The organism is Shinella sp. WSC3-e, assembly GCF_945994535.1.
Lineage (GTDB): Bacteria > Pseudomonadota > Alphaproteobacteria > Rhizobiales > Rhizobiaceae > Shinella > Shinella yambaruensis.
Genome location: NZ_OZ000530.1, coordinates 622,000 through 733,492, shown reverse-complemented (window position 1 = coordinate 733,492; position 111,493 = coordinate 622,000). Strand labels below are relative to the sequence as shown.

Genomic DNA, 111,493 nt, shown 5'->3' with positions numbered 1-111,493 from the left:
CGCCCGCGCCAAGACGGAGCCCCGGGCCTGGCAGCGCATGCTGTCCGGCCGCCGCCTCGACCTGCTCAATCCCTCGCCGCTCGACATCGAACTGTCCGACATCGCGCACGGGCTTGCCCGTGTCGCGCGCTGGAACGGCCAGACCAATGGCGACCATGCCTTTTCGGTCGCGCAGCATTCGCTGGTCGTCGAGGCGATCTTTCGCCGGCAGAACCGCTGCAATGCCGACGACTGCCTGATGGCGCTGCTGCACGACGCGCCGGAATACGTGATCGGCGACATGATCTCGCCCTTCAAGGCGGTGGTCGGCGGCGGCTACAAGACGGTGGAGAAGCGGCTGGAGGCGGCCGTGCACCTGCGCTTCGGCCTGCCGCCCGCCACCCCCGCGAGCCTGAAGGCCAGGATCAAGAAGGCCGACCAGGTCGCCGCCTTCTTCGAGGCGACGGAGCTTGCCGGCTTCTCCCATGCCGAGGCGGTCAAGTTCTTCGGCGCGCCGCGCGGCATCACGCTGGAGATGATCGAGATCGCGCCGTTGCCCGCCACCCTCGCGCAGCAGCGCTTCGCCGATCGCTTCGAAGCGCTGGAGCGGGAGCGCGGCCCGCTCGCCGCGGCGGTGTGACGCGATGGGTACGATCGTCGTCGCGCCGCTCGGAAAGATCGCGGAACTGGCCGTGCGCCACCGCTGCCGCGACATGCTGAGCCTTGTCGCGCCGAAGCAGAATTTCCACCGCCCGGCCATCATCGCCGCCGATCGCCACCTGATCGTCGGCGTCAACGACATCGCCTTTGCCGGCACCGGCAGCCTCGTCGCGCCCGGCGAGGAACATGTGGCCGCGATCGTCGGCTTTGCGCGCGGCTGGGACCGGCAGGCGCCGCTGCTCGTCCATTGCATGATGGGCGTTTCCCGCTCCCCCGCCGCCGCGCTGATCGCCGCGCTCGCCGTGGAGCCGGACCAGGACGAGCACGACCTCGCAATGCGCCTTCGCCGCGCCTCCGTGCAGGCGACGCCGAATGCCCGGCTGATCGAGATCGGCGACCATGTGCTGTCGCGCGGCGGGCGGCTCGTCGCCGCCGTCCGGGCCATCGGCCGCGGAGCCGACTATGTCGGCGACAGCCCCTTCGTCTTTTCCGCCGCGCCGCAGACGCTGCAGCCATGATGGAGAGCCGCGCCCGCCCGCCGGTCGAGATCGGCCTCAACGCGGCGGTCGTCGCGATTTCCGGCCGCAACCCCTGCATCCTCGCCATCGGCGGGGGCGCGGGCGGCCGAGACGCCCTGCCCTTCGGCCCCTTCGACCCGCACCAGCACCGCACCTTCGAGACGAGCCTGCGCGCCAGCGTCGAGGCGCAGACAGCGCTGAAGCTCGGCTATATCGAGCAGCTCTACACCTTCGGCGACCGCGGCCGCCAGAAGCTGCCGGACGAGGCCGGCACGCACATGGTCTCCGTCGGCTATATCGCGCTTACCCGCACCGATGCGGAGGCGAACGAGCGGCTGGCGGAAGCCGGCGCCGCCTGGCGCGACTGGTACACCTACCTTCCTTGGGAGGACTGGCGGCAGGGACGGCCGGCGCTGATCGACCAGCTCATCCTGCCCGCCCTGAAGGCCTTTGCGGCCGACAACACGCGTGAGGAACGGGCAAGCGCCCTGCCCTCGATGCGCACGCGCCTGCGCCTCGCCTTCGGCCTCGACGACTTCCCCTGGGACGAGGAGCGCGTGCTGGAACGCTACGAGCTTCTCTACGAGGCCGGCCTTGCCGAGGAGGCGGTGACGGACGGGCGCACCGGATCGTGCCATCCCGCGCCCGGCGTCGCCATGCGCCACGACCACCGCCGGATCCTTGCGACCGCGATGGCGCGGCTGCGCGGCAAGATCAAGTACCGCCCGGTGATCTTCGAGCTGATGGCGCCGGAATTCACGCTCACGGAGCTGCAGGCGACGGTGGAGGCGATCTCCGGACGGCACCTGCACAAGCAGAACTTCCGCCGGCTGGTCGAGGGCGCCGAACTGGTCGAGGCGACGGGCGGGTCCACCGCCGCCACCGGCGGGCGCCCCGCCGCGCTCTTCCGCTTCCGCCGCCGCATTCTCGAGGAGCGTCCCGCGCCGGGGCTCAAGGTCGGCATGCGCTAGAGCAATTCCAGCCGGAACTTATCCTGCATCCTGCCATTCCCCCTTCGATATCAACGGGGAAAGGTTCATGGAACAACAGGCAACCGACATCATCGTTGCGACGCGGGCGGCGCTGGCGCAGGCGAGCGCGCTTGCCGTGCAATATTCCTTCTCTATCCTCGGCGCGATCGTGCTGCTCGTGCTCGGCTGGTTTCTCTCCCGCATCCTGCACCGCTGGGCGCTCACCGGGCTTTCGCATGTGCGCGGCATCGATGCGACGCTCGCGCATTTCTTCGCGAACATCCTGCGCTATGCGGTCCTCGTGCTCGTCTTCGTGACGGTGCTCGGCCAGTTCGGCGTGCAGACGGCCTCGATCATCGCCGCTCTCGGTGCCGCAGGCCTCGCCATCGGCCTCGCCCTCCAGGGTACGCTGCAGAACATCGCCGCCGGCATCATGCTTCTGGTGCTGCGCCCCTTCCGGGTGGGCGAATATATCGAGACGAAGGACGTTTCCGGCACGATCACCGAAGTCGGGCTCTTCGCCACCGAACTCAAGACGAGCGACGGCCTCTATCGCCTGGCGCCGAATTCGACGCTCTGGAACACGCCCGTCACCAACTACAGCCGCGAACGCACCCGAAAGCACGATCTGCAGGTGAAAGTGCCGAACGATCGCGACATCGACAACGAGATCGACCGGCTGCTGTCGATCGCAAAGCAAGATCCCATGATCGAATCCGTGCCGCCGCCGCAGGTCTTCGTCGACAGCCTGGAGGAGAGCGCGGCCGTCCTGACGCTGCGCTACTGGGTATCGACGCCGCAATGGTTCAAGACGACGCGGGAGATGAACCGTCGCGTGCGCATCGCCTTCGGGCAGAAGCTTGGCGGGCCGGAGCCGGATGCGGCCCCGGCCGAATAGGCCCTATTCGATCACGGCGCAGGCGAGGCGGTCGCCCGCGCCGCCTGCCGGGTCGGTGCGGTAGTCGTCCGAGCCGGCATGCACGACGAGCGCGCGGCCGCGGATGCCGCGCTCGGCATCGTCGAGGCGCACCATCGTCGAATAGACCTGGGCCCGCAGCACGCCATCCTCGGCGACATACTGGTTCGGCAGGTCGCCGGCATGGGGACCGTCCGCCGAGACGAAGCCGTGACTCTTTTCATCCGGATTGAAATGGCCGCCCGCCGATTCGTGGCCGCCCGCATGTTCGCAGGTTCCGTTCTCGTGGATGTGCAACGCCACCCATTTGCGCGGCTCGAGCCCGGAAACCTCCACCTCGAACAGCACGCCGTCGCGCCCGGCGGTCACCTGCGCGCGGCCGGTCTCCTTGCCGTCACGGTCGACGAAATTCGCCCGCGCCGTATCCGTCGCCTGCTGGGCGGCGGCGGGCAGGCTCATGAGCGGGGCGGCCAGTACCGCGCCTGCAACGATCTTCCACATGATGCATCCTTCCGATTGCCATTGTCCATGGAACCGGAACGCATCGTCCGCCGGGGTGTTCCGGACGGGTCAGCTCACGACGACGTCGAGGCCGATGTCGAGCGTCGGCGCGGCCATGGTGATCTTGGAGGTCGAGATGTAGTCGACCCCGGTTTCGGCGATGGCGCGGACGGTCTTGATGTTCACGTTGCCGGAGGCTTCCAGCTTCACGCGGCGCGGATCGGCGGCATAGGTCGCCTCGCTCAACCCCGCGCAGTCGCGATTGATCTCGACGGCGCGGCGCAGGAGCTCCGGCCCCATATTGTCGAGCAGGATGACGTCCGGCTGCGCCTCCAGCGCCTCCTCCAGTTCCTCCAGCGTCGTCACCTCGACCTCCACCTTGACGAGATGGCCGGCGAAGGCGCGGGCGGCATGGATGGCGCCGGCGACCCCGCCGGAGACGGCGATGTGGTTGTCCTTGATGAGGATCGCGTCGTCGAGACCATAACGGTGCGACGAGCCGCCGCCCATGCGCACGGCATATTTTTCGAGCGCGCGCAGGCCCGGAATGGTCTTTCGCGTGCAGCAGACCCTGGCCGGCGTATGGGCGATCTCGGCGGCGAAACGCGCCGTGTAGCTCGCCACGCCGCTAAGGTGCATGAGGAAGTTGAGCGCCACCCGCTCGGCCGAAAGCACGGCGCGGGCGGGGCCGGAAACCCGCGCGATCACCGTGCCTGGCGCAAGCCGGTCGCCGTCCTTCACGAAGGCCTCGAAGCGGATTTCGGGATCCATCAGCCGGAACGCCGCGCGGACGAGATCGAGGCCGGCGACGACGCCGTCCTCGCGCGCATTCAGCTCCGCCCGCGCCGAACGCTCCGGCGCGATGGTCGCCTGGCTGGTGATGTCGCCGGCGCGCCCAAGGTCTTCCGACAGCGCCGCGCGCACCTGGTCCTCCACCATCAGGGGCGAGAGAACGGGGAGATAGGGGGTGGTCATGGCGAAGAATCCTTTTCAGGGCTGTTGGCGTCGACGAGCCGCTTCAGCGGCTCCATGCGTTCATGCAGGACGCGGAGAATGACGATATCCTGTGCCTCATCCGTGCCCGCGGCAAGATGATAATAAAGGACATGCGCAGCGGCGTGGCGCCGGGCTGCGGCGCGGGAAAGATGCATGGAGCGCACGCCGGGGCGAAGCTCGTCGCGTGCACGCGACGCTGGCCGGAGCGGGTTTTCAGCCAGGAGGTCCATGTCGTGCTCGATCAACGCGGCATAGTGCATGGCTTGGGCAACGCCGAAGGCCGTCGCCGTGTAGCGCGCGATCTCCGCAAGGTCCCGCTCGGCCTCAACCGTCAGCCGAACGGTCATTTCTCGCCGATGGCAGCGGTGAAGATGTCCGTGACGGAGCGGCCGGAAAACTCGCCCCGCTCCGACTGAGCCAGCCCGGCATCGACCGCCTTGCGCAGGAGCGCGAGCTTGGCCGCCTCGCTTTCCCGTTCCTGGCGCATCAGGCGCAGCGCATCGCGCACGACCTCGCTTGCCGAGACATAGGAGCCGCTCGCGACGGCCTCCTCGATGAAATCGGTGAATTCCGGGGTCAGGCTGACATTCAGCGTCGGCATCGTGCGATCCTTTCGCCCGATTCTAGCGTGGGAAGAGCGATTGTCAATTTTTGCCAAGCCTCAAGCCGCCGCCGTTTCCGAAAGGTCCGCCGCCACCTTCTCGGCATCGGCGAGGGTGAGGAAGGTGCGGTGCTTCCAGTCCGCCTTCTGCTCGGTGAAATCGGAGCGGAAGTGGCCGCCGCGGCTTTCCTCGCGCAGATAGGCGCCCGTCGCGATGAGCTTTGCGGTGGTGACGATGTTGTGGAAGCGCATGCGGCTGTTTTCGCGCTCCAGCGCAGCGATCTCGCGGATCGCCGTCTTCAGGCCCTCGCGGCTGCGGATGACGCCGACATGGTCGCTCATGACGCGGCGCAGGCGTTTCAGCGCCGGGCTGTCCTCGATTGTGACGAGGTCGTCGCTCTCGCCGGCATTCTTGCCCCAGTCGTTGATCTTCGGCTCCGGCAGCATGCCCTTGATGTTTTCCGCGATGCGCGCGGCGAAGACCACGGCTTCGAGCAGCGAGTTTGAGGCAAGGCGGTTTGCGCCGTGCACGCCGGTGGAGGTGACCTCGCCGGCCGCCCACAGGCCGTCGATCGAGGTGCGCCCCTCCGCATCCGTCAGCACGCCGCCCATGTGGTAGTGCACGGCAGGCACGACGGGGATCGGCTGCGTGACGGGATCGATGCCGGCGGCGATGCAGGAGGCGTAGACCGTCGGGAACATGTCGGGGAAATGGGCGCCGACCGCCTTGGTGCAATCGAGGAAGGCGCCGCGCCCGGCCTGCACTTCCGCAAAGACGCCGCGCGAGACAATGTCGCGCGGGGCAAGCTCGCCGTCCTCGTGGATATCCAGCATGAAACGATGGCCCGCGGCGTTGACGAGGTGCGCCCCATCACCGCGCAGCGCCTCGGTGGCGAGCGGCGCCGGGTCGCGGCCGATATTGATGGCGGTCGGGTGAAACTGCACGAATTCCGGATCGGCGATGATGGCGCCGGCGCGCGCGGCCATGCCGACGCCCTGGCCGCAGGCCTCCCACGGATTGGTGGTGACGGCGTAGAGATGGCCGACGCCGCCCGAGCAGAGCACCACGGCGCGGGCCGGGAAATGCACGCGGTTCTTCGACTGGCCGGCATCCGGACGTGCGACGACGCCGGAGATGAAGCGGCCTTCGCGCACCAGCTCCTCGACGACATAACCTTCGAGAACCCGGATCGACGGCGTCTTCCGCACGGCGGATATCAGCGCCTCCATGATGGCCTTGCCGGCCATGTCGCCCTTGACGCGCACGATGCGGCGCTCCGAATGGGCGGCCTCGCGGGAGAGCAGCAGCTTGCCCTCAAGGTCACGGTCGAAGGGCACGCCGTATTCGAGCAGGTCGTGGATGCGCGCCGGGCCCTCGGAGACCATGAAGCGCGCCATCTTCTCGTCGACGATGCCGGCACCGGCCTCGAGCGTGTCGGCAACGTGCTTTTCGAACGTGTCGCCGGGGCTCATCGCCGCCGCGATGCCGCCCTGCGCCCAGGCGGAGGACGCCCCCTGGCCGATCGGCGCGGCGGCGAGGATGGTGACGGGACGCGGCGCGAGTTTCAGCGCGCAGAACAGGCCGGCAAGCCCGCCGCCGACGATGACGATATCGTCGATGCCGTTCCAGGATTGCGGGCGGAAACTGTCTATGGGCATGTCATACTCCTCCGACGCTTCGGTCCGCCAGTATGCCCCTCACCTGCCTGCCGGCATCCTCTCCCCGCAAGCGGGGCGAGGAGCACCAGCCTCGCCGCTTTCCCCCTTCTCCCCGCTTGCGGGGAGAAGGTCCCGGCAGGGGGATGAGGGGCAGCGGCAACGGATCGGCGTAATGGCTCTTCGGCGCTGCCTTTCTCGAAATTTCGCGCTGACGCGCTACTCTACTGCTTCAAATTCACCATCCGCTCGACGGCAAGGCGGGCACGATCGGCTATCGCCGGGTCGACCACGACCTCCTCCGTCATGTGCACCAGGCTGTCGAGGATCTTCGGCAGCGTGATGCGCTTCATGTGCGGACAGAGATTGCACGGCTTGACGAAATCGACGCCCGGCAGCTCGGCCTGGATGTTGGAGGCCATGGAGCATTCGGTGACGAGCAGCACGCGCGGGGGACGGTGGTCCTTCACATAGTTGATCATGCCCGAGGTGGAGCCGGCGAAATCGCAGACGGCGATGACATCGGGATGGCATTCCGGGTGGCCGATGATCTCGATGCCGGGATGGGCCTCCTTGTAGGAGAGCAGCTCGGCCGCCGTGAAGCGCTCGTGCACCTCGCAGTGCCCCTTCCAGGTGAGGATCTTCTTGTTCGTCTGCTTGGCGACGTTCATCGCCAGGTACTCGTCCGGGATGCAAAGCACGGTGTCGCTCTCCAGGCTCTCGACGACCGCGAGCACGTTGGAGGAGGTGCAGCAGATGTCCGTCTCCGCCTTCACGTCGGCGGAGGTGTTGACGTAGGTGACGACCGGCACGCCGGGATAACGCTGCTTGAGCAGGCGCACGTCCTCGCCGGTGATCGAATCCGACAGCGAGCAGCCGGCCCTGGCGTCGGGGATGAGCACCGTCTTTTCCGGGTTCAGCAGCTTGGAGGTCTCGGCCATGAAGTGCACGCCGCACTGAATGATGATCTCGGCATCCACCTTGGTGGCGTCGCGGGCGAGCTGCAGCGAATCGCCGACGATGTCGGCGACGCAGTGGAAGATTTCCGGCGTCTGGTAATTGTGCGCGAGGATGACCGCGCCGCGCTCCTTCTTCAGCCGGTTGATGGCGGCGACATAGGGCGCATAGACCGGCCATTCGAAGGCGGGGATGAACTGCTTCACCTTCTCGTAGAGGTGTTCCGTCTCGCGGGCGATCTCGGGCGTGAAGGTGAGGTCCGGTTTCTCGGCGACGCCGAAGCGCTCCGCGGCAGTGAGCGGACGAGCGGCTTCGGCCATCCCCGCATGCTGGGCCAGAACGGTCATGGAACCCTCCCTTTCTTCCGCCGCCCTCCGGCGGAAAGGCTATTTTGCTCAATTTGAGCATAATAGCTTCAAAACAAAACCGGCATTGCCGGTGGTTCAGATTTAGAAACTTTTGTGACGGTTTGCAAGAAGCCCCGTCCGAATTCCTTCGGGCGGGGCGGGATTCCGGATCAGGCGGCGGCCGGGCGCACGACGCCCCTCTCCTCGATCGGCCAGTGCACGATCGCCGCGAAGATGCCGAGCGCCGCGCCGAGCCACCAGACCGGATCGTAGGTGCCGAAATGGTCGTAGAGATAGCCGCCCATCCACACGCCGAGGAACGAGCCGACCTGGTGCGAGAAGAAGACGATGCCGCCGAGCAGGCCGAGATGCTTCGTGCCGAACATGATGGCGACGAGGCCGTTGGTCGGCGGCACGGTGGAGAGCCAGAGCAGGCCCATGACGATGGCGAAGACGATGACCGAGGCCGGCGACTTCGGCAGGAGGATGAAGGCCGCCACCGCGACCGAGCGGGCAAGGTAGATATAGGCGAGGAAATAGGGCTTCGAATAGCGCTGGCCGATGAAGCCGGCGGCGAGCGAGCCGATGATGTTGAAGAAGCCGATCAGCGCCAGCGCGATGACGGCATAACGCGCATCGATGCCGATATCGCCGAGATAGGCGGGGAAATGCGCGGTGATGAAGGCGACCTGGTAGCCGCAGACGAAGAAGCCGGCGACCAGCAGCAGGTAGCTGCGATGGCCGAGCGCCTCGCGCAGCGCCTCTCCGATGGTCTGCTTGTATTCGCTCGCCGCGGTGATGCCGGAAGAGGAGTTGCCGCGCAGCGGAATACCGAGCAGCGGGACGATGAGCATCAGGATGCCGAGATAGACGAGGCTGTCCGACCAGCCATAGGCGCTGATGAGGCCCTGCGACAGCGGCGCGAAGAGGAACATGCCCGCCGAGCCCGCGGCCGTGCAGATGCCGAAGGCCATGGAGCGCTGGTCCGGCGTCACGTTGCGCGCGAAGGCCGAGAGCAGGATGCCGAAGGAGCCGGCACCGACGCCAAGGCCGACCAGCACACCGCCACCGACATGCAGCCAGAGCGGCGAAGTGCCGAGCGACATCAGGAACAGGCCGAGCGCATAGACGAGGCCGGAGACGAGCAGCACGCGCCAGGTGCCGAACTTGTCGGCGATGGCGCCGAAGAACGGCTGGCTGACGCCCCAGGCAAGGTTCTGCAGCGCCATGGCAAGGCCGAAGGTGGTGCGGTCCCAGCCGGTATCCTGCAGCATGGGCAGCTGGAAGAAACCCATCGCCGAGCGCGGGCCGAAGGTGAGCACCGCGATCAGCGAGCCGGCGAGAATGATGAGCCACGGCATAGGCCGGCTGGCGGCAGGTGCCGCAACGACGGATGGGGTGGACATGGTGCGTCTCCGGAAATCAGGCCCGGACCCTACGCCGCACCATGCATTAACAAAAGCGAATTTAATTGACCGGACGATCAGCCGGATTGATGAAAGCCCGATGCGCCGCGCTCCACCGGATGTGCTTGACGCCACGGCATTTTGGGCGCATGCCCCCGTCCGGCGTCACATGGCGCCAACCGAACCCGGATAAGATCATGGACCCCGACAGTCGACTATCGAGAGCAATCGAGCGACCGATCCGGTAGGAGCCCCGAAAAGGCTTTGCTCCGGACGGCGAGAATGCCTCAAGGAGTGAAGCATGCTGCAAATCTATGCCCGCAGGGCGGACCGCTTCTGCCTGCGCGAAATTTCCAACCCGGCCATCGAGCAGGCGATCGCCCCTGCCCTCTGGTACGACCTCCTCAGCCCGACGCCCGAAGAGGTGACGGACGTGGAGGCGGCCCTTCATGTCTCCATCCCGACGCGGGAGGAGATGGAGGATATCGAGCTGTCCGCCCGCCTCTACCAGGAGGACGGCGCGGAGTTCATGACGATGACGGCGCTCACCAATCTCGACGGCGACGAACCGATGAAGATGCCGGTCACCTTCATCCTCAAGGGCCCGACGCTGGTGACGGTGCGCCATGCCGACGCAAAGCCCTTTACGACCTTCTGCAACCGGGCACTGCGCAGCAACGGCCACAGCTACGAGACCGGCGAGGACGTGATGCTCGGTGTCATCGAGGCGGTCATCGACCGCATGGCGGACGTGCTGGAACGGCTCGGCAACGAGATCGACGGCATTTCGCGCGGGGTCTTCCGCAGCAAGACGGGTTCCTCCACCAAGAAGACGCGGGACCTGGAAGCGCTGATCGAGCAGCTCGGCCGCAAGGGCGATTTCCTCAGCGGCGTGCGCGAAAGCCTCGTCAGCATCTCGCGCCTCGTCGCCTATCATGCGGCGGTGGAGAGCCCGGCCCGCCGGCCCTCGAAGGACATCCGCCAGCTCGTCAAGCTCGTGCAGCGCGACGCCGCCTCGCTCGGCGACCACGCCGCCTTCCTGTCGGGCAAGATCAACTTCCTGCTCGACGCGACGCTCGGCCTCATCAACCTGGAGCAGAACCAGATCATCAAGATCTTCACCGTCGCCTCGGTCGTCTTCCTGCCGCCGACACTGGTCGCCTCGGCCTACGGCATGAATTTCGAGCTGATGCCGGAGCTGCAATGGACCTTCGGCTACCCTTATGCGATCGGCCTGATGATCTTTTCCGCCTTGATGCCGTTTCTCTACTTCAAGCGGCGCGGGTGGGTTTAAGCCCGCACCTTCATCGGCCAGCGTTCGCTGCGCGTCCGCGTCACGCGCACCGTATCGCCGAGGCGGACCTCGCCCTCGCCGCGCGGCACGGCGTTCCAGCCGAAGAGCACGCCGGGCACGCGGCGGTCGGCGGACATGCGCTTTTCGGCAAGGCCCTGGATCGGGTTGCCGCCGATGCGCTCGCCGGTCATCTGGTCCTGCGTGGTCATGATGCAGCGGGCGCAGGGTTTGACGAAATCGAAGGCGATGCCGTTGATCTCGATCGATTCCCACAGGTCCTCCGCCCAGGGCTCGTCGCAGGAGACGAGGATGTTGGTGCGGAAGCGGTCCATGCCGACGGGCTCCTGCCCCTTGGCGATAAGGGTGCGGTTGAGGTCGGCGAGCGAGCCGGTGGTCGTGACGAGGACCGGGAAGCCATCGGCGAAGGCGACCGGTGCCGGGCTGCCGGCCCAGTCCTCGCCCTCCAGCCGCGCGGCCCCGGCATCCATGTGCACCAGCTTGACCGGGCGCGCGAGCCAGTCCGACAGGACGTCGTTGACGGCCTCGTCGGCGACGGCGGCGTTGACCGGGCTGTCCCAGACGGTCACGTCGAGACGGTCCTCGGGATCGAAGCTGGCGAAAAGCTGGCGACCTTCCATTTCGAGATGCAGGCTTTCGCCGACCGCCGTCGCCTCGACGCGGGCCAGCGCCTGCAGCTCGCGCTGGGTGATGAAGCGGCCGTCCGGCTCGACGACCATGAAACGCCGGTCGCCGGCAAGGCCGTCGAGACGCACGGCGGCGCTTTCGACGGGGATGGCCCGGCCGCTCTTCAGCGGGTGAATGTTGAGACCCTCGACCTTCATGCGGGCGACCTTTCCTGAAACGTTGATTCAACGGCCTGCCGGAGAGATTCAATACGGCGGCACAAAAGCATGTTTTTCTTCAGATTTCATCCAGGAGCATGGCGCGGATCGCCCGCAGGCGCTCCGTCCGCTCCCCCGCCATGCGCGCACCCGCCGCCGTCTGGAACCCCTCCGCCAGCTTGAACAGCTTGACCTCGAAATGATCGATGGCGAAGGCCTTGTCGTCGAGCGGGCGGTTTTCGCCGAGCGGATCCAGGGGATCGTAGAGGCCGCTGCCCATGCGGCCGGCAATGTAGAAGCAGCGCGCGGCACCGATCATGCCGATCGCATCGAGCCGGTCGGCATCCTGCAGGATTTTTGCCTCCAGCGTCTGCGGGGCAAGATTGGCGGAGAAGCTGTGCGTGAGGATGGCGTGGGCGACGGCGGCCACATCCTCCTTGCTCCAGCCTTCGGTGGCAAGCAGGCGGGCCGCCTTCTCGGCGGCAAGGCGCGAGGCCTCGGCGCGCAGCGGCGAATTCTTCTCCACCGCCACGCAATCGTGCAGCAGCACGGCGGCCGCCAGCCGCCGCGGGTCGCCGCCCTCCTCCGCTTGAATACGACGCGCGCTCTTCCAGACGCGGATGAGATGCGCGGCGTCGTGCGAGCCGTCATCGGCCGAAAAGGCCTGCGGCAGCAGGCGCTCGGCAAGGGGGCCGAGGGGCGAGAAGGCGGCAGCGAGGCAGGCGAAGGTCATGGGCGATCCGCAAGTGGTTGCCCATGACCTAGCCTGTCACGCCTCGGCGTTCAATTCCGCCTTTTCGCCGGTCCCGGACTTTCCCGAGAGGATCTTCTGGTAGAACAGGCCGATGCCGATCAGCACCGCGCCAAGCCCGATGAAGGAGAGCGCCCGGAGGATGCCTTCGAGATTGGCCATGTCGACCAGGAAGACCTTGATGACCGCGATCAGCACGAGGCCGGCGGAGGCAAGGCGGATGCTCTTGGAATCGAACTTCGAGCCGACCGCCAGCAGCAGCACGCCGAGCAGCAGCCAGACGACCGAATAGGTGTAGGTCTCCGGCTGGAGGAACCCCTTCCAGTCGGCGATGCCCTCGCCATGCCAGTAGCGGCGCACGCTGAGCGTGACCCAGGCGAAGGCGAGCGCCACGCCGGTCAGCGCCAGCATGATCACATAGGGCATCGGCCGCCGGCCCCGCGCATGGAAGGCAAGGCCGCCATAGGCGATGCCGGGCAGCAGGTAGCCGACGAAGAGAAGATCCAGGAACGGCCACTCGCCGAGCAGTTCGCCGGTGAAATAGGGGTTGAGGCCGACGAAATGGGCGCTGAGGATCGACAGGACCGAAAGCCCGCCGACCACCATGGAGCCGTAGCGGAAGACCGGGCTCGGCGATTTCAGGTCGAGCGACATCAGGATCGCCGAAGCGCCGATGACCAGCAGCGTGTAGATCGACTGCTCGCCGAGCGTCGGCACGGAACTGTCGAGCACGCCGCCGTTCATGCCGTGCCGCACGAGGATCGCCGCCGTCAGCAGAAGGAAGAGGCTGGCCAGCGCCTGCAGGAGATTGCGGATTTGCGTGCCCGGCCAGCGGCGCAGCTCGAAGGCCGAAAGCGCGAGCAGAGCGGCCGGAATGCCGTAGCCGGCGAGAAGCTGGTTGAAGACCGGCGTCTTGGAAAGGTTCGCCGCGCCGACGATGGTCGGCTCCCAGCCGATGCGGCCGGCGACGATCGCGGCCGCCCCGGCCATCAGCCAGGGCAGGACCGGCCAGCGGCGAAGGCGCGTCGCGAAGACGGCGGCCGTGCCGAGGACCGCGATGCCGAGCGTCGTGGCAAGGCCGTCCGTCATGGCATGCAGCGCCAGCACGAGGAAGGCGAAGCCGCCGGCGGCGAGCGCCCATTGCGGAATGAACGGACCGTCCTCCTCCGCCCGCCCGCGCGAAAAGACTTCGGCAGCCGCAAGGAAGGCGAGGCCGAGCGCCACGGCGAGAAGACCATGCTTGAGGTCGAAGGATAGGTTGCCGAAATTGAGGAAGCTCAGCGCGAGGATGGCAAAGGGCACGGCCGGGGCGATGAGGCTCCAGAGCGCGGAAAAGGCCGACGACCCCGCCATGCGCAGGCGCACCGCCGCAAGGCCGACCGCCGCATAGGCGACGGCGAGCAGGAGCAGCAGGTCGACCGGCACGACGGCGATCACCGGCACCGGCAATGGCAGCGCCGCGGTGTCGTCCAGCGCCGGCGGGGCCAGGATGGAGACATCGTCGAACAGCAGGCCGCCCGGCCCGACCACCATCGCACCGACGCCGACCACGGCCGCGATGGCGGAAAAGAGCGCCGGGTAGATCGCCCAGCCGCGCAGCGCGCCGAGCACGGCAAGCGCCATCACGATCGCGGCAAAACCGTAATCCGCCCGGGAAAGCGCCGGCACCGCATTGGCCAGAACCAGCGCCGGGAAGGTCAGCGCCAGCGCGCCGGTCAGCGACATGGCGACGGCGGGCGGGGCAAGCAGGCGATCGAGCGGATCGGCGGAGGCGGCGCCCGTCGCGGGCGGCACGTCTTCCGCCGTGATGCTGCCCGGCCAGATGACGCCGTGGCCAAGCGCCAGCACGAGCATGGCGAAGAGCAGCGGCACGACCGCGACCGTGCTCGCCTCCGAAAGATAGAGCACCGCCCAGAGCGCCATGCCGGCATTGGCGAGCGCCGGCACGACCTGCCACCGGCGGATGCGCGCGGCGGCGAAGGTGGCAAGCCAGGCGACGGAGAGGAAGCCGAAGAGGCCCCAGGCGCTCGGCTCCTCGGTCGCGACCAGCGCGGGCGTCACCAGGGAGGCGAGGAGGCCGAGGCCGGCGAGCGCCTGCCCGTGCAGAAGCGACAGGCCGATCGTCGCGAAGGAAACGGCGGCGAGCAGCACGAAGGCGGTCAGCGGACCGAAATAGCCGTAGAGTTCGTAGGAGACGTAGGTGACGGCAAAGAGCGTGATGGCGCCGGCGGCCGTCAGCACGCCGGGAATCATGGCGTTCTGGAAGGCGTTGGCGATGACCGGCAGGGTACGGCGGCGCACGAACTCGCCGACCGCCATGAGCACGAGGCCGAAGACGGCGGCCAGCGACAGCCGCACGGCCGGGCTGAGCAGCCCCGCCTCGATGGAATACTTGACCATGAAGATGCCGCCGAGCGCCAGCGCGATGCCGCCCACCCAGACGGCCCAGCGCGCGCCGATGCGGCTTTCGAAGCTCTCCTTCGGCTTTGCCGCGACCACGGGAACGGCGGAGGCCGTCGCGACGGCTTCGTCCGCGCCCTCGCTTGCAACCGCCGCTTCGGCCGGAACGGCGGGCCCGCCGCCGAAGATGGAGCGGCCCTTCCCGGCCTCGTCCGTCCCCGTTGCCTGCGCCGTGGCCCAGGGGCTTGCGAAATCGGCGGGCGCCGGTTCCTCCGCCGCCTCTTCGGGGGCGGTTTCCGCGGTTTCCGCGGCCGCCGTCCCCACCGGGGCCGCCGCCCCTTCGGCCTTCAGCGCCTCGACCTCGCGCTTCAGCCGCATCACCTCTTCGCCGAGTTTCTGCACGCTGTTTCGCGAAGCATTGAGGGTATAGAGCGCCAGGCCGATCGCGACCAGGGAGAGGATTTCGAGCATTGCGACTCCAACGCGGGCATTGTCCGGGCGCGGAGACTACCCGGTTTTTTCCAAAGACTAAACGGGGTTACGTTTGAGGCCGGCGTTCTCTTCGGTATTGTCGCATGGTTTTCATGCAAGGCGGGCAGAATGGTGCCTCTCTACGTCAGCCTGGGAGCCCGCCATGACCGAGACCCTTCGCAACGCCGCCGCCGTGCATGCGGAACGGCACCCCGGGGGTGGCCTCGGCTATGCGCACGCCATCGTTCGCGGCCTCGGCAATCTTCTCGGCCGCCGCTCCGCGGCTGCCGGCCAGGCCCCGGAGAAGGCGCTGGCCTCCACGGCGGACCGTGCAGCCTCGCACCGGCGTGTCGCCGCTGCCGGCTGCCTCACGCCGTGGGGGACGCGGCTGATGGCGGAGGTCGATCTTCATGATGACGCCGCCGGCCCTTCCGGCGCCCCTGCCGGCTGGATCGTCGAGGTCGATCCGCAGGATCCGGACGCCGCCCCGAAGAGGCGGACCGCGCTCGGCCGTCTCGGGCATCGCGGCCTCTCCTGCCTCGTCAACGGGGATGGCCGCGTGGTCGTCTATTGCGGCGATGGCGGAGGTTCCGGACACCTCTACAAATTCATCACGCACGGCACCTGGCAGCCTGGGGACCGCACCGCCGGCCGGGACCTCCTCGACGACGGCACGCTGTTCGTCGCGCATTTTGCCGCCGATGGCGAAGAGGACGGGATGCCCGTCGTGTTCGACGCGGCACCGCTGGTGATGGAGCACGGCACGCTGGCATGGATGCCGGTCGTTGCCGGGAAACGCCCGCTGACCGCCGCCTACGGCTATGCCGGCCCGACCGGCGTGCGGACAGAAACGCGCCGCGCCGCCGCACTCCTGCGCGCCACCCGCATGGACGGCATCACGGATGTGACGGCGGATCCTGAGGCCGGCACGGCCCGCCTCCGGCTGGCCGGCAGGCAGACGGACGCCCGCAGCCGGTTCAACCACGTCATCGAGATCACCGAAGCCGGCGGCGACGCCGCCGCGCTGCGCGCGCACTGGGAAGTGCTTTCGACCCACAGCGGCCATTGACCCCTCGACGGCGGGGCCGAGGCCCGGGCACTGCCTAGAGCATTTCCGGTGGACCGGAGTTCACCCGACGCCGAAGCAATCTCGCTTCGGCTGGAAATGCTCTAGCGCATCAGGTTCTCGATCGGGAAGAGCGCGCAGGTTTCCGTGCCGTGGGCCAGCAGCTTGCCGCTTCCATCGCGCAGCCAGGCCTCGGACGTGGCGATGGTGCGGCCGCGATGCACGATCCTGCCCTCGCAGAACACCTCGCCCATGCCGGGCAGGACGGGGCGCACGAGGTTCAGCTTGAACTCGATCGTCGTGTAGGCCTCGCCCGGCCTGACGACGGAGAAGACGGCGCAGCCGAGCGCCGAATCCATCACCGTCGCCGTCCAGCCGCCGTGCACCGTGCCGAGCGGATTGAGATGGTCGGCCGACGGCAGGCCGGAAAAGACGACGCGGCCGTCCTCCACTTCCGTCAGGCTGAAGGCGAGCGTCTTGGCCATCGGCGGAGCGGGCAGGTCGCCTGCCAGCATCGCCTGCAACACCTTCAGCCCACCGTCGCGCTTCACCACGTCGAGCGGCAGCGTGCCGATGCCGGCGACCGTCAGCCCCGGATAGATTTCGACCGTCATGCATGCGCCTCTTCGGGTTGGTCGTGTCGCGGCGTGCCGAGCGCCTTCAGGGCCGCCTGGATGAAGCCGTCGCGGGCGCTGGCGAGTTCCAGCCCGCGCGGCTCGCAGACATGGCGGTTGAGGAAGAAGGCCGTCAGCCGGAAGCCGTCGGCAAGGGCGGCGGCATCGGCGGCGTGCCGGCTCTCGTCGCCGAGGAAGGCCGGCAGCGCCAGCATCTTGCCCGCCCAGGGCGCGCCGGCCGCGCGCGAGACGGCACGGCCGGATTTCGGCGAGACGTAGCAGAGATCCTCCCGCGTGCCGGTGGCGGCGCATTCGAGGAGGTCGAGGCCGAAGCCGAGGTCGTTGAGCACGGCAAGCTCGAAGCGCACGAAGAGCTCGCCGGCATCGGCCGGCTCGTGCAGGTGGTCGAGGATGACGGAAAGCGCCTCGTAGAGATGGGGATGCGGATCGCGCTCCGGCAGGAAGCGCAGCAGCGCCGCCATGGCCTGCACGCCGTAGACGGCGGTCGCCGTCTCCATCAGCCGCCCGGCGCGCAGCTCCAGCGGCTCGATGCGAAACTCGCCGAGATGCTCGTCGAGCCGCGCGCGCCAGGTGACGTCGACGGAATTGCCGGGCTGGAGCACCGGCTGCATGGTCCGCGAGCGCCCGCCGCGCACCATGCCGAGATGCCGGCCACGGCTGCGCGTCATCACCTCGGCGATCACCGAGCTTTCGCCATGGCGCCGTACGCCGAGAACGATGGCTTCCTCACTCCATTGCATGGTCAAAGCCTTACGCCCTCGCCGGCACCGGGGCAAGCGGGCCGCAGCATGCGGCGGAACGACGCGTGGCCGCAGGGCCACACCCAAGCCATTGCCACAGTTTCGCTTTTTTCTCGCCGCGCCGGTGCCCGCTTTGCCGACAAAGAACCCGCGCAAGGCTTTCAAGCCAGATTCCGGAATTGAAGAACGACAGGTGCCCCCTTCATGTGTGTGTCCCGCGCCCGCGCTTTCGCGGCTCTCCGCCCCCTCGCCCTCCTTGCCCTTGCGGCGACGCTCGCAAGCTGCGCCACCACCGCCAAGCCGGTGAAGAAGGGGCCGGACCCGATGCATGTCGCCATGTACGGGCCGCATCCGGACGAGCGCTTCCCGCTGCCGGCAATGGATATCAGCAAGGTGGATCCGAGATATTTCCGCCAGCAGGTCGCCTACCAGACGGCGGAGCCGGCCGGCACCATCGTCATCGACACGCAGAACCGCTTCCTCTACCTCGTGCAGGGCGACGGCATGGCGATGCGCTACGGCATCGGCGTCGGCAAGGCGGGACTGGAGTTCGAGGGCGGCGCGCGCATCGGCCGCAAGGCGGAATGGCCGCGCTGGACGCCCACCCAGAACATGATCGCGCGCGAGCCGGAGCGGAACCTGAAATGGGCCGGCGGCATGGAGCCGGGGCTCACCAACCCGCTCGGGCCGCGCGCGCTCTACCTGCACAAGGACGGCAAGGACACGCTCTTCCGCATCCACGGCACGTCCGAGCCGTGGTCGATCGGCAAGGCGGTGTCGAGCGGCTGCATCCGCCTGTTCAACCAGGATATCATCGACCTCTACGGCCGCGTGCCGACCGGCAGCCGCGTCGTCGTGCTGCAGCACCAGGCGCCGGCCGACCAGCCGGTGCCGATGGCCGCCGCCGACGGCCTGACGCCGCGCGCCGCCATCTGAGGCATTTCCCGGGGGCGGCCTTGCGCCCGTCCCCGGACCGGTTTCATCACCAGGCGTCGGGCTCGCGCACCATGTGCACGATGTTGGCCGGGTTCATCACCCAGCCGCCGCGAAAGCCCGCGCCCAGATCCTCGATGGGATCGCAGCGCACGACGCCGTTCCGCTCCAGATGGCCGAGGGCGAGCTTGTGGTCGGGCGTGAAGAGCTCCAGCCACACCTCCGCCTGGCTGTAGCCCGGTGCCTCGTCGATCCACAGCCGGTTCGGGCCGAGCAGGAAGCCTCTTGCCGGGGCCTTGTCGTCGAAGGGCTCCAGCCCGACGACGTCGCGGTAAAAGGCGAGCGTCGCCTCGTACTGGTGCGAGGGGACCTTCATGGCGATGTTGATGCCGCCCTTGATTTCAGCCGTCATGGCAACCTCCCGCCTCACGTGAAATCCTGCTGCTCGGAGGCGACCACGCCCTTGAGCTCGCTCGGATAATAGCCCTCGCGCAGGTTGATGCCGTATTCGACATAGGCCTTCATGCAGGCCAGCATCTGCGACCAGCCCTCGCAGTTCATGTAGGACGATTTCTGGCCGCGGGCGTTGTCGAGCCAGCCGGTCTCGGCGATGGTCACCATCGTGCCGCCGTCCTCCAGCGGCGCAAAGCGCATCTCGACGCGCGTCTTGTAGGGCGCCTCCCCCTCGTCCACCATCGCATCCCAGCGGAAGACGATCAGCGCGTTCTCCTCAACCCTGTCGACGATGACCGGGGCCATGCCCCACCAGGTGACCGTCGTGCCCTCGACCAGCGGGGCGCTCGCCCCGCCGATGGTCGTGAAGTAGCCGCTCAGCTTCTTCGGATTGACCACCGCGTCGAAGACCTCGGCGACCGGCTTGCCGATGCGCCCGTTCACACGAAATTCCAGCGTCATGCCGTCCTCCTCCGGGGCGCACGGCCCCTCTCGATCTTGTCTGCCGCCAAAATATGTTATAAAAACATAACATGTCAAGCGAATCGAAAGAGGACGCCGTTTTCAAGGCGCTGGCCAACGGCAAACGGCGGCAGATGCTGGATGCGATCAAGGATGCGCCGCTGACGACGGGCGCGCTGTGCGAGCGTTTCGCGGAGATGGACCGCTGCACGGTCATGCAGCACCTGAAGGTGCTGGAAGAGGCGGACCTGATCGTCGCCCGCCGCGAGGGCCGCGAACGCTGGAACCACCTCAATGCCCTGCCGATCCAGGCGATCCACGACCGCTGGATCAGCCGGTATGCCGGCCACGCGATGAGCGTTCTTTCGGCGCTCAAGGGTGAGCTGGAGGGTTGAGGCGCCGCCGCCGCGAGGACGGCGCCCCAGCCTCAGACCTCGGCCGCGATGCGCCCGATCTCGGCGATGACGGCATTGCGCTCGTCGCCGGAAATTCCGGGGATTTCACAGAAGGCGGCGACGATGACGGCGCCGCGGTCCGGCGACCAGGCGACGGCCACATCGTTGGCATTGCCGGCCTTGTCGCCGTTCGTGCCCGTCTTGTCGCCGGTCATCCAGTCGGCCGGGAAACCGGCGCGCAGCCGCGTGTCGCCCGTCTTGTTCATCACCAACCAGGCGGCGAGCTGCGCCTTCGAACGGGCCGACAGCACCTCGGCGAAGAGCAGCCTGCGCAGCGTCTCCACCATGGCGGTCGGCGTCGTCGTGTCGCGCTCGTCGTCCGGCGCCTCATGATAGTTGAGCGTCGGCTCCGTGCGGTCGAGCCGCGTCACTTCGTCGCCGAAACCGCGCAGGAACGCCGTCACGGCCTTCGGCCCGCCCGATGCGGCGAGCAGCAGGTTGGCGGCGGCATTGTCGCTGAGCGTGATCGTCGCCTCGCAGAGTTCGGCAATCGAGATACCCTCCCCGCCGACACGTTTCTCCACCACCGGCGACCAGTCCACGAGGTCCGCTTCCTTCACGACGATGCGCCGGTCCAGCGTCTCCTCGCCCCGGTCCACCCGGGCGAGGATGTGGCCCGCCAGCAGCGCCTTGAAGGTGCTGCACATCAGGAAGCGTTCCTCCGTGTTGTGACCGAGCCGCGCGCCTGTCGCGAGATTATGTATGGCAACGCCGATGCGCCCGCCGTGACGCGCCTCCAGCGCGGCAAGCCGCTGCGCGAGGTCCCCGCCGGCGGCAAGGCTGGTGCCGGCCGCCAGCGCGGAAACCACGGGAACGGCAAGAAGGGCGCCGGCCATGGCCTGCCGGCGTGAAATCGTGATCGTCATGTCTGCTTTCCTGTCTGTCGGATACCGACCGCGCCTTGCGGCCCGGTCCGTTTGAGCCCGCCCACGCCGCAACAATGGACGGCGGGGCGGTTCAGGACAAACGACGATTTCTGCCGACAGCCATTAGGAAAACTAGGGCATGCCTTATTTTCGCTTCATCGCCTCGGCCAGCGCCGCGCCGAAGGCGCCCTGCGCGGGCGCCTGCTGCTTGGGCGCCGCCTGGCTGAATTTCGGCTTCATCTGGGCGTTCCTGTCGCCCCGCGGGGCATTGTCGCGGGCGGCCGGCGCGCCGCCGTCCTTGCGCATGGTGAGGCCGATGCGCTTGCGCGGCACGTCCACCTCGGTGACGCGCACCTTCACCACGTCGCCGGCCTTCACCACCTCGTGCGGATCCTTGACGAAGCGGTCGGCGAGCTGGGAGACGTGCACGAGCCCGTCCTGGTGCACGCCGATATCGACGAAGGCGCCGAAGGCGGCGACATTCGTCACCGTGCCCTCCAGCAACATGCCGACCTTGAGGTCCTTGATGTCGTCGACGCCGTCAGCAAAAGTCGCGGTCCGGAATTCCGGGCGCGGGTCGCGGCCGGGCTTTTCCAGTTCGGCGAGGATGTCCTTCACCGTCGGCAGGCCGAAGCGCTCGTCGACGAACACCTTCGGGTCGAGCCTCTTCAGCGCCGCACTGTCGCCCATCAGCGTGCGCACGTCCCGCCCGCAGGCCGCGACGATCTTCTTGGCGACGCCATAGGCTTCCGGGTGCACCGAGGAAGCATCGAGCGGCTCCCTGCCGTTCGGGATGCGCAGGAACCCGGCGCATTGCTCGAAGGTGCGCGCGCCGAGGCGCGGGACCTTCATCAGCTCCTTGCGGCTTTCGAACGGACCGTTGGCATCGCGATGCGCGACGATCGCCTCGGCCGAAGACTTTCCAAGGCCGGAGACGCGCGCGAGCAGCGGCGCGGAGGCGGTGTTGAGGTCGACGCCGACGGCGTTCACCGCGTCTTCCACCACCGCATCCAGCGAGCGGGAAAGCTTCCCCTGGTCGACATCGTGCTGGTACTGGCCGACGCCGATCGACTTCGGCTCGATCTTCACCAGTTCGGCAAGCGGATCCTGCAGGCGGCGGGCGATGGAGACGGCGCCGCGCAGCGAGACGTCGAGGTTGGGGAATTCGGCGGCAGCCGTCTCCGAGGCGGAATAGACCGAGGCGCCGGCCTCCGATACGATGACCTTGGTGGGCTTGGGCGCAGGCAGCTGGGCCAGCATGTCGGCCACCAGCTTCTCCGTCTCGCGGCTGCCGGTGCCGTTGCCGATGGCGATCAGCTCGATCCTGTGCTTGCGGACGAGGCTGGCGAGCTCGGCCTGCGTGCCGCGCACGTCGTTCTTCGGCGGGAAGGGATAGACGGTCGTCGTCTCCAGCACCTTGCCGGTATTGTCGATGATGGCGACCTTGACGCCGGTGCGGATGCCCGGATCGAGGCCCATCGTGGCGCGCGTGCCGGCGGGCGCGGCGAGCAGCAGGTCCTTGAGGTTGCGGGCGAAGACGCGGATCGCTTCCTCCTCGGCCCGTTCGCGCATCTCGCGCATCAGGTCGAGCGAGAGCGACATGGAGAGTTTCACCCGCCAGGTCCAGCCGATCACCTCGGCCAGCCACTTGTCGCCGGGCTTCGTGCCGATGGCATAGAAGGAGGCGATGATGCGCTCCACCGGCTTGACGGCCTCGGTGCTGTCCTGGTCGACGACGATGTCGACCGACAGGAACTCCTCGTTCCAGCCGCGCAGCATGGCGAGCGCCCGGTGGCCGGGCACCGTCGCCCAGCGTTCGGTATGGTCGAAATAGTCGGAGAACTTCGCGCCGGCCTCCTTCTTGCCCTCGACGACGCGCGAGCGCAGGAAGGCATTGTCCTTCATGTAGTCGCGCAGGCGCTTGAGGAGATCGGCATTTTCCGTGAACTGCTCGGCGACGATGTCGCGCGCGCCCTCCAGCGCCGCCTTGACGTCCGGCACCTCGGCCGAGAGGAATTTTTCGGCCAGCGCCGCCGGCACCTGCGCGCGATCGGCCAGGATCTGCTCGGCGAGCGGGCCGAGGCCCCGCTCGCGGGCGATCTCCGCCTTGGTGCGGCGCTTGGGCTTGTAGGGCAGGTAGATGTCCTCGAGCTCCGCCTTGGTCGAAACAGTGGCGATCTTCGCGGCCAGCTCGTCCGTCAGCTTGCCCTGCCCCGAAATCGATTCGAGGATCGAGGCGCGGCGCGCCTCCAGCTCCCGCAGATAGGTCAGCCGCTCGGACAGCGTGCGCAGCTGCGTGTCGTCGAGGCCGCCGGTCACTTCCTTGCGGTAGCGCGCGATGAAGGGCACCGTCGCCCCCTCGTCGATGAGTTCCACGGCGGCGGAAACCTGCGCGGAGGTCGCCTTGATCTCGGCGGCGATCAGGTTCGCGATCTTGAGCGGTGTCGGGGCCATGTCGAATTCCTCTGGTTGGCGCGGTCGGCGACCATAGTGCGCGGCCGGCGGGAGGCCAACCGCAGGCCCATGAGCCCGCGACCACGTCCACAATATATATCACCGCCGGAAAGGACGGCAGGACTGTGCCACGGTTGAACACCCGTTAATACAGGCTTAGAGGTTGTAACGCTTCATAAAGTCTTGCCGTCTATCCTCACCGCACGTAACGGCAACGGGGCCTTCGGCATGCGCGGCGCTTTTCTTGCAGCAGTCTCACTGGCGGCCCTCCCCGCGGAAGGTCCCGCGCATGCGGCAACCCTCAACCTGCTGATCTGGGAAGCCTATATCGACGAGCAGATCCTTGCCGACTGGACCGCCGAAACCGGCATCAAGGTGCGCCAGACCTTCTATGACAGCGGTGACGTGCGCGACGAGATTCTCGCAGACCCGAACAGCAATGTCGATGTCGTCGTGACCAACGAGAACGGCGCCCGGCTCTACGGCAAGCGCGGCGTCATCGCCGCGCTGGACCAGAACAACGTGCCGTCGCTGAAGGACTATGCGAAGAGCTGGGCGAGCCGCTGCGGCGGCTACGGCGTGCCCTATCTGTGGGGCACGATGGGCATCCTCTACCGCTCCGACAAGATCACGACGCCGCCGACCTCCTGGGCGGACATGATGAAGCCGGCCGAAAGCCTGCGCGGCCATATCGCCATGTACGACGACCACGCCGAGGCCTTCGTCGCCCCGCTCGTCCTGCTCGGCAAATCGGTGAACGCCAACGACAACGAGACGCTGAAGGCGGCCTACGAGCTGATGAAGGCACAGGCGCCCTATGTGCTCACCTACGACTATGTGGTCACCTCGGTGCAGAACCCCGACAAGGGCCCGGACATCCACATGGCGCTCGGCTATAGCGGCGACCAGTACACACTGAACGACAAGGTCGCCTCGCCCGGCCTCTGGCGCTACGTGGTGCCGAAGGAGGGCACGCTCTCCTGGCTCGACTGCATCTCCGTCAGCGAGCGCTCGCACAACAAGGCGCTGGCGCTGCAACTGGTCGATTATATCAGCAATGCCGAGAACGGCGCCCGCAACGCCATCAAGCTCAACATGCCGACCGCCAGCTCCGCCGCCCTCGCCCTGCTGCCGGAAGATATGCGCTCCAATCCCGAAATCTATGCCGCACCGGAAATCCTGGCCAAGAGCCAGTTTCAGGAGGAACTGACCGTGCAATCGGTCCAGGCCCGCCGCCGCATCATCAGCAGTCTGGCCCAGATCAGTGACGCTCGGTAAACGCGCCCTCTCCCTCATCTTCCCGGTCGTGCTTGCTGGCTACGTGCTCGCCGCCTCGCTGATCTACTATGTGCAAAGCTCCTCCATCCTCGCGCTGGAACGCGCGCGCCTGTGGCAGCAGATGGGCCTGCTCACAGCCGTCTTCCAGAACGAGGTGACGCAGAACCGCAGCTTCATCTATTCGCTCGTCGAGGGCGGCGCGGTGCGTCTCTTCGTCAACGAGCCGGATGCCGCCTATCGCAACACCGCGCTCGGCGTGCGCCTGCAGCAGAGCATCACCTCGCTCTCCGACGACCGCAAGCGCTTCATCTCCGTGGCGATCATCCGCCCGCCGCTGACGGTCGACTACTATTTCGAGGACAGCGACGATCCGTTCGCGGAGATCACGCCGCAGCAGATCCGGCATGCAAGGCAGGTGATCGAAAGCCCGCGGCTCTCCTCCTGGAGCTATCTCAACGCCGCCGGCATCGAACCGCTGATCGTGCATTCGGAGTTCATCGATCCGCTGACCTTCAACCGTCCGGTCGCCAGCGCCAAGGGCAGCGCGATCCTCGTGCAGACCGCGGTGCGGCCAAAACTCTTCCTCGACATGAAGCGGGCGCTGGAGAAGGAGTACGGCACGACGATCGAAATCGGCCAGCACCAGCTCCTGGCGCAGGGCAGCCTCTCCGCGACCGCAACGCTGAGCCCGTCTCTCTTCGCCCGGCTGACGCCGGATCCGGTCTTCATCGAGAACCGGCTGTGGACGCTGAAGTCGCTGCTCGCGCTCGGCGCCATCGCGCTCAGCCTGTGCACGATCATCCTCGTGCTCGGCCTGGTGCGCCGCTACATCACCAATCCGATCGCCCGGCTCGACCGCCAGCTCACCGACGTGATGACCGGCAACCGCAGCGCCCTGCCCGAGATGAACGAGATCGGCGAGATCGGCCGCCTCTCGGCGAACGTCAAGCGGCTGCACGACCAGTCCCTGCAGTCCTTCGACCTCGTGCAGAACGCCTCCTGGACGGATACGCTGACAGGCATTTCCAACCGCGAATATTTCAACATCCGCTCCACGCAGATCCTTGAGGAGGCGGAGGCCGAGGATACCGGCTGCACCCTGCTCTTCATCGACGTCGACAACTTCAAGTTCGTCAACGACAAGCACGGCCACAAGATCGGCGACGAGCTGCTGAAGACCCTCGCCGACCGCATCTCCACCATCGTCGCCCGAATCGTCTGCGAGCGCGGCCTGCCGGCCGGCCTCTTCGCCCGCCTTTCCGGCGATGAATTCGCCATCATGCTGCGCTGCCAGCCGGGCAGCGGCACGATCACGGAAGTCTCGAACGAAATCCTGTCGCTCTTTGCCGAAGGCTTCGCGGTGCTGGACAAGGCCTATCCGGTCACCGCCAGCATCGGCATCGCCGTCTATCCGGAAGACGCCCGCACCCTGCCGGAGCTGGTCGCCAATGCCGATGCGGCCATGTACCAGGCGAAATCCCAGGGCAAGAACGGCTCGGCCCGCTATTCCCGCTCGCTGCACGAGAAGCGCAACCGCCAGCGCCGCATCGAGGAGGAGCTGCGCGTCCTCGATCCCGACCGCGAATTCCACCTCGTCTACATGCCGATCGTCGACGGACACGGCAAGGTGACGGGCTGCGAGGCGCTCTTGCGCTGGACCTCGCCCGTCCTCGGCCGCGTGACGCCCGACGAATTCATCCCGATCGCCGAGACGACCGGCCTCTTCAGCAAGATCGACTGGTGGGTGATCGACAGGGCGATGGCCGAATACGGGCAGATCAAGAAGCTTTTCGGCGCCGACACGATCCTCTGCATCAACATCTCGTCGGCCGAACTCTACACGAAGTCGATCAGCGACCATTTCTGCGACAGCGCCGACCGGCACGGCATCGATGCCCGCATGATCGAGATCGAGCTGACCGAGACCTTCGCCGTCAAGCTCGGCGAGCAGTCGCGCCGCAACATCGAGATCCTGCGCGCCCGCGGCTTCCGCATCTCGATCGACGATTTCGGCGCGGGCTATACCTCCGTGCAGCAGATCATCGAATATCCCGCCGAGACCATCAAGCTCGACCGCGAGCTCGTCGAAAGCCTCACCCGCTCCGCCGCGCTGCCGACGCTGCGCGCGCTCGTCGCGCTCTGCCATGCGCAGGACATGTCGGTGATCGCCGAAGGCGTCGACACGACGGAGAAGATGGCGCTGCTCGCCGCCGCGGGCTGCGATCTCTACCAGGGCTATCTCATCAGCCGTCCCCTCTCCCTCGATGAGATCGGCATCTGGGCGATGCAGCGGCTTGTCGAAAAGGCCCGCGAGGTCGCACAGAGCCCGGATCGCCGCGCCCGCGCCTGATACTTTCCGCCACTTGCCGTCTCTCCTGCGAGCCCCTATCCCTGTTTGCGGGGCCGCAGGAGGAGTTTTATGCGAAACGCACCGATCTTCATTCTGGGCCTCGCCCTGCTCATCTGGTCCTTCAACAGTTCGCTGATCGCCAGCGCGCCGGAGGGCGCAACGAAGCTGATGGCCCATCGCGGCGCGCACCAGGCCTTCAGCCGTGAGGGGATCGACGACGACACCTGCACGGCAAGCCTCATCGACCCGCCCGGACACGATTTCCTGGAAAACACCGTCGCCGGCATGCAGGCGGCCTTTGCCGCGGGCGCCGAGGTCGTCGAGATCGACGTGCACCTGACGCCGGACAAGAAATTCGCCGTCTTCCACGACTGGACGCTCGACTGCCGGACGGACGGCCAGGGCGTGACCGAGGAGACGGACAGCGCCACGCTGAAGACGCTCGACATCGGCTACGGCTATACGCCCGACGGGGGCAAGACCTACCCGTTCCGCGGCAAGGGCGTCGGGCAGATGCCGATGCTGGAAGACATGTTCGCCGCCAATCCGGCCGGCAAGCTGCTGATCAACTTCAAGAGCCGGCGGGCGGAGGAAGGCGAGGCGCTGGCCGCGCTGCTGGCGGCCAATCCGGCCTGGAAGGACAAGATCTTCGGCATCTATGGCGGGGCGGAGCCGACGGATGCGGCGCTCGCCGCGGTGCCAGGCCTCAAGGGCTACACGAAGGCCTCAGTGAAGGCCTGCCTGCTGCGCTATCTCGGCACGGGCTGGATCGGCTATGTGCCGGAGGCCTGCCGCAACACGCTGGTGCCGGTGCCGAGCAACTACGCCTTCCTGTTCTGGGGCTGGCCGAACCGCTTCCTGACGCGCATGAAGGACGCCGGCAGCGACGTGGTCCTCATCGGCCCCTATACCGGCGGCAGCACGGTCGGCATCGACACGGCCGAGGAGGTGGAGAACCTGCCGGAGGAATTCCCCGGCTATGTCTGGACGAACCGCATCCTGGAAGTCGGCCCCGCCGTCAAGGCTCGGCCGTAAGCCGTCACGAGGTCGGGAAATCGAGGCCCATCTCGCGGAAGCGGGCCGGGTCGTCGCCCCAGTTCTCACGCACCTTCACGAAGAGGAAGAGGTGCACGGGCTGTTCGAGGATCTCCGACAGCTCCTTGCGCGAGGCCATGGAGATCGCCTTGATCGCCTCGCCGTTCTTGCCGAGCGCGATCTTCTTCTGGCTGTCGCGCTCGACATAGATCACCTGCTCGATGCGCACCGAGCCGTCCTTGCGCTCCTCCCACTTCTCCGTCTCGACATGGGAGGAATAGGGAAGCTCCTGGTGCAGGCGCAGGAAGAGTTTTTCGCGGGTGATTTCGGCCGCAAGCTGGCGCATCGGCAGGTCGGAGATCTGGTCTTCCGGATAATACCACGGGCCTTCGGGGAGCGCGGCGGCAAGATAGTTCATCACGTCCTCGCAGCCCGAACCGTTCAGCGCCGAGATCATGAAGGTGCGCTCGAACTTGACGACCTCGTTCGCGGCGGCCGCTAGCTTCAGCAGGTCTTCCGGATTGACGCGGTCGACCTTGTTGAGGACGAGGATCTTCGGCTGGTGGACCTCTTTCAGCCCCTCCAGGATCGTCTCGGCGTCGCCCTTCAGGCCCCTTTCGCTGTCGATCAGGAACATGATGACGTCGGCGTCCTTCGCCCCGCCCCAGGCGGTCGTCACCATGGCGCGGTCGAGCCGGCGGCGCGGCTTGAAGATGCCGGGCGTGTCCATGAAGACGATCTGGGCATTGTCGTGGATCGCGATGCCGCGCACGATGGCGCGCGTCGTCTGCACCTTGTGGCTGACGATCGTCACCTTGGCGCCGACGAGGCGGTTGACCAGCGTCGACTTGCCGGCATTGGTCGCGCCGATCAGCGCCACGAAACCCGAGCGGGTCGTGCCCTCACCGTTCGTGTTCGTCTCGGCGGGGTTCTCGTGTTCTTCGCTCATGATATCCGTCAATCCGCGGCTTGGCTCTTCGGCCAGACGCCTTCGCGTTCCAAAATCCTTGTCGCGGCCACCTGTTCGGCGGCCCGTTTCGAGCGGTCGATGCCGGTTTCCGGCGCGACGCCCCGGATCTCCACCGTCACGGTGAAGCGGGGATCGTGGTCCGGTCCCGAGCGCTCGTCGACCCGGTAGTTCGGCGTCACGCCGAACCTGGCATGCGCCCATTCCTGCAATTCGGTCTTGGCGTCGCGCCGCGCGCCTTCCGCGCGGGCGGCCCTGCCCTCCCAGTTGGAGAGGATGAAGCCGCGCGCCGCTTCCAGCCCGCCGTCGAGATAGATCGCGGCGATCAGCGACTCTACCACATCGGCCCTGACATTCAGCATGGCTTTTCCGGTGAGCTTCTTCACGTCCGCGCCGGTGCGGATGAAGCGGTGCAGGCCGAGATCGTCGGAGACCGCCGCACAGCTTTCCGCGCTGACGAGCTGGTTCAGGCGGACCGAAAGCTCGCCCTCCTTCGCCTCGCGAAACGTGCGGAACAGCATTTCGGCGACGCACAGGCCCAGCACGCGGTCGCCGAGGAATTCCAGCCGCTCGTAATTGCTGCCCTTGCCGGGGCGCGCGCTGGCATGGGTGATCGCCCGGTCGAGACGATCCTTGTCGGTGAAGACATAGCCGATCAGCTCTTCGAGAGCCTTGCGGTTGACGTCGTTCAGCGGAATGGCGCCCTTCATTCAACGACCTTGAACAGGCGGTCCCAGCGCAGGTTCGTCGGCCATTTCCAGACTTCGCTGAAGGACGTGTCGTTGCCGAGCGAGAAGAAGATCAGGCTGGCGCGGCCGATCAGGTTTTCAGCCGGAACGAAGCCGACGTCGAAGCGGCTGTCGGCCGAGTTGTCGCGGTTGTCGCCCATCATGAAATAGTGGCCTTCCGGCACGATGAACTCGCGCGTGTTGTCGCCGACCGTGCCGGGACGCGTGTCCAGCGTGTCGTAGGCGACGCCGTTGTCCATGGTCTCGCGGAAGACCGGCACGTCCTCGCCGGTGTCGTACTGGTCGTCGGCGCGGAAGAAGCCGTTGTGCTCGCGCTTGACCGGCACGCCGTTCACGAAGAGCTCGCTGTCGCGCACCTGGATGCGGTCGCCCGGCAGGCCGACGAGGCGCTTGATGTAGTCGATGTCGGGGTTCGGCGGGAAACGGAAGACGACGATGTCGCCGCGCGTCGGCTCGCTCGCGAAAATGCGGCCGGAGAACAGGTTCGGCGAGAACGGCAGCGAATATTTCGAATAGCCGTAGGAGAACTTGTTGACGAAGAGATAATCGCCGACGAGCAGGGTCGGCATCATCGATCCGGAGGGGATGGTGAAGGGCTGGAAAAGCACGGTGCGGATCACGACGGCGAGCAGCAGCGCCTGGATGATTACCTTGACGTTTTCCCACAGGCCGCTTTCGGCCTTCTCAGTCTTCTCTGCCACGCCGGATCTGTCCTTATCTGCAAACATGGGGCCCTCTATAGAGGAAAGGTTGCCTGTTGGAAATCGTGTCGGTCAAAAAGACGCTGGCGCCTGTTGTGCGAGCTCCCGCTGCCGGCAAAAGCCGCCAACCCCTCCTCCGTCATGGTCAAGCTTGACGCGGTCATTCGCAGCCGCGGGTGCCGCGCGGTTCCTCGGGTCAAGCCCGAGGATGACGTGGGTGAGTAGGGCGAGGTTCGTCAGCAAACCGCGCCCCTTATCCCGGCGTTCCGGCCGGCAGCGCCTCGATGATCACGAAAGCTTGAGCCAGGGGAAAATCGTCCGTGATGGTGATGTGGATGCGCGCCTCGTGGCCCTCGGGAAGAAGCCGCCCCAGCCGCTCCAGCGCGCCGCCGGTGAGCTTCATGGTCGGCTTGCCGCCCGGCAGGTTGACGACGCCCATGTCCCTCCAGAACACCCCTTGCGCCAGCCCCGTGCCGAGCGCCTTGGAGCAGGCCTCCTTGGCGGCGAAGCGCTTGGCATAGGAGGCGGCGCGGTTCCTGCGCCCGTCGGACTTCGCCCGCTCGATCTCGGTGAAGCAGCGCTGGGTGAAGCGCTCGCCGAACCGTTCCAGCGACTTCTCCACCCGGCGGATGTCGATGAGGTCGCTGCCGATGCCGATGATCATAGGGATTTGTCTCCACGGGAAAGGGCGGGATGGGTCGTCGCGAGGCCGGCGCGCTCGAGAAGGCGCGCATGGCGGCGGGCTTTGAAGGAGCGCACGGCAAGGCGCGTGACGCCATAGGCGAGCGCGGCGGCCGCGATGCCGAGAAGGCCGGCGCCGGCCAGCATGGGCTTCAGTACCGGCTGCCACAGTTCGGACAGTTCCAGGTGCTCCAGCCGGTGAAAGAGTTCGGCGGCCGTCACCATTTCGGCGGACTTCATGCAGAGAAGCGCCTCTCCGACGCGAAAGGTCGCAAGCGCGATGAGCGGAATGGTCAGCGGATTGGCGATGGTGGTGGCGAGCGCGGCGGCAAGCAGGTTGCCGGCCATCAGATAGGCGAGCGCCAGCGCCAGGATCACATGGAAGCCGAGGAGCGGCGTGAAGGCGGAAAAAGTGCCGGCGGCGACACCGGCAGCCACGGCATGCGGCGAGGCGGACAGGCGGAGGATCCGCTTGGCGAGGTAGCGCGCGGGACGCGTGAACCCCTTGCGCGGCCAGAAGAATTCGCGCAATCGGTCAAGCCAGCCGGCCTTCTTTCGGCGTCGGAACAACATGGCCCAGACATAGCCGATCCGTTAGTGGCATTTCAATGGCGCCCGTATGGCGCCACGCGGCGGTCGCCGTGGCGCACGGAATGCGCCACACGTACCGGCTTGTCTTCAGTAGGACTTGCGGAAGAGGCCGCGGTCGATCTGACGCTGGCGGTATTCCAGGTCGATCCGGTCGATGGCGCCGTTGAGGTAGGCCAGTTCGCGGTCTTCGGCGGTCGGGATGCGCAGGGCGCGGGTGAAATTCTTGATCTGCTTCAACATTGGTAAACCTCTTTCGGTTTGACCTCCCGACGCAGAAGATAGGATCTTCACCCCAAAGGCACCAGCGACACTATGCCAATACAGCCATGCAAAAGGCGCATAATGACTGGTCAAATCTTGGGCAAACCTGCCCTATTCAAGGCAGGATGCCACATTTTTGCATAGGAACCGTCAGGTAAAGACGCGGCTGATCGTCGAGACGCACTGAAGTTCCTTGAGCTGGCCCATCAGCTGGTTGAGCTGGCGCAGGTCCCAGACCTCCAGATCGATATGCACCTCGGTGAAATCCGCCGCCACCCGCGCCATCGACATGGAGCGGATATTGACGTCGCTGGTGGCGATCGTCTGGGTGACTTCCGCGAGCGTGCCCGGCTCGTTCAGCGCATTGATCATGATGCGCGCCATGAAGCGGGTGTTGTTGGCCTCGTCGAGGTCCCAGCGCACGTCGATCCAGCGCTCGGGCTCGTCGTCGAACTTCTGCAGGGCCGGCGACTGGATCGGATAGATGGTGATGCCCTTGTCCTTCTCCATGATGCCGACGATGCGATCGCCCGGCACGGCGCCGCCGGCGGAGAAATGCACCTCGGCATTGCCGGAGAGGCCGCGGATCGGCAGCGCCTCGGGGCCGGTTTCGGTCGCTCCCCCTTCCAGCGTCGTCTTCGCCTTGCCCGGCAGCTTGAACACCATGCCGGCGGCGCTGCGCATGTTGAACCAGCCGTCGTCCGAGCTCGGCTTCACCGTCACGCGCTCGTCCTGGTAATCCGGGAAGACGGCGCGCAGCACGTCGAGCGAAGAGAGCTCGCCGCGGCCGACGGCGGCGATGGCGTCTTCCACATCCTTCTGGCCGAGACGGTGCAGCACGGGTTTCAGGCCGTCGCGCGAGAAGGATTTGCCGGCACGGTCGAAGGTGCGCTCCAGGATACGGTAGCCGAGGCCGGAATATTGCTTGCGCACGGCGGCGCGGGTGGCCCGGCGGATGGCGGCGCGCGCCTTGCCGGTGACGACGATCTCCTCCCAGGCCGGCGGCGGCACCTGGATGCCCGAGCGGATGATCTCCACCTCGTCGCCATTGCTGAGGCGGGTGACGAGCGGCATGATGCGGCCGTTGATCTTGGCGCCGACACAGGTATCGCCGATATTGGTGTGGACCGCATAGGCGAAATCGATCGGCGTCGCCCCGCGCGGCAGGGTGATAAGCTGGCCCTTCGGGGTGAAGGTGAACACCTGGTCCTGGAAGAGCTCGAGCTTGGTGTGCTCGAGGAATTCCTCCGGGTTGTCGCCTTCGGCGAGCGATTCGATCGTCCGGCGCAGCAGGGCATAGGCGTTGGAGCGGGGCGAGCGCGTGCGCTCGTCGCCGTTCACCACTTCCTTGTCCTTGTAGAGCGAGTGCGCGGCGATACCGTATTCGGCGATCTCGTGCATGCGCTTGGTGCGGATCTGCAGCTCGATGCGCTGGCGCGACGGGCCGACGATGGTCGTGTGGATCGACTGGTAGTCGTTCTGCTTCGGCGTCGAAATGTAGTCCTTGAAGCGGCCGGGCACGACGCGCCAGCGCGTGTGCACGATGCCGAGCGCGGCGTAACAGGCGGGAATGTCGTCGACGAGGATGCGGAAGGCATAGACGTCGGAAAGCTGCTCGAAGGAGAGCGACTTCGACTGCATCTTGCGGAAGACCGAATAGGGCGTCTTCTGCCGGCCCTTGACGAGGGCGTCCGGCAGGCCGTTCACCACGAGCAGTTCGCGCAGCTCGTCCTCGATCTTGCGGATCAGGCCCTCGTTGCGGCGGGAAAGGTCCTCCAGCTTGCGGGTGACGGTGTCGAAGGCTTCCGGGTTGATGTGGCGGAAGGAGAGGTTTTCCAGCTCCTCGCGCATGTCCTGCATGCCCATGCGGCCGGCGAGCGGCGCATAGATGTCCATCGTCTCCTCGGAGATGCGGGCGCGCTTTTCCGGCGACATGTGATCGAGCGTGCGCATGTTGTGCAGGCGGTCGGCGAGCTTGACCAGGAGCACGCGCACGTCGTCGGAAATGGCGAGCAGGAGCTTGCGCAGGTTTTCCGCCTGCTTGGCCTTCTTGGAGACGAGGTCGAGCTTCTTGATCTTGGTGAGGCCTTCGACCAGGGCGCCGATGTCCTCGCCGAACAGTTCGTCGATCTCGGCGCGCGTCGCGCTCGTGTCCTCGATCGTGTCGTGCAGCAGGGCGACGGCGATGGTCGATTCGTCCAGACGCATCTCGGTGAGAATGGCCGCGACTTCGAGGGGATGCGAAATGTAGGGATCGCCGCTCGCCCGCTTCTGCTGCCCGTGCTTCTGCATGGCATAGACATAGGCCTTGTTCAGCAGGGCCTCGTTGGCATCCGGCTTGTATTTCTGAACCCGTTCGACGAGTTCATATTGACGCATCATCCTCGGTCGGCTCCCTCCCCGCCGCGCGGGGGCAAAAAAAAGTGCGCCCCGACCTTAAGAGGGGCGCACCGGCATCCGCAATATAAAAATAGGCAATAGGAATTAGGCAATAGCCAATAGGGATTGGCATGTCGGCCGTCTTGTGGGCCGAAATGCCTACTGCCTACTGCCTACTGCCTGCCCCGGCATCAGTAATCGTCGCTCTTTTCCGGCGGCACGAGGCCTTCGATGCCGGCCAGCAGCTCTTCTTCCGACATGCGGTCGAAGGCGATGGTCTCCGGCTGGTCCTCGTCCTCTTCGATCGCGACGACGCCGGACGCGGCATCGGCGACCAGGCTTGCCGGGTCGGGCTCGGGCTCGTCCACTTCCACATGCTTCTGCAGCGAGTGGATCAGGTCTTCCTTGAGGTCGTCGGGCGAAAGCGTCTCGTCGGCGATCTCGCGCAGTGCGACGACGGGGTTCTTGTCGTTGTCGCGGTCGATGGTGATGGCGGCGCCCTGCGAGATGAGGCGGGCGCGATGGCTTGCAAGAAGAACCAGCTCGAAGCGGTTGTCTACCTTGTCAATGCAATCTTCAACGGTGACACGGGCCATTGCCTGTCCTTTGCGGTCATGAATTTCAGGAGTTTGCATGCCCGATACAGGCAATGGAAGGCAAATTCAAGTTTTTCCTTCCCCTTGCCGCCGGCGCGCGTGTCGTAAGGCAGCCCATATAACTTCTGATTGGTGCCTCACGTTACGGGAAGTAAAAAGCTGAAAGATCGGACAAATGAGGTAAAGTGCGGGAACTATTCCCCAATTCCGAAGCCCTTGAATTTGCTGAAACGATACCGGCCGGAAAAATCGCCTTCGCAACCTAGATTTGCTTGGAAAGCCCGGCCCTCTGCCCTAAATGAAGATTATATGAAAAACAGTTAATTCAACCGGATAGTGCATCCGGCCACCTCGGCACTTGGCCAAAACACGACCGTTTACATCAACTTCTATTTAAAAGGATTTCGCAGTATGTTCGACCCCCGCGAGAAAATCGCCCTCTTCATCGACGGTGCAAATCTCTATGCGGCTTCCAGGACACTCGGGTTCGACATCGATTACAGAAAGCTCCTGAAGGCCTTCCAGAAGCGCGGCTATCTTCTGCGCGCCTATTACTATACCGCCCTCATCGAGGACCAGGAATATTCTTCGATCCGCCCGCTGATCGACTGGCTCGACTATAACGGCTACAAGGTCGTCACCAAGCCGGCCAAGGAATTCACCGATTCGCTCGGCCGCCGCAAGATCAAGGGCAACATGGACATCGAGCTGGCCATCGACGCGATGGAGCAGTCCGAGACCGTCGACCACCTCGTCATCTTCTCCGGCGACGGCGATTTCACCACGCTCGTCGAGGCGCTGCAGCGCCGGGGCCGCAAGGTGTCCGTCGTCTCGACCATGCAGACGCAGCCGCCGATGATCGCCGACGACCTGCGCCGCCAGGCCGACTACTTCATCGATCTCGGCTCGCTGAAGGCCGAGATCGGCCGCGACCCTTCCGAACGCCCGCAGCGCGCCACCGAACCGGTGGAGACCGTCAGCGACTGAGGCAAGCGGATCGGACCGAGGATGACTGACGGCAGTGGGCGGGGCGAGGCTCCCCTCCCCAACTTCGTGCATGCTCCGATGCGGGAAAAGCGCCGGAAACCGGCCTTTTCAAGCTTTCCTTAAACATTGAATTAAATTCCCTTGCGGGGTCTCAAGCTTCTTCAAGACTCCCCTGCTATTCCCGATATCGGACAGCCATTTCGCATTGGGACATCGGGACAATGGTGGACGCAGTATCGCTTTCGGCAAACAGCTACCGGGGAGCATCGAGCGCGCTCGACATGCGCGCGCCGGCCATGGCGGCGGAAACCCGCCCCGCGGTCTCCGCCCTCGCCGCGCTTGCCGCGCCGCAGCCGGTCACCCAGGTTTCGACCCCGTCCGACATCGCCGGGGAGATCGGCGACCTCAGCTTCCTCTATGCGCCGAACGGGCTGCCGGGCATCTCCGCCCTGCCCGCCTACGCCGTGCCGCCCTCCCAGGCGGCAGCGGACGAGCAGGTCGCCAACAACAGCCGCAACCCGACCGCGCGCCTCGCCATCGAGAGCAACGACCTCAACAGCCTGATGTCGAGCTTCCTGACGGCCCGCACCCCGAGCGTCAACCCGGCCGCCTCGCCGGACGTGCCGGCGGATGCCGGCAGCGAGCAGCTTGCGCGCCAGTCGGTCATCGCGCAGCTTTACAGCCAGTTCTAAGGAAGAGAAGCGAGGAAGGGCGCCTCAGCCGCGCTCGCGCAGCAGGCGGCCCTTCTGGCGATTCCAGTCGCGCTCCTTCTCGGTCTCGCGCTTGTCGTGCAGCTTCTTGCCCTTGGCGAGCGCGAGTTCGAGCTTTGCCCGGCCGACATCGTTGAAGTAGATCTTGAGCGGCACCAGCGTCATGCCCTCGCGATTGATCGCGTTGCGCAGGCGATGGATTTCCCGCCGGGACAGCAGAAGCTTGCGCCGCCGGCGGGTCTCGTGGTTGAAGCGGTTGGCCTGGAGATATTCCGGCAGGTAGGAATTGATCAGCCAGATCTCGCCGCCCTCGTCCGAAGCATAGGATTCCGCGATGTTCGCCTTGCCTTCGCGCAGCGACTTGACCTCCGTGCCGGTCAGGACGAGACCGGCTTCGTAGGTATCGATGATCTCGTAGTTGAAGCGGGCCTTGCGGTTCTCCGCCACAATCTTCTTGACCGTCGTCGGACGCGCTTTCGTCGCCATGTCAGTTCAGCAGGCCGGCGTGGCGCAGCGCCGCGTCGATGGCTGCCTCCGTGGCCGGCTCCAGCGTGGAGAGCAGCGGCGAGCGGACGGTGCGGTTCATGCCGCGCGTGCGGTTCAGCGCGTATTTCGCGCCACACAGGCCCGGCTCGAGGAAGATCGCCTTGTGCAGCGGCATCAGCTTGTCCTGGTATTCCAGCGCGCTGGCGTAATCGCCGGCGAGCGTCGCCACCTGGAGTTCCGCACAGAGCCGCGGCGCGACATTCGCCGTCACCGAAATGCAGCCCACGCCGCCATGGGCGTTGAAGCCGAGCGCGGTGGCATCCTCGCCGGAAAGCTGGACGAAATCCTTGCCGCAGGCGATGCGCTGTTCGGAAACGCGCTCGATCTTGCCGGTCGCGTCCTTGACGCCGACGATCGAGGCATACGCCTTGGCGAGGGCACCCATCGTCTCGGGCGACATGTCGACCACCGAGCGGCCGGGAATGTTATAGATGACGATCGGCAGCTTCACGCTTTCGGCGATCGCCGCGAAATGCGTGAAGAGCCCCTTCTGCGTCGGCTTGTTGTAATAGGGCGTGACGACGAGGATGGCGTCCGCGCCCGCCTTTTCGGCGTGCTGGGCGAGGTCGATCGCTTCCTTCGTGTTGTTCGAGCCCGCACCGGCGATCACCGGCACGCGGCCAGCCGAGACCTTGATGCAGAGTTCCACCACCCGTTTGTGCTCGTCATGCGACAGCGTCGGCGATTCGCCGGTGGTGCCGACCGGGACGAGGCCGTGGCTGCCTTCGCCGATCTGCCATTCGACATGCGCGGCGAAGGCGTCTTCATCGACGGCGCCGGCATCGGTGAACGGGGTGACGAGAGCGGGAATGGATCCCTTGAACATCGAGAACTCCTGAGGCCAGAGCCGCCCTTGGGCTTACATGCTTTGGCCGTATTCCGTGGTTAAAAACGCCCGCACAATAATCATGTGACAGTCCTGCGGCAAGCGGCGCGACGGGCGTTTTTCATGCATGATCAAGGCGGAAGGGCGGCGGATGCGCGAATATTCGCTTCCCCTGATCCGTCGCTTGGAAAGCAGGCCCTTTCACGGCTTAGTGAGGGCTGCGGTTAAGGCTTCGTTAAGGCAACAAAGGGTTAATTGATTGTCAAGGTTCCGGCGGAAAATGACGTTCTGGACGCGCCGCCGGTCAGGCATCCGGGATGTAGCATGATCTCGAGAAACAGTTTCATCCTTTGTGCCTTGCTGCTTGCCGGTGCGGCCGGCCTTGCGCTGCGCTCTTCGCCGGTCGAGGCGGAAAACACCACGGTGCCGGTGATAAAGCCGCTCGGCTTTGCCGCGGACATGCCGTCGAAGGACATCATCACCAGTGCCATTCCGCGCACGGACAGCCTGCAGCCGGCGAGCGCGGAGCTGCGCGAGGGGCTCGACGCGCTTTCCAATCGCGATGCGGCCCTTGCCATTGCAGCGCGCAACCGCCTGCCGCCCGACAGCCTCGACCGGCATATCCTGACCTGGGCGATCGCCGTCTCCGGCCAGCGGGGCGTTCCGTCCTGGGAGATCGCCGCCGCCCAGAAGGAGCTGAAGGGCTGGCCGGGCCTGAAGGCGCTGCGTGCCAATTCCGAGCGGGCGCTTTCCCGTGAAAATCCGCCGGCGGCCGATGTGCTCGCCGCCTTCGGCACGACCCGCCCGGAAACGGCGGAAGGCGCGGTCGCGCTCTGCCGCGCGCTCGTCGCGACCGGCAATGCGGTGCGCGCCGGCGAGGTCCTGCGGTCCTTCTGGCAGAAGGAAACGCTTTCCAAGGAACTCGAAAGCAGGATCCTCGGCGAATTCGGCGCGCTCTTGACCGTCGCCGACCACAAGATGCGCATGGAGATGCTGCTCTATCGCGACCGCGTCGACCAGGCGCAGCGGTTCGGCGATCTCGGCAAGGCGCAGTCGCTCTATCGCGCCTGGGCGGCGGTCATTCGCAAGAACAAGACGGCCGGCACCCTGATCAAGGCCGTCGATGCGAGCTGGCAGAAGGACCCCGCCTATACGTTCCTGCGCATCCGCCATCTGCGCAACAACGAGGAATACCGCGCAGCCGGAAAGCTCTTCTCCGCCATGCCGGAGGATCCGGCGCGGCTGGTCAATCCCGGCGCCTGGTGGAACGAGCAGCGCATCGTCAGCCGCGGCCTTGCCGATCTCGGCGACTTTCGCGATGCCTATCGCGTCGCGGCCCGCCACGGCGCGGACGACCCGACGGATATCGTCGAGGCGGAGTTCCATGCCGGCTGGTATGCGCTGCGCGATCTCGACGACCCGAAGACCGCGGCCGGCCATTTCCGGCGCATCCTGCAGGCCTCCGACCGGCCGCTCTCCGTCTCCCGCGCCTGGTACTGGCTGGGACGGACGGCGGAAAAGGGCAATCCGAAGGAGGCAAAGGACTATTTCGCCAAGGCGGCGAACTTCTCCGGCACCTTCTACGGCCAGCTCGCCGCCGCGCGGCTCGGCCGCACGGCGTTGAACGTCGCCTATCCGAAGCCGACCGAGGAGGAACGCGCCCGCTTCAACCAGCGCGAGGCCGTGCAGGCGATCGCCCGCCTGCAGGCGGCCGGGCACGGCTGGCGCGGCGACAGCCTCTACCGGGCGCTCGCCGGCGAGCTGATGAGCCCTGGCGAGCTCGCGCTTCTCGCCGCGCAGGCCGAGAAGGGTGGCAACCACCAGCTCTCGCTGCAGATCGGCAAGATCGCCTTCGGGCGCGGCATCGATGTGGCGGCGCTGGCCTTCCCGATCGGCGTCATTCCCGACGATGCCGACATTGCCGGTTCCGGCAAGGCGCTCGCCTATGCCATCGCCCGGCAGGAAAGCGCCTTCAACCCGGCTGCCGTCTCTCCCGCCAATGCGCAGGGCCTGCTGCAGCTCATGCCTGGCACGGCGCAGGGCGTGGCGAAACGCTATGGCCTTGCCTATTCCAAGGAGCGGCTGACGACGGACGCCGCCTACAACGCCACTCTCGGCGCCCACTATCTCGGCGAGCAGATCAGCGATTTCGGCGGCTCCTATGTGCTGACCTTCATTGCCTACAATGCGGGTCCCCGCCGCGTGCCGCAGTGGATCGCCCGCTATGGCGACCCGCGCGGCAAGCCGATCGACGAGGTCGTCGACTGGATCGAGCGCATCCCCTTCTCCGAAACCCGCAGCTACGTGCAGCGCGTGATGGAGAACTACCAGGTCTACAAGACCCGTCTTGGCCAGAAGGCCGATATCGTGCACGATCTCAGCGTCGGCCGCTGAGGCGGCCCTGCTCCCCGCCGGAGCGTTTCCGCTTCCCCCGGATCGCGCGCCCGGCCTTTCACAATATATGCGAACGCAAAACCGCTTCGCACTTTTGCCGGAATTGCTCTAGGCTGGCCGTCCCTACCCGTTCGGAGTGTCCCGGCCCGAACGTCCTTCCCCAACAGTCAGGCGGATGCACAGACATGGACGGATTCGAAAGCCGCTTCTTCCCAGCCGAAGACGGACTGATGCTGCATGCCCGCGATTACGCACCAGCCGCGGCCGACGGCCGGCTGCCGCTCGTCTGCCTGCCCGGCCTCAGCCGCAACGGGCGCGACTTCCACCCGCTCGCCTTGCGCCTCGCGCAGGATCCCGCCGCCCCGCGCCGCGTCATCGCGCTCGATTACCGCGGGCGCGGGCTTTCGGCCCATGACGGCAATGCGGCCAACTACACTGTCGCGGTGGAATGCCGGGACGTCCTCACCGCCCTGTCCGCCTTCGGCCTCACCCGCGCGCTTTTTGCGGGGACCTCGCGCGGCGGGCTGATCCTGCATGTCATGGCGGCCGTGCGGCCCGACTGCATTGCGGGCGCGATCCTCAACGATATCGGACCGGAAATCGAGGCGGACGGCCTCGAGGAGATTCGCGACTATCTTTCCCGCGCGACCTTTCCCGCCAGTTTCGCGGCGGCGGCCGAGGGGCTGAGGGCGCTGCACGGCGCCACCTTCCCTGCCCTTTCGGACGCCGACTGGCACGACATGGCCGAAGCGATCTATGCCGAGCGGGACGGCCGGATCGTCGCCGACTTCGATCCCGGGCTGACGGACCAGCTGCAGGCCATCGACTTTTCAAAGCCGCTTCCGACGCTCTGGCCGCAATTCGAGCTGCTGGCGCAAAAGCCGCTGCTCGTGGTGCGCGGCGAACAGTCCCGGCTGTTTTCCCGGCAGACGCTCGCCCGCATGGCGGCCCATGCCGCCACCGTCCGCACGGTGACCGCGCCGGGACAGGGGCATGCCCCGCTCCTGCACCATGCCGACGTCTTCCCGTCGGTCGAGGCGTTCCTCGCCGGCCTGGACGGCTGAACCCCGCGCCATACCCCCGTGTTCCGCCCGCGCCTCCCGCAATGCGCGGTCCGAGGGGCGCTCCAAAACGAAAAGACCCGGCTCGAAAGCCGGGTCTCCCATCACTGACAGAGGTCAGATCAGATTAGAACGAACGCTGCAGGCGGACGAAGCCGGACCAGTCGTCCTGGCCGCCCTTGGCACCGCCGCGCGGGCCGTCGACGTCGGTGTACTGCAGGCTGACCTTGGCGGTCAGGTCGGTCACGATCGTGTAGTCGAGCGTGACGCCGGCGCGCCATGCGTCGCGGTCGCCGACATAGTCGCCGCTCAGATCGTAGTCGATCGTGCCCCAGTACTGGAAGCCGGGGGTGATGGCCAGCTTGTCGGTCAGGTTAGCCTTGTACGAGGCAGCGACCGACCATTCGGAAGCGTCCCAGTAACGGTTTGCGCCCGACGACCAGACGGCTGCGCCCTGCAGGGTGCCCGGGCCGACGTCAGCGGAGATGAGGCCGCGGATGTTGCCGTTTTCGGCGTCGAAGTCGTAGGAGCCGAGCAGGTCAGCGCTGACGGCGCCGAACGAGCCGGTGACAACGCCCGAGATGCCGAGGTTGTCTTCGAAGCGCGACCAAGCCTTGTTGGCGAACGATTCGAGAGCGACCGTAGCGGAGAAGGCGCCGCCTTCGTACTTGTACGAGATGGCGTTCAGCAGCGTGTTGCCGCCGATGACGTTCAGGAAGCCGCCGTCGAGAGCGTCGGTTTCGCCGTTGATGCCCTTATCCCACTCCGTGTAGAAGTAGCCGGCCTTGAAGCCGCCGAGCTGGATCCATGCGCCGTCCAGGAAGGTGTCCTGGTGGGAGTCAGCCTGAAGGTCGATGTGGCCGGTCAGCGTGCCGAGCTCGGTGTCGCTCTTGGCGTCGAGCGAGATGTAACCACGCGTACCAACGCGGTAGCCAGCGTCGTTGCCGACAGCGTTTTCAGCGAAGTCAACCTGGAAACGGACGTAGCCGCTGATCTGCAGGCAGGTTTCGGTGCCCGGAATGTAGAAGTAACCCGTGCCGAATGCGTCGCAAACGCGAACGTATTCCATCGGCTCCGGCTCGGCGGCAACGATAGCGTCGGCGGCCTGAGCGCCGGAGACTGCTGCGAGAGCAGCAGCGGAGCCGATGAGAAGGCTCTTGATGTTCATTTTCTGACCTCCAGTCAAAAAGTTTCAAACGGGTCTGGGTTTTTTGCTGAAGGACAGCGTTCCCTGCCCCATCCCCAAGTTCAGGAAGCGGACGATCAACCGCCCCTGCTTCCGAAGGTGAAAATACAAGACGCGCCTCCGTAAGCAATCTCCAAACTGAAAGGAGGCAGGGTTTGTGTCAGCCTTCGCCCCGCGCTGTTGCGGAAAGGACACAAAATGGCGGGGCAGATCGCTAAAAGTTTATGGATCCTTAACAAAAGGCCTTATGAAGCGGGCACTTAGCCGGGCGGTTTTTCCGAATCCTCCCGCCATAGACCGGGCAAAAAGAGGGCGAAGCCTGCGCTTTAACGTGGCGGACGGGCATTTTTCCCGCTGTCGCTCCCCATCGTCAACGCCCCGGCAGGACCGGAAACGGGAATCGGCACGGCCCGTTTCGGGGGTGGTTCGGGAGAATCAGGCGGCGGACTTTACGAGGATATGGACAGGGCGCGCGCGGCGAACGAAACGGCCTTCGTTCACGCCGGCGACGGGATGTCGCCGGCCCGTCATATATATAATGTCGAGCAGGACGCATTTCAGCACGCAGAAAAGAGGCCTGCCCCCGGCACGCCAGGGGCCGGCGGCGCGCGATGCTGCTTTTTCTGACTGGAGGTCAGAAAATGAACATCAAGAGCCTTCTCATCGGCTCCGCTGCTGCTCTCGCAGCAGTCTCCGGCGCTCAGGCCGCCGACGCTATCGTTGCCGCCGAGCCGGAGCCGATGGAATACGTTCGCGTTTGCGACGCATTCGGCACGGGTTACTTCTACATTCCGGGCACCGAAACCTGCCTGCAGATCAGCGGCTACGTCCGTTTCCAGGTTGACTTCGCCGAGCATGGCCGCAGCGGCTCCACCGGCGCCTGGCTGACGAATGACGCTGCTTACAAGACCAATACCCGTGGTTATCTCTCCATCGACGCCAAGAGCGACACCGAGCTCGGCACGCTGACCGGCCACATCGACCTCCAGAGCGACTCTGGTGCCGACACCTTCCTGGACGGCGCATGGATCCAGCTCGGCGGCTTCAAGGCCGGCTACTTCTACACGGAGTGGGATAAGGGCATCAACGGCGAAACCGACGCTCTCGACGGCGGCTTCCTGAACGTCATCGGCGGCAACACGCTGCTGAACGCCATCTCGTACAAGTACGAAGGCGGCGCCTTCTCCGCCACGGCTTCGCTCGAGACCTTCGCAACCAACACCTGGTCGGAGTTCTCCGACAACCTCGGCATCTCGGGCGTTGTAACCGGCTCGTTCGGCGCCGTCAGCGCTGACCTGCTCGGCTCCTACGACTTCGACGCCGAAAACGGCAACATCCGCGGCCTCGTCTCCGTTGACGTCGGCCCGGGCACCCTGCAGGGCGCAGCCGTCTGGTCGTCGGGCGCAAACCGTTACTGGGACGCTTCCGAATGGTCGGTCGCTGCCTCGTACAAGGCAAACCTGACCGACAAGCTGGCCATCACCCCCGGCTTCCAGTACTGGGGCACGATCGACTACGATCTGAGCGGCGACTATGTCGGCGACCGCGATGCATGGCGCGCCGGCGTCACGCTCGACTACACGATCGTGACCGACCTGACCGCCAAGGTCAGCCTGCAGTACACCGACGTCGATGGCCCGCGCTTCGACGGCAAGAAGAGCGGCATGGACGACTGGTCCGGCTTCGTCCGCCTGCAGCGCTCGTTCTGATAGAATAGCGACCGAAAACAGAAAACCCGGCTGCAAGCCGGGTTTTTGCTTTCTGCTAATTTAGGGGATGTTTTGGCAGGAATCCAGCAATCATTTTGTGCAACCACTGCGCGATGCATGCGCCGCGGGGTCCCCAAATGCAAAAAGTTGCCCCAAATTTTGGCAACTACAACCTGAACTATAATTTTTCTTCATTAATTCAGCCAAAAATATCAAAGCGTGTTACATTGCGCTGGCTGCTTGATCGCTATAGCGACGTGCTTTGGGAGCCGGGATCTCACAAATATAATGTCCTGTCCTTCGTCGGGGAGCTCGACGAAATCCTTCTCGGCACAACCTTTACGGATTTCACCGACGAGATGGTGGACAGCCTGATCGCGGCGTTGCGCAAGCGCGGCAACAGCAATGCCACGATCAACCGGAAGATGGCCGCGCTCAGCAAGCTGCTGCGCAAGGCATACCGGATGGGCGACATCGAGAGCCTCCCGGAATTCAAGCGCCAGCGGGAAAAGGCTGGCCGTATCCGCTTTCTCGATCCCGACGAGGAGGCGCGGCTTTTTGCAAGGATCCTTGAAATATCCGATCTTTACGGTCGCCTCTGCATCTTCCTCGTCGATACCGGCGCACGTCTTGGCGAAGGCATCGGCCTTCGATGGCAGGACATCCAGGGCGAGCGCGTCACCTTCTGGCTGACCAAGAGCGGGAAAAGCCGTTCCGTGCCGCTTACCGAACGCGCGGCCGCCGCCATCCACGCGTCGGACAGGCGAAAACGCGGCCCCTTCGCGGGCATCGCCCAGCCAAAATTCCGCGCGGCCTGGAACGAGGCGAAGCAGACGGTGGGACTGGGCACGGATCCCGACGTCGTGCCGCATATCCTGCGCCACACCTGCGCTTCACGGCTTGTCCAGGGCGGCATCGATATCAGACGCGTCCAGACCTGGCTGGGCCACCAGACCCTGCAGATGACCATGCGCTACGCGCATCTCGCCTCCAGCGACCTGGACATCTGCGTGCCCATTCTGGAACGCGCGGCACGCCGCAAGGCAGGCTGACGATTTTCCGGACGTGTCTGGGAGCCTTGCCGAAGCACAAGGAACTGGCGGAGAAGAAGGGATTCGAACCCTCGATACCGTTTCCGGTATACTCCCTTAGCAGGGGAGCGCCTTCGACCACTCGGCCACCTCTCCGCTCGCGGTCTCACTATGCGGCAGCGCTTGCGATTGCAAGGCTTTTTTGGTTTTCACCCACATTTTGATGACGGTGCCGCGCCTTCGGGCCGGAACCGCGACTGCGCCCTCCCCGCTTCCGCCTGCGGAATTTTTGCCGGCCGGCCTCGAAAATGCCTTCTGCCTCCCCACTTTGTTCAACAGCGGTTCAGCTTGCCGGCGCTAGAAGTCGGACAACAGCACATGGTTGCAGAAAGGAACGAGGACATGGCCTATGTATACAAGGGCACGAACGGAGACGACTACGTCGTCCAGAACTCGCGCACCGAGGTCGAGATCTACACCTATGGCGGCGATGACGAAATCGTTCTGAACCGGACCGACAGCCGGGGCGGCCTCAACTATGTCGAAGCCGGCAGCGGCAACGATCTCGTGCGCAACAGTTTCGAGGGCGGCAACGACATCTTCCTGGGCTCCGGCAACGACGTCTACAAGCACGACGGCTCGGCCAAGGCCAGCGGCGAATACGACATCGTCCGCGGCGGCGACGGCAATGACCGGTTCGAGGTGAAGACGCTCGCCAGCGTCTACAAGGGCGACAGCGGCAACGACACCTTCTATTCGGTCGGCTACCGCAACTCGTTCAACGGCGGCTCCGGCAACGACACGATCAACTACTCGCTGCAGGATTCCTCCAGCGAGAGGGGCCGCGGCATCTATGTCGACCTTGACAAGGGCTTTGCGAAGGCCGTCGAAGGGCGCACCGAGAAGCTGAGCAGCATCGAGAACGCCACGGGCACCCGCGCCAACGACACGCTGATCGGCACCGGCGGCAACAACACGCTGCGCGGCGGCAACGGCAACGACCAGCTGGAAGGGCTCGGCGGCAACGACAAGCTCTATGGCGGCTCCGGCAAGGACGTCCTCTACGGCGACAACGGCAATGACGACCTTTACGGCGGCGGCGGCAACGACCGGCTCTACGGCGGCTCCGGCAACGACGACCTCGTCGGCGGCGCGGGCAACGACCTCCTGGTCGGCGGCAGCGGCAACGACTTCCTTGTCGGCGGCTCCGGTGCCGATACGTTCCGCTTCGTGCGCACCTCCGACAGCAAGGTCGGCTCGCAGCGCGACGTGATCGACGACTTCAAGCCGGAGAGCCAGGGCGACGTCATCGACCTGCGCGACATCGACGCCGATACGGGCCGGGGCGGCAACAACGCCTTCACCTTCATCGGCAAGGATGCCTTCTCCGGCACCGCAGGGGAACTGCGCTACTCGGGCACGATCATCTCCGGCGACGTGGACGGCGACGGCCGCGCCGATTTCGAGATTGACGCCGGCCTCACGCGCTACTATTCGAGCGACTTCCTGCTCTAAGCTCCGCCCCCGGCACCAGGGGGCGCCTCCGAGCTTGTCATGCCGCACGCGCCAGCAACGCGTGCGGCATTTCTCGTTGTAATCCTTGTGAAAAAGCGCGCGGCGTGCCGTTCGGGCAGGGTCAGCCGCGGCCAGGCCCGCCGAATCAGATCTTCGGACAGGCGACGACATGGCGCCCTGCGGCAACCCGGCCTTCACGCCGGGACAGGGCAATCCGACGCGCCGTTTCGGCCTTCATGGACTTTTCCCCACAAAACGAGAACCGCCAGCGACCTTTCTGGTCGCTGGCGGTTCTGAATCCGGTCCACCGGAATTGCGCTGGCACCTTGTCTGTCCGCCGCCGAAGCGTTGCCGCTTCGGCGGGACACGCCTCAGGTTCGGGCGGCCAGGCGGTCGATCGCGTTCTGCGTCGAGGTGCCGAAGTCGCCGTCGATCGGGCCGCTATAGTAGCCACGATCCTTGAGGATCTGCTGGAACTCCTTGCGGAACTGCGGCGTGAAGTTCGCCGGCGAGCCCTTGAGTTCCTGCAGCTTGCCCTGATCGCCGCCCTCGACGCTGGCGGCGGCCCAGCGGGCGGCCTCCTTGGCGTTGGCGCGCGTGCCGAGGCCCTGGTCGTAGAGGCGGGAGAGATTGCCCATGGCATAGGTGTTGCCACCGTTCGCCGCCTTTTCGTACCAGTTGCGGGCCTCGGCATAGTCCTGCTTCACGCCGTTGCCGACGTCGTAGAGCCAGCCGATCGAGGCCATCGAATAGTAGTCGTTGAAGGCCGCGGCCTTCTCGTACCACTTGCGCGCCTCGACATAATCGACCGCGACGCCGAGGCCGGACTGGTAGGCATAGCCGACGGAGGACATGGCGTTGACGTCGCCGCCCTCGGCACCCTTCAGGTACCAGTCGAGCGAGGCATTGTAGTCGCGTGCCGTGCCGAGGCCCTCGCGGTAGAACCAGCCCATCGTGGCCTGCGCATTGGCATAGCCCTGCTCGGCGGCCTTGCGATACCACTTGATGGCCTCGTCATAGTCCTTGCGCGTGCCGTTGTAGCCTTCGCGGTAGAGCCAGCCGAGCGAGGCCTGGGCATAGGGATTGCCGGCATTCGAGGCCTGCTCGAACATGCGGGTGCCCTTGGCCATGTCGACCGGGCCATCCGTGCCGTAAATCGAGTACCAGGCAAGGTTGGTCAGCGCGTAGAGGTTCCCCTCGTCGGCGGCCTTCTGGTACAGCTCGCGCGCCTTCGGGAAGTTGCGTGCCGCGTCGTGGGCGCGGCCCAGCATGTTGCGGATCGAGTTGTCCGACGGATTGGCGTTGAGCGCCGCCTCGCAGACCGGGATCGCGCGGCCGTAGTCGATCTGCGCGAAGAGCTTGCCGAGGAAGCCCGGGCGCAGGTTCGGTTCGCCGGCGAGTTCATAGCACTGGTCGGCATCCGAACCGCCGAGGGTCACCGTCGACTGGCTGTTGTCGGTGGTGGTCGTGTTGCTGTTCGTCAGCGAGGTGGTGGTGCTGTCGTTGCGGCCCGTTGCGAGCTTGTCGATGGCGGCGAGCGTCGCCGCGCCGAACTCGCCATCGGCCGAACCGCTGTAGTAGCCGCGTTCCTTCAGGAGGTTCTGCATCTCCTTGCGGAAGGCGACCGTGAAGTTGCCCGGATTGTCCTTGAGCTCCTTCAGCTTGTTGGCATCGCCGCTTTCGACCGAGGCAGCCGCCCAGCGGACGGCTTCCTTGGCGTCGGCCGGCGTGCCGAGACCCTGGTCGTAGAGGCGCGACAGGTTGCCCATGGCATAGGCGCTGCCGGCATTGGCGGCCTTCTCGTACCAGTAGCGGGCTTCGACATAGTCCTGCTTCACGCCGTTGCCGACGTCATAGAGCCAGGCGAGCGAGGCCATCGAGTAGGAATCGCCGATATTGGCGGCCTTCTCGTACCAGACCTTGGCCTCCGCGTAGTTCTGCGCCGTGCCGAGGCCGTTCTGGTAGGCCCAGCCGAGCGAGGACATGGCATTGGCATCGCCCGCATCGGCCGCCTTGCGATACCAGTTGAGCGACTGGACGTAATCCTGCGAGACGCCGAGGCCTTCGCGGTAGAACCAGCCCATGGTCGCCATGGCGTTGGCATAGCCCTGGTTGGCCGACTGCTGGTACCACTTCACCGCCTCGTTGTAGTCCTGGCGCGTGCCGCCGTAGCCTTCGCGGTAGAGCCAGCCGAGCGAGGCCTGGGCATAGGAGTTGCCGGCGATCGAGGCCTTCTCGAACATCGACAGGCCCTTGGCGACATCGACCGGGCCATCCGTGCCGTAGACGGAGAACCAGGCAAGGTTCGTCAGGGCGTACATGTTGCCGAGCTCGATCGCCTTCTCGTAGTTGCGGCGGGCTTCGACATAGTTGCGGTCGGCGTCGTGCGCGCGGCCGAGCAGGTTGACGAGCATGCCGTCGGACGGGTTCTCGTTGACGGCCTGCGCGCAGGCGGTGAGCGCCCGCTTGGCATCGATCTTCAGGAAGTTGACGCCCATGAAGCCGGGCAGCGACTGCGGCTCGCCGGCAAGCAGGAAGCAGTCGCGCGAGGCCGGCGTCTCCTTGCCGGTGACGTCGACGCTGAGGCCCTTCTTGGGCTCCAGCGCGGCGATGAGCTGTTCGGCATCGCTGCGGTGCTGGCTGTCCGGATAGCGCTCGATGAAGCGCTGGAGCGCGGCCGCGTCGGTCGAGCCCTTCAGGGCCTCCCATGCGATGCCGGCTGCATCCTGCCCGTCGTTCTGGGTGGCTTCCTTGAGGCTGGCGAGCTTCTTTTCCGCCAGCATCTTGTAGACCGGATCCTTGCCGTGCTTCTCGATGAAGGCGTTGATCAGGTCCTCGTCGGCGAGGTCGCGGATGTTCTGCCAGTCGGCGGCCGCTTCCGACTGGCCGTTCGGCGAGATTTCCTGCGTGTTGCCGCTGTTGTTGACGTTGATGTTCACTTCCTTGATGTTCAGGAAGATCTGCGCGCCGCCGAGCGAACCGTAGACGAAGGGCTCCTGCTCGCGGTTGGTGACTTCCACCACCTCGTCGCGCACCTTGCCGAGCGCGATGCGCACGTCGAGGCCGGGCTCCGTCAGGTATTTCGACAGGGCGGAGGCGAACGGGCTGTTCCTGCCCTCGCCGTCCAGCGCCACGGTGCCGGCCTTCGAGGCGAAGGCGATCAGCGTGTCGGCCGATTCCGGCTCGACGCGGGCAAGGCCGCGCGTGACGGCGCGCGTGCCGATCGACCGTGTCATCGAGGCGGAGAACGGGTTGTTGCGGCAGGCATCGAGGATGAAGAGCTTCAGCCTCTTGGCGCCTTCCAGCGAGCGCTGCACGCGGTCGATGGCGACGCTCTCGTCCTCGACGTCGCGGTCGCTCCTCAGCGCCGCGTCGACGGGGATGAGGTAGTTGACCCCGTTCATCTCCATGGCGTGGCCGGAATAGTAGACCACCGCCATTTCGGCATCCATCGAATCGTCCTCGAACTCGCGCAGCGCCTTCACCATGGCGGCGCGGTCGAGATCGTGGACGGTCTTGACGGAATCGAAACCTGCGTTTTCGAACGAGGCGCGCATCAGCTCGACATCGTTCGCAGGGTTGTTGAGCTGGGCGGTCTCTTCGTATTTCTGATTGCCTATCAGCAGTGCAACGCGTTTCGCCTCTGCGGCGCCCGCATTGAACACGACGACGGCAACCGAGACGAAGAGGACCGGCGCCCAGCGTCTCTGCATTTGCTTGATCATGCCCTTCCCTCCGGCATTATTGCCGAGAGTATTACGTATGGCCCCTGCCGTTTCAATGTGCGGCCGGCCGGATTTTTTTGACCCGGCCGGCGAGAACGTCATGCGGCGGCGATCTCGACCCAGCGGCCCTCGCGGAAAGATTGCGCCATGGCGTGCACCGATTTCTCGATGCGCAGGCCATGGTTGAAATCGATGGAATGCGAGGCCATGCCGGCGATGGCGGCGATCAGCTCGCGGCATTCGATGACCTTGAGATCGTTAAAGCCGAGGCCGTGGCCGGGGGCTGGAATGAACCGGTCATAGGGCTTGTGATGCGGGGCCGTCAGAATTGTGGAAAAGCCCTGCTCGCTCGCGCGGCCCGCCACCGTATAGAGCTGGAACTCGTTCATGCGCTCCTGGTCGAAGAGGATCGAGCCCTTCGAGCCGTAGATCTGCAGCGCGATGCGGCCCTTGCGGCCCCAGGCGGAACGGTTGGCCATCAGCACGCCGGAGATGCCGCCGGGAAGGCGCATCAGCACGCTGGCGATGTCGTGGTTCTCCACGGCGCGTCGGCCGCCCTCCTTCAGCGGGCGGTCGGCATAGGGCTTTGCCAGCGAGGCGATCACCGCCTCGACATGGCCGAACAGGCTCCAGAGCAGCGAAAGCGGGTGAACGGAGAAATCGTCGAGCGCGCCGTAACCGGAAGCGGCCTCGCTCTTCCAGTAGAACGGCGCTTCCGGATCGGCCATGAAATCCTCGTCCATCTCGACGCGGACATGGTTGACCGTGCCGATCGCGCTCTCGTCGATGAGGGAACGGATGTGCCGCATGACCGGGTTCTGGATATAGTTGTAGCCCATGACCGCGACCTTGCCGGAGGAGCGCTGGGCGGCGAGCATGCGCTCGGCATCGGCCAGCGCCGGCGCCATCGGCTTTTCGCACCAGACGTGTTTTCCCGCTTCCAGCGCGGCAATCGCCATCTCGGCGTGGAACTGGTTCGGCGTGGTCACCGAGATCACGTCGACCTCGGGATCGGCGAGGAGATCGCGCCAGTCGGCGGTCGATCTGGCAAAGCCGAATTCGCGGGCGCGGCTGGCGGCAAGCTCCGCATTGGCCTCGGCCAGATGCACGAGGCGCGGACGCTCCACGTCGCCGAAGACCGCGCTGACATTGTTCCAGGCAAGCGCATGGCACTTGCCCATGTAGCCGGTACCGATCAGTCCTATTCCCAAGGCCTTCATGCCGCCTCCTCCATCTGCCGGGGTTCCATTTCCACGCGCATGCAGCCGCAAAACCGCTACGCATTCGCGCCGGATTTGCTCTATACCTCGCCGTATATGCGTCTTCGGCACCATGCATAGCGGGAAAGATTTGGAACGAAAACTATCTTTTCTGAGAATATGGAATATTTATTTCGTTTGTCGCAGAATGGCCGCACGAGGGAGGACAGAACCATGAACAGCACCGAAGCGGCCCTTACACGCGTGCCCCGTGATTTCGACAGCCTGCGCAGCGTCATCATCGAGCGCAAGGTGAGCATGCCGAAGCGCCTGGCGCAGGTGGCGGCCTATGCGCTTTCCAATCCGGACGAGATGGCCTTCGGCACGGCGGCGAGCATCGCGACGGCCGCCGACGTGCAGCCCTCGACGCTGGTGCGCCTTGCCCACCACCTCGGCTATGAAGGTTTTTCCGACCTGCAGAACGTTTTCCGCGCCCGGCTGCGCGACCGCACGCTCTCCTATGAGGAGCGCCTGCTCTCCCTGGAGGCCGGGCCGGCGTCCAACAGCGACACGGAGCTGCTTTCCGGCTTTCTCACCGCCGCCAGCCAGTCCGTCGCGCGGCTTGCCAGCACCATCGACGGCGAGACCTTCTCCAGGTCCGTCGAGCTTCTGGCGCGGGCCGAGACGATCTATCTCGTCGCCAAGCGCCGCTCCTATCCGCTGACGGCGCACATGGCCTATGCGCTCGGCAAGCTCGGCATCCGCCACCAGATCATCGCCTCGCCGAACGGCATCGACGCCGAGATGACGCAGTTCGCCACCGCCAAGGATGCGGTGATCGCCGCCAGCTTCGCCCCCTATGCCGCCGAAAGCCTGACGCAGGCGCAGGAACTGGCCGCCCGCGGCGTGCCGATCGTCGCCATCACCGACTCGGTCTTCTCGCCGCTGGCCGCCTCCGCCACCCACTGGTTCGAGGTTTCCGAGGCGGACTATGCCGGCTTCCGCTCGCTCTCGGCCTCCATGGCGCTCGCCATGGCGCTGCCGGTCGCCATCGCCGAAAAGCGACGCAGCCTCAAGCGCGCCGCGAAGTGAAATGCTGTGGAATAAAAACGGAATGTATATTCCGAATTGACAGAATAATGGAATTCATGTTTCATTTTCCGCACGGACCGCCGCACCTTGAATGACGGCGCCGCGAGACCGGGAGGAAGACATGCCGCACACTGACCAGGGCCAGAGCCAGGACAAGACGCTCGACGTCATCACGATCGGCCGCTCGTCCGTCGATCTCTACGGCCAGCAGCTCGGCACGCGGCTGGAGGACACCGCTTCCTTCGCCAAATCCGTCGGCGGCTGCCCGGCCAACATCGCCATCGGCACCGCCCGCCTCGGCCTCAGGTCCGCGCTGATCACCCGCGTCGGCGACGAGCAGATGGGCCGCTTCATCCGCGAGCAATGCGCCCGCGAAGGCGTGAATGTGGAGGGCATCAGGACCGACAGGGAACGGCTGACGGCGCTCGTGCTGCTCGCCATCGAATCCGAAGGCGTCTCGCCGATGATCTTCGTGCGCACCGACTGCGCCGACATGGCGCTTAACGAGGGCGATGTGGACGAGGCCTTCGTGCGCTCCTCCCGCGCCGTGCTCGTTTCCGGCACGCATTTTTCCCGCCCCAACACCGAGGCCGCCCAGCGCAAGGCGATCCGCATCGCCAGGGAGAGCGGCGGCAAGGTCATCTTCGACATCGACTACCGCCCGAACCTCTGGGGTCTTGCCGGCCATGCGGAAGGGTTCGAGCGCTACGTGAAATCCGACCGCGTCTCCGCCATCATGAAATCCGTGCTGCCGGATTGCGACCTCATCGTCGGCACCGAGGAGGAGATCATGATCGCCTCGGGCGCCGACGACGTGCTCTCCTCGCTGAAGGCGATCCGCGCCGTCTCGGCGGCGACGATCGTGCTGAAGCGCGGCGCCATGGGCTGCATCGTCTATGACGGCCCGATCTCCGACGACCTGGAGGACGGCATCGTCGGGCAGGGTTTCCCCATCGAGGTCTACAACGTGCTCGGCGCGGGCGATGCCTTCATGTCGGGCTTCCTGCGCGGCTGGCTGAAGGGCGAGGATCACAGGACCTCCGCCACCTGGGCCAACGCCTGCGGCGCCTTCGCCGTCTCCCGCCTGCTCTGCTCGCCGGAATATCCGAGCTGGGACGAACTCGCCTTCTTCCTCGCGAACGGCAGCAAGCACCGGGCGCTGCGCAAGGACGAGGCGATCAATCACATCCACTGGGCGACCAACCGCAAGCAGGACGACATCCCGCTGCTGATGGCGCTTGCCTGCGACCACCGCATGCAGCTCGTCGACGTCGCCGACGAGCTGAAGGTGCCGCACGAGAAGATTTCCGAATTCAAGCGCCTGACCGTCAAGGCCGCCGCGCGGGTTGCGGACGGCCGCCCCGGCTACGGCATGCTGATCGACGAGCGCTTCGGCCGCGACGCCTTCTTCGACGCCGCGACGCAGAATTTCTCCTGGCTCGGCCGGCCGGTCGAGCTGCCGGGCTCCAGGCCGCTGCGCTTCGAGTTCAGCCAGGATATCGGCTCGCAGCTCGTCGAATGGCCGCTCGACCATTGCATCAAGTGCCTGTGCTTCTATCATCCCGACGATCCGGCCGCGCTCAAGACGGAGCAGCAGGAGAAGCTGCGCGCGCTTTTCGAGGCCGCACGCCGCGTCGGACGCGAACTGTTGATCGAGATCATCGCGGGCAAGAACGGGCCGCTCAAGGATGATACGGTCTCGACCGCACTGCAGGAGCTCTACGATCTCGGCATCAAGCCGGACTGGTGGAAGCTGGAGCCGCAGGCCTCCAGCAGCGCGTGGGAGAACATCGAGGCCGTCATCGCGAGGAACGACGCCTATTGCCGCGGCATCGTGCTGCTCGGCCTCGAAGCGCCGACCGAGGAGCTGGTGAAGGCCTTCGAGGCGACCAGGGTGGCGCCGGCCGTCAAGGGCTTTGCCGTCGGCCGCACGATCTTCGTCGACGCCGCCCGCGCCTGGATGGCCGGAAAGATCGACGACGAGGCGGCGATAGCGGACATGGCCGGCCGCTTCCGCGCGCTGACCGACGCCTGGCTGCGGACGCGCGGCCTTTAAGGGACAGGGCAATCCCGCAAGACGCGTGGCGGTTCGCCCCGTCAGGGATTGCGGCAATGAAGAGAATTCGGGAGGAAGACCATGGCAAAGACGATCCGGCTGACGATGGCGCAGGCCGTCGCGCATTTCCTGAAGGCGCAGATGACGGTCGTGGATGGCAGGAAGGTGCCGATCTTCGCCGGCGTCTGGGGCATTTTCGGCCACGGCAACGTCGCCGGCATGGGCGAGGCGCTCTATCAGGTGCGCGAGGACCTGCCGACGCTGCGCGCCCACAACGAGCAGGGCATGGCGCATGCGGCCGTCGCCTTCGCCAAGGCGAGCTTCCGCCAGCGCTTCATGGCCTGCACGACCTCGATCGGCCCCGGCGCGCTGAACATGATCACCGCGGCGGGCGTCGCCCATGTCAACCGCCTGCCCGTGCTGTTCCTGCCCGGCGACGTCTTCGCCAACCGCATTCCCGATCCGGTTCTCCAGCAGATCGAGAATTTCGGCGACGGCACCGTCTCGGTGAACGACGCCTTCCGCTGCGTCTCGCGCTATTTCGACCGCATCACCCGGCCGGAGCAGATCATCCCCGCGCTGAAGCGCACCATGCAGGTGCTGACCGATCCGGTCGATTGCGGGCCGGTGACGCTCTCGCTCTGCCAGGACGTGCAGGCCGAAGCCTATGACTATCCGGCGAGCCTCTTTGCGGAGAAGGTCTGGACGCACCGCCGGCCGCGTCCGGACAGCGACGAGCTTGCCGCCGCCATCGCCACGCTGCGCAAGGCGGAAAAGCCGCTGATCATCGCCGGCGGCGGCGTGCTCTATTCGCAGGCGACCGCCGAGCTGAAGGCCTTTGCCGGCATGCACGGCATTCCGGTCGCCGTCACACAGGCCGGCAAGTCGGCGCTGCCGGACGACCATCCGCTCTGCATGGGCTCGATCGGCGTCACCGGCACCTCGGCCGCCAATGCATTTGCCGAGGAGGCGGACGTCATCCTCGCCGTCGGCACCCGCATGCAGGACTTCACCACCGGCTCCTGGGCGCTTTTCAAGAACGACGCCGTGACGATGATCGGCCTCAACACCGCCGCCTTCGATGCCGCCAAGCACAACAGCCAGCCGCTCGTCGCCGATGCGCGCGAGGGCCTGACGCTGCTTTCCGAGGCGCTCGGCGGCTGGAAGGCGCCGGCCGCGGTGGAGGCGGCCGCAAAGTCGCGCAAGGACGAATGGATGGCCGCCGCCAGCCGGGCGACCGCCGCCACCAATGCCGCCCTGCCCTCCGATGCGCAGGTCATCGGCGCGGTGCAGCGCGCGATCGGCGGCGACAATTCGGTTCTCGTCTGCGCCGCCGGCGGCCTGCCGGGCGAGTTGCACAAGCTGTGGCGGGCCAACAGGCCCGGCGGCTACCATATGGAATACGGCTTCTCCTGCATGGGCTACGAGATCGCCGGCGGCCTCGGCGTCAAGCTGGCGCGGCCGGAGGCCGATGTCGTCGTCATGGTCGGCGACGGCTCCTACATGATGATGAACTCCGAGCTGTCGACCTCCATCATGCTCGGCCAGAAGCTGACGATCGTGGTGCTCGACAACCGCGGCTACGGCTGCATCAACCGGCTGCAGATGGCGACCGGCGGCGCGAACTTCAACAACCTCCTGAAGGACTCGATGATCGAGACGATGCCGGACATCGACTTTCGGGCGCATGCCGAGAGCATGGGCGCGGTCGCCGTCAAGGTCTCCTCCATCGCCGACCTCGAGACGGCCATCCAGCAAAGCAAGGGCAACGACCGCACCTCGGTGATCGTCATCGACACGGACCCGCTGATCACCACGAAGGACGGCGGCCACTGGTGGGATGTCGCGGTTCCGGAAGTCAGCGCGCGCGACGAGGTCAACAAGGCGCGCGAGGCCTATGTGAAGGCGCTCGAAGCCCAGCGGATCGGTTAGGCAGTGCCGTGGAACACCCCCCTCTGCCCTGCCGGGCATCTCCCCCTCAAGGGGGGAGATCGGCAAGGGGAGAAGCATCGCTCAAACTTAGACGTCAATGATCGGCGAAACGGTTACCCCATCCAAATCTCCCCCCTTGAGGGGGAGATGCCCGGCAGGGCAGAGGGGGGTATCGCAACCAAATATTTAGCCCTTCTTTCCAAGGAGATTTTTCGATGAAAGCCAAACTCGGCATGTCGCCCATCGCGTGGTGGAACGACGACCTTCCGGAGCTCAGCGACGACGTATCCCTGGAAGAATGCCTGCGGCAATCCCGCATCGCCGGCTTCACCGGCATGGAAAAGGGCCGCCGCTTCCCCGAGGATCCGGCGGTCATGCTGCCCATCCTGCGCGCGGCCGACGTGACGCTGTGCGGCGGCTGGTTCTCCGGCACGCTGGTCGACGAGGAGCTTGCGGTCAACAAGGACCGCATCCTCCCGATGATCGAGCTGTTCAAGGCGGTCAACGCACCCTGCATCGTCTATGGCGAAGTCGGCCGCTCCATCCAGGGCGACCGCTCCAGGCCGCTCGCCACCAAGCCGCGCCTTTCCGACGACGAGATGAAGGCCTATGGCCGCCGCCTCACCGAATTCGGCGAATGGTGCGCCGGTGAGGGCATGCCGCTTTCCTACCACCATCACATGGCCGCCGTCGTCGAGACCGAACCGGAGCTCGACGCCTTCATGAAGAATTCGGGCGAAGGCATTCCGCTGCTGCTCGATGCCGGCCATCTCGCCTTTGCCGGCGGCGACGTGCTGCGCGCCATCGACAACCACCACGCCCGCATCAACCACGTCCACGTCAAGGACATCCGCCGGTCCGTGGTGGACGGGCTCGACCGTACGAAACAGTCCTTCCTCGACGCCGTGGCGCTCGGCGCCTTCACCGTTCCGGGCGACGGCTCGCTCGATTTCGGCGCCATCGTCAAACGTCTCGCCGATCATGGCTATGAAGGCTGGTTCGTCGTCGAGGCCGAGCAGGACCCGCGCAAGGCGCCGCCGCAGAAGATGGCCGAGGTCGGGCATGCGGAATTGATGCGCGTCATGACGGCGGCGGGCTATACCGTGGAGACGGAAGGGTTTCCGAAAGGATAACCCTTCCCCCGATGCCGACTGAAAGGAAAAAGCCCATGTCGACCCTCATCATCAAACCCGAAGGCAACCATGGCCGCGTCAGCCATGTGACGCCGGAAAGCGCCGGCTGGACCTATGTCGGCTTCGACCTGCACCGCATGAAGCCGGGCGAGATCCTGGCAGCCGAGACGGGAAGCCGCGAGGTCTGCCTCGTGTGGATCTCCGGCAAGGGCAAGGCGACGGCGGCGGGCGAGGATTTCGGCATCCTCGGCGAGCGCATGAGCCCCTTCGACGGCGCCCCGCACGCGCTCTACATCCCGGCCGATTCCAACTGGTCGGTGACGGCGGAGACGGACCTGGAACTCGCCGTCTGCTCGGCGCCGGGCGGCGGCGACTACAGAGCCAAGGCCATTCCGCCGGGCACGCATCCGAAGGTCAGCCGCGGCAAGGGCTCGAATGTCCGGCATGTCCACAACATCATGCCGGAAGACGACAATTCGGCCCATTCGCTGCTCGTCGTGGAGGTGATCACGCCGAGCGGCAACACCTCCTCCTACCCCTCGCACAAGCACGACCAGGACAACCTTCCGCACGAAAGCTTCCTGGAGGAGACCTACTACCACCGCCTCAACCCGCCGCAGGGCTTCGCCTTCCAGCGCGTCTATACGGACGACCGCTCGCTCGACGAGGCGATGGCGGTGGAGGACGGCGACGTGACGCTGGTGCCGAAGGGCTACCACCCCTGCGCCACCATCCACGGCTACGACCTCTATTATCTCAACGTGATGGCCGGGCCGAAGCGGGTGTGGAAGTTCCACAACGCCAAGGAGCACGAGTGGCTGCTCGCCTGAGGAAGTCCCTCACGCATAAACCCGCTTTACCCAATGGCCATCCTCTCTCGGGGCGTGGATGGTCGGGTCAAGCCCGACCACGACGGAGGAGAGGTGGTGAAGCGGCCCAGCGTGGTGACGGCTACCGCTTCCACCTGCGCGTCAGGCCCCAGGCCCTGGCGATCTCCAGCGTCGAGGAAAAGCCGGCCTCCAGCATGAAGGGCTCGGTCGCGGCGGCGTAACCGCCGCCCTCGCCGCGTTCCACCGGCGTGCCGTGGCCCATGCCGTCGATCTCGTGGAAGGTGACGAGAGGCCTTCCTTCCTTGTCCGGCCAGATGCGCGTGCGGCGGCCCTTCATGCGCTTTTCCACGAAGGCCTCCTTCGGCAGGCGATAGAGGTCGCGCCATTGCTCGACCAGGGCGAGGCCGTTCGACAGGGCGACGGTTTCATCCGCCGTGCCGTGCCAGATGGAGATGGCCGGCTTGCGCGAGATGCGTGGGGAGACGGTGCGCACCAGCTCGCTCCATTCGCGCGGGCTCCTTTCCGGCGCCTCGCCCATCGCGTCGAAGGCGCGGGTGGCGTCGCGCGCGGCGCCGAAGGGCAGGCCGGCGATGATCGCGCCGCCGGCAAAGAGCTCGGGATAGTTGGCAAGCATCGCCGCCGTCATCGCGCCGCCCGCCGAAAGGCCGGTGATGAAGACGCGCTCCGGATCGCTTGCCGCCCGCCCGGCCGCATAGGCCACCATCTGGCGGATCGACATCAGCTCGCCGCGGTCGCGCGTCACCTCGCTCGGCCGGAACCAGGTGAAACAGCGCCGCGGATTGTTCGCCTCGCGCTGCTGGGCATAGATGACCGAAAAGCCGCGCTCTTCCGCCAGCGATGCCCAGCCGGCCGCGCGATCGTAGCTTTCGGCATCCTGCCGGCAGCCGTGCAGCACCAGAACGAGCGGCCGTCCGGCCGGAAGGTCCTCCGGAATATGCTCGAACATCAGCAAGCAGCCCGGATTGCTGCCGAAGCCGGTGACTTCGGCAAGCCGGGAGGCGCCGGGCGGGCGGCGGCGGGCGGCAGGCGCCTTGCGCTCGGGGTTGCGGTGAAACGGCCAGAACAGGTCTCCCAGCCGCGCTTCGGTCGGCAGCAGCCGCTCGACCGATCGCTTGAAGCGGTCCCGCATGCTTGGCCTCTCTTTCGTGGAATTGCTCATCGTCAGGTTATTTGCTCATCAGGCGGGGCAGGATCAAGGCGGAACGGGAAAAATGCGGGGGACGGCTCATTCTCCAGGCTCATGAGGGCATTCATAAATAGCCAAAGCGTTTGCCGATCCGGTTCGTTCCCGACCTTTCGGAGAGGGGCAAGCTGATGTAGCACTTCTGCAACGACAAAACCGCGACAGGAGGACATCCATGAGCGAGCATCACAGCGCCACCCCGCAGCAGGCCCGCGCCAAGATGGCGCCCTTCGACTGGGCAGACCCCTTCCTCCTGGAAGACCAGCTCACCGACGAAGAGCGCATGATCCGCGACACGGCCCGCGCCTATTGCCAGGACAAGCTCGCAGCGCGCGTCACCGAGGCCAACCGCCACGAGATCTTCCACCGCGAGATCATGAGCGAGATGGGCGAACTCGGCCTGCTCGGCCCGACGATCCCGGAGGAATATGGCGGCGTCGGCGCCAACTACGTCTCCTACGGCCTCGTCGCCCGCGAAGTCGAGCGCGTCGATTCGGGCTACCGCTCGGCCATGTCCGTACAGTCCTCGCTCGTGATGCACCCGATCTTCGCCTACGGCACGGAAGAGACCCGCAAGAAGTACCTGCCGAAGCTTGCCTCCGGCGAATGGGTCGGCTGCTTCGGCCTCACCGAGCCCGACCACGGTTCGGACCCCTCCTCCATGATCACTCGCGCGAAGAAGGTCGACGGCGGCTATCTCATCTCCGGCGCCAAGAACTGGATCACCAATTCGCCGATCGCCGACGTCGCCGTCGTCTGGGCGAAATCCGACGCGCATGACAACAAGATCAAGGGCTTCGTGCTGGAACGCGGCATGAAGGGCTTCGAGACGCCGAAGATCGAGGGCAAGTTCTCGCTGCGCGCCTCGGTGACGGGCATGATCATGATGCAGGACGTCTTCGTGCCCGAGGAGAACCTGCTGCCCGAGGTCGCCGGCCTTGCCGGTCCCTTCGGCTGCCTCAACCGCGCCCGCTACGGCATCGCCTGGGGCGCCATGGGCGCCGCCGAGTTCTGCTGGCATGCCGCCCGCCAGTATACGCTCGACCGCAAGCAGTTCGGCCGGCCGCTCGCCGCCACGCAGCTCATCCAGAAGAAGCTCGCCGACATGGAGACCGAGATCGCCCTCGGCCTGCAGGGGGCGCTGCGCCTCGGCCGCCTCTTCGACGAGCACCGCGCCCCGGCCGAGCTCATCTCGCTGATGAAGCGCAACAATTGCGGCAAGGCGCTCGACATCGCCCGCGTCTCGCGCGACATGCATGGCGGCAACGGCGTGTCCGACGAATACGGCGTCATCCGCCACGTCATGAACCTGGAGGCGGTCAACACCTACGAGGGCACGCACGACATCCACGCCCTCATCCTCGGCCGCGCCCAGACGGGCCTCCAGGCCTTCCAGTAAGCCGCAGCCCTTTACCCATCCGGCGGCCGCTCGTTCAAATGCGAGCGGCCGCCTTCACCTTTCCTCCATCCCGTTTCGATACAATCGGCAGCGAGCCACAGGAGCGGGAGGGAGCCATGCCCCTCAAACACGTCCACGACCAGCTTCGCCTGCGCCACCCCAAGCGCAGTTTCGTCCAGTATCGCATCGACAGGCCGGGCTTCGTCACGCCGATCGGCCACCATCTCAGCACGGCGATGCGCTACACCTGCCTCATCCGCAGCATTTCCAGCGCCGGCGCGGTGCTCTCCATCAACAAGACGCTGACCCTGCCAGAAAACTTCTACCTGGAGATCCACGGCATCCGCGACGAGATCCCCTGCACGGAGTTCAAGCGCGACGGCGAGGAGCTGGTGGTGCGCTTCAACATGTTCCTCGACACCGACTTCCTCGACCTCGTGCTCGGCCGCGCGCCCCAGGACCACGACGCCTGAGCGGCGCCTCTTGCGGAAGATCGAACGTCTAAACTTTTAAGCATTTGTTTTAATGAAACAAAATACTCGCCTGCGACACTCTGCCCGTCTCTGTCGGACATGACGTCCCCTTTGGGAGAAAGCGGCAATGAGTGACGACGCCAAGAAGCGCTCCGGCGCGGGCCTCTACGAACGGAAATGGGAGCGGTTCGCTGTCAACCGGCAGGGCATGCTGATGACCGTCGGTTTCGACCTGATGGCGCCCAAGACGCGCCACTGCAAGCTGATCGACATATCGCTCGGCGGCGCGAGTTTCACCGTCGGCACGACGATCGGCCTGCCGCTGCACTATTACCTCTCCATCGTCGGCGTCGCCTCGCGCATCGGCTGTGCGGAGGTCTACCGCAACGACAACCGTATCGGCGTTCAGTTCATCAAGGAGATCGACGAGGAGCTCCTGCGCATGATCGTACGGTCCGATTATTTCACCGGCGGCATCACCGGCCGCCTCAAACAGCCGGAACGGCGCTACATGGTGGGCATCGAGAAGGGCGGCGTCGGCTCGGCCACCAACTGATCGTTTCGCGTCACGACATTATTGGCTAGGCTGCCCGCCGGGAACCGATTCCGGCGCCGCGCCTTCCCGGCGCATCGGCCGCGGCGGCGTCCCGCATCCGTGTCGATCGATCCCAGGCAGGCCCCATGTCCGCATTTTCCCGCTTCACCGCCCTCGCCCAGTCCCTGCCCGCAACGGTGCCCTTCGTCGGGCCGGAAGCCATCGAGCGCAACCGCGGCCTTGCCGTGCGCGCCCGCATCGGCGCGAACGAGAGCGGCTTCGGCCCGGCGCCGTCCGTCCTGGCGGCGATCAGCGCTGCCGCCGGCACGACCTGGATGTATGCCGATCCGGAGAATTTCGACCTTCGGGAGGCGCTTGCCCTTCATCACGGCATTTCGCGCGACAACATCGCCATCGGCGGCGGCATCGACGGGCTGCTCGGCGAAATCGCGCGGCTGGTCATCGAGCCGGGCACGCCGGTCGTCACCTCGCTCGGCGGCTATCCGACCTTCAACTACCATGTGAACGGGTTCGGCGGCCGGCTCGTCACCGTGCCCTATGTCAAGGACCGGGAGGACCTCGACGGCCTTCTCGACGCCGTGCGGCGGGAGAATGCGCCGCTCGTCTATTTCGCCAATCCGGACAATCCGATGGGGAGCTGGTGGGATGCCGACAGCGTCGTCTCTTTCGCGCGGGCACTGCCGGAAACGACGCTGCTCATTCTCGACGAGGCCTATGGCGAGACGGCGCCGGCGGGCACCATTCCCCCGATCGGCGCGCTGATCGGCCAGCCGAACATCCTGCGCATGCGCACCTTCTCGAAGGCCTACGGCCTTGCCGGCGCGCGGATCGGCTATGCGATCGGTACGCTCGGCAATGCGCAGGCCTTCGACAAGATCCGAAATCATTTCGGCATGGCCCGGATCTCGGTCCAGGCGGCGCTCGCCGCGCTGAAGGACCAGGCCTATCTTGCGGACGTCATCGCCCGTATCGGCGCCGCCCGCGAGCGCATCTCGCAGATCGCGCGGTCCAACGGCCTTGCTCCCCTCGCCTCCGCCACCAATTTCGTCACCATCGATTGCGGCCGGGACGGCACCCACGCCCGCGCCATTGTCGATGGCCTGATGGAACATGGCGTCTTCATCCGCATGCCGGGCATCGCCCCCCTCAACCGATGCATTCGCATCAGCGTCGGGCCGGATGACGATATGGCGTTGCTGGAGGAGGCATTGCCGCTGGTTTTGAAGCGAATAGCGAGTAGTGAATAGCGAATTGGGGGCATTGCCGTCTCCACGGTCTTCTTTACGCTTCCCTATTCGCTACTCCCCATTCGCTATTCGCCCATCAATGAACCGTCATCCACTCGCGCGCTGCACGCAGCGCCAGGGCGAGGTCCGTCTTCGTCATCGTCGCGGCAAGGTCGGCGCGCAGCTCCGCGGCGCGTTCGCAACCCTTGATGGCGGCGATGTTGAGCCATTTGTGCGCCTGCACCACGTCGACGGCGCAGCCGCGGCCGGTGGCATACATGAGGCCCATGTCGCAGAAGATCTCGGCGCGGTTCTCGCCGCCCGTCATGGCGGCCGTTTCGGTGTTCTGAAAGTCAAAGCGTGCCATTTCGATTGTCCCTGTCTACCTGGTTTTCTGCTCGTATTGTCCTGTTTTACCTGCCCTTTCGGGCCTCCTAGGGCGCCTGCCGTCTTCAGCGGCCTTGGTCTTCCTTCGGAGTTTTGCCGGCGGGTTTTCCCTGCTCGTCTTATGGCTCCACTATGCCGCGGACCTTTCAAAATGCGCTTAAAATGCATGCTTAATTTGAGACAAACAAAGTCCAAACGCTTGGTAAAATTGGGTTTTCGTTAAACATCAGAGGCGCTGGAAACCGCCGCATTCGCTTCAAAATTTACCGATTGTTCAACCGGCGATTTCAACCTTTCGCTAACCACGCAAACCGGTCGGGTTTTTCCGCAATGCAATTCTTCGGGTCGCCGACGCCGGAAAAACGCAAGCAGATCCATTCTCCGCGCATATTTACCTTTACGTTCGCGTAAGATATTGTCGGCGCGCATTCTGGAGGAGGAAGAGAATGAACCTGAAGACATGGATCGCCGCCGCCCTGTTCATCGTCCCGGGCGCGGCCCTTGCCGCCGAGCCGATCGAAGGCACCTGGAAGACCGCCAGCGGCGAGACCGCGGCGATCGCCAAATGCGGCGGCAGCTTCTGCATCACGCTGAAAACCGGGAAATTCGCCGGCAAGCGCATCGGCAAGCTGGAGGGCGCCGGCGCGGACTATACCGGTTCGATCACCGATCCGGCGGCCGACAAGACCTATAGCGGCTCCGGCTCGGTGAGCGGCAATTCGCTGAAGATGAAGGGCTGCGTCCTGAAGGTGCTCTGCAAGTCGCAGACCTGGTCGCGGCTTTGAACCGCAAGGATTGAGGAAACCGGCCGGCGCCCGGGCGCCGGCATTCGGCTGTCCGCGCGACTTTCAGCACGCCGTCAGGGCCTGCTTGCCCTTGCCCGGGCCAATCTGCATCTCCACATGAAAGTACCGGCTCCCCGGCCGCATGCCGGGCTCACAGCCGCCCGGGCTGGCCAATCCCCCGCCCGATCAGGGCCGCTCCCGGCATGCCCGCCTGCCCCCGCTCAACGCCCTCCCGAAGCCCGATCACAGCTTTCCTGAACGGGAGATGAACCGGCCTCTCAGGGAGCGTTCAGTCCCGCAATGCGACAAGGGTCACACTGAAACATGTCAATGAGGGACGACACCATGGACATCCTCGCACGCCGTCTGACGATCATCACCCTGCTGATGGCCATTTTCGCGATCATGCTCGCCGCCGCCGTCGAGACCGACTACCGCCGCAGCACGCACAACACGACCGGCAAGTTCGTCGCCTGCGCGACGCCGGACATGTGCCGCGCCTCGCTCTGACACTTCTTCCAAGACACCTGGACACGCCGAGATGACGACCGCCCTTGCCCATACCTGCGCCACCGCCATGCGCATCCTCGCCCTCTCGGCGATGATGATCGCCCCGGTCGGTGCGCTCGCCTGGAGCAATGCCGGCGGCCTCGGCATCGAGAAGCAGGGGGCGGGCCTCGTCCTCTTCGTCACGCTCCAGCGCCAGTCGATGAGCTGAGAATACGCTTTGCCCTCCCGCCATCCGTGCTAAACGGGTCAGGCCAGCGCTTTCCCTTTCCCGTCGTCACCGATCCGAAACGGGCAGGCGCAAGTCGACATGCCTGAGCCCGGAGCCGCGGATGAAATCCCTCCTTGTCTTTTCCCTCGCGGCCCTTGCCGAGATCGCCGGGTGCTTTGCCTTCTGGGCCTGGTGGCGGCTCGACAAGTCCATCCTGTGGCTTGTTCCCGGCATGGCCTCACTCGCGCTTTTCGGCTGGCTGCTGGCGCAGGTCGACAGCGCCTTTGCCGGGCGGGCCTATGCGGCCTATGGCGGGGTCTATATCGCCGCCTCCCTCCTCTGGCTCTGGTTTGCCGAAGGGCTTCGCCCCGACCGCTTCGACGTGGCCGGCGCGGCGCTGGCGCTCGTCGGTGCCGGCGTCGTCCTCGCGGCCCCGCGCTAGGGCCAATCGCCCTTCAGCCCGGGCCGGCCTCGGCTGAAGGGCGATTGGTCCCGGGGCTTGCGGGCGCGCCGAACTTGTCGTTTGCTTGTCAAAAAACAACACCTATAGTGATTCATGAGCAAACGAATCTTCTCCCCCAAGCCTCTTTCCTTCGCGACACCCGAGCCCTACGAGCCGCAATCCTTCGAGGATTCCACGGCCGCCGTCGATGCCCTGCAGGCCCTCTACGACCGCAACACGACCTTCCTGACCGACGCTTTCGTTTCGCTCGGCAGGAACGGCACGCCGGACAAGCGCTTCCGCGCCTGCTACCCCCAGGTCTCCATCGAGACGACCAGCTTCGGCCATGTCGATTCCCGCCTGTCCTACGGTTACGTCGCCTCGCCCGGCGTCTACACGACCACCATCACGCGGCCGAAACTCTTCCGGCACTATCTCAAGGAACAGCTCGGCCTTTTGATGCGCAACCACGGCGTTCGTGTCATCGTCTCGGAATCGACGACCCCGATCCCGCTGCACTTCGCCTTCGGCGAAGGCGCCTATGTGGAGGCGGAGATCGCCGAGGGCATCGAGCTTCCGCTGCGCGATCTCTTCGATGCGCCGGACCTCACCACCACCGACGACGAGATCGCCAACGGCGCCTATGAGCCCGGCCCTGGCGAACCCTCGCCGCTCGCGCCCTTCACCGCGCAGCGCATCGATTATTCGCTCGCCCGCCTCAGCCACTACACGGCGACGAGCGCCAACCATTTCCAGAATTTCGTGCTCTTCACGAACTACCAGTTCTATGTCGACGAATTCTGCGCCTGGGCGCGCCTGCAGATGGCCGAGGGGGGCAACGGCTATACGGCCTTCGTCGAGCCCGGCAACATCATCACGCCCGCCGGCGCCGACATGCCGGAGACCGACCTGACGCTCGCCCGCCTGCCGCAGATGCCGGCCTACCACATCAAGAAGAAGGGCCATGGCGGCATCACGCTGGTCAATATCGGCGTCGGCCCCTCCAACGCCAAGACGATCACCGACCATATCGCCGTGCTGCGTCCGCATGCCTGGCTGATGCTCGGCCATTGCGCGGGCCTCAGGAACAGCCAGACGCTCGGCGACTACGTGCTCGCCCATGCCTATGTGCGCGAGGACCACGTGCTCGACGACGACCTGCCGGTCTGGGTGCCGATCCCGGCGCTCGCCGAGGTGCAGGTGGCGCTGGAAAGCGCCGTCGAGGAGGTGACGGGCCTCGAAGGTTATGACCTCAAGCGCATCATGCGCACCGGCACCGTGGCGACGATCGACAACCGCAACTGGGAACTGCGCGACCAGCGCGGCCCCGTCAAACGCCTCTCCCAGTCCCGCGCCATCGCGCTCGACATGGAATCGGCCACCATCGCCGCCAACGGCTTCCGCTTCCGCGTGCCCTATGGCACGCTGCTGTGCGTTTCCGACAAGCCGCTGCACGGCGAATTGAAGCTGCCGGGCATGGCGACGGCGTTTTACCGGACGCAGGTGAACCAGCATCTGCGGATCGGGATCCGGGCGCTGGAAAAGCTCGCCGGCATGCCGACGGAGAAGCTGCATTCACGCAAGCTCAGGAGCTTCTTCGAGACGGCATTTCAGTGACGTTGTGAGCGATCGTGCCCTGGTGTATAATCACTCGTCTTTATACACACGAGGCCACCATGCGTACGAACATCGATCTTGATGACGACTTAATCGCAAAGGCGATGGAGCTGTCAGGCCTACCGACAAAAAAAGCGACCGTCGAACTCGCGCTTCGCCAATTCGTTGAAAATGGCTACCGACGGCAAGCTTTTGATGAGTTGTGGGGAATCGGGTGGGAAGGCGACCTCGACGCGATGCGAACCGATATCGACCCTGATGAGGACTTCGGTAAAGACGCGGCACAATGATCATTGCCGATAGCTCGGTCTGGATTGCGGCTATCCGTGGAATCTTGACGCCCGAAACCGCGCGACTCAAAATCTTGTCTACCGGTTCCGATGTCATCATGGGTGACATCATTCTTCTGGAGGTTCTCCGGGGAGCAGAGAACGACCGACATGCCGCAAACATTCAGAAGAGACTGGCGCGGTACACGGTCGTGCCCATGCTCTCTCCGGAGATAGCCGTCAAAGCCGCGAGCAATTATCGCAAACTGCGTTCAAAAGGCATCACCATCCGCAAGACGGCCGACCTCATTATCGGCACCTATTGCATGGAGCATGGCCACAGCCTGCTCCATGCCGATCGCGATTTTAATCCGATGGCCGAGCATCTCGGCCTTCGAATCGCTTAAAACCTTATCAGGCCGTCATCACCTTCCACGCATGTTCCAGCCCCTTGCGGGTGATGTCCACCATCTGGTCGACTTCCGCATGGCTGATGACGAGCGGCGGGGAGAAGAGCATGCGGTCGCCGGTGGCGCGCAGCACAAGGCCGTTTTCCAGGCAATGGTTGCGCACGGTAACGCCGGCCTTTTCCTTGTCCTCGAAGCGCTTGCGGCTCGATTTGTCCTCGGCGAGCTGGACCGCGGCCATCAGGCCGACCTGCTGCACCTCGCCGACGATCGGCAGGTCTTCCAGCGATTTGAGGCCGGCGGCGAGGTAAGGGCCGATGTCGTCGTGCACGCGCTCGACGAGCTTTTCGTCCTCGATGATGCGCAGGTTCTCCAGCGCCGCGGCGGCGCAGACCGGGTGGCCGGAATAGGTGAAGCCGTGGTTGAAATCGCCGACTTCTTCCACCAGCACATTGCCGACCCGGTCGGAAACCATGACGCCGCCGATCGGCAGATATCCGGAGGAAAGGCCCTTGGCGATCGGCGCGAGGTCAGGCTCCACGCCGAAATGCTGGTGGCCGAACCAGTGGCCGGTGCGGCCGAAGCCGCAGATCACCTCGTCGGCGACGAGCAGGATGTTCTTCGCCTTGCAGATGCGGGCGATCTCCGGCCAGTAGGTGGCCGGCGGCACGATGACGCCGCCCGCGCCCTGGATCGGCTCGGCGACGAAGGCGGCGACATTGTCCTCGCCGAGCTCGTCGATCTTCTCCTCCAGCTGGCGGGCCATCTTCAGGCCGAATTCCTCCGGCGAGAGGTCGCCGCCCTCGGCATACCAGAAGGGCTGGTCGATGTGGTGGATGCCCTCGATCGGCAGGTCGCCCTGCTCGTGCATCCACTTCATGCCGCCGAGCGAGGCGCCGGCGACGGTGGAGCCGTGATAGCCGTTCTTGCGGGCGATGATCGCCTTCTTGGTCGGCTTGCCCATGGCGCCCCAATAGACGCGGGCCATGCGGAACCAGGTGTCGTTGGCCTCCGAGCCGGAGCCCGTGAAGAAGACGCGGTTGATGTTCGGCCCGGCATGGGAGGTGATCTTCTGGGCGAGCAGCACGGCCGGCGGCGTCGTCGTGCCGAAGAAGGTGTTGTAGTAGGGCAGCTCGTTCATCTGGCGCATGACGGCCTCGGCGATCTCCTTGCGGCCATAGCCGATGTTCACGCACCAGAGGCCGGCGAAGCCGTCGAGATAGCGCTTGCCGTGGTTGTCGAAGATGTAGCACCCTTCGCCGCGCTCGATGATGCGCGTGCCGGCCGCGTTCAGCTTCTTCATGTCCGAGAAGGGATGAAGATGATGGGCGGCATCGAGGGCACCGAGGTTGGAAACGGCTGCTGCACTGCTGTTCGACATTTGACTACATCCTTGGGGGTAGATCCCGCCTTATTGAACGGCGGGACAGAATGGGTTACGAAAATGCCCATACAACAGGCATTTGGCAAGAGATCGAGCGAAAGCAAATTTCTTGTCCATGCTTCCCGCCAAACCGAAGCAGGCACCATGACAAACGACACTAAGGCAGCCGGTTCGCCGCCCGCCAATACCCCGCCCCGTATCGAAATCCTCCTCGTCGGCATGAATGGCGACCTGCGCGGCAAGCAGGTTCCGCCGGAAGGCGAGAAGAAGATCTGGGACGGTTCGGTGCGCCTGCCCTCCTCCACCCAGTCGCTCGACATCTGGGGCGACGACAATGACGACATCACGGGCCTGTCCCTTTCCGTCGGCGACCCGGACGGTGTGTGCATTCCCGACCGCCGCTCGCTGACGGCCATGCCCTGGGCCCCGGAAGGCTCCCGGCAGGTGCTCGCCACCATGCACGAATTCGACGGCTCGCCCTCCTTCATGGACCCGCGCGCCATCCTTGCACGCATGCTGAAGCGCTTCGACGACAGGGGTTTGACGCCCGTCGTCGCGACGGAGCTGGAATTCTACGTGGTGGAGGACGACTTTCGCGTGACCGGCAAGCCCCGTCCGCCGGCGGCGCTGATGTACCGCGACCAGCCGAACGGTTTCCAGCTCTACGACATGCGCGCGACGGATGCGCTCGACGACTATCTCCAGACGGTGCGGGCCTGGGCCAAGGCCATGGACCTGCCCGCCGATGCGACGACGGCGGAATTCGGCCCCGGCCAGTTCGAGATCAACCTCCTGCACCGGCCGGACGCGCTTGCCGCAGCGGACGACTGCATCTACCTGAAGCGCATCGCCGAGCAGGCGGCGCGCCGCTTCGGCCTCAAATCCACCTGCATGGCGAAGCCCTATGCCGACCAGGCGGGTTCCGGCCTGCATGTGCATTGCAGCGTCATCGACCGGGACGGCAAGAACATCCTCGACGCCAGGGGCGGCGAGCCGGCGAAGCTGAAATCCGTCTGCGCCGGCATGCTGCAGACGATGCGCGATGCGCAGCTCGTCTTCGCGCCCTTCGCCAATTCCTACCGGCGCTTCCAGCCCGGCTCCTTCGCGCCGGTCGACCTCACCTGGGGGTTCGGCCATCGCGGCACCGCCATCCGCATTCCGGACAAGGACGGCCCGGCGGCGCGCGTCGAGCATCGCGTGGCGGGCGCCGACGTCAACCCGTACCTGCTCTTGACCGCCATCCTTGGCGGCATCCTGCTCGGCCTTGATGAGAATCTCGATCCAGGCCCCGTGACGGAGCCGGGCAAGGACGCGCCGGACGCCAAGCGCCTGACGCACGATTTCCTGACGGCGGTCGAGGAATTTTCAGCCTCACCCTTCATCCGGGATGCCTTTGGCGCCGAATACCAGAAGCTCTACGGCGATACGAAGCGCAAGGAGGCGATCGTCTACCTGCGCACGGTCTCGGATTTCGACTACCAGACCTATCTGCCGCGGATTTGACGAAAGCGGCACCCAGCCCCTCATCCGGCCTGCCGGCCACCTTCTCCCCGCAATCGGGGCGAAGGGGATATGCCGCGCCGGTTTCCCCGGCCAATACCCGTTTATGAGGCAAGTCCCCTCTCCCCGCTTGCGGGAAGAGGGTTAGGGTGAGGGGCAGCCCGTGACACGGCCTCACGCCGCGGCCGGCTCGGTCGTCGCCATGTTCTTCGCCTGCACCTTCGGCACCATGACCTTCAGTTCGCCCGGATGCAGCCGGATCGAGACGTCACGGTCCATCGGCAGCAGTTCGCCGTCGATGACGCAGTTGATCGCCCGGTCGACCTTGGGGAAATGCAGGTCGACGGCGGTGCCGGTCATCTCGGTGACGTCGGCATTCTCCCGCAGCTTGCCGCGCAGGATGTCGAAGGCGAGCTTGGCGACACCCGCCGGCTTCAGCGGATTCGTCGTGTAGAAGCCGAGATGGCCGCCGGTGAGGTCATCGGCATAGAGCAGGCCGTTCTCGCCGAAGCGGTTGTTCGAGACGTTGATGGCGGAGACCTTGCGGTGCTCCTCGGCGCCATCGACGGTGAACTGCACCTCGAATTCCGGCGGGTCGAATATGACGCCGACGGCAGCACGGGTGTTGGCGGCGATCTTGCCCATGCGCGAGCGGTAGGTCATGGCGTTTCGCAGGCGCACCATGCGGGCGTGCAGGCCGGCGGAGAACTGGTGCACGAAGGCCCGGTCGTCCGCCGTGCCGATGTCGGCCGCCGCGATGTCGCCGTCCGCAAGCGCGTCGATCGCCTGCCAGATGTCGAGCGGGATGTTCAGCGAGCGGGCAAAGAGGTTCATGGTGCCGGCCGGGATGATGCCGAGCGGCATCCTGTTCTGCCAGGCAAGGCCGGCCGCGGCCGAAACCGTGCCGTCGCCTCCGCCGGCCAGCATCGCGTCGAGATCCGTGCGGTCCGAGCAGCGGCGCAGCGCCATCTCGATATCGGCCCCCTCGACGATATCGCAGTCGAGGTGGTGCCCCGCCTCGTAGAAGACCTTCTCCGCGTGGCGCGCATAGGCCTCCATGTCGGTGGTGCGGAACGTCCCCCCGTCCCTGTTGAATATCGCCTGTACTCTCATTCGCATACTCCGCGTCTTGGCCGAGAACGCCTGATGGGTGATTGTGGATCCCATTAGATAAGCGAGAAAGCGGCGATTAACAGGCGATCGCGCAACAGGGTGCAATAATTCGTGAGCGCGCATGCCCCGGCCAAATGCGGGACGGGTGAAAAATCGCAGTAGGCAGCACGCCCGGCTCTGATATATTGCCGGCCGGTCGCCTGCGTCGGGAGTACGCATGCCGGCCGGACTGTACCTTCCCCATCGTGGCCCTTCCGGCCGGACCATACCGCATCAGCAGCCAGGAGGAGTGGCCGCCCGTGCAGGGTCTGTCACCGGTTTGTCGCGCCTGGGCAATCCCTGCGGAGCCATCCCGTGTCCGAACATGCCTTGCCCCATGCCGCCCTCTCCTCCGGGCAGCCGCCGCTTTCGGCGCTCACCGTCACCCTCATCATCCTGGCGCTCGCCGTCGGCAGCTTCGGCATCGGCACCGGCGAATTCGCCATCATGGGCCTCCTGCCGGATGTCGGCACCACCTTCGGCGTGACGACGGCCGAGGCCGGTTATGTCATCAGCGCCTATGCCTTCGGCGTGGTGGTCGGCGCGCCGGTCATCGCCGTCGTCGGCGCGCGGTTCCGCCGGCGCGACCTGCTGCTCGTGCTGATGGGCCTGTTTGCCGCCGGCAACCTTGCCAGCGCCGTCGCGCCCACCTTCGAGAGCTTCATCCTCTTCCGTTTCCTTTCCGGCCTGCCGCACGGCGCCTATTTCGGCGTCGCCGCGCTCGTCGCCGCCTCCATGGTGCCGGTCAACAGGCGCACGCAGGCGGTCGGCAAGGTCATGCTGGGGCTCACCGTCGCCACGCTGATCGGCACGCCGCTCGCCGCCTTCTTCGGCCAGGTATTCGACTGGCAGTTCATGTTCGTCGCCGTCGGCATCACCGGCCTGCTGACGGTCGCGCTCATCGCCATCTTCCTGCCGCGCGACAAGGCACCGAAGGGCATCAACGCGCTCACCGAGCTCGGCGCGCTGAAGCGCAAGCAGGTCTGGCTGACGCTCGGCATCGCCGCGAGCGGCTTCTGCGGCATGTTCGCGGTCTTCTCCTATATCTCGCCGATCGTCACCGAGGTCGCGGGGCTCCATGTCGGCATGGTGCCGGTCATCATGGCGATCTTCGGCTGCGGCATGATCGTCGGCAACATTTTCGGCGCCAAGCTGGCCGACCTCTCGCTGATGCGCACCATCGGCTGGTCGCTGGCGCTCTATTTCTTCGTGCTGGTCAGCCTGTCGCTAACGGCGGAGAACCCGGTCCTGCTCGGCATCTGCTGCTTCCTCATCGGCTGCAGCTTCGTCGTCGGCCCGGCGCTGCAGACGCGGCTGATGGATGTGGCCGGCGATGCGCAGACCCTCGCCGCCGCGCTCAACCACTCCGCCTTCAACGTCGCCAACGCGCTCGGCGCGCTCTTCGGCGGCATGGCGATCAGCGCCGGCTACGGCTACGGCGCGATGGGCTTCGTGGGGGCGGCGACCGCCGTCGTCGGCTTCGGGGTCTTCCTCGTCTCCCTGGCGCTTGAAAAGACCGAGCGCGCGGCAACGCCGGCCTGCCCGGCCGAGTGATCCGCCACGACCGGAAACGATCTGCGCGGCGCCCGCTTCGGGCGCCGCTTTCGTTTGTGCGTCTTGTTACCAGGGTGACAGGGTCGGGCCGGAACTCTGGTAGACATAGGTCATCGCAACCCGCCGAACGCCTCGAATGAAACGGCGGGTTGCAATCGGAGAACGGTCGAAAGACACTCCGTAGGCCCATGAACGCCCCTGGAGACATTGCATGTCCGCCCTTATCGACAGCATCACCGGCAGCCGCGCCTTCGGCTTCCTCGCCCGCACGACCCTCACCTCGATGTTCTGGCTCTCGGGCATCGCGAAACTCGCCGATTTCAACGCCGGCATCGCCGAAATGGCGCATTTCGGGCTGGAGCCCCCCGCCCTCTTCAACATCGCCACCGCCGTCACCCAGATCGTCGGATCGGTGCTGATCATCGCCAACCGCTGGACCTGGCTCGGCGCCGGCATGCTCGCCGTCTTCACCGCCCTCACCATCCCGATCGCGCACACGTTCTGGACCATGCAGGAGCCGATGCGCACGATCGAATTCCATGTCGTCATGGAGCACATCACCGTCATCGGCGCGCTGATGGTCGTCGCCTGGAAATCCTCGAAAGCGCCTGTCGTCCCTGCGCAGTGACGACAGGCCGGGCGGCGCCCCCCTCTCTCCGGGGGCACGCCCTGGACGGCCCTGCCTCTCCGGCCGTCCCAACCGCCCCGACGCCGCTCGTCGGGGCGGTTTTCCGTATCACAGCGTCGGCAGCTTCAGCGGGCCGCCCGTCTTGATGCTGCGGATCGCGAAATTGGAGCGGATGTCGGTGACGCCGGGCAAAGCGAGCAGGGTTTCGGTCAGCAGCGTCTCATAGGCCGACAGGTCCTCCACCACCACTTCCGCCAGAAAATCCGCATTGCCGGAAATGAGGAAGCAGGAGACGACTTCGGGAATGGCGAGCAGCGCCTGCTGCTGGGCGGCCGCATTCTCCCGGCTGTGCTGCCCCACCTTGATCTCCACGAAGACGGTGAGGCCGAGGCCGACCTCCTTGCGGTCGATATCGGCGCGATAGCCGCGCAGCACGCCGGATTTCTCCAGGTTGCGGATGCGGCGCAGGCAGGGCGACGGCGACAGGTTCACCCGCTCGGCGATCTCCACATTGGTCGCGCGCGCATCCTCCTGCAGCACCTTGAGGATAGCGATGTCGAATTTATCAAGATTTGGCATATTCTAGAACTTTTCCGATAGTTTTCGGCATGATCGTGCGCATCCTACATTTCTGAAGGCACAACACGCAAGGACATGCCCCGGCCTTCGGCGCTAGAGTCTGGCCATGAATTGAGCCACAGCGCAGAAAGGACATCGCCATGGCCATGGTCTCGCTTTCTTCAGAGGGGAAGACCAATCCCCTCGTCGCCGGTTATGCCGGCGCGGTCGTCACGGTCCTGATCTGGGCGACCTGGGTGCTCGCGACGCGCCACACGGCGGCGACCCCGCTCGGCACGATCGATATCGGCCTCATCCGCTACGGCGTGCCCGCCCTCCTCCTCGCGCCGGTCTGGCTAAGGACCGGGCTGCTGCCGAATCCTGTGCCGGCAAGGCTCGTCGTCGTGATGGTGGCGGGCGCCGGCGCCCTGTTCTTCCAGATGACGGCGGCGGCACTGCACACCACGCCCGCCGCGCCCGGCGGCATCCTGCTCGGCGGGTCCATGCCGCTCGCGACGGCCCTCATCGGCATCACGCTGTTCGGCGAACGGCCGGATCGCATGCGGCTTGCCGGGCTTGCGGCCATCGTCGCCGGCGTCGTCATCCTGCTTGCCGCCAGCCTGCAGAAGAGCGGCATGACCATGACCGGCTTCCTGCTGCTACCGCTCGGCGCCGTGCTCTGGGCCGGCTTCACCCATGCCTTCCGCCGCTCGGGCCTTTCCGCCCTGGAGGGCGCGGCCCTCATCGCCGTCTGGTCCTTCCTGATCCATCTCGTCCTGGCCGCGCTCTTCGGCACGCATCTTGGCGAGGCTTCCCTGCCCGACCTCGCGCTGCAGGTCACCAGCCAGGGCATCCTGTCCGGCCTCATCGCCACCTTCGCCTATGGCACCGCCATCCGCACGCTCGGCGGCAGCCAGGCCGCCGCCTTCACCGCCATCACGCCGGTGCTGGCGACGCTCGGCGGCGCGGTGTTCCTCGGCGAGAGCTTCGGCGCGGCGGAGATCACGGCGGCGCTGGTCGTCGGGGCAGGCGTCGCCCTCTCCACCGGCGTCCTCTCGCCGAAACGCTGACATCTAGCGGATCGCGGTAACGGCGATCCAGTCGGTGGGGCGGCGGTCATAGGCACCGCCGCTCCAGCTTTCCACTTCCAGCGAAGCCCACGGACCGCTGTCCCGCCAGTAGGCCGTCAGTTCCTTTACCGAAAGATAGTTGTAGTGGCGGCCGAGGGCGTCGGCGCTTTCGCCGGATCCCGCCTTGAAGCTGGCCCAGGCGACGCCGCCTTTCACGAGGGCCGTGTGCACCTTGCCGATCACGCCGGCAAGCTCGTCGCGGGCGACATGGGTCAGGGATGCACAGGCATAGACCCCGTCATAGGCCTCCTCCACGTCCAGTTCCTGGAACAGCATGGTGCGGACCGGCTGGCCGAGCCGTCGCGAGGCGATGGCGGCGAGTTCCGCCGATCCATCCGTCGCATCCAGCGCAAAGCCCGCGGCAAGGATGGCCGCGGCATCGACGCCGCCGCCGGTGCCCAGTTCGAGGATCCTGCCGCCGGCCTTGCAGCGCTGCAGGAACGGGAAGAGTTTCGGGTTTGGCCTGTTCCCGTCCGCGGCATAGGCGGCCGCATGGGAGTTGTAGAAGTCGAGGGTGCTGCCTTGCATCGACCGGCGCTCGCTGTTCCGGCCGGAGAATCCTGCGGCCACCGGGCCGCAGGATATTGCGACATCGCGCGTGCGATCAACCGTGAATAATCTCGCGGTGCTTCTGCAGGCGCTTGCCGAAGGCCTGGCTGACGCGGTCGAAGATGATCGCGATGCCGACGATGGCGAGGCCGTTGAAGATGCCGAGCGTGAAATACTGGTTGGAGATCGCCTTCAGCACCGGCTGGCCGAGGCCCTGCACGCCGATCATCGAGGCGATGACCACCATGGCGAGCGCCATCATGATCGTCTGGTTGATGCCGGCCATGATGGTGGGCAGCGCCAGCGGCATCTGCACGTTCTTCAGCTTCTGCCAGCTCGAGGAACCGAAGGCGTCCGCCGCCTCCAGGACATCCTTGTCGACGAGGCGGATGCCGAGATTGGTCAGGCGAATCATCGGCGGGATGGCGTAGATGACCACCGCGATGAGCCCCGGCACCTTGCCGATGCCGAGCAGCATGACGACCGGGATGAGATAAACGAAGCTCGGCATGGTCTGCATGACGTCGAGGACCGGGTTGATGACGTTCTGCACCCGGTCCGAGCGCGACATGAGGATGCCGATCGGGATGCCGATGACGATGGAAAGCACGGTACAGACGAAGATCATCGAGACCGTCTTCATCGTGTCGTCCCACATGTCGAAATAGCCGATGACCAGCAGCGTGCCGACCGCGCCGGCGACGATCTTCCAGTTGCGGCTGGCGAACCATGCGACGAGCGCGATCAATAGCAGGATGATCGGCCAGGGCGTGCGCGTCATGAAACGCTCGGACCAGATCAGAAAGTGCTGCAGCGGCTCGAAGATCGATTCGATGCCGTCGCCATAGGCGCGGGTGAAGGTGCGGAAGCCCTCATCGATCGTCTTCTTGAGATCGCGCAGGGTATTCGCGTCCATCGTCGGAAATTTCGTGAACCATTCCATGTCGATCCCCTTCCGGCTCCGACCGATCTGCGTCGGTCTTCAAGCCAACCCTGATAGATGCCGCCCGAACAGGCGCCGGCGGCATGTGATGAAACGAAGATGGAGCGGCGCGCCCGAGGACGCGCCGCCCGGTTCGATCAACCGGTCAGAGCGCGGCCTTGATCTTCTCGGCCGCTTCCGGCGAGACCCATTCCTTCCAGAGGGCTTCGTTCTCCTCCAGGAAATGCTTGGCGCCATCGTCGCCGCTCGCCTGGTTGTCGGTCATCCACGCCATCAGCTTGTTGACCGTGTCGTTCGACCAGGCGCGTTTGTTGAGATAGCCCATGACGTCGGCGCCGGCGCGGTCGGAGAAGGTCTTGGTCACCAGCGTCTGGACCTTGTCCTTCGGCCAGTCGTTCTTCTTCGGGTCCGGGCAATCGGCGACCGTGTTGCAGCGCTTCCATTCGGCGGCGTCATAGGGCACGCCGTGCTCGAGCTTCACCATCTCGTACTTGCCGAGAAGGGCCGTCGGCGCCCAGTAGTAGCCGACCCAGCCTTCCTTGCGCTCGTAGGCTTTCGCGATCGAGCCGTCGAGGCCGGCGGCCGAGCCGGTGTCGACCAGCGTGAAGTTCGCCGCTTCCCCGCCATAGGCCTTGTAGAGCTGGCTGGTCACGACCGTGCCGCCCCAGCCCTGCGGGCCGTTGTGCACGGCGCCCTTCGACTTGTCCTCCGGATCCGGGAACAGTTCGGGGTGCTTCAGCGCGTCGTCGATCGTCTTGATGTCGGGGTTGGCGTCGGCGATGTATTTCGGAATCCACCAGCCCTGCACGGCGGCGTCGGAAAGGGCGACGGCAGCGCCGATCAGCTTGCCTTCCTCGATGCCGCGGTTGACGACGTCCGGCAGGAGGTCGACCCAGCCTTCGGGCGCCAGGTCCGGCGCGCCCTTCTCGATCATCGAGGTGATGGTCGGAACCGTGTCGCCGACGATGACCTCGGCATTGCAGCCATAGCCTTCGGTCAGGATGAACTTGTCGAGCGCGGCGAGAACCTCGGCGCTCTGCCAGTTCATGCTGGCAATGGTCACGTCGCCGCATTCGGCGCGTGCCGCGCCCGTCATGGCCAGAAGGCCGGCGACGAGGCAGGTGGAAGCAAGAAGATGTTTCATATCCGTTCCCTCATTTCGGCGGTGTCATTGTGCCGACAGGAACCCGCTGCACCGCCGGCGCCGGGCCCGTGATCCCTCTGCGGATCCATCTTGGACAGGGCCAGTCGGGGGCCTTCTCTTTCCACGATGCCGCAGCCTCGACTTTTGCAGCTACGGAGTCGAATGCCGGCACGAATGCGTCTGCCATTGACCCCTATGCGTCATGGAAAGGCCAAATTCGCAAGACCGCCCCGACTTTGTCCAAGCTTGGCGTCGCGATGGCAATGTTATGATGCAATTCAGTTTTTTCAAAGAATGAAAACGCCGAAAGGGCCGGCGAAAGCCGACCCTCCTGCCGCGCGCCACCGGCGCGATGTCGCGGCTGTGCCGCCGTCAGGCCATGCGCCGGCCCTGGATGACATGGACGCGCCCGCCGGTCTTCACCCGGTCGTAGAGGTCGATCACGTCCTGGTTGAGCATGCGCACGCAGCCGCTCGACATGGCCTCGCCGATCGACCACGGCTGGTTGGTGCCATGGATGCGGAACATCGTGTCGTTGCCGTTCTGGTAGAGGTAGATGGCGCGGGCGCCGAGCGGGTTGTTGAGGCCGCCGGGCACGCCGCCGGCATATTTCAGGTTCTTCCTGGGATCGCGGCGGATCATGTTCGGCGTCGGCGTCCAGCTCGGCCATTCCGCCTTGCGGCCGATATAGGCGCTGCCGGCCAGCGAATAGCCTTGGCGGCCGACGCCGATGCCGTAGCGCATCGCCCGGCCGTTGCCGAGCACGTAGTAGAGCCGGCGGGCCGGCGTGTCGACCACGATGGTGCCGGCGGCATGGCCGGTGTCATAGGCGACTTCCTGGCGGCGCAGCTCGGGCTTGATCTTGTCGAGCGGGATCGCCTTCAGCGGAAATTTCTCGTCCAGCCTGTCGCCGTAATTGGCACGGTCGCTGGTGCCGTTCGTCGCGCAGCCGGCAAGCAATGCGGATGCGCCGAGCAGGAATCCGCGGCGGGAAATCGACATGTTCAAAAGCCCCTAACACTTCGTCTATGGGGCTGAAAATTATGCGTTTATGGTTAATGGCAGGTTAAGCGCGGGCATTCACGGCCGCATCAGGCCGGCCCTCAGCAGGATGCCGCCCACCAGGAGGCACAACAAGCTGAAAGCACCGATCGCCCAGGCCGTGCCATCGGGCCAGGCCGAAAGGGCCGAGACCGGCATGGCAAGCGCCGGATCCGCTGCCGAATAAACGGCCGTCACCCGGGCGGCCGGCGTGTAATCGGCGGGGTCGATGGCGGTGTAGGAGGTGGTGCGGATCCGCTGTCCCTCGGCCGTCGTGAATTCGAGGATCGGGTAATAGACCTCGCGGCGGCTGCCGCGGCTTCCCACCCAGGCGGCCTCGAAGCCTGTCATCTCCGCCTCGACGGTGTGGCCGGACGAGGCGAGATCCCGGTAGATGCCATGCACCGACCAGAGCCCCCAGGCCGCCAGCAGCCCGACGACGACGAGCACGGCGCCAATGATGGCCGTGATGCCGGTTCGCCACCCGCGCCCAGCCCTTGCGAATACCGGCCCGGCCTGCATGTCGCCGATCCCTCCCCCGTTCGGGTGGGACTATACAGGGCCGGCCCGGCAACTTGAAGCTGCCGGAAAAGGACAGGCAGGCGCCTCAGCGCCGCTGCCGGCCGCAGGGCAATCGCCTATGGAAGGAAACCGCTGCCACATCCCCCTTCTCCCCACGGTGAGAGGGTGCCGGCAGGCGGATGAGGGGGATGGTGAAGACGCAACCGATCTGTCCGAGCCGCCCCTCATCCGACCCTTCGGGCCACCTTCTCCCCGTGGGGGAGAAGGGAGGAGCGGCATCGTCGCACTCCAATGCGGTTGCCCTGCTTCCGACCGGATGGACCGGACCTTCGCCGATGCCTTCGGCGCGCACCCTTGCGGCCGACCGAAGATCACATAGCGGGACAGACCGGCCCTTGCCGCGCTCTTTCGTGCGGCCCGGCCTCCCCACGCCTCACATATTCGGATAGACAGGCCCTTCGCCGCCTTGGGGTGGGACCCAGTTGATGTTCTGGTTGGGGTCCTTGATGTCGCAGGTCTTGCAGTGCACGCAGTTCTGCGCGTTGATGACGTAGACGTCCTGGCCGTCCTTCTCGACCCATTCGTAGACGCCGGCGGGACAGTAGCGGGTGGACGGGCCGGCATAGACGTCGAGCTCGGAGGTCTTCTGCAGCTCCGGGTTCTTGAGCTGGAGGTGGACCGGCTGGTCCTCCTCGTGGTTGGTGTTCGACAGGAACACCGAGGAGAGGCGGTCGAAGGTGAGCACCCCGTCCGGCTTCGGGTAGTCGATCTTGTTGTGCTTTGCCGCCGGCTCCAGGCTCTGCGCGTCCGTCTTGCCGTGCTTGAGCGTGCCGAAGACGGAGAAGCCGAACAGCGTGTTCGTCCACATGTCGAGGCCGCCGAGCGCCACGCCGACCGCCGTGCCGAACTTCGACCACAGCGGCTTGACGTTGCGCACCTTCTTCAGGTCGGAACCGATGGCGCTGTCGCGCCAGCCCTGCTCAATCTCGATCGGCTCGTCATTGGCCCGGCCCGCCGCAATCGCATCCGCCAGCTTCTCGGCCGCCAGGATGCCCGACAGCACCGCATTGTGGCTGCCCTTGATGCGCGGCACGTTGACGAAGCCGGCCGAGCAGCCGATCAGCGCCCCGCCGGGGAAGGACAGCTTCGGCACCGACTGGTAGCCGCCTTCGGTGATGGCGCGCGCGCCGTAGGAGAGGCGCTTGCCGCCCTCGAAGGTGCCCCTGATGGCGGGATGCGTCTTGAAGCGCTGGAATTCCTCGAAGGGATAGAGGTACGGGTTCTTGTAGTTGAGGTGCACGACGAAGCCGACGGCGACGAGGTTGTCCTCCAGATGGTAGAGGAAGGAACCGCCGCCGGTCTTCATGCCGAGCGGCCAGCCGAAGGAGTGCTGCACGAGGCCGGGCCTGTGGTTCTCCGGCTTCACCTGCCAGAGCTCCTTGAGGCCGATGCCGAACTTTTGGGGCTCGCGGCCCTCGTCCAGCCTGAACTTGGCGATGAGCTGCTTGGCGAGCGAGCCGCGCACGCCTTCCGAGATCAACGTGTACTTGCCGAGAAGCGCCATGCCGCGGGTATAGTTCGGGCCGGGCTCGCCATTGCGCTCGATGCCCATGTCGCCGGTGGCGACGCCGATGACGGCGCCCTCGTCGTTGTAGAGCACTTCGGTTGCGGCAAAGCCGGGATAGATCTCGACGCCGAGCTCTTCCGCCTTGGTCGCCAGCCACCGACAGACGTTTCCGAGCGAGACGATGTAGTTGCCGTGGTTGTTCATCAGCGGCGGCATGAAGGCGTTCGGCAGGCGGACGGAGCCGGCGGGGCCGAGAAAGAGGAAGCGGTCGTCGGTCACCTCGGTCTTGAAGGGATGGCCGGCGTCCTCGCGCCAGCCGGGCAGCAAGCGGTCGATGCCGATGGGATCGACGACGGCGCCCGACAGGATATGCGCGCCGACTTCCGCGCCCTTCTCCAGCACGACGACGGAGAGCTCCGGGTTCACCTGCTTCAGCCGGATCGCCGCGGAAAGGCCCGCCGGACCCGCACCCACGATCACAACGTCGAATTCCATGCTCTCGCGTTCGGGGAGTTCCATTTCGTCGCTCATTCGCCTCTCCACCCCGCAACCCCTCAAAAGCCGCGGCAATTCCCTCTGGTTAGCCTGTCATGGCAAATGCCGAAAGCCTTGTCGAGCCGTTCTGCGACAGACTTTCCCTGCATTTGCGCATGACATCATGACAGGGTCGAAAGTTTATTGACTTTAACGTAAACGTCAACCGATTGCCGCCCGTATCAGCCCGTGCGCGCTTGATTCCGCTTCTCCGCCGCACTACGCATTCGAGCCGGCCCATCGGCAGAGGAAACGGGAACATGTCCGAGATTATCCAATCGCTCGAACGCGACTTGCACGATTTCGGCGACACGCTCCACCTTATCGGAAGCGACCGGCTGGCGAACCGGCATCCCGGCGAACATGCGGGCAATTTCGGCGCGGGCGCCATGGCCGAGCCGGCGACGCCCGAGGCGGCGGCCGCCGTGGTGCGCTGGTGCTTCGAAAACGACGTGCCCATCGTGCCGCAGGGCGGGCGCACAGGCCTTGTCGGCGGCGGCATCAGCCGGCCGGGCGAGCTCATCCTCTCCACCGCCCGCCTCGACCGCATCGAGGCCATCGATCCCCTCGCCCGCACCGTCACGGTCGGCGCCGGCGTCACGCTGCAGGCCCTGCAGGAGGCGACGGCAGGGGTCGGCCTCATTCCCGGCATCGACCTCGCCGCGCGCGGCAGCGCCACCATCGGCGGCATGATCGCCACCAATGCCGGCGGCATCCTCGCCTTCCGCAACGGCGTGATGCGCCACCAGGTGCTCGGCATCGAGGCGGTGATGCCGGACGGCAGCCTCGTCAGCGACCTGACGCGCGTGCTGAAGGTCAGCGCCGGGCCGGACATCAAGCAGCTGCTCATCGGCTCGGAAGGCGCCTATGGTTTCGTCACCCGCGCCGTGCTGAAGCTCGAAAGCTTCAACCCGATGCGCGCCACCGCGCTCGTCGGCGTGCCCGACGCCAGGGCCGCCCTCGCGCTCATCGCCCATTTCCGCAGCCGGCCGGCCCTGCAGCTGGAGGGCGCCGAATTGATGTGGCAGCGCTATCTGCACGACAGCGCGGCGGACAAGGGTTTCGACCTCGGCTGGCTGGAGGCCGATACCCCCGCGATCCTCCTGATGGAAGTGTCCGCCAGCAGCGAGGCGGAGGCCCGCGAGGCGCTGGAAGAGGGCCTTGCCGCCCTCTGGGAGGAGCACGGTCTGACCAGCGGCATCGTCGCCGCCTCGCTCGACCAGGCCCGGCGCTTCTGGGCGCTGCGCGAGGACGGCGACTTCATGTACCGGCATTTCCCCGCCGCGCCCTCCTTCGACGTCTCCGTGCCGCCGGGTGCGCTCGACGGGTATGTCGACGGCCTGCGGCAGCGGCTGAAGGCCGTCGATCCGGGTTTCGACGCCTATGTCTATGGCCATGTCGCGGACGGCAACCTGCATATTTCCGTCATCGGCAACGGCGTGGCGGCCCCGGGCGCCAAGGAACCGATCGAGGACGCCGTCTATACCGGCGTCGCGGAGCTCGGCGGCAGCTTTTCCGCCGAGCACGGGGTGGGAACGGAGAAGCGCCGCGCCTATCTCAGCTACGGCAATGCGTCGCGCCGCGCCGTGGCGCAGGCGATCAAGGCCGCGCTCGACCCGAAAAACCTCTTCAATCCGGGCAAGGTGCCCTATCGCGCCGACGCGCCCCGAACATAGGACAGACCACGATGGATCTCGGAATTGCCGGCAAACGCGCCCTCGTCCTCGCCTCCTCCCGCGGCCTCGGCAAGGGCATTGCCGAAGCGCTCGCCCGCGAGGGCGCGCATGTCCTCCTGTGCGGGCGCAGCGCGGAGACGCTTGCGGCCAATTGCGCGGCCATCAATGCGGCGGGCCCCGGCCGCGCCGACTGGGTGCAGGCCGATCTCGGCGACGAGGACGTCGTCGAGACGCTCGTGAAGGCGACGCGGGAAAAGCTCGGCGGGGTCGATATCCTCGTCAACAATTCCGGCGGGCCGACGCCCGGCTCCACCGAGGACATGAGCGAGGAAAAGCTGGCCACCTATTTCCAGTCCATGGTGCTGCGGATCATCACGCTCACCAACCGGCTGCTGCCCGTCATGAAGGAACAGCGCTGGGGCCGCATCCTGACGGTCGCCTCCTCCGGCGTCATCGAGCCGATCCCGGGCCTGGCGCTGTCCAACACGCTGCGCCCGGCGCTGGCCGGCTGGTCCAAGACGCTGGCGAGCGAGGTCGCCGAATACGGCATCACCAGCAACATGCTCCTGCCCGGCAGCATCCTGACCGACCGGCTGAAGAGCCTCGACGCCGCCGCCGCCGAGCGCAGCGGCAGGAGCATCGCCGAGGTGCGCGCGGCCTCGGAACGGGCGATCCCGGCCCGGCGCTACGGCGCGGTGGAGGAATTCGCGGCGACCGCCGCCTTCCTGTGCAGCGCGCCGGCCAGCTACGTCACCGGCAGCCTCATCCGCTGCGACGGCGGCGCGGCACGTTCGGTCTGAGGCGTCGGGGCCCCTCATCCGGCAGCCCACCGCACATGGAAGGAAACCGTTGCCGCTCTCCCCTTCTCCCCCGCGGGGAGAAGGTGGCCCAAAGGGTCGGATGAGGGGGTGGCTCGGACGTATCGTTTGCGCCTTCGCCATCCCCCTCATCCGCCTGCCGGCACCTTCTCCCCGCGGGGGAGAAGGGGATGGGGCAACGCCGAACTGCATAGGCAATAGGCCTCCCACCTCGGGGAGAAGATCAGGCTGAGGGGCAATCATACCTCCCCCCTTGCCTTCCCAGCCCGCCTGTGCCATCTGGCGCGCTCTCCCATTTCCGGGCGCGCCGACGCGCCTTTCGCGCGGGGCTTTCGCTCCGCTCCAACACATTTTCGACGATCGAAGGGGCACGGCGATGGCACGGGCACTCGGGCTTGATTTCGGCACGACGAACACGGTTCTGGCGCTTTCCGAAGGGACCGGGGCGACACGGTCGATGACCTTCAACAGCAGCGTCGGCGTCACCGACACGATGCGCACGGCGCTGTCCTTCATGAAGGATCCGGTCGTCGGTGCGCAGGCGCTGAAGGTGGAGGCCGGACAGGCGGCGATCCGCCAGTTCATCGACAATCCCGGCGATAGCCGATTCCTGCAGTCGATCAAGACCTTTGCCGCAAGCGCCCTCTTCCAGGGCACGCTGGTCTTTGCCCGCCGCCATGCCTTCGACGACCTGATGGAGGTGTTCCTGCGCCGGCTGAAGGCCTATGCGGGCGATGGATGGCCGGCGGACGTCTCGCGCGTCATCGCGGGCCGGCCGGTACAGTTCGCCGGTGCAAGCCCCGACCCGGCGCTCGCGCTCGAACGCTACAACGCGGCGCTGACGCGGCTCGGCTTCCCGGAGATCCACTATGTCTACGAGCCCGTCGCGGCGGCCTACTATTTCGCCCAGACGCTGAAGAGCGACGCCACCGTGCTGGTCGCCGATTTCGGCGGCGGCACGACGGACTATTCGCTGATCCGCTTCGAGCGGCAGGCCGGCCGGCTGACGGCACAGCCGATCGGCCATTCGGGCGTCGGCATCGCGGGCGACCATTTCGATGCCCGCATGATCGAGCGCCTCGTCGCGCCGGAGATCGGCAAGGGCAGCTTCTTCAAGAGCTTCGACAAGGTCCTGGAGGTGCCGTCCGGCTATTATGCCAACTTCGCCCGCTGGAACCAGCTCTCGATCTTCAAGACGACGCGCGAATTCGCCGACCTCAAGTCGCTGGTCCGTTCGTCGCTCGAGCCGGAAAAGCTCGAACTGTTCATCGATCTCGTCGAGCATGACGAGGGCTATCCGCTCTACCAGGCGATCTCGGCCACCAAGATGGCGCTGTCGGTGGCGGACGAAGCCGAATTCCACTTCGCCCCGCTCGGCGCCGCGGGCCGCAGGATGGTCAGGCGCTCCGATTTCGAGGACTGGATCGCACCGGACCTCGCCCGCATCGAGGGCGCGCTGGACGAGGTGCTGGAGAAGACCGGCACCGCGCCCGGCGCCATCGACAAGGTGTTCCTGACCGGCGGCACCTCCTTCGTGCCGGCCGTCAGGCGCATCTTCACCCGCCGCTTCGATGCGGACCGCATCGAGAGCGGCGGCGAGCTGCTGTCGATCGCCCACGGTCTCGCGCTGATCGGCGAAGGCGACGACGTGGCGCAATGGGCGGCGTGACGATGACGGCGGCGCTTTCCTCCGGCAAGCCGCTTCGCTAAGGTGCAGCCATGAACGCCGCGAACGACCTCAATCCCGCACAGCTCCGATCGCTCCTGCATTTCTATGCGGATGCCGGCGTCGAATGGCTGCTGGAGGAAGAGGCCGTCGACCGCATCGCCGAATTCGAGGCGATGCGCGCGGCGCGCGGCATGCAGGCGCCGCGGGAAACCGCCCCTGCCCCGCAGCAGGCCGCCCGCCCGGCGCCGGCCCGGCAGGAGCAACCGCGCGCCGCGGCCGCTGCGCCCCAGCCGAACGTCCTGCCCAATGTCGCGATACCGGACAGCCAGGCGGTGGCCGAGGCGGAGTTCGCGGCGGGCAGCGCCCGTTCGCTGGAGGAATTGCGCACGGCGATGGAGGCCTTCAACGGCTGCAACCTGAAGACCAGCGCCCGCTGCCTCGTCTTTGCGGCGGGCAATGCGAAGCCCTCGGTCATGGTGATCGGCGCCATGCCGAATGCCGACGACGACCGCGACGGCCAGCCCTTCTCCGGCCGGCAGGGCGCGATGCTCGACCGCATGCTGGCCGGCATCGGGCTCGACCGGGCCGACCTCCTGCTGAGCAATGTCGTGCCGTGGCGGCCGCCCGGCAACCGCCCGCCCTCGCAGCGCGAGGCCGATATCTGCCGGCCGTTCATCGAGCGGCAGATCGCGCTTGCCGAGCCGAATCACCTGCTGATCCTCGGCAATTTCGCCGCGCGATTCCTGCTGCGTTCGAACGACACGATCCACCAGTTGCGGGGAGAATGGCGGGAGTTTGCGATTTCCGGCCGCACCATCCCGGCTTTTGCGACGCTGCACCCGCAGGATCTGGTGACGGCGCCGGTCAGCAAGCGGCTCGTCTGGCAGGATTTGCTTGCTTTTCGTGCAGGGCTCAAGGCCTGATCACGAAGGCTACCTTCATATTTTTCAATGGCTTGGCTTTTAAGACCTGTGGATCATCCGCAGGGCCTGACGAAAAACTGCCGCAAGCATGAACAAAATGTTTCATCAGTCATGCGATTTGCACATATCTGCCGGGCAGAATGTCGCATTGCAAAATCAATGTTGCGGCGCAATATAACAGGACGGGAGGGACAGGATTTAAGGAATCGACCCATGACCGCCCGCTTTCGGCCCATCCATTCGAGCTTCGAGACGCTCCGCCATTCCGGTCTGCGCACCGGCCGCGGCTTCGGCGGCATCGCTGCCCCGGCCAACGAGCAGCTCACCGCCTCCGGTTTCGCCCGTATCAACCGCCCCGTCCAGCTCTTCGCCGAGTTCATCCAGCGCTGAGCCGATGCAAGGCGCCCGGCCGGCGCCTTCCGATGCAGACCGACCCCAGGAGCAGACCATGGCCACCTTTCGCAAGCTGATGTCCGACATCGCCGATATCCGCGCCGCCGTGAACGCCGCCCGGGAATATTCCGTGCTGGCTTCCCTGCCGCGCGACGCCGCGCAGCGCCGCGACCCGCTCAAGGCCTTCCTGCCGAACTGAGCTTGGCCCTGGCCTTGAAGCCGGCCGGCGCTGTGCTATTGTCTTCATCGTGAGGAGGTGAGACGCCTTTTCTTCCGGTGGAGACCGGGCCGAAGCCCGAACCGTTTCTTAGCTGATCGTCAGGGTGAAGCGCCAACCTCTGAACCTGATCGTCAGCGTAAGCCGGATTCGCAAACGTCTCACCTCCTTTCGTTTTGCCAAGGTTCACCCCGGCAATTCTCTCCAGTACAACCCTATCGGGAATTCCCTCACCTCCCGAACTCCCCAGATAATCTTCTTGTTTTACGCCAGCCATTGTCGCAGTGGACAGCGCGCGGCCGCCGCAATAGAGCGACACTCCGACACCGAACGCGCCTTCCCCGGAGCCCCCATGCTGGCGAGCCTCGTCTCCATTCTCAGCCTGATGCTGTCCACCCTCCTGATGATGGTCGCCTTCGGGCTGCAGAGTTATGTCGTGCCGGTGCGCGCGGTCGCGGAGGGCTGGTCGACGCAGACGATCTCGATGATCGCGACGGGCTATACGATCGGCTTCACGCTCTCCTGCATCGTCACGCCGAAATTCGTGCTGCTGGTCGGGCATGTGCGCGTCTTCGTGGCGCTGATCACGCTGCTCGCCATCGGCATCCTGCTCTGCGCCCTCGTCGTCGACTGGCGCGCCTGGATGGCGTTTCGCGCCATGTCGGGTTTCGCCATTTCCGGCAGCTACCTCATCATCGAAAGCTGGCTGAACGAGCGCGTGACCAACGAGAACCGCGGCTCGATCTTCTCCGTCTACCTGATCACCACCATGGTCGGCACGATCGGCGGGCAATATCTCGTGCCGCTCGGCGACCCGTCCAACACCTCGCTCTTCATTCTCTGCGGCATCATCTTCTCCGTCGCCCTGCTGCCGACGGCGCTGACCTCCTCGCCGCTGCCGGCCCCGCCGACGCAGGCGCGCTTCGATGTCGCCAAACTTTACCGGCGCTCGCCGGTCGCCGTCGTCGGCGCCTTCCTTGCCGGGGCGATGTCCGGCGCCTGGCTGAACCTCGGCGGCGTGTTCACGCAGCGCAGCGGGCTTTCCACGGCGGAAGGCGCGACGCTGCTTGCCTGCGTGCTCCTCGGCAGCGCCCTCTCGCAGATCCCGATCGGCCGGGCCTCCGACCGGATGGACCGCCGCCTCGTCATGGTGGCCTGCGGCGCGGTCGGCACGGTCTCGTGCCTTGCCATGGCCGCCGTCGCCGGCGGGCCGCCGGTGCTGCTCTATGTCGTCGCCGCCTTCGTCGGCTCGGTCATCTTCCCGATCTATGCGCTGAACGTCGCCCATGCCAACGACCGCGCGCAGCCCGACGAATATGTCGAGGTCTCCTCAGGCATGATGATCGTCTACGGCATCGGCACCATTTCCGGCCCCATCATGGTCGGCCCGATCATGGACCGGTTCGGGCCGGGTTCGCTCTTCGTCGTGCTGGCGGCCTATTTCGTGCTCTACGGCGCCTATGCCGCCTGGCGCATCAGCCGGCGCGAGGAGAACGACGGCCTCGTGGTCAAGACCGATTACCAGGCGATGGCGGTGCAGCCGCTGGGCGCCGATGTCGCCGCGGCCGCGCTCCAGCCCGATGCGGCGACGGATGAGCGCATCGAGGACACGACGACCCCCGAATGGCGGTGACGCCTATCCCTGAAGGGTCTGGTGGCGCATGGCCGCCCGGCGCTTCAATTCGAGCTGGTGCTCGCGCAGGATGACGAAGATGCCGGCGGCGACGACGATGGCCGTGCCCACGAGCATGGTCTCAGTCGGCACGTCGCCGAACACGACATAGCCGATGATGAGGCCGAGCACGATCGAGATATACTCGAACGGCGCGATGGTGGAGACGTCGGCGTAGCGATAGCTCGCCGTCAGCAGCAGTTGCGCGATGCCGCCGCAGAAGCCGGCCAGCGCCATCAGAGCGAGCGAAGGCCAGCCGAGCGCGATCCAGCCGAAAGGCAGCGTACCCAGCGAGAAGATCGAGGCGAACAGCGAGAAATAGAGCACGATGGTCGGCGTGCGCTCCGTCTGCACCAGCTTGCGCACCAGAACCATGGCAAAGGAGCCGAGCACGGCGAAGGCCAGCATGGCGAGCGCGCCCATCGCCTCCGAGGAACCGAATCCGCCTTCCCGGAACAGCGTCAGGCGCGGCCAGCTGATGATGGCGACGCCCAGAAGACCCACCAGCACCGCCGTCCAGCGATAGATGCCGACCCTCTCCTTGAGGAACACCGCGGCGACGACGACGGTGACGAGCGGCAGCGCGTAACCGAGTGCGATCGATTCCGGCAGCGGCAGGTGCACGAGGCCGTAGAAGCCGAAGCCCATGGAGAGGATACCGACAAAACCCCGCTTGAAATGGCCGAAGATGTCGTTGGTGCGGAAGGCGTCGCGCAGCTGGCCCTGCACGGCGAGGAAGACGATGATCGGCACCATGGCGAAGGCCGAACGCAAAAACGTGATCTGTCCCGCCGGAATATCCTTGCCGGCCGCCTTGATGAGCGCGGACATGCAGAGGAAGATCACCACCGAGAAGACCTTGAGTGAAATGCCCCGCATGGGGTTGGGGTACGGCATGTCCATGGAGAACTCGTCACGGCCGGCGGGCCGTGGCATCAGGCGGTTGAGGAGAGACCGGAGAACCGATTCAGGCTGGCGGCAAGTCTATCCGGATCGGCCGGCGGATGGGATCAATTCTGGTGATGCGTCACGGATAATTTTGATCGGATCCGCGGGAGGGATGCCTGTCCCGGCAAAACGCAAATTTCCGGTTTTCGGAGGAGCCTGGAAATGAGATGTTAAGCCAATAAGCCTATCAATCCAGGGAATTCGGGGGCAGACCGTCCGTATCGCCCGTAGCGTTGCACCAAAACGATACGGCCCGGACGGCAAGGAGCAGGACATATCATGCGGACAGAGAACGGCCGGATCATTCATCTGGCAGACTATCGCCAGACCGACTTCGTTCTCGAGCGCGTCGACCTGACCTTCGAACTGGACCCGACGGAAACCAAGGTCGAGGCGCGGCTGATCTTCCACCGCCGCGAAGGCGCCGATCCCGCCGCGCCGCTGGTGCTCGACGGCGACGAACTGGTCATGACCAGCCTGCTCTTCGACCAGATGGAGATGGACAAGGCGCGCTACGACGCCACGCCCGACAGCCTGACGATCCGCGACCTGCCGGCGACGGACCCCTTCGAGATCACCATCACCACGATGATCAACCCGGAGGCCAACACCCAGCTGATGGGCCTCTACCGCACCAACGGCGTCTACTGCACCCAGTGCGAGGCCGAAGGCTTCCGCCGCATCACCTATTTCCCCGACCGGCCGGACGTGCTTGCCGTCTATACGGTCAACATCATCGCCGACAAGGCGAGCTGCCCGCTGCTGCTGTCCAACGGCAATTTTTTGGGCGGCGCCGGCTATGGTGAAGGCAGGCATTTCGCCGCCTGGTTCGACCCGCATCCGAAGCCCTCCTATCTCTTCGCGCTGGTCGCCGGCGATCTCGGCGTCGTGGAGGACACGTTCACCACCATGTCCGGCCGCGAGGTGACGCTGAAGATCTATGTCGAGCATGGCAAGGAGCCGCGCGCGGCCTATGCCATGGACGCGCTGAAGCGCTCGATGAAGTGGGACGAGGAGGTTTTCGGGCGCGAATACGACCTCGACATCTTCATGATCGTCGCCGTCTCCGACTTCAATATGGGCGCCATGGAGAACAAGGGGCTCAACGTCTTCAACGACAAATACGTGCTCGCCGACCCCGAGAGCGCCACCGACCAGGACTATGCGAATATCGAAGCGATCATCGCCCACGAATATTTCCACAACTGGACCGGCAACCGCGTCACCTGCCGCGACTGGTTCCAGCTCTGCCTCAAGGAAGGCCTGACGGTCTATCGCGACCACGAATTCTCCGCCGACCAGCGCTCGCGCGCGGTCAAGCGCATCGCCGAGGTACGGCACCTGAAGTCCGAGCAGTTCCCGGAGGATGCCGGCCCCCTCGCCCATCCGGTGCGCCCGACGAAATACCGCGAGATCAACAACTTCTACACGACGACCGTCTATGAAAAAGGCTCCGAGGTGACGCGCATGATCGCGACCATCGTCGGCAAGGACGGCTTCAAGAAGGGCATGGACCTCTATTTCGAGCGGCACGACGGCGATGCCGCGACGATCGAGGATTTCGTCAAATGCTTCGAGGCGGCGAACGGCGTCGACCTCTCGCAGTTCTCGCTCTGGTACCATCAGGCCGGCACGCCGCTCGTCAGCGTCTCGTCGAGCTACGACCAGGCGAAGGGTGCGTTCACCCTGTCGCTGGAGCAGATGATCCCGCCGACGCCCGGCCAAGCCGCGAAGGAGCCGATGCATATTCCGCTGCGCTTCGGCCTCCTCTCCGCCGACGGCACGGAAGCGCTGCCGAGCGCCGTCAGCGGCGCCGACGTGACCGGCGACGTGCTGCATCTCCGTGAGCGCCGCCAGACGGTGACCTTCTCCGGTATCGCCTCGCGCCCGGTCGTCTCGCTCAACCGCGGCTTCTCCGCGCCGATCAACCTGCATTTCGAGCAGGCGCCCGCCGACCTTGCCCATATCGCCCGCCACGACAGCGATCTCTTCGCCCGCTGGCAGGCGCTGAACGACCTCGCCCTGCCGAACCTCGTCGAGGCCGCGCGAAAGGCGCGGGCCGGCGAGCCGGTCGAGACCAATGCGGTGCTCGCCGACACGCTGATCGCCATTGCCGGCGACGAGACGCTGGAGCCGGCCTTCCGCGCGCAGGCGCTGGCGCTGCCCTCCGAATCCGACATCGCCCGCGAACTCGGCAGCAACAACGATCCGGACGCCATCCGCGCCGGCCGCGAAGCCGTGCTCGCCTTCGTGGCGAACCGCGACCCCGCCGTCTTCGCCGCGCTCTTCGAAGGTCACCGCACCGCCGGCACCTTCACGCCGGATGCGATGAGCGCCGGCCGGCGGGCGCTGCGCAATGCGGCCCTCGCCTATCTCGCCGTGGCCGACGGCACGCCGGCCCGCGCCGCGGAGGCCTTCGCGGCGGCCGACAACATGACCGATCTCAGCGCCGCGCTCACCGTGCTCGCCCATCGCTTCCCGGACGCGCCGGAGGCGGCGGCAGCGCTCGAAACCTTCCGCGCTCGCTTTGCCGACAATGCGCTGGTCATCGACAAGTGGTTCTCCATCCAGTCGACCATTCCGGGCGACGGCGCGCTGGACCGCGTCAAGGCGCTGATGGAAAGCCCGCACTTCAACAGGACGAACCCGAACCGCGTGCGCGCGCTCGTCGGCACCTTCGCCTTCTCGAACCCGACCGGCTTCAACCGGGCGGACGGCGCCGGCTACCGCTTCCTCGCCGAGCAGATTCTTGAGATCGACCCGAAGAACCCGCAGCTCGCCGCCCGCATCCTCACCTCCATGCGCTCCTGGCGGGCGCTTGAGGACGGCCGTTCGGACCATGCGCGCAACGCGCTGCGCACGATCGCGGCAGGCGAAAAGCTGTCTTCCGACGTTTCGGACATCGTGGAGCGCATGCTGAAGGGCTGATGCCCCCAATTTCCCAACCATAAGAAATGGTTAAGACTTGGTTACCTTTTCCGCTGGACAAGCCGAATCACAATTGATTCATTAAGGCAGATTCGGGCGAGCGGCGCGCCGAATCACGAGAGGGTACAAGGTTTAAGACTATGACGGACGCGCAACGAGGACGCGCAGCCGGCGGGTGGACTCACCTCAAATTTCCGGGAATGGCGGCCTGGGAAAGCGAGCTGACGGGACAGGCGAAGATTTTCGCCGGGCCTGCCGCGCGGCATCTGACACGGGCCGAGCCCGTGCTGAAGCGGTCGATACCGATCCTGATCATCGCCTTTCTGTTCGTTGTGGCCATCTCGCGCATGGCCGGCATCCTGGTCGAGCACGACCGGATGGAGACCAGCGTCAAGGACACGACGTCGCTGACGGCAATGGCCGCCGAGGCGGTGTTCTCCGGCCCGATGGCCGAGAGCCTGGCGAAATCCGACCGCATGGCGGTGGAGGCGGCGCTTTCCCTGCATCTGCCGCAGGACCGCATGCAGCCGGGCGGGCTGGTTCTCTTCGTGGCGGAGAAGGGCCAGGTCTTCGGCGCCTCGCTGGGCGCGGCGCGCTATGTCGGCCTGTCGCTCGCGCGGTTCTCTCCGGAGCTGGCGGCGATCCAGTATTTCGGCGATCCGGCCGGCGTCTTCCGCGCCCGCATCGGCGATGAGGACTACTACGCCTCGCTCGTGCAGATGCCGAAGAAGGGCGGCTTCATCATCGTCGCCAACCCGCTCGGGCAGCTCGCGACGTTCTGGCGCGACGAGGTGGCGCTGAACGTCACGCTGTTTTCCGGCATTTCGGCCATCCTGCTCGTCATCCTTTATGCCTACTACATCCAGGCGAAGCGGGCGCGCGACGCGGACGCGATCTTCGCCGAATCGAACCTGCGCGTGGAGACGGCGCTCGCCCGCGGCCGCTGCGGCCTCTGGGATTTCGACCTCTCGAGCCGGCGGCTGTTCTGGTCGCGCTCCATGTATGAAATGCTCGGCATGCCGGCGCGCGACAGCGTGCTCTCCTTCGGCGATGCCGCCCGGCTGATGCACCCCGACGACGACGGCATCTACCAGGTCGCCCGGGCCGTCGCGCGCAGCGAGGCCAAGCAGGTGGACCAGGTGTTCCGCATGCGCCACGCCGAAGGCCACTATGTGTGGCTGCGCGCCCGCGCCCAGCTCATCCGCATGGCCTCCGGCCGCATGCACATGATCGGCATCGCCATGGACGTGACCGAGCAGCACCGGCTCGCCCAGCGCTACCAGGAGGCCGACCAGCGGCTCGCCGACGCCATCGAATGCACCTCCGAGGCCTTCGTGCTGTGGGACAAGAGCGACCGGCTCGTCATGTGCAACGCGCACTACCAGCAGGCCTACGGCCTTCCCGACGACGTGCTCGTTCCGGGCACGGACCGGGCGACGGTGCATGCCGCCGCGGCCCGGCCGGTCATCGAGCGGCGCATCGCGGATGCGGACGGCGCGGGCGTTTCGCAGACCAGCGAGGTACAGCTTGCCGACGAGCGCTGGCTGCAGATCAACGAGCGGCGCACCCGCGACGGCGGCCTCGTCTCCGTCGGCACCGACATCACCATGATGAAGCGCCACCAGGTGCGCCTGCGCGAATCCGAACGCCGCCTGATGGCGACGATCGGCGACCTCTCCGCCTCCCGCGCCAAGCTGGAGCGGCAGAAGGCCGAGCTTTCGCTCGCCAATGCCAACTACCAGGCGGAAAAGGACCGTGCGGAGGCGGCCAACCGGGCCAAGTCCGAATTCCTCGCCAACATGTCGCATGAGCTGCGCACGCCGCTCAACGCCATCCTCGGCTTTTCCGAGATCCTGCAGAACCAGATGTTCGGCCCGCTCGGCTCCGACAAGTACCGCGAATATTCCCGCGACATCCACGAGAGCGGCAAGCACCTGCTCAACGTCATCAGCGACATCCTCGACATGTCGAAGATCGAGGCCGGCCACATGCGCATCAGCTGCGAGACGGTCGACCTGTCGCCGCTGATCGAGGAGACGCTGCGCCTCACCATGCTGCAGGCGGAGAAGAAGCACATCGAGGTGCGGCAGGCCTGCCCGGGCAACCTGCTGACGGTCGCCGACCGCCGCGCCATGAAGCAGATCCTGCTGAACCTCCTGTCGAACGCCATGAAGTTCACCAATCCCGGCGGCAGGGTGGAGGTGCGGGCACGCAGGGTGGACGGCGCCGTCACGCTGACGATCGCCGACACCGGCATCGGCATCCCGAAATCCGCGCTGCAGAAGATCGGCCAGCCCTTCGAGCAGGTGCAGAGCCAGTATGCCAAGAGCAAGGGCGGCTCCGGCCTCGGCCTCGCCATCTCCCGCTCGCTCGCCCATCTGCATGGCGGGGCCATGCGCATCCACTCCGTCGAGGGCAAGGGCACGATCATCTCCGTGCGCATCCCCGACCGGGAACGGCTCGCGGCGCTGCATCTGGCGGCGGCCTGAGGGCGCGTCCCCACCCGCCCACGTCATCCTCGGGCTTGACCCGAGGATCCATGCGTCACGGCGCATGTTGCGTTTGTGGCATGGATCCCCGGGTCAAGCCTGAGGATGACGGAGGAGAAGTTGGAGGGAGGCCTTCCCGAACCCGTCGCTATCCCTTCACCACCCCCTGAAAGATCTTCCGCACCGCCTTGGAGACGCGCCTTATATCCGCCTCCAGCGCGCGCAGGTCCGGGCAGTCGCCGGCGCGGCAGACGAGATCGACGAGGCCGGCGGGGGCCTCCTTCGGGTCGAAGCCGCCATCGACGCTGAGGCGCACGATCTGGGAGATATCCGTGTAGAGGGTGAGTGCCCGCTGCACCGTGTCGAGATCGTTCGGGTCCATCATGCTCTGTCCGAGCAGCGCCAGCGCATCGCCCGTCGGCAGCGCCCTTTCCGGCTGCGCGGCGCCCCGCGCCGGCGCCACAAGCGCGAGGAACTGGGCGATGAACTCGATGTCGATCAGCCCGCCGGCAATCAGCTTCAGGTCCCAGATGTCCTTCGGCGGCTTCTCCTCGTCGATCAGCGTCCGCATCTCGAGCACATCCTTGGCGATCTTGCCCGCATCGCGCTTGCGGGCGAGCACCGCGCGAAAGATCTCCTCCGCCTGCCGCATCAGGCTCTCGTCGCCGCAGAGCACGCGGGCGCGGGTCAGCGCCATGTGCTCCCAGGTCCAGGCCTCCTCCGCCTGGTACTTGGCGAAGGCGGTGATGCGGGTGGCGACCGGCCCCTTGTTGCCGGAGGGGCGGAGCCGCATGTCGACCTCGTAGAGCACGCCTTCGGCCGTCGGGGCGGAGAGCGCCGCGATCAGCCGCTGCGTGATGCGGGTGAAATACTTGACGTTGTCGAGCGGCTTGGCGCCGTCCGATTCGAAGGCGTCGCTGTCGTGGTCGTAGAGCAGGATGAGGTCGATGTCCGAGCCCGCCGTCAGCTCGAAGCTGCCGAGCTTGCCCATGCCGACCAGTGCGACGCGCCCGCCGGGGAATTTGCCGTGCGCCGCCTCGACCTCCTCCAGCACCGCCTTGAAGGCCGCCTGGACGATGAGATCGGCGACATGGGTGAAGGCGCGGGCGGCCTGCTTTCCGGTGATCGCGCCGGTCAGAAGGCGGATGCCGATAAGGAAGCGCTGTTCGGCGGCGATGATGCGCAGGCGATCGAGGATCTCCTCGTAATGCCGCGCGCCGGAAACGAAGCCGTCGATGCGCTCGGAGAGATAGGCGCGGGTCGGCAGTTCGGCGAGAAGCCCCGGATCGAGCATGCCGTCGAAGACATGGGGCTTTGCCGCGATCACCTCGGCAAGGCGCGGCGCCGACGACATGATGTTGACGATAAGGGAGAGCAGCGCCGGATTGTTGCCGAGCAGCGAGAAGAGCTGGATGCCCGCCGGCAGGCCGGAGATGAAATTGTCGAAGCGCAACAGCGCCTCGTCCGCCCGCTTGCTCTCGCCGAAGACGCGCAGCAGCTCCGGCGTCAGCTCCGTCAGCCGCTCGCGCGCCTCGACGGACTGCGTGGCGCGGTAGCGCCCGTAGTGCCAGGTGCGGATCGTGCGGGAAATGTCGGCGGGGCGCTCGAAGCCGAGGCGCTTCAGCGTCTCCAGCGTGTCCGGATCGTCCTTCTGGCCGGTGAAGACGAGATTGCCGGTCTCCGAGGAGAGCTTCGCCTCCTGCTCGAAGAGCGCCGCATAGCGCCGCTCCACGGTCTTCAGCACCTCGACCAACCGGGCGGAAAAGGCAGCCGTATCCGCAAAGCCCAGCATATAGGCGATGCGCTTCAGTTCGGCCTCGGTTTCCGGCAGCACATGGGTCTGCTCGTCGCGCACCATCTGGATGCGATGCTCGACGTCGCGCAGGAACCAGTAGGCCTGCGTCAGTTCCTCGGCCGTCGCCGCGTCGATCCAGCTCGCCCTGGCAAGTTCCGCCAGCATCGGCTCGGTGGCGCGCAGGCGCAGCGCCGGGACGCGCCCGCCGGCGATCAGCTGCTGGGTCTGCACGAAGAACTCGATCTCGCGGATGCCGCCGCGGCCGAGCTTGACGTTGTGGCCCTTCACCGCGATCTCGCCATGGCCCTTGTGCACATGGATCTGCCGCTTGATCGAATGGATGTCGGCGATCGCCGCATAGTCGAGGTACTTGCGGAAGACGAAGGGCGTGAGCTCCTTGAGGAAGGCTTCGCCGGCCCTGAGGTCGCCGGCGACGGGCTTTGCCTTGATGAAGGCGGCCCGCTCCCAGTTCTGCCCCCTGCCCTCGTAATAGAGCATCGCCGAATCGACCGAGATGGCGAGCGGCGTGGCGCCGGGATCGGGCCGCAGCCGCAGGTCCGTGCGGAAGACATAGCCGTCCGCCGTCCGCTCCTGCATGATGCGGATCAGCCGACGCACGAGGCGGGAAAAGGTCTCGACGGCCTCGCTCGGATCGACGGCGATGCCGGCCATCGGATCGAAGAAGACGACGAGGTCGATATCGGAGGAATAGTTGAGCTCCGCCGCGCCCAGCTTGCCCATGCCGAGCACGATGAGGCCGGAGCCCTCGCTCGGGCGGGCGGGATCGGGCAGCGTCAGCTTGCCGCTCTCATGCGCAGATAAAAGCAGGTGGTCGATGGCTGCGGACGTCGTCGCCTCGGCGAGATCCGTCAGCAGCGCCGTGGTGCGCCGCGCGTCGAAAATGCGGGCAAGGTCGGCAAGGGCGGTGAAGAAGGCGACCTCGCGCTTGGCGCGGCGCAGCCGCGTCATCAGCACGGCCTCCGTCACCTCGCCGTCCTCCGTCCGCCAGGCCTTGCGGGCGCCGTCGATGGCGGCCTGCACGGCGGGCAGGATCGGCTCTTCGAGCGCGCGGGTGAGCAGGCCGGGATCGATGCGGGCCGTGTCGCGCAGATAGGGCGAGAGCGACAGGGTGGCGACGATGAAATCCTTGAGCGGCCCCTCCTCGCCGAGGAGCCGGGCGATGGCGGCGTGCTCCCTACCCCAGTCCTTGAGATCGGACAGGACAGACTTGACCTCCGCCTGGCTGAGAGCCCGCACGGGGCTTGCCGAAAGATCGGAAAACCGCGTCGTTTCCGCTGCGCTCATGATGCCTCCTCACCGCATCCGGCCGATGAAAGGCCGGCGCGAAAAGGTGTATCAGTCCGCAACGACGGGGAAAACCATCCTGACGGTCAGCCCCCGATTGTTTTCCCGCTCCGCATGGGTCGCGTCGAGCTCGAGGCGGCCATGGTGCATTTCCATGACGGCGCCGGCCAGCGAGAGGCCGAGGCCCGTGCCGGGCTTGGAACGGCTGGCATCGAGCCGCACGAAGCGCTTCACCACGTCCTCGCGCTTGTCGTCGGGCACGCCCGGGCCGCTGTCGGCGACCGAAAGCACGACCTCGCCCTCCCGCCGTTCGAGGGAAATGCGGATCTCGGGTTCGCCCCCGCTGCCCTCGGCATATTTGATCGCATTGTCGATGAGGTTGCCGAGCGCCTGGCCGACGAGCTCGCGGTTGCCCTTGACCTCGACGCCGTCGGCGATGGCGGTCACCAGCGTGAGGCCGCTGTCCTCGGCCACCGGCTCGTAGAGCTCGGCGCCGTCCTGGGCGATGCCGCTGATGTCGATCGCGCTCATCTCGGCCGGTGCCTGCCCCGCCTCGACGCGGGAAATCATCAGGAGCGCGTTGAAGGTGCGGATGAGCTGGTCGGATTCCCCGATCATCTCCTCCAGCGCCGTGCGGTAATCGGCCCGCTCGCCGCCGGAAAGCGCGGCCTCCGCCTTGTTGCGCAGCCGGGTGAGCGGCGTCTTCAGGTCATGCGCGATATTGTCGGAGACCTGCTTCAGGCCCTCGTCGAGCTTCTCGATGCGGCCGAGCATGGTGTTGAGCGATTCCGACAGCCGGTCGAACTCATCGCCCGAACCGCTGGTCGGCAGGCGCTGCGAGAGGTCGCCCGCCATGATTCGCTGGCTGGCGCCGGACATGCGGTCCATGCGCTTCAGCGCATTGCGCCCGATCAGGTACCAGATGGCGAGCGCCCCGAAGCCCATGACGCCGAGCGCCACCATCAGCGCCTGGCGCACCAGATAACGGAAATTCTCGGGCTCGCCGAGATCGCGGCCGACGAGCACGCGCAGGCCGTTGGTGAGCACGATGACCTGCGCATAGGCCATCGGGCGGTTGTTGCCGCGCGCCTCCTCCTGGTAGCGCTGGTAGCGAAAGGGCGTCTCCGTCCAGCCTTCGGTGTCGAGCACGCCCGGCTGCAGCGACGCCACGTTGCCGGCCAGCACCTCGCCCGTCGGGCTTGCGATGATGTAGAGATTGGCGCCCGGCTGGCGCGATCGCCGTTCCAGCGTGCGCAGGAGGCCGTTCATGCCGTTGCCTTCGAAGACGCGCTCGATCTGCTCGACCTCCTGCGCCACCGCCTCGCGCATCTGCTGGCGCAGCAGCCGTTCCGACATGGAGGAGACGTAGAAGACGAGGAAGGCCGCGCACAGGGCGAACAGCAGCAGATAGACGGCGGAAAGCCGCACCGCGGTCGTGCGATAGAGGGCGGTCAGCCTGCCGAGCATTCGATGCATGGGGTCAGCCCGCCGCCTCGTCCTTCATCATGTATCCCGCGCCGCGAACGGTGCGCAGCAGCGGCTGGTCGAAGTCCTTCTCGATCTTCGAGCGCAGCCGCGAGACATGGACGTCGATGACATTGGTCTGCGGGTCGAAATGATAGTCCCAGACATTCTCCAGGAGCATGGTGCGCGTCACGACCTGGCCGGCATTCTTCATCAGATATTCGAGCAGGCGGAACTCGCGCGGCTGGAGCAGGATCTCCCTGCCGGCGCGCTTGACCGTGTGCGACAGCCGGTCGAGCTCGAGGTCGCCGACACGGTAGACCATGTCCTGCTCCGGCGTGCCCTTGCGCCGCCCGAGCACCTCCACCCGCGCCAGAAGCTCGCTGAAGGCATAGGGTTTCGGCAGGTAGTCGTCGCCCCCGGCGCGCAGCCCCGTCACGCGGTCGTCGACCTGGCCGAGCGCGGAGAGGATGAGCACGGGGGTGTGGATGTTGCGGCGGCGCAGCTCCGAGATCAGCGACAGGCCGTCGCGGCGCGGCAGCATGCGGTCGATGACCAGGACGTCGTAGCTGTTCTCGGTGGCGAGGAAGAGGCCGCTTTCGCCGTCGCTCGCATGGTCGAGCACGATGCCCGCCTCGCGAAAGGCCTTCGAGAGATAGGCGGCCGCCTCCAGATCGTCTTCCACAATCAATATCTTCATCGTGCGGACCTTACAGCATGTTCGGCGGGACTTGGCCAGAGTGCCGTGTCCCGATATGGCAGCGCCGCGAAACCTTGCGATTTCGCGGCGCCGAAAAGCGGATTACGGAGCCGCTCAGCCCTGGTCGATCGGCAGGGCCAGGAAGCGGCTGCCGTCATTGGTCTCGATCTGGAACAGCGCCTTGGAGCGGCCGTCCTTGCGGGCATTGTTGATGACCTTCACCACGTCGTCGGCAGACTTCACGGCCTGGTTGTTGACGGAGGTGATGCGGTCGCCTTCCTTGAGGCCGCGGTCGCTGGCGTCGGAGTCCGGATCGACGGAGGAGACCGTCAGGCCGTCGTCGCCCGGCGTGACCGAGATGCCGAGATCGGCAAGCGCCTGCTCGCTGGCGGGCGCTTCCGGCTCGACTTCGTCCGTGCCCGTCGCGGCCTGGATCTGCTCGCCGGCAAGCGTGCCGATCTCGACCGCGATCGTCTCGGACTTGCCGTCACGCCAGACCGAAAGCTCCACCGTCTTGCCGGGTGCGATGTCGGCCACGCGGCGGGCAAGGTCACGTGGGTTCTTGATCGGCTCGCCATCGAGCGCCGTGATCACGTCGCCCTTCTTGATGCCGGCCTTGGCACCGGGCGAATCGGCCTGCGGTTCGACGACGAGGGCACCGGCGGCGTCCGCAAGGCCGAGCGAATCGGCGATATCGCGGCTCACCGGCTGGATCTGCACGCCGAGCCAGCCGCGGTCGACCTTGCCGTCCTTCATCAGGTCGGCGACGACGCCCTTGGCGACGGAGGCGGGAATCGCGAAGGCGATGCCGACATTGCCGCCGGACGGCGAGAAGATCGCGGTGTTGATGCCGACGACCTGGCCGTTGAGGTTGAAGGTCGGGCCACCGGAATTGCCGCGGTTCACGGCGGCGTCCACCTGCAGGTAGTCGTCATAGGGGCCGGAGCCGATGTCGCGGCCGCGGGCCGAGATGATGCCGGCCGTCACCGTGCCGCCGAGGCCGAACGGGTTGCCGACGGCGACGACCCAGTCACCGACGCGGATCTGGCTGTCATCGGCGAAGCTCACATAGGTGAACTTGCGCTTGTCCTTCTCCTCGACCTTCAGGACGGCGAGGTCCGTGCGGCTGTCCTTGCCGACGAGCTTGGCGTCGAGCTCCGTGCCGTCGTTCATCACGACCGTGAAGGCGGTGCCGTCATTGACGACGTGGTTGTTGGTGACGATGTAGCCGTCTTCCGAGATGAAGAAGCCGGAACCCTGCGAGGTCGGGCGCAGATGCGGCTTGCGGTCACGACCGCGGCGATCGCCGCGTTCACCGAAGCGGCGATCCGGCCCGCGGTCGCCCCGGAACTGATCGGGGCCGCCGAACTCACGGAAGAAGCGCTTCAGCGGATGATCGTCGGGAAGCTCGTCGAAGCCGCGGCCGCCGAAGTTGAAGCTGAAGTTGCTCTCGTCATTGGCCGGCTTGACATCGGACTGGACGCGAACGGAAACGACGGCCGGCGAGACGGCCTCCACGACGTCGGCGAAGCTCGCGACCTGCGGACCCTGCACCGACACGGCTTCTGCAAAACTCTCGGTGACGCGCGCGGGAATGCCGGTCGCAAGCATGACGGCCGCAAGCCCGGCGACGGTGGTCGTCTTCAGGACGGTCTTGAGGCCTGGACGGAATGCTGAAATCTTGGACATTCTTTGCACCTTTTCTCTCACTTCATGGCTGCGTGCGGCAGCCGATGAGCAAGAGATAGGCGCGTGCACATTACAGCGCACTATCCGCGGCATGAATTTTTGGTAATGTTGGGAAGAAGGAATTAGGCAGTAGGCAGTAGGCAGTAGAAATATCTACTTCCCTACTGCCTATTGGCTACTGCCTAATTCCTCATCCCCATTTCCTCACTCCAGAGCCTTTTCCAGCTCGGCCTTCTCCGCCTCCGAAAGCGGCGTTCCCGTCGGCTTGCCGCTGCGCTTGCGCCCGAAAAGCACCATCGCCGCCGCGCCCGCGAGAAAGAGGACGATCGGCGCGCCCCACAGGAGCAGCGTCTCGCCGCGCAGGCGCGGGTTCAGCAGCACGAATTCGCCATAGCGCGAGACGACGTATTCTATCACCGCCTCGTCGCTGTCGCCGTTCTTCAGCCGCTCGCGCACGAGAAGCCTGAGGTCGCGGGCAAGCTCGGCATTGGAATCGTCGATCGACTGGTTCTGGCAGACCATGCAGCGCAGCTCGGCCGACAGCGCCCGCGCCCGCGCCTCCAGCACCGGATCGGCCAGCACCTCGTCCGGATTGACCGCGAAGGCCGGAAAAGCGGCAAGCAGGAAGGCCGAGGCGAGGAGCAGGCGGCGCATCATTCCGCCGCCTCCAGCGCCGGCTTGACCTTGCGCACCTTCTGCGGCGCCCCGACGCGCAGCCGCCGGTCGCACAGCGACACGATGCCGCCCGCCATCATGATCAGCGTGCCGATCCAGATACAGAGGATCATCGGCTTCCACCAGACGCGCACGACGATGCCGCCGTCGGCCATCGCATCGCCGAGCGAGACATAGAGCTGGCTGAGCCCGAAGGTGCGGATGCCCGCCTCCGTCGTCGGCATGCGACGGGCGGAATAGAGCCGCTTGGAGGACCAGACGTCGGTGACGATCACGCCGCCGCGCGCCACCGTGAAGTGGCCGGATTCCTCGGAATAGTTCGGCCCCTGCCCGCGGCGCATGCCGTCGAAGGTCAGCGTGTAGCCGCCGGCCTCCACCTGCATGCCGGGCTTCATCTCGACGACATGCTCGGTCTCGAACGCCGTCACCGCGATGACGCCGATCACCGTCACGCCGATGCCGATATGGGCGAGCGCCGTGCCGAAGGCCGAGCCCGGCAGGCCGATGAAGCGGCGGACGGCGACGTTGCGCGCCACCTTGCCGATGCCGGCGCGCAGCCACAGGTCGGTGATCGCGCCCGCGATCATGTAGAAGCCGATGGCAAGGCCGAAATAGGCGAGCACCGGCCCGCCGTTCTGGATGTAGAGAACCACCGCCGCGCAGACGAGGCCGATGCCCGCCGCCGCAAAGAGGCGCTGGCCGGCGGCGAGCACATCACCCCGCTTCCAGGCGAGCAGCGGGCCGAACGGCACCGCCAGCAGCAGCGGCAGCATCAAGAGGCCGAAGGTGAGGTTGAAGAAGGGCGGGCCGACGGAGATCTTCTCGCCCGTCAGCGCTTCCAGCACCAGCGGATAGAGCGTGCCGGTCAGCACCGTGGCGGCCGCCGTCGTCAGGATCAGGTTGTTGAGGACGAGCGCGCCCTCGCGCGAGATCGGCGCGAAAAGCCCGCCGGCCTTCAGCGTTGCCGCCCGGAAGGCGAAGAGCGACAGTGCGCCACCGATGAAGAAGACCAGGATGGCGAGGATGAAGACGCCGCGCGTCGGGTCGGTGGCGAAGGCATGCACCGAGGTCAGCACGCCCGAGCGCACCAGGAAGGTGCCGAGCAGCGACATGGAGAAGGTGAGGATCGCGAGCAGCACCGTCCAGATCTTCAGCGCCTCGCGCTTTTCCATGACGAGCGCCGAATGCAGCAGCGCCGTGCCGGCGAGCCAGGGAATGAAGGAGGCGTTCTCCACCGGGTCCCAGAACCACCAGCCGCCCCAGCCGAGCTCGTAATAGGCCCAGTAGGAGCCCATGGCGATGCCGGCGGTGAGGAAGCTCCAGGCCGCCAGGGTCCACGGCCGCACCCAGCGCGCCCAGGCCGCATCGATCCGCCCGTCGATCAGCGCCGCGATGGCGAAGGAGAAGCTGACGGAGAAGCCGACATAACCGAGATAGAGCAGCGGCGGATGGATGGCGAGACCGATGTCCTGCAGAACGGGATTGAGGTCCTGCCCCTCGGCCGGCGCCGGCTGGAGCCGCAGAAACGGATTGGAGGTGAGCAGGATGAAGAGCGCGAAGGCGGTGGAGATGAAGCCCTGCACGGCCAGCACGTTGGCGCGCAGCCGCTCGGGCAGGTTGGCGCCGAAGGTGGCGACGAGCGCGCTGAAGAAGACGAGGATGAGGAGCCAGAGCAGCATCGAGCCCTCATGGTTCCCCCAGACCCCGGTGATCTTGTAGATCATCGGCTTCAGCGAATGCGAGTTCTGCCAGACATTGCCCACCGAGAAATCGGAGACGACATAGGCGAAGGTCAGCACCGAGAAGGAGAAGAGCACGAGCAGGAAACCGGCCAGCGCCGCGGCGGGCGCCACGGCCATCAGCGCGCGGTCGCCCCGGATCGTGCCGACCAGCGGCAGGATCGACTGGACGATGACGGTCGCCAGCGCCAGGATCAGGGCATAGTGTCCGAGCTCGATGATCATTTGATCGTTTCCTTGCCGGATAGTTCGACGCCCTGCGCCTTCAGGCGATCCGCGACGTCCTTGGGCATATAGGTCTCGTCGTGCTTGGCGAGCACCGTGTCAGCCAGGAACAGCCCGTCCGTGCCGAAGGCGCCTTCCGCCACCACGCCCTGCCCCTCGCGGAAGAGGTCGGGCAGGATGCCGGTATAGGTCACCGGCACCGTCGCAAGCGTGTCCGTCACCGTGAAGGTGATGATCGAGCCCTCGCCGCGCTTGACCGTGCCGGACTCCACGAGCCCGCCGAGGCGGATGCGCGTTCCCGGCGGCACGTCGGCCTTGGCGAGATCGCCCGGCACGTAGAAATAGGCGATCGACTGGCTGAAGGCGAACATGACGAGCAGCACCGCCGCCACCAGGAAGGCGATGCCGCCGCCGATCACTGCCAGACGTTTCTGCTTGCGTGTCATGGTCCGCTGCCCTCAGCCGAAATCGATAGGTCCCGGGCAAGCGCCAGAAGCTGTTTGCCGTTGTCGCTGTCGGCCGGGAAGGTCTTCAGCGCCGTCTGTAGCGCGGCTTCGGCCTTCGGCCTTTGATCCAGCACAACATAGGAACGGATGATGCGCATCCATCCTTCGATATTGTCGGGATTTTCCTGAAGCTTCGCCGCAAGGCTCTCGACCATGCCCGATATCATCTGCTGGCGGTCATCCGCCGACATGTCCTGGGCGGCCGCCATGTCGTCCGCCGTCGGATTGCCGAGCGCGCCGCCGCCGCCGCCCTGCCCCTCGGCAAGCCCGGCAATATGCCGGTTGACGAGCGGCAGCCAGGGCGCATCGGCCGGCGCTTGCTTCGCCAGGGCCTCGAAGGCGGCGCGCGCCTCGGTGCGCTTGCCCTCCTGCTCCAGCGCCAGCGCCAGATAGTATTCGGCGCGCGGATTGTCCGCCTTCAGCGTCAGCGACTGTTCCAGCCGGGCGCGCGCCTCGGCGGTCACGATGCCGTTCGACTGGGCGATCAGCGTTTCCGCATAGCCGTCCAGCCGCTCCGGCGTCGGCCCGAGCAGGCGGATCGCCTGGGAGAAGGCGTTCGCCGCATCCTCCACCCGGCCGCTGCGATAGTAGATCGGCGCCAGAAGGTCCCAGCCCGCACCGTCGTCCGGATTGCGCGCCAGATGGTTCTCCGCCTTGGCGATGAGGATGGAGATGTCGTTTCCGGGATTGGCAAGGCGCTCTGCGAGCGGCTGGGCCGGAAGATCCGGCCGGCCGGTCGCCACGTAAAGACAGAGGCCGATGGTCGGCAGCAGCACGATCACGAAGACCTGCGCCAGCCGGTTGCGGCGCCCGGCCGGGCCCGCCCCGCCCTTCGCCTCGGCCTTGCTGGCCGCGATCAGCCGGCGCGCGACCTCCGCCCTAGCAAGCTCGGCCTCGTTCGCGCCGATGAGGCCGCTCGCCTCGTCGCGCTTCAACTCCTCGAGCTGGTCGCGGTAGACCTCGACGTCATGACCGGCGTCACCCGCTGCCGCCGGAGGGCGGCGCAGCAGGGGGAGAAGCAGAACGGCGGCCACGGCGGCCGTCAGGATGGCGACGAGAATCCAGAAGAACATGACCGTTCAAATACTGGAACGCGCGACCGTTTCCAATTCCCCAGGGAACAATGACGTGAATTTGAGGCGTTTCGCCGCAACCGTCGAACGGTCAGGCTTGCGCTAACGCATGCCCGCCCCTTTCCGGTGAACCGGATGGCGCCGGAAACAACAATGCTAGGACAGCGGCGCCCAGGCCCCGTCCGCGTTGCGGCAGGCCGCCCCGCGCGTTGCGGTGTCCCGGCCGTCCACGGTCAGCGTGTGGCTGTACTGCCGGCAGTTCTGCGAGCCGACCTGATAGGGCGCGGCCGCCACCACCGATCCGCTGACGCCCCTGCCCTGCCAGACGACGGGCTGGCCGCCGGGCGCGGCTTCCAGCGCGCGGTACTCGGCTTCCAGCGCCCGCTGCATGTCCGCCTTGGAGAGCTGGGCGCCGCCGGCATTGCGGCTGACGAGCCCGCCCTGCAGCGCGGTGATATAGACGCCCGCTCCGGTCGGAACGGCCGTGCCGGCGGTCCCGGCAGCGCCGCCCGATGTGGTCGTGCATCCCGAAACCGTCGCTGTTGCCAGAAGGAGGGGGAAAAAGGCGCCGCGCAAACCCGTCTTCATCCGCTGGGACCGTCTCTCTTCATGAGAGAGCGCTTTCACCCGCCGGCGAAAACGCTCTGATCTTGTGTTCTGCCGCAATTCCGGGTGCAAAACCGCTTCGCGCTTTTGCCGGAACTGCTCTCGCTTTCCGTTTCCACGCGATTGCGGCTGCAAAACCGCCTCGCGCTCCTGCTGGTCTCGTCCCGGAAGCGATACGCCCGCCCGGCACGTGGTCCATCCCGCGATCCTCATCGTCGCGAGCCCCTCCCTTGTTGCATTGTCCGCCGTCTCAGGCAACATCCTTTGTGACGGCCGGCAGGACGAGCCGCGCCAGCAGCCCGCCGCGCGGCCCGCGCGAAAGCCCGAAGGTTCCCTGGTATTCCGAGGCGATCTCGCTGACGATGGAAAGGCCGAGCCCGGTGCCCGGCTTGCTCTCGTCGAGCCGCTTGCCGCGCTTCATCGCCTCGCGGATCTCGTCCGGCTCCAGCCCCGGCCCGTCGTCCTCCACCTCGATGACGATCCAGTTCTTGCGCGCATCGTCATTGCCGCGCACCTCGGCCGGCGCCATCAGGGCGCGCACGGCCACGGTCGTGCGGGCATAACGCGCGGCGTTTTCCAGGAGGTTGCCGACCGTCTCCTCGACATCCTGCTGCTCCATCGCCAGCACGAGACCCGGCGGATCGACGGTCAGCGGAAACTGGCATTCGGCGTTGAGCCGCCGCATCACGCGCACCAGCCGCTCCAGCACGGCCTGCGCCTCGGTGCGTGCGAGCACGGATTCGCGCTGGGCGGCGATGCGGGCACGGTTGAGATAGGATTGCACCTGGCTCTGCATGGCTTCGGCCTGCGTGCGCACGAGATCGCCCTGCGGGGCGGCGAGCAGCCGCGATTCGTTGAGGAGAACCGCGATCGGCGTCTTCAGGGAGTGCGCCAGGTTGCCGACCTGCATGCGCGCCCGCTCGACGATGCGCCGGTTGCTGTCGATCAGCGCGTTCACCTCGCTCGCCAGGGGCAGGATCTCCCGGGGAAAATCGCCGTCGAGCTGCTCGCTCTCCCCCGCGCGGATCTTCTCCAGCGCCTTGCGCGCCCGGTCGAGCGGCTTCAGGCCGATGAGGATCGCCGCCGCGTTGAGAAGCAGGCTGCCGACGCCGAAGCCGGCCAGCGCCAGATAGAGGCTGCCGGAAAAGTCGTCGATATCGCCCTCCAGCACGTCGCGGTTGCCGACGACGCGGAAACGCGCCGTGCGTCCCTCGTCGTCGAGCACGACTTCCGTCTCGCCCACCTCCACCTCGTTGCCGAAGGAATCGATGGTCGTGTAGAAGCGCTCGTAGCGCGTGTCGAAGGGAATGCTGTCGGTATCGGGGATCGGAATGCTCCCCGTTCCGAGCGAGGACGAGGTCAGCGTCTCGCTTGCCAGCGCCCCGCCGATCGGCTCGACCACCCAGTACCAGCCCGATTGCGGCTGGAAGAAGCGCAGGTCCCCGAGCTGCGGCGTGCCGGTCAGCCGCGTCTCCTCGTCCGCCGAAACGGAATTGATGACGTTGTAGAGCTGCGCGCGCAGAAGATCGCGAAAGCTCTTCTCCGCGCTCTGGCGGTAGAGCGTCGAGATGACGACGGCGATGACGATGAGCGCGACCGCCGCCCAGAGCGAGGCGAGAAGAAGAACGCGGAAGGTGAGCGAGCGGGAGCGCCTGGCGTTATTTGCCATTGGCGGGGGCTTGCATCCGGTAGCCGAGGCCGCGCACGGTCTCGATCAGGTCGACGCCGATCTTCTTGCGCAGGCGCCCGACGAAAACCTCGATCGTGTTGGAATCGCGGTCGAAATCCTGGTCATACATATGTTCGACCAGCTCGGTGCGCGAAACCACCTCGCCCATGTGATGCATGAGGTAGGAAAGCAGCCGGTATTCGTGCGAGGTCAGCTTCAGCGTCTCGCCGTTGACCGTCGCCTTGGAGCCCTTCGTGTCGAGCCGCACCGGCCCGCAGACGATGTCGGGGCTCGCATGGCCCGCCGCGCGGCGGATCAGCGCCCGGATGCGCGCCAGCACCTCCTCGACATGGAAGGGCTTTGCCACATAGTCGTCGGCGCCGGCGTCGATGCCGGCCACCTTGTCGCTCCAGCGGTCGCGGGCGGTGAGGATGAGGACGGGCATGGCCTTGCCGTCGGCGCGCCATTTTTCGAGGACGGTGATGCCGTCCATTTCCGGCAGGCCGATATCGAGGATGATAGCGTCATAGGGCTCGGTGTCGCCGAGATAGTGGCCTTCCTCGCCATCGAAGGCCTGGTCCACAACATAGCCTGATTCCTTCAAGGCCTCGCTGAGCTGCCGGCTCAGATTGACGTCGTCCTCGACCACCAGGATACGCATTCGCCCTCTTTCCTATCTCTCTCGTCCCATCACGAACGGCCGGCGGCCCTACATCGGCACGCGCACGGTCACCTTGCGCGGCCGCGCATTGCCCTTGCCGGGCACGAGCACCGTCACCACGCAGGTATCGCCCTTCGGCTGCGCCGAGAGCAGTTCGCCCCCCGTCTGGGCAACCACCTGAGCAGCCGCGTCGCTGCAGTCGCCGGCGACCGCGACGACATCCCGCGCGGTGCCCGTCTCGACGGGCCCCGGCAGGATCAGGCTGGCCGCAAGCGCGGTTATGAGAAGTGGCGAGGCCATGAATGTACTTTCAGGTGCGGATCAGTGTGATGCAAGCAATAAACGATCCACGCTGAATGGCAAATGAATGCCTTGTGGATCGTCAAGCCGCCTCATCGCACGCGCCGGCGCGCGGAAATCCGCCCGTAAAGCGCGACGAACCCGCCCAGCGTGCCCACCGCCGCCACGAGGAGATCGGCCAGTTCCCCTTCGTCACCCGCCGTCACCTCGACGCCCGCCGCATTGGCGAGCGAGGCGAGGATCGCGACCAGCGCGCCCCAGACGGTGCGCGACCGGTACCAGGCTTTCGTTTCGTCATTCATCGGTTTTCCTTTCTGTCAGAGAAGGATCGTCGCCCGCGCCGGCAGGCCGAGCGGGATGGCCCGGCCGAGCTGGCGCACGCGGATGGAAAGCGCGGCCTGCGGCGCGCCGAAATCGGCAAGCTCCTGGTCGGCGGGATAGGTGAAGGCCGGCGCCGCGGTCTCGACGCTGCGCACCGGCACCGCGCCGGAGAGGATGTCGAGGCGATAGGCCTCCGCCGGCTCGTCGAGCGGGATCTCGGCGGCCAGCCAGCTGTCCGAATCGATCCGCCCCCGCCGGATCCACGACAAGCGCACAGCGCCGTCGACGTCCCGCCGGCCGCGCAGATGCACCGGCGCCAAGGGCGTCAGCGCCCGCTCGCCGCCGGCAAAGGCGAAGGGACCCGCCTGTCCCGGCGTCATGCCGACAGGCTCGACGAGCCAGTTGGAGAGCCGCCCCACCTCCTCCACGTCGAGACCGAGCGGCAGCACCGCATCGTCCAGCACCACCGCCCGCGTCCCGGCCGCATGGCCGG

Annotated in this window: 102 protein-coding genes and 1 tRNA gene (2 of these 103 running past the window's edge); 47 read left to right on the top strand and 56 right to left on the bottom strand. The window is 66.0% G+C overall.

Features of this window, described 5'->3' with window-relative positions:
- The 4 genes from AABF56_RS03640 to AABF56_RS03625 all read left to right on the top strand — a co-directional run.
- Positions 1-619, top strand: the 3' portion of a protein-coding gene (locus AABF56_RS03640; RefSeq protein ID WP_272804952.1) for an HD family hydrolase. It extends 11 nt beyond the left edge of the window; only the last 619 of its 630 coding nucleotides appear in the window; its start codon lies off the left edge, out of view; it ends in the stop codon at positions 617-619.
- A gap of 4 nt (positions 620-623) precedes the next feature.
- Positions 624-1,157, top strand: coding sequence for a tyrosine phosphatase family protein (locus AABF56_RS03635; protein WP_272804951.1), 534 nt, complete (start codon positions 624-626; stop codon positions 1,155-1,157).
- Positions 1,157-2,128, top strand: coding sequence for an NUDIX hydrolase (locus AABF56_RS03630; RefSeq protein ID WP_272807430.1), 972 nt, complete (start codon positions 1,157-1,159; stop codon positions 2,126-2,128). Before AABF56_RS03635 ends, AABF56_RS03630 begins: the two co-directional genes overlap by 1 nt.
- 67 nt (positions 2,129-2,195) lie before the next feature.
- The gene (locus AABF56_RS03625) at positions 2,196-3,026 is read left to right on the top strand and encodes a mechanosensitive ion channel family protein (protein WP_244770096.1); all 831 of its coding nucleotides are present in this window, start codon (positions 2,196-2,198) and stop codon (positions 3,024-3,026) included.
- A gap of 3 nt (positions 3,027-3,029) precedes the next feature.
- On the opposite strand, the gene AABF56_RS03620 is transcribed toward AABF56_RS03625, so the two are convergent.
- The 7 genes from AABF56_RS03620 to AABF56_RS03590 all read right to left on the bottom strand — a co-directional run bounded on the left by AABF56_RS03620 (position 3,030) and on the right by AABF56_RS03590 (position 9,508).
- Positions 3,030-3,545 carry a superoxide dismutase family protein gene (locus AABF56_RS03620; RefSeq protein ID WP_133033221.1) on the bottom strand — a complete coding sequence of 172 codons (516 nt, stop codon included), beginning with the start codon at positions 3,543-3,545 and terminating at the stop codon, positions 3,030-3,032.
- Between the two features lie 69 nt (positions 3,546-3,614).
- Complete coding sequence (nadC, locus tag AABF56_RS03615) at positions 3,615-4,520, bottom strand: carboxylating nicotinate-nucleotide diphosphorylase (protein ID WP_272804950.1); 906 nt, start codon at positions 4,518-4,520, stop codon at positions 3,615-3,617.
- Positions 4,517-4,888, bottom strand: a complete 372-nt coding sequence (locus tag AABF56_RS03610; RefSeq protein WP_272804949.1) for a type II toxin-antitoxin system RelE/ParE family toxin — start codon at positions 4,886-4,888, stop codon at positions 4,517-4,519. Before AABF56_RS03610 ends, nadC begins: the two co-directional genes overlap by 4 nt.
- The gene (locus AABF56_RS03605) at positions 4,885-5,142 is read right to left on the bottom strand and encodes a type II toxin-antitoxin system ParD family antitoxin (RefSeq protein WP_272804948.1); all 258 of its coding nucleotides are present in this window, start codon (positions 5,140-5,142) and stop codon (positions 4,885-4,887) included. The genes AABF56_RS03610 and AABF56_RS03605 overlap by 4 nt, the downstream gene beginning before the upstream one ends.
- 60 nt (positions 5,143-5,202) lie before the next feature.
- Positions 5,203-6,801, bottom strand: a complete 1,599-nt coding sequence (locus AABF56_RS03600) for an L-aspartate oxidase (protein ID WP_272804947.1) — start codon at positions 6,799-6,801, stop codon at positions 5,203-5,205.
- A gap of 221 nt (positions 6,802-7,022) precedes the next feature.
- Positions 7,023-8,102, bottom strand: coding sequence for a quinolinate synthase NadA (nadA, locus tag AABF56_RS03595; RefSeq protein WP_244770092.1), 1,080 nt, complete (start codon positions 8,100-8,102; stop codon positions 7,023-7,025).
- Between the two features lie 170 nt (positions 8,103-8,272).
- Complete coding sequence (locus tag AABF56_RS03590) at positions 8,273-9,508, bottom strand: MFS transporter (RefSeq protein WP_272804946.1); 1,236 nt, start codon at positions 9,506-9,508, stop codon at positions 8,273-8,275.
- 301 nt (positions 9,509-9,809) lie between these two features.
- Between AABF56_RS03590 and AABF56_RS03585 the strand changes: the two genes are divergently transcribed.
- Positions 9,810-10,802: a magnesium transporter CorA family protein gene (locus AABF56_RS03585; protein ID WP_244770090.1), complete on the top strand. Its 993-nt coding sequence runs from the start codon at positions 9,810-9,812 to the stop codon at positions 10,800-10,802.
- Here AABF56_RS03585 and AABF56_RS03580 read toward each other — a convergent pair.
- From AABF56_RS03580 to AABF56_RS03570, 3 genes are all read right to left on the bottom strand, one after another.
- Positions 10,799-11,644, bottom strand: a complete 846-nt coding sequence (locus tag AABF56_RS03580) for an MOSC domain-containing protein (protein WP_272804945.1) — start codon at positions 11,642-11,644, stop codon at positions 10,799-10,801. The genes AABF56_RS03585 and AABF56_RS03580 overlap by 4 nt on opposite strands.
- 79 nt (positions 11,645-11,723) lie before the next feature.
- Positions 11,724-12,377 (bottom strand): HD domain-containing protein, encoded by a 654-nt coding sequence (locus AABF56_RS03575; RefSeq protein ID WP_272804944.1) that lies wholly within the window; start codon positions 12,375-12,377, stop codon positions 11,724-11,726.
- Positions 12,378-12,413: 36 nt separating this feature from the next.
- Complete coding sequence (locus AABF56_RS03570; RefSeq protein ID WP_272804943.1) at positions 12,414-15,266, bottom strand: DUF2339 domain-containing protein; 2,853 nt, start codon at positions 15,264-15,266, stop codon at positions 12,414-12,416.
- Positions 15,267-15,429: 163 nt separating this feature from the next.
- Between AABF56_RS03570 and AABF56_RS03565 the strand changes: the two genes are divergently transcribed.
- Positions 15,430-16,335, top strand: a complete 906-nt coding sequence (locus AABF56_RS03565) for a PhoX family protein (protein ID WP_272804942.1) — start codon at positions 15,430-15,432, stop codon at positions 16,333-16,335.
- 101 nt (positions 16,336-16,436) lie between these two features.
- Here AABF56_RS03565 and AABF56_RS03560 read toward each other — a convergent pair whose 3' ends face one another.
- Together AABF56_RS03560 and recO are read right to left on the bottom strand one after the other, a co-directional pair.
- The gene (locus AABF56_RS03560) at positions 16,437-16,946 is read right to left on the bottom strand and encodes a PaaI family thioesterase (RefSeq protein WP_244770085.1); all 510 of its coding nucleotides are present in this window, start codon (positions 16,944-16,946) and stop codon (positions 16,437-16,439) included.
- A complete protein-coding gene (gene recO, locus AABF56_RS03555) occupies positions 16,943-17,707 on the bottom strand; it encodes a DNA repair protein RecO (protein ID WP_272804941.1) in 765 nt (254 codons plus the stop codon). Before recO ends, AABF56_RS03560 begins: the two co-directional genes overlap by 4 nt.
- A gap of 204 nt (positions 17,708-17,911) precedes the next feature.
- On the opposite strand from recO, the gene AABF56_RS03550 reads away from it, so the two are divergent.
- On the top strand, positions 17,912-18,643 hold the full coding sequence (locus AABF56_RS03550) for a L,D-transpeptidase (protein WP_272804940.1): 732 nt from the start codon (positions 17,912-17,914) through the stop codon (positions 18,641-18,643).
- 46 nt (positions 18,644-18,689) lie between these two features.
- Here AABF56_RS03550 and AABF56_RS03545 read toward each other — a convergent pair whose 3' ends face one another.
- Complete coding sequence (locus AABF56_RS03545; RefSeq protein WP_244770082.1) at positions 18,690-19,052, bottom strand: hypothetical protein; 363 nt, start codon at positions 19,050-19,052, stop codon at positions 18,690-18,692.
- 14 nt (positions 19,053-19,066) lie between these two features.
- The gene (locus AABF56_RS03540; RefSeq protein WP_272804939.1) at positions 19,067-19,555 is read right to left on the bottom strand and encodes an SRPBCC domain-containing protein; all 489 of its coding nucleotides are present in this window, start codon (positions 19,553-19,555) and stop codon (positions 19,067-19,069) included.
- A gap of 71 nt (positions 19,556-19,626) precedes the next feature.
- On the opposite strand from AABF56_RS03540, the gene AABF56_RS03535 reads away from it, so the two are divergent.
- Positions 19,627-19,950 (top strand): ArsR/SmtB family transcription factor, encoded by a 324-nt coding sequence (locus tag AABF56_RS03535; RefSeq protein WP_272804938.1) that lies wholly within the window; start codon positions 19,627-19,629, stop codon positions 19,948-19,950.
- A 32-nt stretch (positions 19,951-19,982) separates the two neighbouring features.
- Here AABF56_RS03535 and bla read toward each other — a convergent pair whose 3' ends face one another.
- Positions 19,983-20,876 (bottom strand): BKC/GPC family carbapenem-hydrolyzing class A beta-lactamase, encoded by an 894-nt coding sequence (gene bla / locus AABF56_RS03530; protein WP_272804937.1) that lies wholly within the window; start codon positions 20,874-20,876, stop codon positions 19,983-19,985.
- Between the two features lie 144 nt (positions 20,877-21,020).
- A complete protein-coding gene (locus AABF56_RS03525; protein ID WP_272804936.1) occupies positions 21,021-23,330 on the bottom strand; it encodes a Tex family protein in 2,310 nt (769 codons plus the stop codon).
- A 228-nt stretch (positions 23,331-23,558) separates the two neighbouring features.
- Here AABF56_RS03525 and AABF56_RS03520 point away from each other — a divergent pair, with 228 nt between their 5' ends.
- The 3 genes from AABF56_RS03520 (at position 23,559) to AABF56_RS03510 (ending at position 27,993) form a co-directional block, all read left to right on the top strand.
- The gene (locus AABF56_RS03520) at positions 23,559-24,608 is read left to right on the top strand and encodes a polyamine ABC transporter substrate-binding protein (protein WP_244770077.1); all 1,050 of its coding nucleotides are present in this window, start codon (positions 23,559-23,561) and stop codon (positions 24,606-24,608) included.
- Entirely contained in the window at positions 24,595-26,958 is a 2,364-nt protein-coding gene (locus AABF56_RS03515) for a putative bifunctional diguanylate cyclase/phosphodiesterase (RefSeq protein ID WP_272804935.1), read from the top strand. Before AABF56_RS03520 ends, AABF56_RS03515 begins: the two co-directional genes overlap by 14 nt.
- A gap of 69 nt (positions 26,959-27,027) precedes the next feature.
- Complete coding sequence (locus AABF56_RS03510) at positions 27,028-27,993, top strand: glycerophosphodiester phosphodiesterase family protein (RefSeq protein ID WP_272804934.1); 966 nt, start codon at positions 27,028-27,030, stop codon at positions 27,991-27,993.
- Positions 27,994-27,997: 4 nt separating this feature from the next.
- Here the strand turns inward: AABF56_RS03510 and era are convergent, their stop codons facing one another.
- The 8 genes from era to rpoZ all read right to left on the bottom strand — a co-directional run bounded on the left by era (position 27,998) and on the right by rpoZ (position 34,918).
- Positions 27,998-28,942: a GTPase Era gene (gene era, locus AABF56_RS03505; protein WP_272804933.1), complete on the bottom strand. Its 945-nt coding sequence runs from the start codon at positions 28,940-28,942 to the stop codon at positions 27,998-28,000.
- 8 nt (positions 28,943-28,950) lie between these two features.
- Positions 28,951-29,670, bottom strand: coding sequence for a ribonuclease III (gene rnc / locus AABF56_RS03500; RefSeq protein ID WP_244770073.1), 720 nt, complete (start codon positions 29,668-29,670; stop codon positions 28,951-28,953).
- Positions 29,667-30,437 carry a signal peptidase I gene (lepB, locus tag AABF56_RS03495; RefSeq protein ID WP_280531173.1) on the bottom strand — a complete coding sequence of 257 codons (771 nt, stop codon included), beginning with the start codon at positions 30,435-30,437 and terminating at the stop codon, positions 29,667-29,669. Before lepB ends, rnc begins: the two co-directional genes overlap by 4 nt.
- A gap of 226 nt (positions 30,438-30,663) precedes the next feature.
- Positions 30,664-31,074, bottom strand: coding sequence for a holo-ACP synthase (acpS, locus tag AABF56_RS03490; RefSeq protein ID WP_272804932.1), 411 nt, complete (start codon positions 31,072-31,074; stop codon positions 30,664-30,666).
- The gene (locus tag AABF56_RS03485; protein ID WP_272804931.1) at positions 31,071-31,664 is read right to left on the bottom strand and encodes a DUF2062 domain-containing protein; all 594 of its coding nucleotides are present in this window, start codon (positions 31,662-31,664) and stop codon (positions 31,071-31,073) included. The genes acpS and AABF56_RS03485 overlap by 4 nt, the downstream gene beginning before the upstream one ends.
- A 105-nt stretch (positions 31,665-31,769) precedes the next feature.
- A complete protein-coding gene (locus tag AABF56_RS03480) occupies positions 31,770-31,922 on the bottom strand; it encodes a DUF3563 family protein (RefSeq protein ID WP_244770069.1) in 153 nt (50 codons plus the stop codon).
- Between the two features lie 171 nt (positions 31,923-32,093).
- On the bottom strand, positions 32,094-34,325 hold the full coding sequence (locus AABF56_RS03475; protein ID WP_272804930.1) for a RelA/SpoT family protein: 2,232 nt from the start codon (positions 34,323-34,325) through the stop codon (positions 32,094-32,096).
- 188 nt (positions 34,326-34,513) lie between these two features.
- A complete protein-coding gene (gene rpoZ / locus AABF56_RS03470) occupies positions 34,514-34,918 on the bottom strand; it encodes a DNA-directed RNA polymerase subunit omega (protein ID WP_244770067.1) in 405 nt (134 codons plus the stop codon).
- A 411-nt stretch (positions 34,919-35,329) separates the two neighbouring features.
- Between rpoZ and AABF56_RS03465 the strand changes: the two genes are divergently transcribed.
- Together AABF56_RS03465 and AABF56_RS03460 are read left to right on the top strand one after the other, a co-directional pair.
- Positions 35,330-35,905, top strand: a complete 576-nt coding sequence (locus AABF56_RS03465) for a LabA-like NYN domain-containing protein (RefSeq protein ID WP_244770066.1) — start codon at positions 35,330-35,332, stop codon at positions 35,903-35,905.
- A gap of 221 nt (positions 35,906-36,126) precedes the next feature.
- On the top strand, positions 36,127-36,597 hold the full coding sequence (locus tag AABF56_RS03460) for a hypothetical protein (RefSeq protein ID WP_272804929.1): 471 nt from the start codon (positions 36,127-36,129) through the stop codon (positions 36,595-36,597).
- 24 nt (positions 36,598-36,621) lie between these two features.
- Here AABF56_RS03460 and smpB read toward each other — a convergent pair whose 3' ends face one another.
- Both smpB and dapA read right to left on the bottom strand, forming a co-directional pair.
- A complete protein-coding gene (gene smpB / locus AABF56_RS03455) occupies positions 36,622-37,101 on the bottom strand; it encodes an SsrA-binding protein SmpB (RefSeq protein ID WP_244770064.1) in 480 nt (159 codons plus the stop codon).
- A gap of 1 nt (position 37,102) precedes the next feature.
- On the bottom strand, positions 37,103-37,987 hold the full coding sequence (dapA, locus tag AABF56_RS03450; RefSeq protein WP_272804928.1) for a 4-hydroxy-tetrahydrodipicolinate synthase: 885 nt from the start codon (positions 37,985-37,987) through the stop codon (positions 37,103-37,105).
- Between the two features lie 327 nt (positions 37,988-38,314).
- On the opposite strand from dapA, the gene AABF56_RS03445 reads away from it, so the two are divergent.
- Both AABF56_RS03445 and AABF56_RS03440 read left to right on the top strand, forming a co-directional pair.
- Positions 38,315-40,381: a lytic transglycosylase domain-containing protein gene (locus AABF56_RS03445; RefSeq protein ID WP_443021148.1), complete on the top strand. Its 2,067-nt coding sequence runs from the start codon at positions 38,315-38,317 to the stop codon at positions 40,379-40,381.
- 185 nt (positions 40,382-40,566) lie between these two features.
- Complete coding sequence (locus tag AABF56_RS03440) at positions 40,567-41,445, top strand: alpha/beta fold hydrolase (protein WP_272804926.1); 879 nt, start codon at positions 40,567-40,569, stop codon at positions 41,443-41,445.
- Between the two features lie 124 nt (positions 41,446-41,569).
- Here the strand turns inward: AABF56_RS03440 and AABF56_RS03435 are convergent, their stop codons facing one another.
- Entirely contained in the window at positions 41,570-42,610 is a 1,041-nt protein-coding gene (locus AABF56_RS03435; RefSeq protein WP_244770060.1) for a porin, read from the bottom strand.
- A gap of 659 nt (positions 42,611-43,269) precedes the next feature.
- On the opposite strand from AABF56_RS03435, the gene AABF56_RS03430 reads away from it, so the two are divergent.
- Both AABF56_RS03430 and AABF56_RS03425 read left to right on the top strand, forming a co-directional pair.
- Entirely contained in the window at positions 43,270-44,337 is a 1,068-nt protein-coding gene (locus AABF56_RS03430) for a porin (protein ID WP_272804925.1), read from the top strand.
- Between the two features lie 113 nt (positions 44,338-44,450).
- Positions 44,451-45,389, top strand: coding sequence for a tyrosine-type recombinase/integrase (locus AABF56_RS03425; protein WP_272804924.1), 939 nt, complete (start codon positions 44,451-44,453; stop codon positions 45,387-45,389).
- 45 nt (positions 45,390-45,434) lie between these two features.
- Here the strand turns inward: AABF56_RS03425 and AABF56_RS03420 are convergent.
- Positions 45,435-45,524 (bottom strand) — tRNA-Ser (locus tag AABF56_RS03420).
- A 246-nt stretch (positions 45,525-45,770) separates the two neighbouring features.
- On the opposite strand from AABF56_RS03420, the gene AABF56_RS03415 reads away from it, so the two are divergent.
- Entirely contained in the window at positions 45,771-46,883 is a 1,113-nt protein-coding gene (locus AABF56_RS03415; RefSeq protein ID WP_272804923.1) for a calcium-binding protein, read from the top strand.
- Between the two features lie 371 nt (positions 46,884-47,254).
- Here AABF56_RS03415 and AABF56_RS03410 read toward each other — a convergent pair whose 3' ends face one another.
- Positions 47,255-50,608, bottom strand: a complete 3,354-nt coding sequence (locus AABF56_RS03410) for a caspase family protein (RefSeq protein ID WP_244770019.1) — start codon at positions 50,606-50,608, stop codon at positions 47,255-47,257.
- Positions 50,609-50,706: 98 nt separating this feature from the next.
- Positions 50,707-51,828: a Gfo/Idh/MocA family protein gene (locus tag AABF56_RS03405; protein ID WP_272804922.1), complete on the bottom strand. Its 1,122-nt coding sequence runs from the start codon at positions 51,826-51,828 to the stop codon at positions 50,707-50,709.
- Between the two features lie 213 nt (positions 51,829-52,041).
- On the opposite strand from AABF56_RS03405, the gene AABF56_RS03400 reads away from it, so the two are divergent.
- The 5 genes from AABF56_RS03400 to iolB all read left to right on the top strand — a co-directional run bounded on the left by AABF56_RS03400 (position 52,042) and on the right by iolB (position 58,850).
- Positions 52,042-52,899, top strand: a complete 858-nt coding sequence (locus AABF56_RS03400; protein ID WP_244770017.1) for a MurR/RpiR family transcriptional regulator — start codon at positions 52,042-52,044, stop codon at positions 52,897-52,899.
- Positions 52,900-53,020: 121 nt separating this feature from the next.
- On the top strand, positions 53,021-54,955 hold the full coding sequence (locus AABF56_RS03395) for a bifunctional 5-dehydro-2-deoxygluconokinase/5-dehydro-2-deoxyphosphogluconate aldolase (RefSeq protein ID WP_272804921.1): 1,935 nt from the start codon (positions 53,021-53,023) through the stop codon (positions 54,953-54,955).
- Between the two features lie 81 nt (positions 54,956-55,036).
- The gene (iolD, locus tag AABF56_RS03390; protein WP_272804920.1) at positions 55,037-56,887 is read left to right on the top strand and encodes a 3D-(3,5/4)-trihydroxycyclohexane-1,2-dione acylhydrolase (decyclizing); all 1,851 of its coding nucleotides are present in this window, start codon (positions 55,037-55,039) and stop codon (positions 56,885-56,887) included.
- Positions 56,888-57,102: 215 nt separating this feature from the next.
- On the top strand, positions 57,103-58,020 hold the full coding sequence (gene iolE, locus AABF56_RS03385) for a myo-inosose-2 dehydratase (protein ID WP_272804919.1): 918 nt from the start codon (positions 57,103-57,105) through the stop codon (positions 58,018-58,020).
- Between the two features lie 35 nt (positions 58,021-58,055).
- Complete coding sequence (iolB, locus tag AABF56_RS03380; RefSeq protein WP_272804918.1) at positions 58,056-58,850, top strand: 5-deoxy-glucuronate isomerase; 795 nt, start codon at positions 58,056-58,058, stop codon at positions 58,848-58,850.
- A 121-nt stretch (positions 58,851-58,971) separates the two neighbouring features.
- Here the strand turns inward: iolB and AABF56_RS03375 are convergent, their stop codons facing one another.
- The gene (locus AABF56_RS03375; protein WP_272804917.1) at positions 58,972-60,000 is read right to left on the bottom strand and encodes an extracellular catalytic domain type 1 short-chain-length polyhydroxyalkanoate depolymerase; all 1,029 of its coding nucleotides are present in this window, start codon (positions 59,998-60,000) and stop codon (positions 58,972-58,974) included.
- 229 nt (positions 60,001-60,229) lie between these two features.
- Here AABF56_RS03375 and AABF56_RS03370 point away from each other — a divergent pair, with 229 nt between their 5' ends.
- The 4 genes from AABF56_RS03370 (at position 60,230) to AABF56_RS03355 (ending at position 63,729) form a co-directional block, all read left to right on the top strand.
- The gene (locus AABF56_RS03370; RefSeq protein WP_244770011.1) at positions 60,230-61,453 is read left to right on the top strand and encodes an acyl-CoA dehydrogenase; all 1,224 of its coding nucleotides are present in this window, start codon (positions 60,230-60,232) and stop codon (positions 61,451-61,453) included.
- A 116-nt stretch (positions 61,454-61,569) separates the two neighbouring features.
- Positions 61,570-61,926: a hypothetical protein gene (locus AABF56_RS03365; protein ID WP_272804916.1), complete on the top strand. Its 357-nt coding sequence runs from the start codon at positions 61,570-61,572 to the stop codon at positions 61,924-61,926.
- A 127-nt stretch (positions 61,927-62,053) separates the two neighbouring features.
- Complete coding sequence (locus tag AABF56_RS03360) at positions 62,054-62,482, top strand: PilZ domain-containing protein (RefSeq protein ID WP_272804915.1); 429 nt, start codon at positions 62,054-62,056, stop codon at positions 62,480-62,482.
- Between the two features lie 125 nt (positions 62,483-62,607).
- Positions 62,608-63,729, top strand: coding sequence for a pyridoxal phosphate-dependent aminotransferase (locus tag AABF56_RS03355; RefSeq protein WP_272804914.1), 1,122 nt, complete (start codon positions 62,608-62,610; stop codon positions 63,727-63,729).
- Between the two features lie 76 nt (positions 63,730-63,805).
- On the opposite strand, the gene AABF56_RS03350 is transcribed toward AABF56_RS03355, so the two are convergent.
- Positions 63,806-64,075: an SEL1-like repeat protein gene (locus tag AABF56_RS03350; protein WP_024270734.1), complete on the bottom strand. Its 270-nt coding sequence runs from the start codon at positions 64,073-64,075 to the stop codon at positions 63,806-63,808.
- 466 nt (positions 64,076-64,541) lie between these two features.
- Here AABF56_RS03350 and AABF56_RS03345 point away from each other — a divergent pair, with 466 nt between their 5' ends.
- The 7 genes from AABF56_RS03345 (at position 64,542) to vapC (ending at position 68,333) form a co-directional block, all read left to right on the top strand.
- A complete protein-coding gene (locus AABF56_RS03345; protein ID WP_272804913.1) occupies positions 64,542-64,880 on the top strand; it encodes a DUF2147 domain-containing protein in 339 nt (112 codons plus the stop codon).
- A 345-nt stretch (positions 64,881-65,225) separates the two neighbouring features.
- Positions 65,226-65,390, top strand: coding sequence for a hypothetical protein (locus AABF56_RS03340; RefSeq protein ID WP_244770006.1), 165 nt, complete (start codon positions 65,226-65,228; stop codon positions 65,388-65,390).
- 31 nt (positions 65,391-65,421) lie between these two features.
- Positions 65,422-65,598 (top strand): hypothetical protein, encoded by a 177-nt coding sequence (locus AABF56_RS03335; RefSeq protein ID WP_244770005.1) that lies wholly within the window; start codon positions 65,422-65,424, stop codon positions 65,596-65,598.
- Between the two features lie 121 nt (positions 65,599-65,719).
- Entirely contained in the window at positions 65,720-66,040 is a 321-nt protein-coding gene (locus tag AABF56_RS03330) for a YnfA family protein (RefSeq protein ID WP_244770004.1), read from the top strand.
- 114 nt (positions 66,041-66,154) lie between these two features.
- Complete coding sequence (locus AABF56_RS03325) at positions 66,155-67,657, top strand: AMP nucleosidase (protein WP_244770003.1); 1,503 nt, start codon at positions 66,155-66,157, stop codon at positions 67,655-67,657.
- Positions 67,658-67,716: 59 nt separating this feature from the next.
- Positions 67,717-67,947 carry a type II toxin-antitoxin system VapB family antitoxin gene (locus AABF56_RS03320; protein WP_272804912.1) on the top strand — a complete coding sequence of 77 codons (231 nt, stop codon included), beginning with the start codon at positions 67,717-67,719 and terminating at the stop codon, positions 67,945-67,947.
- Positions 67,944-68,333 (top strand): type II toxin-antitoxin system VapC family toxin, encoded by a 390-nt coding sequence (vapC, locus tag AABF56_RS03315; protein WP_272804911.1) that lies wholly within the window; start codon positions 67,944-67,946, stop codon positions 68,331-68,333. The genes AABF56_RS03320 and vapC overlap by 4 nt, the downstream gene beginning before the upstream one ends.
- A gap of 7 nt (positions 68,334-68,340) precedes the next feature.
- Here the strand turns inward: vapC and AABF56_RS03310 are convergent, their stop codons facing one another.
- Positions 68,341-69,714 (bottom strand): aspartate aminotransferase family protein, encoded by a 1,374-nt coding sequence (locus tag AABF56_RS03310; RefSeq protein ID WP_272804910.1) that lies wholly within the window; start codon positions 69,712-69,714, stop codon positions 68,341-68,343.
- Positions 69,715-69,861: 147 nt separating this feature from the next.
- Here AABF56_RS03310 and AABF56_RS03305 point away from each other — a divergent pair, with 147 nt between their 5' ends.
- Positions 69,862-71,220, top strand: a complete 1,359-nt coding sequence (locus AABF56_RS03305; protein ID WP_244769999.1) for a glutamine synthetase family protein — start codon at positions 69,862-69,864, stop codon at positions 71,218-71,220.
- 171 nt (positions 71,221-71,391) lie between these two features.
- On the opposite strand, the gene AABF56_RS03300 is transcribed toward AABF56_RS03305, so the two are convergent.
- Positions 71,392-72,330 carry a diacylglycerol/lipid kinase family protein gene (locus AABF56_RS03300; RefSeq protein WP_244769998.1) on the bottom strand — a complete coding sequence of 313 codons (939 nt, stop codon included), beginning with the start codon at positions 72,328-72,330 and terminating at the stop codon, positions 71,392-71,394.
- A gap of 354 nt (positions 72,331-72,684) precedes the next feature.
- Between AABF56_RS03300 and AABF56_RS03295 the strand changes: the two genes are divergently transcribed.
- On the top strand, positions 72,685-73,923 hold the full coding sequence (locus AABF56_RS03295) for an MFS transporter (RefSeq protein ID WP_244769997.1): 1,239 nt from the start codon (positions 72,685-72,687) through the stop codon (positions 73,921-73,923).
- A gap of 211 nt (positions 73,924-74,134) precedes the next feature.
- A complete protein-coding gene (locus AABF56_RS03290) occupies positions 74,135-74,551 on the top strand; it encodes a DoxX family protein (protein ID WP_272804909.1) in 417 nt (138 codons plus the stop codon).
- Positions 74,552-74,659: 108 nt separating this feature from the next.
- Here the strand turns inward: AABF56_RS03290 and AABF56_RS03285 are convergent, their stop codons facing one another.
- Positions 74,660-75,130, bottom strand: coding sequence for an Lrp/AsnC family transcriptional regulator (locus tag AABF56_RS03285; protein ID WP_244769995.1), 471 nt, complete (start codon positions 75,128-75,130; stop codon positions 74,660-74,662).
- 140 nt (positions 75,131-75,270) lie between these two features.
- Between AABF56_RS03285 and AABF56_RS03280 the strand changes: the two genes are divergently transcribed.
- Positions 75,271-76,179, top strand: coding sequence for a DMT family transporter (locus AABF56_RS03280; RefSeq protein WP_272804908.1), 909 nt, complete (start codon positions 75,271-75,273; stop codon positions 76,177-76,179).
- Positions 76,180-76,182: 3 nt separating this feature from the next.
- On the opposite strand, the gene AABF56_RS03275 is transcribed toward AABF56_RS03280, so the two are convergent.
- The 6 genes from AABF56_RS03275 to AABF56_RS03250 form a co-directional block, all read right to left on the bottom strand.
- Positions 76,183-76,767: a class I SAM-dependent methyltransferase gene (locus AABF56_RS03275; RefSeq protein WP_272804907.1), complete on the bottom strand. Its 585-nt coding sequence runs from the start codon at positions 76,765-76,767 to the stop codon at positions 76,183-76,185.
- A gap of 76 nt (positions 76,768-76,843) precedes the next feature.
- Positions 76,844-77,731, bottom strand: coding sequence for an ABC transporter permease (locus AABF56_RS03270; RefSeq protein WP_244769992.1), 888 nt, complete (start codon positions 77,729-77,731; stop codon positions 76,844-76,846).
- Positions 77,732-77,876: 145 nt separating this feature from the next.
- Positions 77,877-78,875, bottom strand: coding sequence for an ABC transporter substrate-binding protein (locus AABF56_RS03265; protein ID WP_244769991.1), 999 nt, complete (start codon positions 78,873-78,875; stop codon positions 77,877-77,879).
- A 372-nt stretch (positions 78,876-79,247) separates the two neighbouring features.
- Positions 79,248-79,877, bottom strand: a complete 630-nt coding sequence (locus tag AABF56_RS03260) for a L,D-transpeptidase (RefSeq protein ID WP_244769990.1) — start codon at positions 79,875-79,877, stop codon at positions 79,248-79,250.
- Between the two features lie 78 nt (positions 79,878-79,955).
- Positions 79,956-80,438 (bottom strand): DUF3592 domain-containing protein, encoded by a 483-nt coding sequence (locus AABF56_RS03255; RefSeq protein WP_272804906.1) that lies wholly within the window; start codon positions 80,436-80,438, stop codon positions 79,956-79,958.
- Positions 80,439-80,871: 433 nt separating this feature from the next.
- The gene (locus tag AABF56_RS03250; protein ID WP_272804905.1) at positions 80,872-82,536 is read right to left on the bottom strand and encodes an electron transfer flavoprotein-ubiquinone oxidoreductase; all 1,665 of its coding nucleotides are present in this window, start codon (positions 82,534-82,536) and stop codon (positions 80,872-80,874) included.
- A gap of 263 nt (positions 82,537-82,799) precedes the next feature.
- On the opposite strand from AABF56_RS03250, the gene AABF56_RS03245 reads away from it, so the two are divergent.
- The 7 genes from AABF56_RS03245 (at position 82,800) to AABF56_RS03215 (ending at position 89,868) form a co-directional block, all read left to right on the top strand.
- Positions 82,800-84,215, top strand: coding sequence for an FAD-binding oxidoreductase (locus AABF56_RS03245; RefSeq protein WP_272804904.1), 1,416 nt, complete (start codon positions 82,800-82,802; stop codon positions 84,213-84,215).
- Positions 84,216-84,226: 11 nt separating this feature from the next.
- Positions 84,227-85,015 (top strand): SDR family oxidoreductase, encoded by a 789-nt coding sequence (locus tag AABF56_RS03240; RefSeq protein WP_244769986.1) that lies wholly within the window; start codon positions 84,227-84,229, stop codon positions 85,013-85,015.
- A gap of 394 nt (positions 85,016-85,409) precedes the next feature.
- Positions 85,410-86,702 carry an Hsp70 family protein gene (locus AABF56_RS03235; RefSeq protein WP_272804903.1) on the top strand — a complete coding sequence of 431 codons (1,293 nt, stop codon included), beginning with the start codon at positions 85,410-85,412 and terminating at the stop codon, positions 86,700-86,702.
- 50 nt (positions 86,703-86,752) lie between these two features.
- Positions 86,753-87,625: a uracil-DNA glycosylase gene (locus AABF56_RS03230; RefSeq protein ID WP_272804902.1), complete on the top strand. Its 873-nt coding sequence runs from the start codon at positions 86,753-86,755 to the stop codon at positions 87,623-87,625.
- Between the two features lie 213 nt (positions 87,626-87,838).
- Entirely contained in the window at positions 87,839-88,015 is a 177-nt protein-coding gene (locus tag AABF56_RS03225) for a hypothetical protein (protein WP_023517454.1), read from the top strand.
- 58 nt (positions 88,016-88,073) lie between these two features.
- The gene (locus AABF56_RS03220; RefSeq protein WP_244769983.1) at positions 88,074-88,217 is read left to right on the top strand and encodes a hypothetical protein; all 144 of its coding nucleotides are present in this window, start codon (positions 88,074-88,076) and stop codon (positions 88,215-88,217) included.
- 370 nt (positions 88,218-88,587) lie between these two features.
- Positions 88,588-89,868 (top strand): MFS transporter, encoded by a 1,281-nt coding sequence (locus tag AABF56_RS03215; RefSeq protein ID WP_272804901.1) that lies wholly within the window; start codon positions 88,588-88,590, stop codon positions 89,866-89,868.
- A gap of 3 nt (positions 89,869-89,871) precedes the next feature.
- Here the strand turns inward: AABF56_RS03215 and AABF56_RS03210 are convergent, their stop codons facing one another.
- Positions 89,872-90,810, bottom strand: coding sequence for a DMT family transporter (locus AABF56_RS03210; RefSeq protein ID WP_244769981.1), 939 nt, complete (start codon positions 90,808-90,810; stop codon positions 89,872-89,874).
- A 324-nt stretch (positions 90,811-91,134) separates the two neighbouring features.
- Between AABF56_RS03210 and pepN the strand changes: the two genes are divergently transcribed.
- Both pepN and AABF56_RS03200 read left to right on the top strand, forming a co-directional pair.
- Positions 91,135-93,783, top strand: coding sequence for an aminopeptidase N (pepN, locus tag AABF56_RS03205; protein WP_272804900.1), 2,649 nt, complete (start codon positions 91,135-91,137; stop codon positions 93,781-93,783).
- A gap of 140 nt (positions 93,784-93,923) precedes the next feature.
- Positions 93,924-96,272, top strand: coding sequence for a PAS domain-containing sensor histidine kinase (locus AABF56_RS03200; protein ID WP_272804899.1), 2,349 nt, complete (start codon positions 93,924-93,926; stop codon positions 96,270-96,272).
- A gap of 148 nt (positions 96,273-96,420) precedes the next feature.
- Here AABF56_RS03200 and AABF56_RS03195 read toward each other — a convergent pair whose 3' ends face one another.
- The 14 genes from AABF56_RS03195 to AABF56_RS03130 form a co-directional block, all read right to left on the bottom strand.
- On the bottom strand, positions 96,421-99,372 hold the full coding sequence (locus tag AABF56_RS03195) for a bifunctional [glutamine synthetase] adenylyltransferase/[glutamine synthetase]-adenylyl-L-tyrosine phosphorylase (protein ID WP_272804898.1): 2,952 nt from the start codon (positions 99,370-99,372) through the stop codon (positions 96,421-96,423).
- Between the two features lie 51 nt (positions 99,373-99,423).
- On the bottom strand, positions 99,424-100,839 hold the full coding sequence (locus AABF56_RS03190; protein ID WP_272807429.1) for an ATP-binding protein: 1,416 nt from the start codon (positions 100,837-100,839) through the stop codon (positions 99,424-99,426).
- A 13-nt stretch (positions 100,840-100,852) separates the two neighbouring features.
- Positions 100,853-101,536 (bottom strand): response regulator transcription factor, encoded by a 684-nt coding sequence (locus AABF56_RS03185; RefSeq protein WP_257947619.1) that lies wholly within the window; start codon positions 101,534-101,536, stop codon positions 100,853-100,855.
- Between the two features lie 114 nt (positions 101,537-101,650).
- Positions 101,651-103,225, bottom strand: coding sequence for a Do family serine endopeptidase (locus AABF56_RS03180; protein ID WP_244769977.1), 1,575 nt, complete (start codon positions 103,223-103,225; stop codon positions 101,651-101,653).
- A gap of 204 nt (positions 103,226-103,429) precedes the next feature.
- Positions 103,430-103,882 (bottom strand): cytochrome c-type biogenesis protein, encoded by a 453-nt coding sequence (locus AABF56_RS03175; protein ID WP_272804897.1) that lies wholly within the window; start codon positions 103,880-103,882, stop codon positions 103,430-103,432.
- A complete protein-coding gene (locus tag AABF56_RS03170) occupies positions 103,879-105,864 on the bottom strand; it encodes a heme lyase CcmF/NrfE family subunit (RefSeq protein ID WP_272804896.1) in 1,986 nt (661 codons plus the stop codon). The genes AABF56_RS03175 and AABF56_RS03170 overlap by 4 nt, the downstream gene beginning before the upstream one ends.
- The gene (gene ccmE / locus AABF56_RS03165) at positions 105,861-106,310 is read right to left on the bottom strand and encodes a cytochrome c maturation protein CcmE (RefSeq protein ID WP_272804895.1); all 450 of its coding nucleotides are present in this window, start codon (positions 106,308-106,310) and stop codon (positions 105,861-105,863) included. The genes AABF56_RS03170 and ccmE overlap by 4 nt, the downstream gene beginning before the upstream one ends.
- Complete coding sequence (gene ccmI, locus AABF56_RS03160; protein WP_272804894.1) at positions 106,307-107,443, bottom strand: c-type cytochrome biogenesis protein CcmI; 1,137 nt, start codon at positions 107,441-107,443, stop codon at positions 106,307-106,309. The genes ccmE and ccmI overlap by 4 nt, the downstream gene beginning before the upstream one ends.
- Before the next feature lie 156 nt (positions 107,444-107,599).
- Positions 107,600-108,031, bottom strand: coding sequence for a hypothetical protein (locus AABF56_RS03155; protein WP_244769972.1), 432 nt, complete (start codon positions 108,029-108,031; stop codon positions 107,600-107,602).
- A gap of 268 nt (positions 108,032-108,299) precedes the next feature.
- Positions 108,300-109,718, bottom strand: coding sequence for an ATP-binding protein (locus AABF56_RS03150; protein WP_272804893.1), 1,419 nt, complete (start codon positions 109,716-109,718; stop codon positions 108,300-108,302).
- Positions 109,708-110,379, bottom strand: coding sequence for a response regulator transcription factor (locus AABF56_RS03145; protein ID WP_244769970.1), 672 nt, complete (start codon positions 110,377-110,379; stop codon positions 109,708-109,710). Before AABF56_RS03145 ends, AABF56_RS03150 begins: the two co-directional genes overlap by 11 nt.
- 48 nt (positions 110,380-110,427) lie before the next feature.
- Positions 110,428-110,679 (bottom strand): hypothetical protein, encoded by a 252-nt coding sequence (locus AABF56_RS03140; protein ID WP_244769969.1) that lies wholly within the window; start codon positions 110,677-110,679, stop codon positions 110,428-110,430.
- 92 nt (positions 110,680-110,771) lie between these two features.
- Positions 110,772-110,981, bottom strand: a complete 210-nt coding sequence (locus AABF56_RS03135; RefSeq protein WP_244769968.1) for a hypothetical protein — start codon at positions 110,979-110,981, stop codon at positions 110,772-110,774.
- Between the two features lie 15 nt (positions 110,982-110,996).
- Positions 110,997-111,493, bottom strand: partial view of a baseplate multidomain protein megatron gene (locus tag AABF56_RS03130; RefSeq protein ID WP_272804892.1) — the 3' end only. It continues 3,337 nt past the right edge of the window; the window shows 497 of its 3,834 coding nt (coding positions 3,338-3,834); its start codon lies off the right edge, out of view; its stop codon occupies positions 110,997-110,999.

What these genes read in the sequence shown, in the direction of transcription:
- AABF56_RS03635 (WP_272804951.1), top strand. Translation starts at nt 624, where the DNA reads ATGGGTACGATCGTCGTCGCGCCGCTCGGAAAGATCGCGGAACTGGCC.
- AABF56_RS03630 (WP_272807430.1), top strand. Translation starts at nt 1,157, where the DNA reads ATGGAGAGCCGCGCCCGCCCGCCGGTCGAGATCGGCCTCAACGCGGCG.
- AABF56_RS03625 (WP_244770096.1), top strand. Translation starts at nt 2,196, where the DNA reads ATGGAACAACAGGCAACCGACATCATCGTTGCGACGCGGGCGGCGCTG.
- AABF56_RS03620 (WP_133033221.1), bottom strand. Translation starts at nt 3,545, where the DNA reads ATGTGGAAGATCGTTGCAGGCGCGGTACTGGCCGCCCCGCTCATGAGC.
- nadC (WP_272804950.1), bottom strand. Translation starts at nt 4,520, where the DNA reads ATGACCACCCCCTATCTCCCCGTTCTCTCGCCCCTGATGGTGGAGGAC.
- AABF56_RS03610 (WP_272804949.1), bottom strand. Translation starts at nt 4,888, where the DNA reads ATGACCGTTCGGCTGACGGTTGAGGCCGAGCGGGACCTTGCGGAGATC.
- AABF56_RS03605 (WP_272804948.1), bottom strand. Translation starts at nt 5,142, where the DNA reads ATGCCGACGCTGAATGTCAGCCTGACCCCGGAATTCACCGATTTCATC.
- AABF56_RS03600 (WP_272804947.1), bottom strand. Translation starts at nt 6,801, where the DNA reads ATGCCCATAGACAGTTTCCGCCCGCAATCCTGGAACGGCATCGACGAT.
- nadA (WP_244770092.1), bottom strand. Translation starts at nt 8,102, where the DNA reads ATGACCGTTCTGGCCCAGCATGCGGGGATGGCCGAAGCCGCTCGTCCG.
- AABF56_RS03590 (WP_272804946.1), bottom strand. Translation starts at nt 9,508, where the DNA reads ATGTCCACCCCATCCGTCGTTGCGGCACCTGCCGCCAGCCGGCCTATG.
- AABF56_RS03585 (WP_244770090.1), top strand. Translation starts at nt 9,810, where the DNA reads ATGCTGCAAATCTATGCCCGCAGGGCGGACCGCTTCTGCCTGCGCGAA.
- AABF56_RS03580 (WP_272804945.1), bottom strand. Translation starts at nt 11,644, where the DNA reads ATGAAGGTCGAGGGTCTCAACATTCACCCGCTGAAGAGCGGCCGGGCC.
- AABF56_RS03575 (WP_272804944.1), bottom strand. Translation starts at nt 12,377, where the DNA reads ATGACCTTCGCCTGCCTCGCTGCCGCCTTCTCGCCCCTCGGCCCCCTT.
- AABF56_RS03570 (WP_272804943.1), bottom strand. Translation starts at nt 15,266, where the DNA reads ATGCTCGAAATCCTCTCCCTGGTCGCGATCGGCCTGGCGCTCTATACC.
- AABF56_RS03565 (WP_272804942.1), top strand. Translation starts at nt 15,430, where the DNA reads ATGACCGAGACCCTTCGCAACGCCGCCGCCGTGCATGCGGAACGGCAC.
- AABF56_RS03560 (WP_244770085.1), bottom strand. Translation starts at nt 16,946, where the DNA reads ATGACGGTCGAAATCTATCCGGGGCTGACGGTCGCCGGCATCGGCACG.
- recO (WP_272804941.1), bottom strand. Translation starts at nt 17,707, where the DNA reads ATGCAATGGAGTGAGGAAGCCATCGTTCTCGGCGTACGGCGCCATGGC.
- AABF56_RS03550 (WP_272804940.1), top strand. Translation starts at nt 17,912, where the DNA reads ATGTGTGTGTCCCGCGCCCGCGCTTTCGCGGCTCTCCGCCCCCTCGCC.
- AABF56_RS03545 (WP_244770082.1), bottom strand. Translation starts at nt 19,052, where the DNA reads ATGACGGCTGAAATCAAGGGCGGCATCAACATCGCCATGAAGGTCCCC.
- AABF56_RS03540 (WP_272804939.1), bottom strand. Translation starts at nt 19,555, where the DNA reads ATGACGCTGGAATTTCGTGTGAACGGGCGCATCGGCAAGCCGGTCGCC.
- AABF56_RS03535 (WP_272804938.1), top strand. Translation starts at nt 19,627, where the DNA reads ATGTCAAGCGAATCGAAAGAGGACGCCGTTTTCAAGGCGCTGGCCAAC.
- bla (WP_272804937.1), bottom strand. Translation starts at nt 20,876, where the DNA reads ATGACGATCACGATTTCACGCCGGCAGGCCATGGCCGGCGCCCTTCTT.
- AABF56_RS03525 (WP_272804936.1), bottom strand. Translation starts at nt 23,330, where the DNA reads ATGGCCCCGACACCGCTCAAGATCGCGAACCTGATCGCCGCCGAGATC.
- AABF56_RS03520 (WP_244770077.1), top strand. Translation starts at nt 23,559, where the DNA reads ATGCGCGGCGCTTTTCTTGCAGCAGTCTCACTGGCGGCCCTCCCCGCG.
- AABF56_RS03510 (WP_272804934.1), top strand. Translation starts at nt 27,028, where the DNA reads ATGCGAAACGCACCGATCTTCATTCTGGGCCTCGCCCTGCTCATCTGG.
- era (WP_272804933.1), bottom strand. Translation starts at nt 28,942, where the DNA reads ATGAGCGAAGAACACGAGAACCCCGCCGAGACGAACACGAACGGTGAG.
- rnc (WP_244770073.1), bottom strand. Translation starts at nt 29,670, where the DNA reads ATGAAGGGCGCCATTCCGCTGAACGACGTCAACCGCAAGGCTCTCGAA.
- lepB (WP_280531173.1), bottom strand. Translation starts at nt 30,437, where the DNA reads ATGTTTGCAGATAAGGACAGATCCGGCGTGGCAGAGAAGACTGAGAAG.
- acpS (WP_272804932.1), bottom strand. Translation starts at nt 31,074, where the DNA reads ATGATCATCGGCATCGGCAGCGACCTCATCGACATCCGCCGGGTGGAG.
- AABF56_RS03485 (WP_272804931.1), bottom strand. Translation starts at nt 31,664, where the DNA reads ATGTTGTTCCGACGCCGAAAGAAGGCCGGCTGGCTTGACCGATTGCGC.
- AABF56_RS03480 (WP_244770069.1), bottom strand. Translation starts at nt 31,922, where the DNA reads ATGTTGAAGCAGATCAAGAATTTCACCCGCGCCCTGCGCATCCCGACC.
- AABF56_RS03475 (WP_272804930.1), bottom strand. Translation starts at nt 34,325, where the DNA reads ATGATGCGTCAATATGAACTCGTCGAACGGGTTCAGAAATACAAGCCG.
- rpoZ (WP_244770067.1), bottom strand. Translation starts at nt 34,918, where the DNA reads ATGGCCCGTGTCACCGTTGAAGATTGCATTGACAAGGTAGACAACCGC.
- AABF56_RS03465 (WP_244770066.1), top strand. Translation starts at nt 35,330, where the DNA reads ATGTTCGACCCCCGCGAGAAAATCGCCCTCTTCATCGACGGTGCAAAT.
- AABF56_RS03460 (WP_272804929.1), top strand. Translation starts at nt 36,127, where the DNA reads ATGGTGGACGCAGTATCGCTTTCGGCAAACAGCTACCGGGGAGCATCG.
- smpB (WP_244770064.1), bottom strand. Translation starts at nt 37,101, where the DNA reads ATGGCGACGAAAGCGCGTCCGACGACGGTCAAGAAGATTGTGGCGGAG.
- dapA (WP_272804928.1), bottom strand. Translation starts at nt 37,987, where the DNA reads ATGTTCAAGGGATCCATTCCCGCTCTCGTCACCCCGTTCACCGATGCC.
- AABF56_RS03440 (WP_272804926.1), top strand. Translation starts at nt 40,567, where the DNA reads ATGGACGGATTCGAAAGCCGCTTCTTCCCAGCCGAAGACGGACTGATG.
- AABF56_RS03435 (WP_244770060.1), bottom strand. Translation starts at nt 42,610, where the DNA reads ATGAACATCAAGAGCCTTCTCATCGGCTCCGCTGCTGCTCTCGCAGCA.
- AABF56_RS03430 (WP_272804925.1), top strand. Translation starts at nt 43,270, where the DNA reads ATGAACATCAAGAGCCTTCTCATCGGCTCCGCTGCTGCTCTCGCAGCA.
- AABF56_RS03425 (WP_272804924.1), top strand. Translation starts at nt 44,451, where the DNA reads ATGCATGCGCCGCGGGGTCCCCAAATGCAAAAAGTTGCCCCAAATTTT.
- AABF56_RS03415 (WP_272804923.1), top strand. Translation starts at nt 45,771, where the DNA reads ATGGCCTATGTATACAAGGGCACGAACGGAGACGACTACGTCGTCCAG.
- AABF56_RS03410 (WP_244770019.1), bottom strand. Translation starts at nt 50,608, where the DNA reads ATGATCAAGCAAATGCAGAGACGCTGGGCGCCGGTCCTCTTCGTCTCG.
- AABF56_RS03405 (WP_272804922.1), bottom strand. Translation starts at nt 51,828, where the DNA reads ATGAAGGCCTTGGGAATAGGACTGATCGGTACCGGCTACATGGGCAAG.
- AABF56_RS03400 (WP_244770017.1), top strand. Translation starts at nt 52,042, where the DNA reads ATGAACAGCACCGAAGCGGCCCTTACACGCGTGCCCCGTGATTTCGAC.
- AABF56_RS03395 (WP_272804921.1), top strand. Translation starts at nt 53,021, where the DNA reads ATGCCGCACACTGACCAGGGCCAGAGCCAGGACAAGACGCTCGACGTC.
- iolD (WP_272804920.1), top strand. Translation starts at nt 55,037, where the DNA reads ATGGCAAAGACGATCCGGCTGACGATGGCGCAGGCCGTCGCGCATTTC.
- iolE (WP_272804919.1), top strand. Translation starts at nt 57,103, where the DNA reads ATGAAAGCCAAACTCGGCATGTCGCCCATCGCGTGGTGGAACGACGAC.
- iolB (WP_272804918.1), top strand. Translation starts at nt 58,056, where the DNA reads ATGTCGACCCTCATCATCAAACCCGAAGGCAACCATGGCCGCGTCAGC.
- AABF56_RS03375 (WP_272804917.1), bottom strand. Translation starts at nt 60,000, where the DNA reads ATGCGGGACCGCTTCAAGCGATCGGTCGAGCGGCTGCTGCCGACCGAA.
- AABF56_RS03370 (WP_244770011.1), top strand. Translation starts at nt 60,230, where the DNA reads ATGAGCGAGCATCACAGCGCCACCCCGCAGCAGGCCCGCGCCAAGATG.
- AABF56_RS03365 (WP_272804916.1), top strand. Translation starts at nt 61,570, where the DNA reads ATGCCCCTCAAACACGTCCACGACCAGCTTCGCCTGCGCCACCCCAAG.
- AABF56_RS03360 (WP_272804915.1), top strand. Translation starts at nt 62,054, where the DNA reads ATGAGTGACGACGCCAAGAAGCGCTCCGGCGCGGGCCTCTACGAACGG.
- AABF56_RS03355 (WP_272804914.1), top strand. Translation starts at nt 62,608, where the DNA reads ATGTCCGCATTTTCCCGCTTCACCGCCCTCGCCCAGTCCCTGCCCGCA.
- AABF56_RS03350 (WP_024270734.1), bottom strand. Translation starts at nt 64,075, where the DNA reads ATGGCACGCTTTGACTTTCAGAACACCGAAACGGCCGCCATGACGGGC.
- AABF56_RS03345 (WP_272804913.1), top strand. Translation starts at nt 64,542, where the DNA reads ATGAACCTGAAGACATGGATCGCCGCCGCCCTGTTCATCGTCCCGGGC.
- AABF56_RS03340 (WP_244770006.1), top strand. Translation starts at nt 65,226, where the DNA reads ATGGACATCCTCGCACGCCGTCTGACGATCATCACCCTGCTGATGGCC.
- AABF56_RS03335 (WP_244770005.1), top strand. Translation starts at nt 65,422, where the DNA reads ATGACGACCGCCCTTGCCCATACCTGCGCCACCGCCATGCGCATCCTC.
- AABF56_RS03330 (WP_244770004.1), top strand. Translation starts at nt 65,720, where the DNA reads ATGAAATCCCTCCTTGTCTTTTCCCTCGCGGCCCTTGCCGAGATCGCC.
- AABF56_RS03325 (WP_244770003.1), top strand. Translation starts at nt 66,155, where the DNA reads ATGAGCAAACGAATCTTCTCCCCCAAGCCTCTTTCCTTCGCGACACCC.
- AABF56_RS03320 (WP_272804912.1), top strand. Translation starts at nt 67,717, where the DNA reads ATGCGTACGAACATCGATCTTGATGACGACTTAATCGCAAAGGCGATG.
- vapC (WP_272804911.1), top strand. Translation starts at nt 67,944, where the DNA reads ATGATCATTGCCGATAGCTCGGTCTGGATTGCGGCTATCCGTGGAATC.
- AABF56_RS03310 (WP_272804910.1), bottom strand. Translation starts at nt 69,714, where the DNA reads ATGTCGAACAGCAGTGCAGCAGCCGTTTCCAACCTCGGTGCCCTCGAT.
- AABF56_RS03305 (WP_244769999.1), top strand. Translation starts at nt 69,862, where the DNA reads ATGACAAACGACACTAAGGCAGCCGGTTCGCCGCCCGCCAATACCCCG.
- AABF56_RS03300 (WP_244769998.1), bottom strand. Translation starts at nt 72,330, where the DNA reads ATGAGAGTACAGGCGATATTCAACAGGGACGGGGGGACGTTCCGCACC.
- AABF56_RS03290 (WP_272804909.1), top strand. Translation starts at nt 74,135, where the DNA reads ATGTCCGCCCTTATCGACAGCATCACCGGCAGCCGCGCCTTCGGCTTC.
- AABF56_RS03285 (WP_244769995.1), bottom strand. Translation starts at nt 75,130, where the DNA reads ATGCCAAATCTTGATAAATTCGACATCGCTATCCTCAAGGTGCTGCAG.
- AABF56_RS03280 (WP_272804908.1), top strand. Translation starts at nt 75,271, where the DNA reads ATGGCCATGGTCTCGCTTTCTTCAGAGGGGAAGACCAATCCCCTCGTC.
- AABF56_RS03275 (WP_272804907.1), bottom strand. Translation starts at nt 76,767, where the DNA reads ATGCAAGGCAGCACCCTCGACTTCTACAACTCCCATGCGGCCGCCTAT.
- AABF56_RS03270 (WP_244769992.1), bottom strand. Translation starts at nt 77,731, where the DNA reads ATGGAATGGTTCACGAAATTTCCGACGATGGACGCGAATACCCTGCGC.
- AABF56_RS03265 (WP_244769991.1), bottom strand. Translation starts at nt 78,875, where the DNA reads ATGAAACATCTTCTTGCTTCCACCTGCCTCGTCGCCGGCCTTCTGGCC.
- AABF56_RS03260 (WP_244769990.1), bottom strand. Translation starts at nt 79,877, where the DNA reads ATGTCGATTTCCCGCCGCGGATTCCTGCTCGGCGCATCCGCATTGCTT.
- AABF56_RS03255 (WP_272804906.1), bottom strand. Translation starts at nt 80,438, where the DNA reads ATGCAGGCCGGGCCGGTATTCGCAAGGGCTGGGCGCGGGTGGCGAACC.
- AABF56_RS03250 (WP_272804905.1), bottom strand. Translation starts at nt 82,536, where the DNA reads ATGAGCGACGAAATGGAACTCCCCGAACGCGAGAGCATGGAATTCGAC.
- AABF56_RS03245 (WP_272804904.1), top strand. Translation starts at nt 82,800, where the DNA reads ATGTCCGAGATTATCCAATCGCTCGAACGCGACTTGCACGATTTCGGC.
- AABF56_RS03240 (WP_244769986.1), top strand. Translation starts at nt 84,227, where the DNA reads ATGGATCTCGGAATTGCCGGCAAACGCGCCCTCGTCCTCGCCTCCTCC.
- AABF56_RS03235 (WP_272804903.1), top strand. Translation starts at nt 85,410, where the DNA reads ATGGCACGGGCACTCGGGCTTGATTTCGGCACGACGAACACGGTTCTG.
- AABF56_RS03230 (WP_272804902.1), top strand. Translation starts at nt 86,753, where the DNA reads ATGAACGCCGCGAACGACCTCAATCCCGCACAGCTCCGATCGCTCCTG.
- AABF56_RS03225 (WP_023517454.1), top strand. Translation starts at nt 87,839, where the DNA reads ATGACCGCCCGCTTTCGGCCCATCCATTCGAGCTTCGAGACGCTCCGC.
- AABF56_RS03220 (WP_244769983.1), top strand. Translation starts at nt 88,074, where the DNA reads ATGGCCACCTTTCGCAAGCTGATGTCCGACATCGCCGATATCCGCGCC.
- AABF56_RS03215 (WP_272804901.1), top strand. Translation starts at nt 88,588, where the DNA reads ATGCTGGCGAGCCTCGTCTCCATTCTCAGCCTGATGCTGTCCACCCTC.
- AABF56_RS03210 (WP_244769981.1), bottom strand. Translation starts at nt 90,810, where the DNA reads ATGGACATGCCGTACCCCAACCCCATGCGGGGCATTTCACTCAAGGTC.
- pepN (WP_272804900.1), top strand. Translation starts at nt 91,135, where the DNA reads ATGCGGACAGAGAACGGCCGGATCATTCATCTGGCAGACTATCGCCAG.
- AABF56_RS03200 (WP_272804899.1), top strand. Translation starts at nt 93,924, where the DNA reads ATGACGGACGCGCAACGAGGACGCGCAGCCGGCGGGTGGACTCACCTC.
- AABF56_RS03195 (WP_272804898.1), bottom strand. Translation starts at nt 99,372, where the DNA reads ATGAGCGCAGCGGAAACGACGCGGTTTTCCGATCTTTCGGCAAGCCCC.
- AABF56_RS03190 (WP_272807429.1), bottom strand. Translation starts at nt 100,839, where the DNA reads ATGCTCGGCAGGCTGACCGCCCTCTATCGCACGACCGCGGTGCGGCTT.
- AABF56_RS03185 (WP_257947619.1), bottom strand. Translation starts at nt 101,536, where the DNA reads ATGAAGATATTGATTGTGGAAGACGATCTGGAGGCGGCCGCCTATCTC.
- AABF56_RS03180 (WP_244769977.1), bottom strand. Translation starts at nt 103,225, where the DNA reads ATGTCCAAGATTTCAGCATTCCGTCCAGGCCTCAAGACCGTCCTGAAG.
- AABF56_RS03175 (WP_272804897.1), bottom strand. Translation starts at nt 103,882, where the DNA reads ATGATGCGCCGCCTGCTCCTCGCCTCGGCCTTCCTGCTTGCCGCTTTT.
- AABF56_RS03170 (WP_272804896.1), bottom strand. Translation starts at nt 105,864, where the DNA reads ATGATCATCGAGCTCGGACACTATGCCCTGATCCTGGCGCTGGCGACC.
- ccmE (WP_272804895.1), bottom strand. Translation starts at nt 106,310, where the DNA reads ATGACACGCAAGCAGAAACGTCTGGCAGTGATCGGCGGCGGCATCGCC.
- ccmI (WP_272804894.1), bottom strand. Translation starts at nt 107,443, where the DNA reads ATGTTCTTCTGGATTCTCGTCGCCATCCTGACGGCCGCCGTGGCCGCC.
- AABF56_RS03155 (WP_244769972.1), bottom strand. Translation starts at nt 108,031, where the DNA reads ATGAAGACGGGTTTGCGCGGCGCCTTTTTCCCCCTCCTTCTGGCAACA.
- AABF56_RS03150 (WP_272804893.1), bottom strand. Translation starts at nt 109,718, where the DNA reads ATGGCAAATAACGCCAGGCGCTCCCGCTCGCTCACCTTCCGCGTTCTT.
- AABF56_RS03145 (WP_244769970.1), bottom strand. Translation starts at nt 110,379, where the DNA reads ATGCGTATCCTGGTGGTCGAGGACGACGTCAATCTGAGCCGGCAGCTC.
- AABF56_RS03140 (WP_244769969.1), bottom strand. Translation starts at nt 110,679, where the DNA reads ATGGCCTCGCCACTTCTCATAACCGCGCTTGCGGCCAGCCTGATCCTG.
- AABF56_RS03135 (WP_244769968.1), bottom strand. Translation starts at nt 110,981, where the DNA reads ATGAATGACGAAACGAAAGCCTGGTACCGGTCGCGCACCGTCTGGGGC.